The following is a 114637-nucleotide window of genomic DNA, read 5'->3' on the forward strand; positions in this document are numbered from 1 at the left end:
CACGACGGGTGCCCCGCCGGTGCCGGTGCCGCCGCCTTCACCGGCCGTCACGAAGACCATGTCGGCCCCCTTGAGGACCTCCTCGATCTCCTCGCGGTGGTCCTCGGCGGCCTTGCGGCCGACGGCCGGGTTGGCTCCGGCGCCGAGTCCGCGGGTGAGTTCACGGCCGACGTCGAGCTTGACGTCGGCGTCGCTCATCAACAGAGCTTGCGCGTCGGTGTTGATGGCGATGAACTCGACGCCCTTGAGACCGACCTCGATCATCCGGTTGATGGCATTGACACCACCGCCGCCGACACCGATGACTTTGATGACTGCGAGGTAGTTCTGCGGTGCTGCCACGTCGAAGGCCTCTCGCCTCGAGTTACGTGTCGCCGAATCACCGGGACGCAGCTGCGCCTCGCGATCCGACGACTGATGCCGATGGGGACGGTCCGTAGTGCCGACCCGAACCCTAACGTTGAACTTTAGGGTTACCAGTGTGTCTGTTCCCTGGAGTCTTCTGAACAGGACACTAAGTCGACAAGTGGCGCACGTTCAACGAACACGCCGAACCTCCCGTTTTTCTTTTCACCCTATGTGATCAGCCGTAGCGGTGCCCAACCAGGGTGCTGGCCTGCGCTGATGTGCGTCAACTCCCTGATGACGCGGGCGCGGTGGGAACACTTACGTCGAAGTGCCGCGCACGGGGCGCCGCTTTCATCACGGCGGTGAGCGCCCGGGCCTTCGCCGCGCCCTTCTCCCCGCTTCCCCACTCCACCTTGCGGCCGTCGTCCAACTCCAGCGAGATGTCGTCGTAGGAACGGACCTTGACGCTGCGCGTCGCGCGCGCGACGGAGGAGGGCACGGCACGGGCGACCCGCACCGCCTCCCGGGTCAGCCGGTCCTCGCCGAAGCGGCGCAGGCTCGCCGCGGCCGAGCCGGTCCTGGAGACGGCCAATTTCAGGGTCGGGACATCTTTGGGAGCCCGGGAAACCGTGGCGAATCGGACACCTTCGTCGTCCACCTCGATGAACTTTCCGCCCTTTTTCACCAGAAGAACCGGAGTGCGTTCCGTGACTTTCAGGCCGATTCCGTGCGGCCAGGAACGCACCACATCAACGGTGTCAATTCGGGGCAATTCCCGGCGGAGCCGTGACGCGATCGCATCGGTGTCCACGGAGACCAACGGCTCCCCGAGCGGGACGTCGGCTGCCTCGCGGACCTGCCCGGGCGTCAGGATCCGGGTGCCGGAGACCGACACGCGCTCCACCCGCACCAGGTCCGAGCCGTACAGCAGCCAGTACGTGCCGCTGCCGAGGAAGACCGTGGCGACGGCCAGGACGACGACCAGACGCAGGTGCCGGCGGCGGAACCGCCGTACGGGCGGTCCGGACGACTCCCGTCGGCGTTCACCGCGCTCGGCGGTCGTCGATCCGGCCACGCTTCCTGCCCTCCGTCATACGCGTCTAGCGGTGTGCACGGGCGGCGATCGCCTCGTACACCATGCCGACGAGCAGCTCGTCGGCGTCCCGGCGGCCGAACTCGGCGGCGGCGCGGGACATGTCGTACAGCCGGTGCGGATCGGCGAGCACGGGCAGCACGTGCTGCTGCACCCACTGCGGCGTGAGTTCCGCGTCGTCGACCAGCAGTCCGCCGCCTGCCTTGACCACCGGCTGGGCGTTGAGCCGCTGCTCGCCGTTGCCGATGGGCAGCGGGACGTAGGCGGCGGGCAAGCCGACGGCGGAGAGTTCGGCGACGGTCATCGCGCCCGCGCGGCAGAGCATCATGTCGGCCGCGGCGTACGCGAGGTCCATCCGGTCCAGGTAACTTACCGGGATGTACGGGGGCATCCCCGGCATCTGCTGCACCTGCGGCAGTTCGTTCTTCGGGCCGACCGCGTGCAGGATCTGGATGCCGGCCTGCTGGAGCCACGGCGCGACCTGCTGGACGACCTCGTTCAGCCGGCGGGCGCCCTGGGAGCCGCCGGAGACGAGCAGCGTCGGCAGGTTGGGGTCGAGCCCGAACGCCGCGCGGGCCTGGGGGCGCATCGCGGCCCGGTCGAGGGTGGCGATGGAGCGGCGCAGCGGGATGCCGATGTAGCGCGCGTTGCGCAGCTTGCTGTCGGGCGTGGAGACGGCGACCTGCGAGGCGTAGCGCGAGCCGATCTTGTTCGCGAGGCCCGGACGGGCGTTGGCCTCGTGGATGACGATCGGCACCCCGAGCCGTTTGGCCGCCAGATAGCCGGGCAGGGCCACATAGCCGCCGAAGCCGACCACGGCGTCCGCCTTGGTGCGCTCCAGGATCTGCTCGGTCGCCTTGATGGTGCCGCGCAGCCGGCCCGGAACGGTGATCAGCTCGGGGGTGGGCTTGCGTGGCAGCGGTACGGCGGGAATCAGCGCGAGTTCGTACCCGCGCTCGGGTACCAGACGCGTCTCGAGGCCGCGCTCCGTGCCCAGGGCCGTGATGCCCACGGTCGGATCCTGCCTGCGCAGGGCGTCCGCGAGGGCGAGCGCGGGCTCGATGTGGCCCGCGGTTCCTCCGCCGGCGAGTACGACATGCACCGAAATTCACCGCTCTCCGGACGGACGCGCCACCGAGGCGCGCCGTCGCATCGTGTTCCATCTCCGGGGCCGCTGAGAACCCCCGGCCCGCTTTCTACCAAAGCGGGGTTGCCGCATCGCAAGCGCCGCCCGCGCAGCGGGATCCTCACGCGCGAACGCGATCAGCAACCCGATGGCGAACATGGTCGGCAGCAGGGCGGAACCCCCGTAGGAGAACAGCGGGAGCGGGACACCGGCGATCGGCAGCAGACCGAGCACCGCACCGATGTTGATCACGGCCTGCGCCGTGATCCAGGTGGTCACGCCTCCCGCGGCATACCTCACGAAGGGGTCCTCCGTGCGTCCGGCCACGCGGATACCCGCATAGCCTAGAGCCGCGAAGAGGGCGAGCACCGACAGCGTCCCCGCCAGGCCCAGTTCCTCACCGGTGACGGCGAAGATGAAGTCGGTGTGGGCTTCGGGCAGTTGCCCCCATTTCTCCACACTCGCACCGAGGCCGGAGCCAAAGATCCCGCCGGAGGCGAGGGCGTAGATCCCGTGCACGGCCTGCCAGCAGTCCACGGGGCCCGACTGGGGCTCGGTGGCGCCGAGGCAGGCGAGCCGGGCCATGCGGTTGGGGCTGGTCCGGATGAGGATCAGGCCGAGCAGCGCGGCGACCGAGAGCACGCCGACGAACAGCCGGGTGGGTGCCCCGGCCAGCCACAGCAGACCGAACAGGATCGCCGTGAGGATGATCGCCGTGCCCATGTCGCCGCCGAGCATGATCAGCCCGAGCAGCAGGAAGGCGGCCGGAACCAGCGGCACCAGCATGTGCTTCCACTGGGTCAGCAGCCGCTTGTCCTGCTTGCGGGCCAGCAGGTCGGCTCCCCACAGCACCAGCGCGAGCTTGCCGAACTCACTGGGCTGGATCTGGAAGGAGCCGCCGAGGGAGATCCAGTTCTGGTTGCCGTTGACCGCGACTCCTATCCCCGGGACCTGCACCAGGGCCATCAGGAAGACGGCGCCCGCGAGGATCGGGTAGGCCAGCGCGCGGTGCAGCTTCACCGGCACCCGGGAGGCGGCCAGCAGCAGTCCGGCACCGATCACGGCGGCCAGGAGCTGCTTGCGGAAGAAGTACGAGCCCGGCAGCGACATCTGGAGCGCGGTGATCTGCGAGGCCGAGTAGACCATCACCAGGCCCAGCACGGTGATCAGCAGGCTGCCGCCGAGGATCAGGTAGTAGGCGGTCAGCGGCCGGTCCCAGGCCCTGCGCACCCGGCCGTACAGGCTCAGGACGGGGCTCTCGCGCGCGGGCCGGGCCGCCGCGGGCCCGCGGGGGGCCCGCCGCACGGGCGGTCGGCCGGTACGGCTACTGGGCATCACGGCCTCCGCTGTGCACCGGACAGGCCCTAGACGGTCCCACGCGTCCCTCCCGAGATCGCCCGGCGCAGGCGGCCGGGTCAGGCGCCGAGCTCACGCACCGCCTGCGCGAAGGCGTCACCGCGCCTGTTGTAGTTGGCGAACATGTCCATCGAGGCGCAGGCCGGGGCCAGCAGCACCGTGTCGCCGGGCCGGGCGAGCCGTCGCGCCTCCTGTACGGCCTGGAGCATCGCCCCAGTGTCGGTCCGCTCGAGGTCGACGACCGGTACCTCCGGGGCGTGTCGCGCGAGCGCTTCACGGATCAGCGCGCGGTCCGCGCCGATCAGCACGGCCCCACGGAGCCGCTTGGCCGACCTGGCGACCAGTTCGTCGAAGGTGGCGCCCTTGGCGAGCCCGCCGGCGATCCAGACGATCGATTCGTACGCCGCCAACGAGGCCTCGGCGGCGTGGGTGTTGGTGGCCTTGGAGTCGTCGACGTACGCCACCCCGTCCACGTCGGCGACGTGCGCGATGCGGTGGGCGTCGGGGGTGAAGGCCCGCAGGCCGTCCCGTACGGCGGTCGCGGGCACGCCGAAGGCGCGGGCCAGGGCCGCCGCGGCCAGGGCGTTGGCGATGTTGTGCGGGGCCGGCGGGCTGACGTCGGACACCCGGGCGAGCTCCTGGGCGTTCTTCTGCCGGTTCTCCACGAAGGCGCGGTCGACCAGGAGGTCGTCCACGACGCCGAGTTGGGAGGGGCCGGGGATGCCGAGGGTGAAGCCGACGGCGCGGCAGCCCTCCTCGACGTCGGCCTCGCGGACGAGGTCCTCGGTGGCCTTGTCGGCGACGTTGTAGACGCAGGCGACCCGATTGCCCTCGTAGACGCGGCCCTTGTCGGCGGCGTACGCCTCCATGGAGCCGTGCCAGTCGAGGTGGTCGGGGGCGAGGTTCAGCACGGCGGCGGAGTGGGCGCGCAGGGAGGGCGCCCAGTGGAGCTGGTAGCTGGACAGCTCCACGGCCAGGACGTCGTACCGCTCCTCGCCGAGCACCGCGTCCAGCAGGGAGACGCCGATGTTGCCGACGGCGGCCGTGCGCAGGCCCGCCGCCTTCAGGATGGAGGCGAGCATCTGGACGGTGGTGGTCTTGCCGTTGGTCCCGGTGACCGCGAGCCAGGGGGCGGCGTCCGGTCCCCTGAGCCGCCAGGCGAGTTCGACGTCGCCCCAGACCGGGACGCCGGCCTCGGCTGCGGCCGTGAAGAGGAGTTTGTCCGGCTTCCAGCCGGGGGCGGTGACGATCAGCTCGGTGCCCTCGGGCAGGGTGTCGCCGTCGCCGAGGCGGACGGTGACGCCGAGCTGCTCGAGCTCGGCCGCCTGGGCCCGGGCACGCTCGTCGTCGCCGTCGTTGACGACCGTGACGCGCGCGCCGAGGCCGTGCAGCACCTTGGCCGCCGGGACGCCGGAGACGCCGAGCCCGGCGACCGTGATGTGCTTGCCCTGGAAGGCGTCAGGCACCGAGGAGGTCACTTTTCCGCTGCCCATCCCGCGTAGAAGAGGCCAAGTCCGACAATCACACAGATACCCTGGATGATCCAGAAGCGGACCACCACAAGGACTTCGGACCAGCCCTTGAGTTCGAAGTGGTGCTGGAGTGGCGCCATCCGGAAGACCCGCTTGCCGGTGAGCCGGAAGGAGCCGACCTGGATGACCACCGACATGGTGATGAGGACGAACAGACCGCCCAGGATGGCGAGCAGCAGCTCGGTGCGGGAGCAGATCGCCAGACCCGCGAGCACACCGCCGAGCGCCAGCGAACCGGTGTCGCCCATGAAGATCTTGGCCGGCGAGGTGTTCCACCACAGGAAGCCCAGACAGGCACCCATCAGCGCGGAGGCCACGACGGCGAGGTCGAGCGGGTCGCGCACCTCGTAACAGGCGTTGGGGTTGGTCAGCGTCTCGCCGTTGGCGCAGGACTCCTGGAACTGCCAGACGCCGATGAAGGTGTAGGCGCCGAAGACGAGGACGGAGGCGCCGGTGGCGAGGCCGTCCAGACCGTCGGTCAGGTTCACGCCGTTCGACATGGCGAGGATCATGAACAGCGCCCACACGACGAACAGCACCGGGCCGATGGTCCAGCCGAAGTCGGTGATGAACGACAGCTTCGTGGACGCCGGGGTCTGTCCGCGGGCGTCGGCGAACTGGAGCGAGAGCACCGCGAAGGCGATGCCGACGATCAGCTGGCCGGCCATCTTCGCCTTGGCCCGCAGACCCAGCGAACGCCGCTTGACGATCTTGATGTAGTCGTCCAGGAAGCCGACCATGCCCATGCCGACCATGAGGCCGAGCACCAGCAGACCCGAGTAGGTCGGGGCGTAACCGGTGATCACCTTGGACAGGAAGTAGGCGGCGACCGTCGCCAGGATGAAGGCGATGCCGCCCATGGTGGGCGTACCGCGCTTGCTGGCGTGCTCGCGCGGGCCGTCGTCGCGGATGTACTGGCCATACCCCTTGCGGGCCAGCAGTTTGATCAGCAGCGGGGTGCCGATCAGCGTCAGGAAGAGGCCAATGACTCCTGCGAACAGGATCTGCTTCATCATCGGGCGGCGACCTCACCCTCGGCACCGGTCTCGAGCAGCGCCTGCGCCACGCTCTCGAGCCCGACCGAACGGGACGCCTTCACGAGTACGACGTCACCCGGGCGCAATTCGCTGCGCAACAGGTCGACCGCCGCCTGTGCGTCGGACACGTGCACCGACTCCTCACCCCACGAACCCTCGTTATATGCGCCCAGTTGCAGCCAGGCGGCTTCCCTGCCCCCGACCGCGACGAGCTTGCTGACGTTGAGCCGGACGGCGAGCCGTCCGACCGCGTCGTGCTCGGCGAGCGCCTCGTCCCCGAGCTCGGCCATCTTGCCGAGCACCGCCCACGTACGACGCCCCTTGCCCATGGCTGCCAGGGCGCGCAGGGCGGCCCGCATGGATTCGGGGTTCGCGTTGTAGGCGTCGTTGACGACGGTCACGCCGTCCGGGCGCTCGGTGACCTCCATCCGCCAGCGGGAGAGGGAGCCCGCCTCGGAGAGCGCGAGGGCGATCTCGTCTGCGGACATGCCCAACTCGTGGGCGACGGCGGCCGCGGCGAGCGCGTTCGACACGTGGTGCTCACCGTACAGGCGCATGGTCACATCGCTTGCACCGGAGGGTGTGTGAAGCCTGAAGGAAGGCTGTCCGCTGTCCGTGAGTCGCACGTTCTCGGCCCGTACGTCCGCTTCGTCGGACTCTCCGAAAAGGACCACCTTCGCCTTCGTACGGGAGGCCATGGCCCGCACCAGGGGGTCGTCCGCGTTGAGGATCGCGGCGCCGCCCTCCTCGGCCGGCGGCAGTGCCTCGACCAACTCGCCCTTCGCCTGAGCGATCTGCTCGCGCCCGCCGAACTCGCCGATGTGGGCGGAGCCGACGTTGAGGACCAGGCCGATCCTCGGGGGCGTCAGGCCGGTGAGGTAGCGGATGTGCCCGATGCCGCGGGCGCCCATCTCCAGCACGAGGAACTTCGTCTCCGCGGTGGCGGTGAGCGCGGTCAGCGGCAGCCCGATCTCGTTGTTGAGCGAGCCCGGGGTGAAGACGGTCGGCGCCTTGCGCCGCAACACCTGCGCGATCAGGTCCTTGGTGCTGGTCTTGCCGGCGGACCCGGTCAGCGCGACGAGGGTGGTGCCGAGGCGCTCCACGACGTGCCGGGCGAGGGCGCCGAGGGCGGCCTGGACGTCCTCGACGACGATCGCGGGGACCCCCACGGGCCGGGAGGCGAGCACGGCGACCGCGCCCGCCTCGACGACCCGGGCCGCGAAGTCGTGGCCGTCCACGCGCTCGCCCACGAAGGCGACGAAGAGGCTGCCCGGAACCGCCTCCCGGGAGTCCCGGACGACCGGTCCGGTGACCTGGACGGACGGATCCGGTATGTCGTGCGTCTGCCCGCCGACGACTTCTGCGATCTCGGCGAGGGAGAGGGCGATCACAAGTTCATCCCTGGTTCTTCTTGATGGCTTCGCGAAGCACCTGGCGGTCGTCGAAGGGACGCACCACCCCGGCGATGTCCTGCCCCTGCTCGTGGCCCTTGCCCGCGACCAGCACGGTGTCGCCAGGCTGCGCCCGGGCGACGGCGGCGGCGATCGCCGCGGCCCGGTCCTCGAAGACCTGGACCTCACCGCGCTCGTGGGCGGGCACGGAGGCCGCGCCCTGGAGCATGGTGGCGAGGATCGCGAGCGGGTCCTCGGAGCGGGGGTTGTCGGAGGTCAGTACCGCGGTGTCGGCGAGCCGTGCCGCGGCGGCGCCCATGGGGGCGCGCTTGGTCTCGTCCCGGTCGCCGCCGCAGCCGAGCACGACGTGCACCTTGCCCTCGGTGACCCGGCGCAGGGCGCGCAGCACCGATTCGACGGCGTCGGTCTTGTGGGCGTAGTCCACCACGGCGAGATACGGCTGCCCGGCGTCCACCCGCTCCAGCCGGCCCGGCACGCCGGGCACGGCGGCGACGCCGTCGGCGGCGGCCTGCGGGTCGAGCCCGGCGGCGGCCAGGGCGACGATCGCGGCGAGGGTGTTGGCCACGTTGAAGGAACCCGGCAGCGGCGACCGCGCGGTGATGCGCTCGCCCCGGGGGCCGACCGCGGTGAACGTGGAGTCGAGCGGACCGACCCGCACGTCCTCGGCGCGCCAGTCCGCGTCGGGGTGCCCCTCGGCGGAGTAGGTGACGACCGGGACGCCCGCCTCCTTGGCGAGGCGGCGACCGTACTCGTCGTCGGCGTTGACCACGCCCAGTTTGCTGCGTTTCGGCGTGAACAGCTGTGCCTTGGCCCGGAAGTAGTCCTCCATGCCGGAGTGGAACTCCATGTGCTCCGGGCTGAGGTTGGTGAAGACGGCGATGTCGAAGACGCAGCCGTCGACCCGGCCGAGGACCAGGGCGTGGCTGGAGACCTCCATGGCGACCGCGTCGACGCCGCGTTCCCGCATGACGGCGAACAGGGCCTGGAGGTCGGTGGCCTCGGGGGTGGTGCGTTCGGACTTGATGCGCTCGTCGCCGATCCGCATCTCGACGGTGCCGATCAGCCCGGTGCTGCGGACGGTTTTGAGACCGCCCTCGACGAGATAGGCCGTGGTGGTCTTGCCGGAGGTGCCGGTGATGCCGATCTGGAGCAGATCACGGCCGGGCCGGCCGTAGATCGTGGCCGCCAGGTCGCCCATGTGTGCGCGCGGGTCGTCGACCACCAGCGCGGGCAGTCCCGTCGCGGCGACGCGCTCGGCGCCCGTGGGGTCCGTCAGCACGGCGACCGCGCCGAGGCCGGTGGCCTGGGCGACGAAGTCGGCACCGTGCGCGCGGGCCCCCGGGAGGGCGGCGTACAGGTCACCGGGGCGGACGGCGCGCGAGTCGTGGGTGATGCCCGTGACCTCGGCGGTCTGCTCCGGCGTGGGGGCACCCAGATGGACGGCGAGCTCCGCCAGGGGTGTGGCGGAGACCTGCACCGGCCGGGGCGGTCCCGGATAGGTCACGGGTTGGCCCTTCTGGGTGGTTTGGGACTGATCAGCGTGTGGCACGGCGGTGAGCGTACCGGGCGTACCCGTCCCGGAGCGAAGTGAGGGGGCGGAGCTGCTCTGATTCCCGGGGCCGGGAGTGATCGTTGTCACGAGGTGGTTCCTGGGTGGTTGTGTGCGGGCCTGAGGCGAGGACGACGCGCCGGTCAGGGCTTGAAGGTGACCGGGATGCGGGCGGGTTCGGCTCCGGTCGGCGGGACCTGGAGGGTCTTCAGGGCGAACTCCATGACCTGCTTGTAGACGGGGCCGCAGATCTGGCCGCCGAAGTAGTTGCCCTTGGTGGCGTTCTGGATGGCGCAGTAGACGGTGACGCGGGGCTGGTCGGCGGGCGCGAATCCGGCGAACGACGAGGTGTAGCCGTGGTACTTGCCGGTGGCCGGATCCACGCGGTTGGCCGTACCGGTCTTCCCCGCCACCCGGTAGCCCGGGATGCGCGCCTTGGTGCCGGTGCCCTCCTCGTCGTCCACGACCGACTCCAGCATCCGGGCGAGCGTCTTGGCCGTCCCGGCACTGACGACCCGTGTCCTGTCGGGCTTCTCGGCGGGTGTGAAGCTCCCGTCGGGTCCCTTGAGGCCGCGCACCAGGGTGGGTTCGACGCGCACGCCACCGTTGGCGATGGTCGAGTAGACGGAGGCGGCCTGCATGGCGTTGATGGAGACGCCCTGGCCGAAAGGGATCGTGTACTGCTGCGAGGTCGACCACTTGTCGGGCGGGGCGAGGATGCCCCTGGTCTCGCCCGGGAAGCCGAGTCCGGTGTGACTGCCGAGACCGAACTTGCGCAGGTAGTCGTAGAGGACCTTGTTGGCCTGCGCCTGGGTCCTGCCGAGCTGGCCGGTGGCCAGGATGGTGCCGATGTTGCTGGACTTGGCGAGCACGCCGTTGAGCGTCAGGTACCACGTCGGGTGGTCGATGTCGTCCTTGAAGAGCCGGTCGCCGCGGTGCAGCCGGTTGGGCACGACGACGTGCGTGCGCGGTGCGGCGGCCTTCTCCTCCAGCACGGCCGCCATCGACATGACCTTGGCGGTGGAGCCGGGCTCGAAGGCGTCCTGGACGGCCGCGTTGCCGAGCGCCGCGGGGTCGGCCTCGGAGAGGTCGTTGGGATCGAACCCGGGCGCGTTGGCCATGGCCAGCACCTCGCCGGTGCGGGTGTCCTGGACGATGACGTAGCCGCGGTCCGCCCTCGACTTCTCCACCTGCCTGCTGATGGCGTTCTGCGCGGCCCACTGGATGTCGCGGTGGATGGTGAGCTCGACGTCGCTCCCGGGCACCGCCGGCGTCTCGGTGGAGCCGGCGGTCGGGACGAGCCGCCCGCCGGACTGGGCGTAGCGGATCTTGCCGTCCTTGCCGGCGAGCTGCCGGTCCAGCCGCAGCTCGATGCCGCCGCCGCCCTTGCCCTCGGCGTTGACCCAGCCCAGTATCCCCGCGGCGAGTTCGTTGTTCGGGTACACCCGCTTGCTGGTGGGCACGGAGAAGACGCCCGAGAGGACGTTGGCGGTGGACTTGTCCGTCTCCGCCTTCTTCGCGAGCGCGGACTTCAGGTCCTTGATCTGCTTCCAGACCTGGGGGGTCTGGCGGCCGGCCAGCTTGACGTAGCGCAGGGCCCTGTTCTCCGGCCGCAGCTTCCCGACCAGCTTGTCCTGGTCCTGGCCGAGGATGGGCGCGAGGAGGGCGGCGGCCTGTTCCGGCCCGTCGGCGATCTTCAGCTCGTCGGGGGCGAACATCGTGGGGTCGGCCGTGATGTCGTAGGCGTCCTCGCTGGTGGCCAGGGCCACGCCGTTGCGGTCGGTGATCTCCCCCCGCTCGGCGGCCAGCACCTGGCCGACATAGCGGTTGCGCTCCGCCTTGGCGGCGTACGTGCTGGCGTCGACGGCCTGCACCTGGAACAGGCGTACGACGAAGGCGATCAGCACCAGGGTCAGCGCGAGGCCGATCAGGCGCAGCCGGGGGCGCGGGCTGCCCAGTCGGAGGGGACGTGGGGTGCCGGGCCGGGGCGGACCCGGTCGGCGGGCCGGTCGCGCGCCGGGCCCGGGGTGCTGCCGGCCGCCGGGACGGGCGGGCCGGGCGGGGCCGGGCACGCGGCGGCGCGGCGGTTGCCTGCCGAAGTCGTCGACCACTTCCGTCACCTGCCGGGAGTCGTTGCGGGCGTGGGGGCGGGCGTCGTGGCCGGCGAGGGGGGCGGGACCGTGGCGGTGGCCAGCGCCTCGGGGGCGACGGCCTGGGGGGTGCCGCCGGCGGGGGCGGGACCGGGTACACCCTTGACGCTGCCGTCGGGGCCGAGGAAGGCGGGGTCGCCGCCGGGCACCATGCCGAGGTCGCGGGCGCGGCGTTCCAGGGCGTCGGGGGCGGAGTGGGCGTCGATGTCCCGCTGGAGCGCCTGTTCCTCGTCGGTGAGGTTCTTGGTGTCCCGCTGGAGGTCGTCGAGCCTGAACGCGCCTTCACTGAGTGCCGAATTCAGCACGAGCAGGCCGATCAGGCCGCCGCCCAGGAGGGCGACGACGAGGACCACGAAGGGGGTGCGGGCCGCCCGGGCGCTCCCCGTGGGGAAGAGCTGCGCGAGGCGGGCCGCCCTCCCTGTCAGTTCGGGTTTCCTACTCACTCACGCTCCCTGAGTTCGCCTTCCGCACCCGCACGCCCGGCCCGTCACGGCCCCGGCCTCCCCGCCGGGAGACGGCCGGTCATCGGTTCACTCGGCGTCTTCCCTGATCCGCTGCGCACCCCGCAGACGCGCGGGGGCCGCCCGCCGGTTCTCGGCGATCTCCTCCTCGGTGGGAAGTTCGGCACCGCGCGTGAGCAGCTTGAGCCGCGGCTGGTAGCGCTCGGGGACGACCGGGAGCCCGGGGGGCGCGCTGGTGGCGGCGCCCGCCGCGAACACCTGCTTGACCAGCCGGTCCTCCAGGGAGTGGTACGACAGCACCGCGATCCGCCCGCCCACGTCGAGCGCCTTCACGGCGGCCGGGATCGCGCGCTCCAGGACGGCGAGTTCGCCGTTGACCTCGATGCGCAGGGCCTGGAAGGTGCGCTTGGCCGGATTGCCCCCGGTGCGCTTGGCGGCCTGCGGGAGCGCGTCCCGGATCAGCTCCACCAGGCGTGCGCTGGTGGTGAACGGCTCCTTCTGGCGCTCGCGCACGATGGCGGACACGATCCGCTTGGCCTGCTTCTCCTCGCCGTAGGCCCGCAGGATGCGCACGAGCTCGCCGGGCGGGTAGGTGTTGAGGACCTCTGCGGCGCTGACGCCGGTCGTCTGGTCCATCCGCATGTCCAGCGGGGCGTCCTGGGCGTAGGCGAAGCCGCGGTCGGCCTCGTCCAGTTGCATGGAGGAGACGCCGAGGTCGAACAGCACGCCCTGCACCCGGGGGATCCCGAGCCGGGCGAGGACGTCGGGCAGTTCGTCGTAGACGGCGTGCGCCAGGGTGGCCCGCTCACCGAAGGGGGCGAGCCGCTCGCCGGACAGGCGCAGGGCCTCCTTGTCCCGGTCCAGGGCGACGAGCCGCGCCTCGGGGAACCGCTCGAGCAGGGCCTCGCTGTGCCCGCCGAGGCCGAGGGTGCAGTCGACGACGACCGCTCCCGGCCGCTCCAGGGCGGGTGCCAGCAGGCCCAGGCACCGCTGGAGCATCACCGGGACGTGTCGACTCTGGCTCAAGGGGCCCTCTCAGGTCCGGCGCGGCCGTGACGCACCGCCGGGTCCCCACCCCTCCCCCGGTGAAGGGGCGGCCTGCCGGCGCCGAGGGCGTCAGCCGACCGGAAGCGGGAGGAGGCCGAGCCGTACGTACGCACCGCGCACGTGGGGAGTGTCCGGCGGCACGCGGCCGGTGTCTTGCGGGGACATCAGTCCAACGGGGGGGTCTCGCCTCCCGCTTCGCGTCACTTTAGTCCACGGTGTCGCCCGGTCAATCAACCGGCCTGCGCGTCGTGGTCCACGGGGCGGGTCAAGCCGTCCGGCACGGAAAGTCACCCGTAAGTGCGGGCTCACACCCCCCTTGTGGGGTACGTCACATCACGCTCCGATGACGTTCTTTGTCCCCTCTCACAGCGGGTCCGCCGCCCACGTGACCAGTACCGTCATGGGTATGACGACTTCTGCATCGGTACCCGCAGGCTCTTCGGGCGCGGCCACCGGCCGGGGCACGGTCACCGACCGTCTGGTCGAGGCCAACCGGCAGTACGCCGACGCCTTCGACGACCCCGGCATGGACGCCCGTCCCGTCCTGCAGGTCGCCGTCGTGGCCTGCATGGACGCCCGGCTGGACCTGCACGCGGCGTTGGGCCTGCAGCTCGGCGACTGTCACACCATCCGCAACGCGGGCGGCGTCGTCACCGACGACGTGATCCGCTCGCTGACCATCAGCCAGCGGGCGCTCGGCACCCGCAGTGTGGTGCTCATCCACCACTCCGGCTGTGGCCTGGAGTCCCTCACCGAGGAGTTCCGGCACGACCTGGAGATGGAGGTCGGCCAGCGCCCGGCCTGGGCCGTGGAGGCCTTCCGGGACGTCGACCAGGACGTGCGGCAGTCGATGCAGCGGGTGCGCACCTCTCCCTTCCTGCTGCACACCGACGACGTGCGGGGCTTCGTCTTCGACGTGAAGACCGGTCTGCTGCGCGAGATCGACCCCGCCTGACCTGCCCGGCCCGCGCGGCCCGTCCCGAGGGCGGGCCGCTCCCGAGCCTCCGCCACGTCCGCAAAGGTCGTAAGATCCGACATATCGCCGCCAGTTGTCCACAGGCGAGTGACACGAATCGGTAACGGCAGGAAGAATGCGGGAGTGGTGTCCCGCGCTTTTCCGCGTGGCATCCGTGATTCGGGGTGGGCCGGTTTCGCAGGCAAGGCATCGGCCCGGGAAATTTGGGGTCCCCTGCTCTTCCGTGGGCGTGGGGGAAAGGCCGAGGAGGGCCGGGTGACGACCTATGACGATCGAGCGAGCCTCACTGATCTGACCGCCGTGGTGGAGCGCGTGCGGGGTTCGGTGGAAGGCGTGATCGAGGGCAAGCCCGAGGTCGTACGGCTCTCGCTGACCGTGCTGCTGGCCGAGGGACACCTGCTCATCGAGGACGTCCCGGGTGTCGGCAAGACAATGCTGGCCAAGACGCTGGCCCGGTCCATCGACTGCTCGGTCCGGCGCATCCAGTTCACGCCGGACCTGCTGCCGTCGGACATCACCGGTGTGTCCATCTGGGACCAGCAGCGCCGCGACTTCGAGTTCAAGCCGGGCGCGATCTTCGCGCAGGTGGTGATCGGCGACGAGATCAACCGCGCGTCGCCCAAGACGCAGTCCGCGCTCCTGGAGTCCATGGAGGAGCGCCAGGTCACCATCGACGGCAAGACCTACGAGCTGCCCAGCCCGTTCATGGTGGTGGCGACGCAGAACCCGGTCGAGATGGAGGGGACCTACCCGCTGCCGGAGGCCCAGCGCGACCGTTTCATGGCCCGGGTCTCGGTCGGCTATCCCAGCGCGGAGGCCGAGCTGCAGATGCTGGACGTGCACGGCGGCGTCTCCCCCCTGGAGGACCTCCAGCCGGTGGCGCACGCGCACGAGATCGTGAAGCTGATCGAGGCGGTACGCGGCGTCCACGTCGCCGAGCCGGTGCGCCGGTACGCGGTGGAGCTCGTCGCCGCCACCCGCACCCACCCGGACCTCAGGCTCGGCGCCTCCCCGCGCGCCACGCTGCATCTGCTGCGCGCGGCCAAGGCGTCCGCCGCCCTGAGCGGCAGGGAGTACGCGCTGCCGGACGACGTACAGGCGCTCGCCGTGGCCGTGCTGGCCCACCGGCTGCTGCCCACCGCCCAGGCCCAGCTCAACCGGCGCACCGCTGAGCAGGTCGTCCACGAGATCCTCCAGCGCACGCCGGTGCCCGCGGCGGCCCCGCAGCAGTCCGCCTTCGGGGTGGGCCACGGCGGTCCGGCCTACGGCCAGCAGCCGCCGCGGAGGCTGTGATGACCACCGCGGGCTCGGTCCACGCGGAGGGCGACCGCGGCGACCGGAGCGGCCTGCGGACCGCGCTGGCCGGGCTCACGACCCGCGGGCGCTCCTTCCTGGCGGCCGGCATAGCGGCCGCGGTCTGCGCCTACGTGCTCGGGCAGAGCGACCTGCTGCGGGTCGGTCTGCTGCTGGCGGTGCTGCCCCTGGTGTGCGCGGCCGTGCTGTACCGCACCCGCTACCGGGTCGCGGGCAGCCGCCGCCTGTCGCCCGCACGGGTGCCCGCGGGCAGCGAGGCCCGGGTGCACCTGCGGATGGACAACGTCTCGCGGCTGCCCACGGGCCTGCTGATGCTCCAGGACCGGGTGCCCTACGTGCTCGGCCCGCGCCCGCGGTTCGTGCTGGACCGGGTCGAGGCGGGCGGACGCCGCGAGGTGTCCTACCGGGTCCGCTCCGACCTGCGCGGACGCTATCCGCTGGGCCCGCTCCAGCTGCGGCTGAGCGACCCGTTCGGGATGTGCGAGCTGACCCGGTCCTTCTCGACGTACGACACGCTGACGGTGATCCCGCGTGTGGAGCCGCTGCCGCCGGTGCGGCTGAGCGGCGAGGCGAAAGGATACGGCGACGGGCGGCAGCGTTCGCTGGCGCTGGCCGGCGAGGACGACGTGATCCCGCGCGGCTACCGCTACGGCGACGACCTGCGCCGGGTGCACTGGCGTTCCACCGCCCGCTACGGCGAGCTGATGGTGCGCCGGGAGGAACAGCCGCAGCGGGCCCGCTGCACGGTCTTGCTCGACACCCGCGCCGTCGGCTTCCGGGGCGCTGGCCCGGACTCGGCGTTCGAGTGGGCGGTGGCGGGGGCGGCCTCCGTGCTGGTGCACATGCTGGAGCGGGGCTTCTCCGTGCGGCTGCTGACCGACACGGGCAACTCGGTGCCGGGCGAGGGCTCCGACGGGTTCGCGGGCGCCAGCCAGGAGTCGGCCGACGCGGCCGGGCTGATGATGGACACCCTCGCCGTGGTCGACCACTCCGACGGGGCCGGCCTGTCCCGGGCGTACGACGTGCTGCGCGGGGGCAACGAGGGACTGCTGGTGGCCTTCCTCGGCGATCTGGACGAGGAGCAGGCCACGGTTCTCGCCCGGATGCGCCGACGCAGCGGGGGCGCGGTCGCCTTTCTGCTGGACAGCCGGACCTGGCTGCGGGAACCGTCCGGCGTGCCCGGTCCGTCGGAGACCGGCGGGGAGCGGCTGCGGATGCTGCGCGAGGCCGGCTGGACGGCAGTGAGCGTGCCCCGGGGTGCCTCCCTGGAACAGCTGTGGCGGCAGGCGGACCGGGAGCGCGCGGGCCTGACCGCGGCGAGCGGCGGGGAGGGACCCTGATGAGCGGGCGGATACGACTGACCCTCGGCGCGTGGGCGGCCACGCTGATGGCGGCGTGCGCCCTGCTGCCGCTGGTGGAGCCGGCCACGTGGTTCGTGCAGGCGGGGTTCCTGCTGGCGGTCCAGTCGGGCGCGGGCGCGCTGGCCCGGCGGGTGCCGGTGGCGCGTGCGCTGACGGTGCTGGCGCAGGCGCTCGTCTCGCTGGTCCTGCTGACCGTGGCGTTCGCACGGGAGCACGCCTTCGCGGGCCTGCTGCCCGGCCCCGAGGCGTTCCGTTTCCTCGCCGAGCTGCTCCGCCAGGGCGGTGACGACGTCAGCCGGTACGCGATCCCCGCGCCGCTGTCCGACGGCATCCGCCTGATGCTGGTCGGTGGCGTGCTGATCATCGGGCTGCTGGTGGACACCCTCGCGGTGACCTTCCGCAGCGCGGCTCCGGCCGGGCTTCCGCTGCTCGCGCTGTACTCGGTGGCCGCAGGGCTGTCCGACGGCGGCAGCGACTGGCTGTGGTTCGTCCTCGCGGCGGGCGGCTATCTGATGCTGCTGCTCGCCGAGGGGCGCGACCGGCTCTCCCAGTGGGGACGCGTCTTCGGCGGGGCGCCGCGCACGGGGAGCGGGGAGCCGACCGGGGCGACGGCCCCGGTGCGCACAGGCCGGCGGATCGGCGTGGTGGCACTGGGCATCGCCCTGGTGGTGCCGCTCGGCCTGCCCACCATGGACGGCGGCCTGCTGGACCCCGCCGGCACGGGTGTCGGCACGGGCACCGGCGGGGGCGGCACCATCTCCGCGGTGAACCCGCTGGTGTCGCTGCGCGACAGTCTGAACGTGGACGAGGACCGCCAGGTCATGTCGGTGCGCACGGAGATGAAGGACACCTCGGACCTGTATCTGCGGATCGTGTCCCTGGACGACTTCGACGGCACCACCTGGAAACCGTCCAAGCGGTCCATCACCACGGTGCCCGACGGCCGCTTCCCGACCCCGACGGGCCTCGGCCCCGACGTCGGGCGCACGGAGGTGGGCACCACGATCTCGACCGCCGACTGGTACGGCCAGGACTGGCTGCCGATGCCGTATCCGCCGAGCGGGGTGCGGATCAAGGGCAACTGGCGCTACGAACCGGTCGGCATGACCCTGGTCGGGGACCACGGGCAGAACACCCGCGGTCTGACGTACGAGGTGCGCAGCCTCGTCGTGCAGCCCACGGCGGAGCAGCTGGCCGCCGCGCCGGCACCGCCTGCACCGCTCGAGCGCGAATACACCGAGCTGCCCGACTCCCTGCCCGAGGTGGTCGCCCGGACCGCCCGCGAGGTCACCGAGGGCGAGACCAGCGACTACGACCGGGCGGTCAAGCTTCAGGAGTACTTCGCCGTGACCGGCGGCTTCGAGTACGACACCCAGGTGCAGGTGGGCAGCGGCTCGCAGGGCATAGCCCGCTTCCTGCGGGACAAGCAGGGCTTCTGCGTGCACTTCTCCTTCGCGATGGCCTCGATGGCCCGCTCGCTCGGCATCCCGGCCCGGGTGGCGGTCGGCTTCGCGCCCGGGACGCCCCAGGGGGACGGCACCGTCTCGGTGGGGCTGCGGGACGCACACGCCTGGCCCGAGCTGTACTTCGAGGGCATCGGCTGGACCCGCTTCGAGCCGACCCCGACCCGCGGCTCGATGCCGTCGTACACCCGGCCGGACACCTCCGGCAGCACGCTGCCGGACCCGGCCCGGCCGTCGCAGTCCGCGTCCTCGGCACCCTCCGCCGCCCCCTCGGCGAGCGAGGGCTGCACCGTGGAGCAGAAGAAGCTGGACGGCGGCTGTGCGAGCGAGGCACCGGCGGTCGCCCTGCCCACGGACGGTGACGGGCCGAAGTGGTACGCGCTGCTGGCGTGGGCGCTGGCCGGGCTCGCCGTGCTGGTGCTGCCGCTGGCGCCGATGCTGTGGCGGACGCGGACCCGGGCGGTGCGGCTGGGGGCGCACGGCCGCTCGGAGGCGGACGCGGCGGCGCACACCCTGGCCGTCTGGGACGAGCTGACGGACACGGCGTGGGACTTCGGCATCTCGCCCGACGAGTCGCTGACCCCCCGCGGGGCGGCCGCCCGGATCGTGCGCCTGGGCCGTCTCGACCCGGAGGCCGCGGACTGCGTGCACCGGGTGGCGGACGCGGTGGAGCAGGTGCTCTACGCACCGCGTCCGCGCCCGGCGGCGGGTCTGGCGGAGGACGTACGCCGTGTCCTCGCCGCGCTGCGGTCCACGGTCGGCCGGGGCACGCGCCTGCGGGCGCTGTTCGCCCCGCGCTCCACGGTCCGGGTGGTGTGGACGGCGTCGGCCTGGTGGTCCGGGGTCCGGGAGCGGGCCCTCGCGCTGCGGCCGACGTGGCGCAGGCCGTCCCGGCAGCAGGGCTGAGCCCGGCCGGGACCGGCGGAGGGACGAGCGGAACAGGGGCGGGACGGCTCGGGCCGTCCCGCCCCTGCGCTGGGTTCCCCTCTGTTCCGCCCGTCCGCGCGGTCCCCTCGCTCGGGGGCATGCGTCGGTCTCGTCAGGCGCGGGGACATGCATCGGCCACGCGGGGACAGGCGTCGGGCTCGTGGACGATGCTGCGTCGGGCTCGTAGACACGCGTCAGGCTCGTCGACGATGCTGCGTCCGGCTCGTGGACACGCGTCAGGGGGTGACCACCGCGCGGGTGGTCACCCCCTGCACCACGTCTTGATCCGTCCGCGCCGGGCGGCGCGGGGCGCTAGTGGCCGCCCTGTTCGTCGCGGCGGCGCTGCCAGCGCTCCTCGATACGGTCCATCATCGAGCGGCGCTGCCTGCCCTGGCGACCGGCCTGCGGGGCGCCCGGGGCACCGGCCGCCTGCGGCTCGCCGGGCTTGGGCGCCTTGCGCCAGCCGGTCACCGCGAGAACCGCGCAGCCCAGCATGACGAGGAAACCCACGACACTGAGCCAGACCTGCTGGGCGACCATACCGGCCATGAGGAGCGCAATGCCTGCGAGGAAGCCCGCGACTGCCTGGTAGACCCGCCGCCGGGTGTACGTACGCAGCCCGCTTCCCTCGAGCGCCGACGCGAACTTGGGATCTTCGGCGTACAGCGCTCGCTCCATCTGCTCGAGCATGCGCTGCTCGTGCTCCGAGAGCGGCACGGAGTCCTCCTCATCGTGCAGTCGCCGGGGCGACCCGGGGGTCCCTTCAGGATAGGCAGGGAATCGCCCCCGTGAAACCCGCCCCTCTGCGCCAATTGGCCAACCGGAACCCGCCAAGGACGTCCCGGCTCGCTGAGGCTTCTCATTCCCCGGCGACCGGTCCGCCATGCCGGACGGTCTCCCTCGATCATACGGGGCCCGACCGCCATTCGGGGGGCCTGTGGCGCACTCCATGCCCCGGCTCGAGCGCTGTGGCGCGGCGCTGATCAGCACCGCGCCGCAGGAGGCGCTCAGGTCCCTTGGGCCCCGGCGGCCTCTCCCAGCACGTGGAGCTGGGTGGCCACGGAGTGGAAGGCGGCGAGTTCGGCCGCGGCGGCCTCGAGCCTCAGCAGCGCGTCGAGGGCTCCCGGCTCGGTGTCGACGAGGACGCCGGGGACGAGGTCGGCGAAGACGCGCACGCCGTGGACGGCGCCGACCCTGAGGCCCGCGGCCTCGACGAGTCCGGTGAGCTGCTCGGCGGTGAAACGGCGCGGCACGGGGTCACCCGTGCCCCATCGGCCGTTCGGGTCCTCGAGCGCCTGCCGGGCCTCGGTGAAGTGCCCGGCGAGGGCGCGGGCGAGCACGGCACCGCCGAGACCGGCGGCGAGCAGGCTGAGGACGCCCTCGGGGCGCAGCGCGGCGACCGTGTTGCGGACGCCCTCGGCCGGGTCGTCGACGTACTCCAGGACGCCGTGGCACAGCACGACGTCGTAGCCGCCGCGCTCGGCCACGTCGAACAGGCCGTGGGCGTCGCCCTGGAGGCCCTGGACGCGGTCGGCGACGCCGGCCTCGGCGGCGCGGCGCTCCAGGGCGAACAGCGCGTTGGGGCTGGGGTCGACGACGGTGACCCTGTGACCGAGGCGGGCGAGGGGCACGGCGAAGTTGCCGCTGCCGCCTCCGGTGTCGAGGACGTCCAGCGCCTGCCGTCCCGTCGCCTTGACGCGGCGCTCCAGGGCTTCCCGGAGGACCTCCCACACCACGGCGGTGCGCAGGGCGGCACGGGGCCGGGTGGGGTCGGAGCGCAGCGACGTGTGGTGGTGGGAGACGGGCGGGCGCATCGGGTCCGACACGGCAGTTGACTCCTAGGCGCGGCACCGCCTCGGCACGGCGGAGCGATCGGGCTGACTCCCCGGCCCGGGCTGCCGGACCGGAAAAGACTTCATGCACCCTCCACCCTATTGCCTGCCCGGCCCGGCCCGGCCACCTGCCTGCGGCAGTCCCGCCCTGTCACGGCGCCGCTCAGCCCGCGTCCGGCATGCCACCGCCCGGGCCGGCGCTCCCACCGGGGCCGCCGCCCCGGGGGCCGTCGGCGTCGGGGCGCGGCTGGGGCAGGACGGGCTGGAGCACCAGCATGCGCTCGACCAGGCGCAGGAACATCGCCACGTCCCGTATCAGGTCGTCGGCGTCCCGGCCGCTCGCCGCGCCCCGGATGCCCGCCTCGGCCCGGGCGCGGCGGCGGGCCCCGGAGGCGAACAGCGCGCTCCACTCGGTGAGCTCCGGCGCGATCTCGGGGAGCACTTCCCATGCACTCCTGATCCGGGCCCGGGCCCGGGGCGAGGTCTCCGGCCGGCCGCGGGCGGCGAGCACGGCCGCGGCCGTGCGCAGGGCGGCCAGGTGGGCGGTCGCGTAGCGCTCGTTGGGCGTCTCGAGGGCGGCGGCCTCGTCGAGTCCGGCACGCGCCTGGGCGAGCAGGTCGAGGGCGGCGGGCGGGGCCGCGGCGCGGCGCAGTACGGGGTGGACGTCGCTCGCCGGACCGGTCAGTGAGGGGGCAGGGCCGGCTGCGCGGCGCCGGCGCGCGGCGGCTGCGGACGAGTTGGCCATGACGAACCTCCTGTCGTCTTCGTGACGGCACGCCCTGCTCCTAAGTGCCGTATGTGCCCATCGTGCGGTATGCCACTGACAATCCGTTCTGACCTGCAGTTTTGCTTCGAGCGAGCGTTCAGGCTAGTTTTTGCACTGACCAGTCAGTTCAAAAAGTAGTGGGTTCAAGGACCCAGGGGAATGGGGGACGTTGTGGAGGGTCCGAACGGACTCGTCGTCACGGCCCGGAACTTCGGCCTCAAGGGACCGCGGGGGTGGGCGTTCCGCGGGATCGGCTTCGACGCGGATCCCGGCGCGCTGGTCGCGGTCCGGGGACCGTCCGGATCGGGCCGCACCTGCCTGCTGCTCGCGCTCACCGGCCGGATGAGAGCGACGGAGGGCTCGGCCGAGGTGGGCGGGCTCCCGCTGCCCAAGCGGATGGCCGCGCTGCGCCGGATCAGCGCGCTCGCCCATGTCGCCGGCCTCACCGATCTCGACCCGGCCCTGACCGTGGGCGAGCACCTGCACGAGCGCGCGCTGCTGCAGCGACGCTTCGGCGACTCCCTGCGCGCCCTGCTGCGGCCGCGGGGCGAGCACGGCACCGAGGAACGGCTGCGCATCGGCGCCGCGCTGCGCGACGCCGGACTCGACCTGGCGACCCTGCCCAAGGGCCCGAGGACGGCCGTACGGGATCTGGAGCGGGCGGAGTCGCTGCGGCTGTCGATCGCGCTGGCCCTGCTCGCGCGGCCCCGGCTGCTCGGCGTGGACGACACCGACCTGAAGCTGTCCTCCGCCGAGCGGGCCGAGGTCTGGGACCTGCTGCGGTCCCTGGCCGGGAACGGCGTCACCGTGGTGGCCGTGTGCAGCGAGGCTCCCGAGGGCGCGGTGGTCGTGGACACCACCGCGGCCCAGGACACCGCGGAGCCGTCCGCCGCCCGGGGCACCGCGGAGCCGTCCGCGGACGAGGCCACCGGCACCACGGAGCACTCCCCCGACGACGAGACGAAGGAGGCGGCCGATGCGCTCGCCGAGACTGGCCGCTCTTGAACTCCGCCGCTTCGGCCGGGGCAAGCTGCCCCGCGCCGCCCTGGTCGCACTGCTGGTGCTGCCCCTGCTGTACGGCGCGCTGTACCTGTGGTCGTTCTGGGACCCGTACGGCCGTCTGGACCGCATCCCCGTGGCACTCGTGAACGACGACAAGGGGGCGACCGCCGACGGCAGGCGAATCACCGCAGGTGACGACATCACCCGGAACCTGCGCGGGAGCGACACCTTCGAGTGGCACGAAGTCGACGCCGCCGAGGCCCGGCGGGGCGTGGAGGACGGCAGGTACTACCTGTCGCTGACCATGCCCGCCGACTTCAGCAGCCGCATCGCCTCGAGCTCCGGCGACTCGCCGGAGACCGGAGCGCTCCAGGTGCGGACCAACGACGCCAACAACTACATCGTCGGGCAGATCTCCCACACCGTCTTCGGCGAGGTGCGCCGGGCCGCTTCCACGAAGACGTCGCGCTCCTTCCTGGACCGGATCTTCGTGTCCTTCTCCGACATCCACGGCGAGACCGTCAAGGCCGCCGAGGGCGCCGACAAGCTCAACGGCGGCATCGACAAGGCGGAGAAGGGCTCCAAGGACCTGGCCGACCGCCTGAAGGACGCCGAGACCGGCAGCGGAAAGCTGGCCGGCGGCCTGAGGAAGCTCCACAAGGGCGCGGGCAGCCTCGAGGACGGCTCCAAGAGGGTCGCGGACGGGACCAGGACGCTCGCCGACAAGGTGAACGCGGTCGACGCGCGTGTGGGCCCCTTCCTGCGGGACAACGAGAAGAGCATCGGTGAGACGGCCCGCTTCGTCGCCGACTCGGCCGGCGGGCTCCGCGACGGCCTCGACGACCTGCTGGAGCGCGCCCCGGCCGCCGCGAAGGACGCCCGCGCGGCGTCCGAGACCCTGGACGAGGTGCACCGGACGCGCTGCGAGGAGGCCGCCCCGCCCGACGCCGCCTGCGCCGACCTGGTCAGGGCCAGGGACGCGGCGGCGAAGGCGGCGACGGTGGCCGGTGACGTCGACACCCTGGTCGCCGACCGCAGGGCCGAGCTGAAGAAGCTCGACGGACACCTCGGCACTCTGGAGAAGCAGGCCCGCACGCTCGCCGACCGGGCCCCGCATCTCTCCAAGGACCTCGACGACGCCGTCACCCGGATCAACAAGCTGAACGAGGGTGCGGGCAAGGTCGCCGCCGGGATGAAAAAGCTCCACAAGGAACTCGGCACGGCCAAGTCCGGGGCCACCGACCTCGACAAGGGCATCGGCAGGATCCGGGCCGGCGCGGAGGACCTCAGCGGCGGCATCTACAAGCTCGTCGACGGCTCCGCCGACCTGGCCGGCGGCCTGCACGACGGCGCCGAGCAGATCCCCGACTACGACAAGCGGGACCGCGACCGGCGCTCCGAGGTGATGGCGGACCCCGTCCAGCTCGTCTCCCGGGACCTGCACAAGGCACCCAACTACGGCACCGGCTTCGCCCCGTACTTCATCCCGCTGTCGCTGTGGGTGGGCGCGATGGTGGCGTACATGCTGATCGCGCCGATGAACCGGCGCGCGCTGGCCGCGGGCGCCTCGGCCTGGCGGATCGCGCTGGCGGGCTGGCTGCCGGTGGTGGCGATCGGGGTGCTCCAGACGGTGGCCCTGATGGCGGTGCTGCACTGGGCGGTCGGGCTGCAGATGGCGCGGGCCGCCGGGACGGTCGGCTTCCTGTTCCTGGTCACGGCGTGCTTCGCGGCGATCGTGCAGTGGCTGAACGCGCGCTTCGGAGCGGCCGGCCGGATCCTCGTCCTGGCGCTGCTGATGCTCCAGCTGACCTCGGCGGGCGGCACGTACCCCGTGCAGACGAGCCCCGGCTTCTTCAACGCGCTGCACCCCTTCCTGCCGATGAGCTACGTGGTCGACGCGCTCAGGCGGCTGATCACGGGTGGTGGGCTGGGACCGGTGTGGGAGGCGTGCGCGGTGCTGACGGCGTTCACCGCCGGCGCCCTCGCGCTGACTGCGCTGTCGGCCCGCCGCCGGCAGGTGTGGACGCTGGACCGGCTGCACCCGGAGCTGAGCCTGTGACCGGGCGGGACCGCCTTCCTGTGAGAATCGGGGCCATGGAAAGCAGCAGCGCCACGTCGGGCGGCAGCGCCCGCCGCGAGGCCACCCGGCAGAAGCTCTACGAGGCGGCCGTCATCCTCATCGCCGAGCAGGGCTTCTCCGCCACCACCGTGGACGAGATCGCCGAGCGGGCAGGAGTCGCGAAGGGCACCGTCTACTACAACTTCGCGAGCAAGTCGGTCCTCTTCGAGGAACTGCTGCGGCACGGGGTGGGACTCCTGACCGCCTCGCTGCGGGAGGCGGCCGAGACGACGGCCGAGGAGGGCGGCAGCAAGGTCGACGCCCTGGACGCGATGATCCGCGCGGGGCTGGTCTTCATCGACCGCTACCCGGCCTTCACCCAGCTGTACGTGGCCGAACTGTGGCGCACCAACCGGGCCTGGCAGTCCACCCTGATGGTGGTCCGCCAGCAGGCCGTGGCGGTGGTCGAGGGCGTGCTGCGCGAGGGAGTGGAGAACGGCGAGCTCGCCGAGGAGATCGACGTCCCGCTGACCGCGGCGGCGCTGGTCGGCATGGTGCTGGTGGCCGCGCTGGACTGGAAGTCCTTCCAGCCGGAGCGCTCCCTGGACGACGTGCACGCGGCCCTGTCCCGGCTGCTCCAGGGACGGGTGAGCGGGGGCCGCTGAGCACCGGTCCGGCACATGTGAAGGCGCCGGTCCGACGGTGGCCGCGTCCCCCGCGGGCCACCGAAGGTCCGGCGCCTTCCTTGCTCCCCCCGTTCTCCCCCGTTCTCCCCCGTTCTCCCCCGTTGTTCCCCCGTTGTTCCCCCGTACGTCCCCCCGTCGGACCCCCGTGCGGTCGTCCCCCGGGTCTTCCCCGTGCCTCGCTCCCGCCGACGAGGCCGGCGGAAGGAGCGGATCGCGGGCCCGGCCCGTTCCGGCGCCCCGTGTCGCCGGTACCGGGGCCGTGCCCCCTCTCCGTGGTCTCCACTCTCTCGTTCACGCAGGTCGCGCCCCATCCGCGCGGGTACTCAACTCAGCTGCTAGGTACGGATACTCAGTCCTGCGCACCCGCCCCCACGAGGCCGTGCCGCCCCCTGGTCACCCCGGCGTCCGCGCCGGTACTCGGGGTGGCCCGCGGGTGGGGACGCGGAGGCGGCCTGCCGGTCGGGGACTCGGAGGCGGCCTGCCGGTGGCGGCGGATAAAGTCCCTGGCATGGCACGGATTGCGGTGATCGGCGCCGGGATGGGCGCGATGGCGGCCGCGGCCCGGCTGGCCGTCGCGGGCCACCGGGTGGCGGTGTACGAGCGGGCGGAGACGTACGGCGGTGCGCTGCGCCGCCTGGAGCGGGACGGGTTCTCCTTCGACACCGGACCCGGACTGCTCCCCGTACCCGCCGTGTACCGCGATCTCTTCGTGAAGACCGGCAGGGAACCGCTGGAGGCGTGCGTCGAGCTGGTCCAGGTCGACCCGTCGTCCCACCACGTGTTCGCGGACGGCACGCACGTGTCGCTGCCCGACGCCTCCCGCGCGGGCGTCGTCGCCGCCCTCGACGAGGCGCTCGGACCGGCCGTGGGCAAACGCTGGGGCGACTTCCTGGTGCGGGCCCGGGAGGCCTGGGACCGCACGCGCCGCCCGCTGCTCGAGGAGCCGCTGTGGCCGAACTGGCAGGTGCTCGCCGAGCGCGAGCCCTACCCGGCGGTCCCCCACAGGAAGCTGCTGCGCACGCGCGTCGCGGGCACGCTCGCCGAGGTCGGCGCGTGGGAGCTGCGCGATCCCCGGCTGATCGCCCTCCTGGAGGGCCAGGCGCTCGGGTACGGCCTGGACCCGCGCGTCACCCCCGCGAGCGCGGCCGTGCTGCCATTCATGGAGCACGCGTTCGGCACCTGGTACGTCCGCGGCGGTCTGCGGGAGCTGGCCCGCGCGGTGTACGAGCGGTGCCTGGCGCGCCGGGTGGAGTTCCACTTCGGTGCCGAGGTCGCGGGGCTGGTGGAGAAGGACGGCCGGACGGCGGGGCTGGAGCTGGCCGGCGGCCCGGTGGTCGAGGCGGATCTGGTGGTCGCCGGGGTGTCATCCGGCGTGCTGGACCGGCTGTGCGCGGGGACGCCGCTGCGGGGCGAGGGCCAGGTCCCGGCGCAGCGCCCGGTGGCGAGCCGGCTCACGGTGCTGCTGGCGCTGCGCGGCGGGCGTCCCGAGGGGACACCGCACCGGACGGTCGTGCACACGCCGGACCGGGAGGCCGAGCTGGACGCGCTGTTCGGCTCCCCGGCGGGCCTGCCCGCGCGCCCCACGGTCACGGTCCTGCGCCCGGACGATCCCGCGCTGGTCCCCGACCGCGGTCATGAGGCGGTGACGGTCACCGCGGTGGTGCCCGCCCAGCCGGCGGGCGGGAAGCAGACCGGCCGGGATCTCCTCGACCGGCACGCGGAGAACCTGATCACCGCCGCCGGACGCGCGGTACCCGGGCTGCGCGACCGGCTGCTGTGGCACGAGGTGCGCACCCCGGCCGACATCGCGCGGGAGACGGGCGCGGAGGGGGGAGCGGTGCCGGCGCCTGCGCTGGCGGCGGCGGACGGACGGCTGCTGCACCCGCCGAACGCCACCCGTGTCCCGGGGCTGTTCACGGTCGGCGGCTGGTCCCACCCCGGCGGCGGCCTGCCGCACGCCGGGATGTCGGGAGCCCTGGTGACGGGCCTGATCGTGGAGGGACCGGACTTCCGCGGGTCGCAGTGACGCCGCGCCGGCCGCCTCAGAAGCGGTACTGCTCGTCGTAGCCGGTGCCGGGCTGCTGGGCGTTGCCCTGGTACGGGTAGGGCTGCTCCGGGGGCAGCGCGCCGCCGTAGGGGTCGTCGGTGCTGCGCTGCTGCGGGACCCACAGCCCGCCGGGCGGGATCTCGCCGCCGTAGGTGCCGCCGTACTGGCCCTGGCCGTAGCCCTGCTGGCCGTACTGCTGCGGGTCGGCGTAGCCGGTGTCGTAGGAGCCGCCGCCGTAGGACTGGGTGCCGATGTACGGGTCCGAGTAGGCGGCGTACTGCTGCTGGCCCGTGGTGTCGTAGCCCTGCTGCTGTCCGTACCCGGAGTAGTCGTAGGCGTAGCCCTGGTCGGCGCCCTGGGCGGCGGCCGCGTACTGGTCCTGGGCCGGGGCGGCGTATCCGTCGCCGTAGACGCCGTAGGTGCCGGTGTCGTCGGGCACGGGCTGCGGCTCGTAGACGGCGCTGGTCTCGGCGGCCGTCGGCTGGCCGGAGCGCGCGGGCGTGAACACGTCGTCACGGTCGTGGTCGTCGTCCGCCGCGTAGGCGGCGCGGTCACGGCCCCGGCCGGCTTCGTCGCCGTAGTCGCCGTAGTCGCCGTCGGACGCCTCGAGGCCGGAGACCTCCAGGGTCGGCTCCTGGCGTCCGCGGTCACCGCGGCGGCCCTTGGCGGCGGACAGCATCGGGGCGTTCACGGCCCAGCCGGCCGCGAAGCCGCGGCGGAACGACAGGGTGACGTAGGTCTGCCCGACGGCGAAGGCGGCGGCGCCCAGTCCGATCACCACGACGGACGGGATCAGCACACCGACCACGACGCCGAGGAAGCCGACGAACGCGAGCAGCCGCCAGCGCAGGCGCGCCTTGTACTGCAGCAGCACCTCACCCAGCAGCCACAGCGCGACGATGCCGAACGCGATGTAGAGGACCGTCCAGCCCATGTACGCCCCTCTCCCAGTGGCCGCTACGCAGTGTGTCGTACGTCGGTGCGACCGGTCTAGGCCCGCGGCGGGTGGTGCAGGCCCAGGTTCTCGTAGATTTCCAGCGTCGCCGTGGAGTTGTTGAGCGTGATGAAGTGCAGTCCGGGCACTCCCTCGGCCAGCAGCCGTGCGCAGAACTCCGTGGCGAAGTCGATGCCAATGGAGCGTACCGCCGCCGGATCGTCCTTCGCTGCGAGGATCCGCTCTTTCAGGGCGTCCGGGAACGTGGCGTTACTGAGCTTCGGCAATCTTTCCAGCATCTTCACGCTGGTCACGGGGATGACCTCGGGAATGACGGGGGTCGCGCAGCCGGCCGCGTCGACTCGGTCACGCAGGCGCAGATAGGACTCGGGCTGGAAGAACATCTGCGTGATCGCGTAGTCCGCGCCCGCCCGGCACTTGTCGACGAAGTGGGCGACGTCGGTGTCCCAGTGGTCCGACCGCGGGTGCATCTCCGGGAAGGCGGCGACGCCCACGCAGAAGTCACCCGCCTCCTTGATGAGCCGGACCAGTTCCGCGGCGTAGGTCAGGCCCTGGGGGTGCGGGACCCACTCGCCCATGGGGTCGCCGGGCGGGTCGCCGCGCACGGCGAGCATGTTGCGGATCCCGGCGTCGGCGTACTGGCCGATGATGTTGCGCAGTTCGGCGATCGAGTGGTTGACCGCGGTGAGGTGGGCGACCGGGGTGAGGGTGGTGTCGGCGACGATCTGCTGCGTCTCCTTGACCGTGCCCGCGCGGGTGGAACCACCGGCCCCGTACGTCACGGACACGAAGTCCGGGGCCACCGCCTCGACCCTGCGCAGGGCGCTCCACAGGTTCCGCTCGCCCTTGGGGGTCTTCGGCGCCGAGAACTCGAAGGAGTAGGTCGTCTTGCCGGCGGCGAGGATGTCACGCACGGTGCGGGCGCGATCAGTCCTGGTGGATGCGGTTCCGAGGGCCATACGGGCAGGTTAGTCAGGGGTCGGCGGTCCCCCAACCAATGGGGGGAGATTTGACCGAATTGCCGACTTGTTGTCCACCCCTTGGACAAACCCGAGACGGAAGGGGGCGCAGGGGCGTGCGCCGCTATGCCTGCCGGAGCCGCTTCGCGAACTCCGCCGCGGCGGCACCGGGGTCGTCCGCCTCGGTGATGGCCCGTACGACGACGATCCGGCGGGCTCCCGCCTCCAGCACCTCGTCGAGGTTGCCCAGGTCGATGCCGCCGATGGCGAACCAGGGCCGCTCGGTGCCGAGGGCGGCGGTGTGACGGACCAGGTCGAGGCCGGGGGCGTGGCGGCCGGGCTTGGTGGGGGTGGGCCAGCACGGGCCGGTGCAGAAGTAGTCGACACCTTCCTGGACCGCCGCAGCCTCGGCCTCCTGGACGGCGTGCGTGGACCGGCCGATCAGGACGTCGTCGCCGAGGACGGCGCGGGCGGCGGGGACCGGGAGGTCGCCCTGGCCGAGGTGGAGGACATCGGCGGCGGCGGCGTGGGCGACGTCCGCCCGGTCGTTGACCGCGAGCAGCTTGCCGTGCCGGGCGCACGCCTCGGCGAGGACCGCCAGGTGCTCCAGCTCCTCGGCGGCCTCCATGCCCTTGTCCCGCAACTGCACGATGTCGACCCCGCCGGCCAGGACCGCGTCCAGGAACTCCGCGAGGTCGCCCTGCCGCTTGCGGGCGTCGGTGCACAGGTAGACCCGGGCGTCGGCGAGCCGGGCCCGTGCGGTGACGGCTGCGGTGTCGGACATGCGAGTGGTCCCCCGGTGTCGATGTCGGTGTCGGTTCGGTGTCGTTCGAGCGCTGTGCGGGCCCCGTGGGCGCTTCGGACCCTATGCCGCCGCCGGACGGACCGCGACCCGCGCCCCCACGAACCGCGACCCACCCCCTCACGGCCCGGGACCCGCCCCGGCGGACCTGCCCCCGAGCACACGGGGGCCGGGCCGGCACGGACCGCACCGGGACCGCGGCCCGGGTGGTCGTGGCCCTGGGTGCTCGCGGCCCGGGTGCGAAGGGTATGGCGGGTCCGGCGCCGTGGAACGCGGCGCCGGTACCCCGTTGTCGTGCCCGTGGTCGATCCGCTGCCGGCTCAGACCGCGAGCGCCTGGGCGCGGCGTTTCACCTCCGTGCCGCGGTTCTCACTGAGCGCCTGCGCGGGCGTGCCCGGCAGGGTGGGGTCGGGGGTGAAGAGCCATTCCAGCATCTCCTCGACCGTGAAGCCGTCGTCCCGCAGCAGCGTCAGGGTGCCGGAGAGCCCCTTGACCACCTTGTCCCCGTCGATGAAGGCGGCGGGGACGTGCAGTGCGCGGTTCTCACCCCGGCGCACGGCGATGAGCTGGCCCTCCTTGACCAGCTGCCGCACACGCGTCACCTCGACGCCGAGCATCTCGGCGATGTCGGGGAGGGTGAGCCATTCGGGGACGAGAGCATCGATCCTTGCGTCAATCTCGGTCACGGGACAAGCCTGCCATCTGCCACCGACAGCCGGAAGCCGACCCCGCCCACCTGGGCGGACGGGTCACCCGGAACCACCCTTCACCGCGCCCCGCGGGCTCACGCCGTCGCCTTCTTCAATGGCCTCGCCGGGTCCGTGAGGAGGTCCGCGTCCATCGCCGTGCCCGCCTCGATCAGCCGCCTCCCCTGGGCCAGGTCCCGCGGCCGGCCCACCGCCAGCAGCGCAACCAGCCGGGCGTCCCTGAGCCAGCAGACCGTCCACGCCGGTCCCGAGGGGTCCCCGCGCCACAGGGTGCGGTCGGCGTGCGCGTGGTGCCCGGCGTACTGGACGAAGCGCCCGAACTGTTCGGACCAGAAGTAGGGCACCGGGTCGTAGACCGCCGGCGCCTCGCCGGTGGCCGCCGCCAAGATGTTCGCGGCGACCGTGCGAGGCCCCTGGAGGGCGTTGTCCCAGTGGTGGACCAGCAGGCGCTCGCCGTAGCGCCCGGACGGGAAGGAGGCGCAGTCGCCGACCGCGTACACGTCCGGTACCGAGGCCCTCAGATGGCGGTCGGCGACGACCTCGCCGTGCGCGCCGAGCTCGATCCCGGAGCCGGCCAGCCGGCCCGTGGCGGGCCGGGCGCCGATACCGACCACGACCGCGCCGGCCGGCAGCCGTGAACCGTCCTCCAGCAGCACCGCGCCGGGCTCGACGCGCTCCACGCGCGCGTGCGTGCGCAGGTCCACACCGGCGTCGGCGTACCAGGCGGCCATGGGCGCGGCCACCTCCGCGGGCAGCGCCTCGGGCAGCGGCCGGGCGGCGGCCTCCACGACGGTGACCGCGCAGCCCGCCTCACGCGCCGCGGTGGCGAACTCCGCGCCGATCCAGCCCGCGCCGACGACCACGACGTCGTGCCGTCGTGCCAGCACCGGCCGCAGCCGCTCCGCGTCGTCCAGGGTGCGCAGCAGGTGCACCCCGGGGACCCCCTCCGCGCCAGGCAGCCGTACCGGTTCGGCGCCCGTCGCGACGACCAGCACGTCGTAGGGCACGGGACCGTCGGCCGTGTCCAGCTCGTGGTCCGCGGGGCGCAGACCGAGCACCTCGCGGCCGAGCCGCAGGTCGATGCCGAGCGCCTCGAAGTCGACGTCGAAGGCCGAGTCCTCCGCCTTGCCGAGCAGCAGCGCCTTGGACAACGGGGGCCGGTCGTAGGGCTGGTGGGGTTCCGCGCCGATCAGGGTCACGCTGCCGGTGAAGCCCTGTTCGCGCAGGGCCACCGCGGTCTGGACGCCGGCCATGCCCGCGCCCGCGACGATCACCCGCCGCGGCTCGGGCGGTTCCCGGTCCTGCGTCTGCTCGCTCACCCGATCACCATAGACACCGGGGATTTCCCCGTCAGTCCCCCCGTGCGGTCCGTCGAGCGCTCGAGCCGCACGGGGCTCCCTTACCGGAGCGTCGGTCCGAGGGCTAGGGTGGCCACCGTAAAGCACTCGCGGGAGCCCGGACGCACCGGGCTGAGAGGGAGGCTGGCGGCCTCCGACCGTACGAACCTGATCCGGGTCATGCCGGCGAAGGGAGGGGCTGGACGCCCATGTCGCCCACGGGTACCTCAGACGTCCTCGTCGTCGGGGGCGGAATCATCGGTCTGGTCACGGCCTGGCGGGCCGCGCAGCGCGGTCTCGCCACGACGGTGGTGGACCCCGAGCCGGGCGGCGGCGCCGCCCAGGTGGCCGCCGGGATGCTGGCCGCCGTGACGGAACTGCACTACGGCGAGCAGACCCTGCTCGGCCTCAACCTGGCCTCGGCCGAGCGTTATCCGGAGTTCGCGGCCGAACTCGCCGAGGCCGCGGGCCAGGACCTCGGCTACCGCCGCTGCGGCACACTCGCCGTCGCTCTGGACGCCGACGACCGTGCCCACCTGCGTGAACTCCACGCGTTCCAGCAGCAGTCGGGGCTGGAAGCGCAATGGCTCTCGGGGCGCGAGTGCCGGCGTCTGGAGCCGATGCTCGCACCGGGCGTGCGCGGCGGGCTGCGGGTCGACGGCGACCACCAGATCGACCCGCGCCGGCTGGCGGCCGCGCTCGTGACCGCCTGCGAGCGCGCGGGCGTGGTCCTCGTGCGGGCGTGGGCCGAGCGGCTGACCGTCACGGGCGACCGGGCGACGGGCGTCGTCACCGCCGACGGGACCGCGCTGCACGCCGGGCAGGTGGTGCTCGCCGGGGGCAGCCTCAGCGGGCGGCTCGCCGGGGTTCCGGACGGCGTGCTGCCGCCCGTGCGGCCGGTGAAGGGACAGGTGGTGCGGCTGACGATGCCGGACCACCGGCCGCCGTTCCTCGGCCGCATCGTGCGCGCGATCGTGCGCGGCAGCCATGTCTACCTGGTGCCGCGCGAGAACGGCGAGCTGGTGATCGGGGCGACCAGCGAGGAACAGGGCTGGGACACCACGGTGACCGCGGGTGGCGTGTACGAACTGCTGCGCGACGCACACGAGTTGGTGCCCGGGATCACCGAACTTCCGCTGGTCGGGACGCAGGCCGGGCTGCGCCCCGGCTCCCCCGACAACGCGCCGCTGCTCGGCCGCAGCGCGCTGGACGGACTGCTGCTGGCCACCGGGCACTTCCGCAACGGCGTACTGCTCACACCGGTCACCGGGGACGCGTTGGCCGAGGTCCTCACGACAGGTGAACTACCGGAAGTGGCACGGCCGTTCACACCGGAGCGGCTGCCCGCTCCGGCCCTCACCGAGATGCCCGCATGAGCGGCACGGTCACCGTCTCGGTCAACGGGGAGCCGCGCCGGGTGGCCGCCGGCACGGCGCTCGACGCACTGGTCGGCACGCTCACCCGGGCGCCGTCGGGGGTCGCCGCCGCCCTCAACGAAACCGTCGTGCCGCGTGCGCAGTGGCCCACCACCCCCCTGTCGGACGGGGACCGGGTGGAAGTCCTGACCGCCGTCCAAGGAGGCTGACCATGGCCGACGATCCGTTCGTCCTCGGTGGTACGACGTACACGTCCCGCCTGATCATGGGCACCGGAGGGGCGCCCAGCCTCGACGTGCTGGAGCGGGCGCTGGTGGCGTCCGGTACGGAGCTGACGACCGTCGCGATGCGGCGGGTGGACCCGTCGGTGCACGGCTCGGTGCTGTCGGTGCTGGAGCGGCTGGGCATCCGGGTGCTGCCGAACACGGCGGGTTGTTACACCGCCGGCGAGGCGGTGCTGACCGCGCGGCTGGCGCGGGAGGCGCTGGGCACCGACGTGGTCAAGCTGGAGGTCATCGCCGACGAGCGCACGCTGCTGCCGGACCCGGTGGAACTGCTGGACGCTGCGGAGACGCTGGTCGACGACGGGTTCACGGTGCTGCCCTACACCAACGACGACCCGGTGCTGGCGCGGAAGCTGGAGGACGTCGGCTGCGCGGCGATCATGCCGCTGGGGTCGCCGATCGGGTCCGGGCTGGGGATCCGCAACCCGCACAACTTCCAGCTGATCGTGGAGCGCGCGTCCGTGCCGGTGATTCTGGACGCCGGGGCCGGGACGGCGTCGGACGCGGCGCTGGCGATGGAGCTGGGGTGCGCGGGGGTGATGCTGGCGTCGGCGGTGACGCGGGCTCAGGACCCGGTGCTGATGGCCCACGCGATGCGGCACGCGGTGGAAGCGGGGAGGTCGGCCCGGCTGGCGGGGAGGATTCCGCGGAGGTACTTCGCGCAGGCGTCGTCTCCCGCGGAGGGCATGGCCGTGCTGGATCCGGAGCGGCCCGCGTTCTGATCGGCGTCGCGGTGTCCGCGGTGGCCCCTCCACCGCGCGGCATCCGTTCCGGCCGGCCGAGCAGCGGACGTCTCTCCGCGGACGCCTTCCGCACGGGACTGCCGCGGACGTCTCCCGCGGGCGTCGTCCGCCGTCGGCGCCCGCGGATTCACCCACCCGGGCCGCCTGCGTGGGAAGCGTCACAGGTCGGCTGCAGTCGCGCTGCGATCGTGGGAGAACGGGGTGGGTGCCTGAGTGACGGCTCGTAGACTCACCTGCGTGGACACGACCCTTCAGGACCCTCTGGTCGGGCAGGTGCTCGACGGCCGGTACCGCGTCGACGCGCGGATCGCGGTCGGCGGGATGGCCACGGTCTACCGGGCCGTGGACACCCGCCTGGACCGCGTGCTCGCGCTCAAGGTGATGCACCCGACGCTCGCCGCCGACGCCTCGTTCGTCGAACGGTTCATCCGCGAGGCGAAGTCGGTGGCGCGGCTGGCGCACCCGAACGTCGTGCAGGTCTTCGACCAGGGCACCGACGGGCCGTACGTCTACCTGGCGATGGAGTACATAGCCGGCTGCACCCTGCGCGACGTGCTGCGCGAGCGCGGGGCGCTGCAGCCGCGGGCCGTCCTGGACATCGTGGAGCCGGTCCTGGCCGCGCTCGGCGCCGCGCACCGGGCCGGTTTCGTGCACCGGGACATGAAGCCCGAGAACGTGCTGATAGGGGACGACGGCCGGGTCAAGGTCGCCGACTTCGGCCTGGTGCGCGCCGTGGACACGGTGACGAACACCACCGGCACGGTGCTCGGCACGGTGTCGTACCTGGCGCCGGAGCAGATCGAGAGCGGCACCGCCGACCCCCGGGTGGACGTGTACGCGTGCGGCATCCTGCTGTACGAGATGCTGACCGGCGAGAAGCCGCACGAGGGGGACTCCCCCGCGACCGTGCTCTACAAGCATCTGCACGAGGACGTGCCGCCCCCGTCGGCCACCGTGCCGGGGATGGCCTACGAGCTGGACGAGCTGGTGGCCTCGGCGACCGCGCGCAACCCGGAGCTGCGTCCGCACGACGCGGTGGCGCTGCTCGGGCAGGTCCGCGCGGCGCGTGGCGGGCTCACCGGGGAGCAGCTGGACGCGGTGCCGCCGCAGGCGCTGTCCCGGCCCGACCACCACGACAACGGGGAGGACCGCACGAGCGTCATCCCGCGGGCGCTGACCACTCCCGCTCCCGGCCTCGCCCACGCGGGAGGATCCCCCTCCCGCCCGCTGCCCGGGAACGAGGACGGCGCGGCGGCCGACCCCTTGCACCGCACCAGCCGCCTCCAGGCCCCGCCCCCGCCGCCCCGGCGCCGCGCGGCGCTGCCGCGGGGCCCCATGGCGATCGTCGCGGCCGTGCTGCTGGTCCTCGGGGTCGGCACGGGCCTGTGGTACATCAACTCCGGCCAGTTCACCAAGGTCCCGCCGCTGCTGGCGAAGACCGAGCGGGAGGCCAGGGACCGGCTGGCGGACGCCGGGCTGGACGTCGGCGAGGTCGAGGAGGCGTACAGCGACACGGTCGAGCGGGGCACGGTGATCAGCACCGATCCCGCCGTGGGCGCCCGCATCCGCAGCAACGACGCGGTGTCGCTCACCGTCTCCAAGGGCCCGCAGACCGTGCGGGTGCCCGACCTCGACGGCTATCCGCTGGACAAGGCGCGGTCCGTGCTGAAGGACGAGGGCCTGGAGCCCGGCATGGTCACCCGCGAATTCAGTGAGGACGTGCCCCGGGGCTCCGTGGTCTCCACCGAGCCGGGCAAGGGCACCAAGGTCCGCGCGGACTCGGCGGTGGCACTCACCGTGAGCAAGGGCCGCCCGGTCGACGTGCCCGATGTGTCCGGCGACGACCCGGCGGACGCCCGCGCGGAGCTGGAGGAGGCCGGCCTGGAGGTGCGGATCGCCACCGAGCGGGTCCACTCCGAGCACGACGCGGGAAAGGTGGCCCGGCAGTCGCCGGAGGGCGGCCGGGGGGCCGCCGAGGGCGACACCGTGACGCTGACGCTCTCCAAGGGGCCGGAGATGGTCGAGGTCCCGGACGTGACCGGCGACAGCGTCGGCGAGGCCCGGGACAGGCTGGAGGGTGCCGGGTTCCGGGTCAAGGAGGACAGGGGTCTGTTCGGTCTGTTCGGCGACACCGTCGAGGGCCAGTCCGTCGACGGTGGCGACACCGCGCCCAAGGGTTCGACGATCACCATCGAGATCGGCTGACGGGCGGACCGTACCGGGCACTCCCGCGGGCATGACACCCTGAACGGGTGAAGAGTCCCCTGTCCGGCCCCTCCCGCAACCCCGTCGGCAGTCACGTCCCGGTGGCCGGCGGTCTGCACTCCGTCGGCCTGTCCTACGCCCGCGACCTGGGGGCGGAGACCCTCCAGGTCTTCGTCGCCAACCCGCGCGGCTGGGCCACACCGGTCGGCAGTCCCCGGCAGGACGAGGCGTTCCGCGCGGCCTGCGCGGCCGAGTCGCTCCCGGCGTACGTGCACGCCCCGTATCTGATCAACTTCGGGTCCCACACCGAGGCGACCGTCGAGCGGTCGGTGGAGTCGCTGCGGCACTCGCTGCGGCGCGGACGGGAGATCGGCGCGCTGGGCGTGGTGGTGCACACCGGGAGCGCGACCGGCGGGCGGGACCGGTCGGTGGCGCTGAAGCAGGTGCGGGAGTACCTGCTTCCGCTGCTCGACGAGCTCACCCACGACGACGACCCGTTCCTGTTGCTGGAGCCGACCGCCGGGCAGGGGGCCTCGCTGTGCTCGCGGACCTGGGACCTCGGGCCGTACTTCGAGGCGCTGGACGCGCATCCGAGGCTGGGGGTCTGCCTGGACACCTGCCACGTCTTCGCAGCGGGGCACGACCTGACCGGTCCGGACGGGATGCACCGGACGCTCGACCTGCTGGTGGACACCGTCGGCGAGGGGCGGCTGAAACTGATCCACGCCAACGACTCCCTCGACGTGGTCGGCGCGCACAAGGACCGGCACGCCAACATCGGCGCCGGCCACATCGGTGAGGATCCGTTCCGGGCGCTGATGACGCACCCGGCGACCGAGGGCGTGCCGCTGATCATCGAGACGCCCGGCGGGAAGCAGGGGCACGCGGCGGACGTGGAGCGGCTGAAGAAGCTGCGGGACGCCTGACGCGCGCCGGGCCGTCCTCCGGGGTCAGAGCTCGGGGCCCTCGCCGGGCTCCTCCTGGTAGGAATAGCGCTGCTCCTTCCAGGGGTCGCCGACGTTGTGGTAGCCGCGCTCCTCCCAGAAGCCCCGCCGGTCGGTGGTCATGTACTCGACGCCGCGGACCCATTTGGGTCCCTTCCAGGCGTACAGATGGGGGACGATCAGCCGCAGCGGGAAGCCGTGCTCGGCGGTGAGCAGTTCTCCGTCCTTGTGGGTGGCGAAGAGGGTGCGCTCGGAGGCGAAGTCGGCGAGCCGCAGGTTGGAGCTGAACCCGTACTCCGCCCACACCATCACATGGGTGACCTCGGGCGCGGGCGGGGCGAGGTCGAGGATGGTGCGGGCCGGGATCCCGCCCCATTCCGCGCCGACCATGCTGAACTTCGTGACGCAGTGCAGATCGGCCACGACGGTGGTGTACGGCAGGGCGGTGAACTGCTCGTGGCTCCAGCAGTGCTTCCCGCCGTCGGCGGTGGCGCCGAAGACCCGGAACTCCCAGCGCTCCGGCCGGAACTTGGGAACGGGGCCGTAGTGCGTCACCGGCCAGCCGCGTTGCAGTCGCTGCCCCGGCGGAAGCTCGATTCCTGCCACTCCCTCTGAATCGCGCGCTCCCGATTCGCGTTCCGCCGGCTGACCCATGTCTCCATCCTGACAGACCCGGGGCGATGCCCAGGACCCGGCTTCCACGAAGTCGGACAATCCTCGGCAAAATTCACTAAGCATGTCCTTACTTACTAAGTCAATGCTTACTGGACGATCTTCCCTGTCGGTGGAATCATGCGGCGCACCTGGCAGTTCACCCGCGTGGAAGGAGCCTCTGCGATGCAGGGCGACCCCGAGGTCATCGAATTCCTCAACGAACAGCTGACCGCCGAGCTGACCGCCATCAACCAGTACTTCCTGCACGCGAAGATGCAGGAGAACTTCGGCTGGACCAAGCTCGCGAAGTACACGCGCCACGAGTCGTTCGACGAGATGAAGCACGCCGAGGTGCTGACCGACCGGATCCTGTTCCTGGAGGGGCTGCCGAACTACCAGCGGCTTTTCCACGTGCGGGTGGGGCAGACCGTCCGGGAGATGTTCGAGGCGGACCGGCAGATCGAGGTGGAGGCGATCGACCGGCTGCGGCGCGGGATCAGGGTGATGCGCGAGAAGGGCGACATCACGTCGGCGAACATCTTCGAGTCGATCCTCGCGGACGAGGAGCACCACATCGACTACCTCGACACCCAGCTGGAGCTGGTGGAGAAGCTCGGCGAGGCGCTGTACATCGCCCAGCTGGTCGAACAGCCTGAGGGCTGAGAACAGCCGGAGGGGCTAGGCCGCCGCCTCGTCGAGGTCCGGGACCGCGGGGAGGTCGGCGAGCACCGGCTTGCCCTGGTCGGCCAGATCACGGCGGGGGCACGCGCCCCTGCCCAGGAGCGCCTGGATACGGCGGACGCAGGAGCCGCAGTCCGTGCCGGCCTTGCAGGCGGACGCTATCTGGCGCGGGGTGCAGGCACCGTCCTGCGCGTGCTGCTTGACCTGCTGCTCGGTGATCCCGAAACAACTGCAGATGTACACGCGGCTCACCTCCCGACGGGTAGTGCTGGGTCGTGCCATCTCCGACCCTTGATCGGTGAGGCTAACCTAACCTTACCTGTCGCCCCAGAAGCGCAAAAGCGGGGTGGGGCGGGTATCGATGTGATCCCCGCCCCACCCCACTGCCGTGGTCCTCGCCGTCACCGGGTCCTCGCCGTCACCGGCGAGGACGGCCGGCTACTGGTCGCGGTACATCTCGGCGACGAGAAATGCCAGGTCCAGCGACTGGCTGCGGTTGAGCCGCGGGTCGCAGGCCGTCTCGTAGCGCTGGTGCAGGTCGTCGACGAAGATCTCGTCGCCGCCGCCCACGCACTCGGTGACGTCGTCGCCGGTGAGCTCCACGTGGATGCCGCCCGGGTGGGTGCCGAGCGCCTTGTGGACCTCGAAGAAGCCCTTGACCTCGTCGAGCACGTCGTCGAAGCGGCGGGTCTTGTGCCCGGAGGCCGCCTCGAAGGTGTTGCCGTGCATCGGGTCGGTCACCCAGGCCACGGTGGCGCCGGACGCGGTGACCTTCTCGACCAGCTCGGGGAGCTTGTCCCGGATCTTGTCGGCGCCCATGCGGACGATGAAGGTCAGCCGGCCGGGCTCGCGGTCCGGGTCCAGGCGCTCGATGTACTGGAGCGCCTCCTCGGCCGTCGTGGACGGGCCGAGCTTGATGCCGATGGGGTTGCGGATCCGTGAGGCGAACTCGATGTGCGCGTGGTCCAGCTGCCTGGTGCGCTCACCGATCCACACCATGTGCGCGGAGACGTCGTACAGCTGACCGGTGCGCGAGTCGACCCGGGTGAGCGCCGACTCGTAGTCGAGCAGCAGCGCCTCGTGCGAGGAGAAGAACTCGACGGTCCTGAACTCCTCCGGGTCGGCCCCGCAGGCGTGCATGAAGTTCAGCGCGTTGTCGATCTCGCGGGCGAGCTGCTCGTAGCGCTGGCCGGAGGGGGACGACTTCACGAAGTCCTGGTTCCAGGCGTGCACCTGGCGCAGGTCGGCGTAGCCGCCGGTGGTGAAGGCGCGCACCAGGTTCAGCGTCGAGGCGGAGGCGTGGTACATCCGCTTCAGCCGCTCGGGGTCGGGGACCCGGGCCTCTTCGGTGAACTCGAAGCCGTTGACGGAGTCGCCCCGGTAGGTGGGCAGGGTCACGCCGTCGCGGGTCTCGGTGGGCTTGGAGCGGGGCTTGGAGTACTGGCCGGCGATACGGCCCACCTTCACCACGGGCACGGACGCGGCGTAGGTGAGGACGGCACCCATCTGGAGCAGCGTCTTGAGCTTGTTGCGGATCTGGTCCGCGGACACCGCGTCGAACGCCTCGGCGCAGTCGCCGCCCTGGAGGAGGAACGCCTCTCCCTTGGCGACGGCCGCCATCCGGGCGCGCAGCTGGTCGCACTCGCCCGCGAAGACGAGCGGCGGATACGACTCGAGGTCCGCGATCACTGCGCGCAGAGCCTCGGCGTCGGGGTACTCGGGCTGCTGCGCCGCGGGCAGGTTTCGCCAGGTGTTGCCAGCGCTCGGGCTGGTCTTAGCGTTCACGGTCACGGCTCCACATTACGGGGTCGGACCCCCCGTCCATCCCGCCGCTCACCAAGTGAGACACGGGTCGCTCCGGCGCGGGCCCGCGCTCCGCGGCACGCGGCGCGGCCGGGCTGAGGCACCGTGGGCGCGGCGCGGCGGCGAAGGGATCACGACAGAGGTGGCCGCGCCGGACCACCGACCAGGGGAGACGTCCGCGCCGGCCGTTCGGGCGGACGGCCGGGTTCGGGGCCGACCGAGTTCGGCAGGCCGAGTGCGGGGTGCTCCACCGGGCCGGGGCGTCCACGAGCAACGGGACACGGCAGCCCGGCGGCCGCCGTCCTCGCCGTACGGGGCCTCGGTCTCCGTCCGGTCCAGGAGGGGCGGTCGTCGGTGCACCTGCCGGACGGCCGGGTCAGCCGGCGGGCCGCGTGCGGGTCCGGGGCGCGGGCGTCGTAGTGGTCGGCCACCGGGGAGGGCGGCGCGCAGCAGGGGTGGACCCGCCGGGCACGCCGAGCGCGGCCGGGCGGTCCCGGTGAGCCGCCGGCGCGGCCCGGGCCGGGCGCGTGGCGCGGGCAGGCGGGGCCGGGGCCGGGCGGCTCGACGGACGACGGCGGTCACCGGAACGCACCCTCGGTCCACCGCTGATGCGCTAGGGTCGGGGGCATGTTCGCGCACTCGACCCGCTCCTGGTGGTGGACCGCTCCTCCGGCGGCCCACTGACTGCGCGTACGCACCGACTTCGCGAAGGCCGCCCGAGGGGCGGCCTTCGGCGTGTCCGGGGCCGTTCCTCACCACGCACGACCGTGACGCACCCACTGCGACGGAAAGAGGAACGCCCACCATGGACCTGGCACACCTTCCGCACGACGACCGCCCCTTCGCCCTGCTGCGCCGCCGCACCCCCGGCCACGACCACGCCGTGGTCGAGCTGCTGATCGGCCCGGTCGCCACCCGCGAACACCTGGCGGAGCTGCCGGACGAGGGGCTGGCGCTGGTGCCCTTCCGGCAGATCCGCGAGCGCGGCTTCGACGTCCGCGACGACGGCACCCCGCTGCTGGTGTTGGTGCCCGAGGAACGCCACGAGATCCCGCTCGCGGACGCCCTGTCGCGGCTGCCCGGACACACCGTGCGGGTCGAGGACGGGCGGTTCGACGTGGACGACGAGGAGTACGCGCGGATCGTCGGACGGGTGCTGGACGAGGAGATCGGGCGGGGCGAGGGCGCCAACTTCGTGATCCGGCGGACCTACGAGGGGCGGATCCCCGGGTTCGGGCGGGCCGACGCACTGGCGCTGTTCCGGCGGCTGCTGGAGAGCGAGCGGGGCGCGTACTGGACGTTCGTCGTGCACACCGGGGAGCGGACGCTGGTCGGGGCGAGCCCCGAAGTGCATGTGCGGGCGTCCGGCGGGACGGTGGTGATGAACCCGATCAGCGGGACCTACCGCTACCCCGCCGGGGGCCCGACGCCGGAGCACCTGCTGGACTTCCTCGCCGACGGCAAGGAGATCGAGGAGCTGTCCATGGTCGTCGACGAGGAGCTCAAGATGATGTGCACCGTCGGCGACATGGGCGGGGTCGTGGTCGGGCCCCGGCTGAAGGAGATGGCGCACCTCGCGCACACCGAGTACGAGCTGCGCGGCCGGTCCTCGCTGGACGTGCGCGAGATTCTCAAGGAGACCATGTTCGCGGCAACCGTCACCGGGTCGCCGGTGCAGAACGCCTGCCGGGTGATCGAGCGTCACGAATCCGGCGGGCGCGGCTACTACGCGGGCGCGCTCGCGCTCATCGGCCGGCACGCGGGCGGCGGGGACGGGGAATCCGCCGGATCCCAGACCCTCGACTCCCCCATCCTCATCCGGACCGCCGACATCGACGCGGCCGGCCGGCTGCGAGTGCCGGTCGGCGCCACGCTGGTGCGCGGCTCGGACCCGGCGGGCGAGGTCGCGGAGACCCACGCCAAGGCGGCCGGGGTGCTGGCCGCCCTCGGCGTGCGCCCGGGGCGGCCGCAGGAGGAGACCACGGCGCCCGGCCTGGCGGACGACCCCCGGGTGCGGGCGGCGCTGGACGGGCGCCGGGCCTCGCTGGCGCCGTTCTGGCTGCGGATGCAGGAGCGGTCGTCGGAGCTGGACGGGCACGCGCTGGTCGTCGACGGGGAGGACACCTTCACGGCGATGCTCGCCCACGTACTGCGCTCGGGCGGGCTCGAGGTGACCGTACGGCGGTACGACGAGCCCGGACTGCGCGAGGCGGTGCTCGGGCACGACGGGCCACTGGTCCTGGGGCCCGGTCCCGGTGACCCCTCCGACACGGCCGATCCGAAGATGCGGTTCCTGCGCGGCCTGACCGCCGAGGTGATCCGGAACAGCCGGCACGGCGTCCTCGGGGTGTGCCTGGGGCACGAACTGATCGCCGCGGAACTGGGCCTGGAGATCGTCCGCAAGGAGGTCCCGTACCAGGGCGCCCAGGTGGAGATCGACCTGTTCGGACGGGCCGAGACGGTCGGCTTCTACAACAGCTTCGTGGCTCGCTGCGACGACGAGGCGGCGGCGGAACTGACGGCCCGAAGGGTGGAGGTGAGCCGGGCCGCGAACGGCGAGGTGCACGCCGTGCGGGGCCCGGGCTTCGCGGGGGTGCAGTTCCATCCGGAGTCGGTGCTGACCCTGGACGGCGCCGCGGTGGTGCGGGAGCTGGTGGGTCAGCTGCGCGGCACCAGCACGTTCTCCGAGCGGCGGCCGGCGATGTAGTCGAGCACGTTGTTCACCGTGGTCTCGATGATCTGGCCTACGGCGTCCACGGTGTAGTACGCCTGATGGGAGGTCACCAGGACGTTCGGGAAGGTGACGAGGCGGGCCAGGGTGTCGTCCTCGATGGCCTCCAGGGACTTGTCGAGGAAGAACAGCCCTGCCTCCGCCTCGTACACGTCCAGGCCGACCCCGGTGAACCGGCCCGCCCGCAGCTCGGTGACGAGGGCGGCGGTGTCGATGAGGCCGCCGCGGCTGGAATTGATCAGGATCGCGTCGTCCTTCATCGACTTCAGCGCGGCGGCGTCGATGAGGTGCTGGGTCTGCGGCATCAGCGGGACGTGCAGGGTGACCAGGTCGGACTCGGCGAGCAGCTGCTCCTTGGGGACGTAGGTCATGCCGAGTTCCAGGCAGGCGGGATTCTCGGCGACGTCCCAGCCGAGCAGCCGCATGCCGAAGCCGTGGGCGATCCGGGCGAACGCCTCGCCGATCTTCCCGGTCCCCAGGACGCCGGCGGTGCGGCCGTGCATGTCACGGCCCATCAGCCCGTCGAGCCGGAAGTCGAAGTCGCGGGTGCGGGTGGAGGCGCGCACGATGCGGCGGTTGACCGCCATGGCGAGCGTCCAGGCGAACTCGGCGACCGAGTACGGCGAGTAGTACGACACCCGGGCGACCGTCAGTCCGAGCCGCTCGGCCACCGACACATCGACATTGTTGAAGCCGGTGGAGCGCTGGGCGATCATCCGGGTGCCGCCGGCCGCCAGGTTCTCCAGCACGGCGGCACCGAGGTCGCAGTTGACGCTGGTGGAGATCACCTCGTGGCCGGCCGCGATGGGGACGGTGTCCTCATTCAGGAAGACGTCCAGGCCGCGCACCTCGTGGTGGCCCCGGAAGGCCTCCTCCACCAGGGGCTTCTCGTCGGCCTGCACACCGAACGCGAGGATCTCCACGGGTTCCCTCCCGGGGTCGTGCCGTGATCATTGCCGTATGCGCGAATATACGGGAGCCCGGGACCGGGACGCAGTGCCTCCCGGCCCCTCCCGCCGGCCGGGGGTCCCGGGCCTCCGCGCCCGGCGGCCGGGCCGGGGGTCAGCCGAAGAACACCCCGGCCTCGGCGTAGCGGGCGGGGTCCACCAGCCGCGGCGGGGCGGTCGCCTCGGCGAGGGGCGAACGGACGACGTCCGCGCCGCGCAGGGCCACCATCGTGCCGAAGTCGCGGTCGCGGACGCAGTCGATCGCGTGCAGACCGAAGCGGGTGGCGAGCCACCGGTCGAAGGGGCTGGGCGAGCCCCCGCGCTGGGTGTGGCCCAGCACCGTGGTGCGGGCCTCCTTGCCGGTGCGCTGCTCGATCGCCCGGGCCAGCCACTCCCCGACGCCGGACAACCGCACCTGCCCGGTCGAGCCGTGCGCGGCCGCGCCCAGCACCACCCTGCCCTCCTTCGGCACGGCCCCGTCGGCGACGACCACGATCGGCGAGTACGACGCCCGGAACCGGGACGTCACCCAGCCGCACACCTGCTCCACGTCGAAGGGCTGCTCGGGGATGAGGATGGCGTTCGCGCCGCCGGCCAGGCCGGAGTGCAGCGCGATCCAGCCGGCCTCGCCGCCCATCACCTCGACGACGAGCACCCGCTTGTGCGACTCGGCGGTGGTGTGCAGCCGGTCGATGGCCTCCGTCGCGACGCCGACGGCGGTGTCGAAGCCCAGGGTGTAGTCCGTGCCCGGCAGGTCGTTGTCGATCGTCTTGGGCACGCCGACGCAGGGCACGCCGTGCTCGCCGGCGAGACGCGCGGCCGCGCCGAGGGTGTCCCGGCCGCCGATGGTGATCAGCGCCTCGACGCCGTGCCCGGCGAGGTTGTCCTTGATGCGGCGCACCCCGTTCTCGTGCCGCAGGGGGTCGGTCCGCGAGGAGCCGAGGATGGTGCCGCCGCGCGGCAGGGTGCCGCGCACGGCGGGGATGTCGAGGCGGACGGTCGCGTCCTCCAGCGGCCCGAGCCAGCCGTCCCGGAAGCCGACGAACTCGTAGCCGTACTCCTGCACGCCTTTGCGGACGACGGCCCGGACCACGGCGTTCAGCCCCGGGCAGTCGCGGCCTCCGGTCAGTACTCCGACCCGCATGATGGGAAGGTCCCTTCGCCGCGTTGTCCCGACGTGTCCACGCTAGCGGGCGGACGGCTCGCCGGGCGGGTTCACTCGTCGTCGAGTCCCCGCTCGATCGCGTATCGCACCAGCTCGACCCGATTGTGCAGCTGGAGCTTGCCGAGGGTGTTCTGGACGTGGTTCTGCACGGTGCGGTGGGAGATCACGAGGCGTTCGGCGATCTGCTTGTAGCTCAGTCCCTTGGCGACCAGGCGCAGCACCTCGGTCTCCCGGTCGGTGAGGCGCGGCGCCCTGGACTCGGCGTCGTCCGGGGCGGAGGCGGGTTCGGAGGCGAGGCGGCGGTACTCGCCGAGGACGAGTCCGGCCAGTCCGGGGGTGAACACCGGGTCGCCGACCGCCGTGCGGCGCACAGCGTCCTGGAGGTCCTCGGTGGAGGCCGACTTCAGCAGGTAGCCGGTCGCGCCCGACTTCACGGCCTCCAGCACGTCGGCGTGCTCACCGCTCGCCGACAGCACCAGCACGCGCAGCGCGGGGTCGGCGGCGACCACTTCCTTGCAGACCTGGACGCCGGGCTTGCCGGGCAGGTTCAGGTCGAGGACGAGGACGTCGGGGGCGGTGGCCTTGGCGCGGCGCACGGCCTGGTCCCCGTCGCCGGCCGTGGCGACCACGTCGAACCCGGACTCCGCGAGGTCACGGGCGACGGCGTCGCGCCACATGGGGTGGTCGTCGACCACCATCACCCTGACGGATCCCGGGCGGTCCGGGCCGCCCCGGCCGTCCTCGCCGCCCCCTGCCCCGTGCCGTCCGGCTGCCGTGTCCGTCATCGCCGTTCCGCCTTCCCCCGCACGTCCCGCGTGCCGTTCCCGTCCTTCGGTACCGTCAGCTCGACCTCCGTGCCCTGCCCGGGCACCGAGACCAGTTCGGCGCTGCCGCCGAGGTCGCGCAGCCGCCCCCGGATCGACAGGGCCACTCCGAGGCGTCCCTCGCCCTCGGCCTCGGCAAGTCGTCCCTCGGGGATGCCCGGCCCGTCGTCGCGCACGGTGACGATCACCGCGTCGGGTTCGTCCTCGACCAGGATCCAGGCGCGGGACCGCTCCCCGGCATGCCTGCGGACGTTGTCCAGGGCGGCCCCGACGGCCGCGGCCAGTTCCCGCGCGGCGGTCGGCGCGAGCAGCACCGGTGCCCCGGGCTCGGCGAGGCTCACGCGGGCCCCGGCGTGCGGGGCGAGCAGGGCCCGCAGATCGACCGGGCCGTCCTGCGCCGCCTCCCCGTTCCCGTCCGCGTCGCCGTCCGCGGCCCCGGCCCGTACGGCGGCTCCCCCGGCGGCGTCCCCGGACACCCGGGGGACCGGTACCAGGCCGCCGGAGACCAGCGTGCGCAGGGCCACCTCCTGCTCCCCGGCCAGCCGGCCCAGCTCGGCCGCCTCCCCGCCGATCACGGTCCCGCGCCGTTGGACCATGGCCAGCACCTGGAGCACGCTGTCGTGAATGTCCCGTGCGAGGCGTTCGCGCTCCCGGGTGGCGGCCTCGATCTCCAGGGCGCGGGCGAGGGTGCGCTCGGAGGCCCGTGCCACCTCGACGACGTAGCCGATGGCGATGGAGGCGACCCAGACCAGGATCACGTTGTGCACGGTGTCGCGTGCGGGGCTGCCGCGCTCGACCAGATTGGCGACGGCGACGAGCGTGGAGGCGACGGCCGCCCAGCGCCAGCCGCCCTTGATGGCGAAGGCCAGCACGGCACCGGCGGTCCAGATGGACGGCAAGGTGGGGCCGCCCGCGTCGACCCGCTCGGGTGCGTCGGCGAGCGGCGTGAGCAGGACACCGACGAGCGCGATGGTGAGGTCGGCGGTGAGGAAGGGCCGGGTGCAGCTCGCGGCGTTCGCCACCTTGGGCAGGGTGGCGAGGGTCCACACGGCCAGTACGGCGAAGTAGCCGACGGCGAGCCAGGGGCGGGCGAACTTCTCGTGGGCGGCGGCGAACAGGCCGACCGCGTACACCATCGTGAGCACCCGGTAGCCGGCGAGCGCACGCCACAGCGGCTGCTCGACCGACATCCTCATGGCTCTCTCGCGCCCCGGCATGTCCCCCACCCTCTCGGCCCGGAACCCTCTCCGGGCCGGACCACGACTAGTCGGCCCGATCCCCGCGGGCGCGCTCCGCCTCGGCCCGCTCCCTCTCGGCCCGCTCCCTCTCGGCCTGTTCCCTGTCGGCCCGCTCCTTCGCGGCCCGTTCCTCGGCGACCAGTTCCTTCTCGGCCCTGATCTTCTCGGCGTGTTCCTTCTCCGCACGGGCGAGGGCCGTCTTCGCCGCCTTCTCGGCCTCCTTCTCGGCCTTGGCCGCCTCCGCGAGCTGCCGCTTCATGGCGGTCGCGTACATGTCGACGTACTCCTGGCCGGAGAGCTGCATGATCTCGTACATGACCTCGTCGGTCACCGCACGGAGCACGAACCGGTCGTGTTCCATGCCCTGGTAACGGCCGAAGTCCAGCGGCCTGCCGATGCGGATGCCCGGCCGCATCAGCTTCGGGACGACCTTCCCGGGCGGCTGGATCTTTTCCGTGTCGATCATGGCGACCGGGATCACGGGCGCGCCGGTGGCCAGCGCCACCCGCGCGAGACCCCCCGGCTTGCCGCGGTACAGCCGGCCGTCGGGCGAGCGCGTGCCCTCGGGGTAGATGCCGAAGAGCTCACCCCGCTCCAGCACTTCGATGCCGCTCCTGACCGCCGCCTCGCCCGCACCCCGCGCGCCGGAGCGGTCGACCGGGAGCTGGCCCACGCCCTTGAAGAACGCGGCGGTCAGCCGGCCCTTCACACCGGGCGTGGTGAAGTACTCCGCCTTGGCGATGAAGGTGACCTTGCGGTCGAGCACCGCGGGCAGGAAGAACGAGTCGGAGAACGACAGGTGGTTGCTGGCCAGGATGGCGGGACCCTCGGCGGGAACGTTCTCCAGGCCTTCCACCCAGGGCCGGAAGGCGAGCTTCAGCGGCCCCCCGATGGTGACCTTCATCGCGCCGTACAACAACCGAGTGCCTCCTGTGTCTGTCGGTCAGACCATATCCCGGAGCACCGTCAAAGGCTCCGACGGCCCTGGTCGGTGTCAGTGCGGTCGCGTACGGTGAAGGTCCCGCACCCCGCGTGCGGTCCCGCGGCCGGCCCGCGGTGACCGCTTCCACGGTGCACCCCCTGCCCCGTCGGGCCAGCCCTTCTCACGAACAGGAGGCCGAAGGTGCCGCTCCTGCCCGGAGCCGAGCCGTTCCGCCACGAGGGCGGGGAGGTCGCCGTGCTCCTCTGCCACGGCTTCACCGGTTCGCCCCAGTCGCTGCGCCCCTGGGCCGAGCATCTCGCCGGGCACGGCGCGACCGTCTCGCTGCCGCTGCTGCCGGGACACGGCACCCACTGGCGGGATCTGCGGGTGACCGGCTGGCAGGACTGGTACGCGGAGGTGGACCGCGAGCTGCGGCTGCTGCGGGAGCGCTGCGCCCGGGTCTTCGTGGGCGGGCTGTCCATGGGCGGTGCGCTCGCCCTGCGGCTGGCGGCCCGGCACGGCGACGCGGTGAGCGGGGTCGTGGTGGTGAACCCGGCGAACCGGGTGCACGGACTGGCGGCGCACGCGCTTCCGGTGGTCCGTCATCTCGTCCCCGCGACGAAGGGCATCGCGAGCGACATCGCCCGGCCGTCCGTCACGGAGCTCGGATACGACCGGGTGCCGCTGCACGCGGCGCACTCGCTGCGGGCCTTCCTCGGGCTCGTCGACAGCGAACTGCCCCGGGTCACCCAGCCGCTGCTGCTCCTGCGCAGCCCGCGGGACCACGTGGTGCCGCCCGCGGACTCGGCCCGGATCCTCGGCCGGGTGTCGTCGGCGGACGTGACGGAGGTTCTGTTGGAACACAGCCACCATGTGGCGACGTTGGACTACGACGCGGAGCGGATCTTCGAGGAGAGCACCGCGTTCATCCGCCGGCTCGCACCCGGCGCCGTCAAGGAGCCCGGTCTCGGCAAGGAAGGGACGACCGCAGGTGGCTGAGCACGACTCGGACCGCGAGGACCGCGAGGGCCGTGAGCCGGAGGAGAAGGGCGTCCCCCTCGACGAGGAGGCCGCGTGGGCGGCGATCGTCGCGGGGTACGGGGAGGAGCCGCCGGACCCGCCGGGCGCCAAGCCGTTCAAGTCGGTCGAGGACCTGGCGCTGCTGGAGCCGGAGACCAACGACGGCGGGGCTCAGGCCGCGACGTCGCGCGGGGTGGAGTCCGAGGGCCCGCGGAAGGCGGAGGACGAGCCGGCCAGGCCGCTGGGCGGCTCGGTGTCGTTCGCGCCCGGGGTGGGCCCGCGCGACTACACCGCGGGCGAGCCGTCCGACGACGACCTCGACGAGAACGACGAGGGCCACTTCGTGCCACCGGAGCCGCCGCCGCTGCCGGAGGCCGACGTGACGGCCAAATTCGCCTGGCTGGGGGTCCTGGGCGGGCCGCTGCTGCTCCTGCTGGCGGTACTGCTCGGCTGGCACATGACCTGGTGGCTCACCACGGTCGGCGTCGGCGGCTTCCTGGGCGGCTTCGCCACGCTGGTGATGCGGATGCGCACGGACGACGAGGACGAGGACGACCCGGGCCGGGGCGCGGTGGTCTGACGGGCCCCCGGACCGGGCCGGAGCGTTCCGGGATCAGCCGGCGGGCACCCTGAGGGCGGCCAGGACCGGCAGGTGGTCGGTGGCCGCCCTCAGGTCCGCGTCGGTCACGCCCGGCACGTCGAGCGGCACGCCACAGCCCAGCACCTCGACGCCCTTCGTGGCGAAGAGTGCGTCGATGCGCTGGTGCGGCTCGGTGCGCGGCGACGTGTGCTCGCCGCCCCACGGGGCCGCGGCGTGGCAGTCCGTCAGGTCCTCGGCGACGCGCCGGAACGTGCGTCCGTCCGGGGACTCGTTCATGTCGCCGCCGGCGACGGCGTGCTCCACGCCCATTCCGGCGAGCCGGTCTAGGAGCATGCCGCCCTGCTCGTACCGCTCGTCCTTCCGGAGCGACAGGTGGCAGCTGAGCACGCCGAGCCGGACACCGCCGAACCGCACGACCGCGGTGGCGAAGCCGCGGCGGTGCAGTCCCGGGGTGAGCGGCAGCAGCACGTCCTCGGTGCGCTCGACGGTGGTCCGCAGTGAGCACAGCAGCGCGGGGCCGGCGGCCGTGGCACCGCCCGAGAGGATCACCAGACCGCAGGCCGAGGCGAGGCCGGCCAGCTTCTTGCGCCAGCGGAAGAAGCGCGGCGCCTCCTGGACTAGGACCAGGTCGGGGGCGCAGGCGGTGATCACCCGGGCCAGGGCGGCGGTGTCGTCGCGCATCGAGCGGATGTTGTACGACAGGACGCGGATGACGGCCGAACCGTCGGCGTCGGTCCGGGAGTTGGGGAGCAGCGGGGTCGTCGCCATGCGGTTCAAGATACGCCGGTTCGCCCGTTTACGTCCGCGCCTCGCCCTGCCGGGGATCCTGGCGCCGGGGGGCGGGAACGGCGGCGCCCGCCGTCCCCGAGGGGGAGCGGGCGGGCGGCGCCGTGTGCAGGGGGTGGTTCACATGACCGGGTCGGGCTCCCGGGCCAGGTCGGCCGCGCCCACCAGGCCGGCCTTGTTGCCGAGCCGGGCGGCGAGCACGTCGGCGACCGGACGCCAGTTGCCGCCGACCAGCCAGCGCTTGTACGACTTGCGGATCGGGCCGAGGACCAGCTCCCCCTCGTCGGAGAGGCCGCCGCCGACGATGAACGCGGAGGGGTCGAAGAGGGAGGCCAGGTCGGCGAGGCCGGCGCCGACCCAGCGGGCCAGCTCGCGGTAGGAGTCGACGGCGACCGGGCAGCCCTGCCGCGCGGCCATGGAGATGTGCTTGCCCTCGATGCCGTCGGGGGTGCCGTCACCGAGGCCCAGCAGCACCTCGGCGTTCTCGGGGGTGGCGTTGGCGCGCTGCTTGGCGTACCGGACCAGGGCGCGGCCGGAGGCGTACTGCTCCCAGCAGCCCTGCGAGCCGCAGCCGCACAGCAGGCCGTCGGGCACCATGCGGATGTGTCCGAACTCGGCGGCCACGCCGAAGTGGCCGCGGCGCAGCTTGTTGCCGATGATGATGCCGCCGCCGAGGCCGGTGCCGAGCGTGATGCAGATGACGTTGCGGTGGCCCTTGCCGGCGCCGAACTTGTACTCGCCCCAGGCCGCGGCGTTGGCGTCGTTCTCCACGACGACCGGGAGACCCACGCGGGCCTCGACCTTCTCCTTGAGCGGCTCGTTGCGCCAGTCGATGTTGGGCGCGAAGTACACCGTCGAGCGCTGGCGGTTGACGTATCCGGCCGCACCGATGCCCACGCCGACGATGTCGTGCCCGGCACGCGCTCCCTCCACCGCGGAGGCGATGGCATCCACGATGGCCTCGGACGTGCCCGGGGTCGGCACCTTGTGGGTCGAGAGGATGTTGCCGTCCTCGTCGACCACGCCGGCCGCGATCTTCGTGCCGCCGATGTCGACGCCGATGGTGAGTCCCATGAATCCCTCAGTTTCGGTCGAGCCCCGCTACCGCCAACGGTACCCGAGGCCCTGCCCTTGGGGTTCCGCCGTCCGCCCGGTGGGCAGGCCCGGCGGGGCACGGGGACCCCTCCGGCTCGACCGTCAGTCCAGGTCGATGCGCTCGCCGGGACCCGGCTCGTCGCCCCGGTCCCGGTCTTCCGCCACGTCACGGGGATCGGCGTCGCGGGCGCCGGTGTCCCGGGAGGTCCAGCGGCGCTCCTGGTCCTGGACGGCGGAGCGGTAGGCGGCGAGGAGTTCGTTGCCCGCGGCGGCGAGGTGGTCGAAGACGTCCGGGTGGCGTTCGACGACGGGTTCCACGGCGGCCCTGGCCTGCTCGACGACCTGTCGCACCATCTGCTGCGCGGTGGGGCCCGCGACCGCGCCGAACAGCGGCGTGCCCAGCCCGGAGAGCCGGTCCGCGACGGCGTCGACCAGCTTGCGCAGTTCCTCGGCGGCGGAACCGGGCGGCGGTCCGTGCTGGGCGCGACGGCGGGCCTTCTCCGCCTCCAGGTCCTCGGCGCAGGCCGTCGCCCAGGCGTCGGCGTCGGCCGCCCGGACGTCGTCCACGGCCTGGTCGTCGGCCTCGTCCCCGGCGTTGTCGAACGGGGGGAGCTGTTCGCTCATGACGGACTCCTGACTACGGTTCGCCCCTCCGACGTTACCCGAACGGGCGTACCGGCTTCACCGGCCGCGCGGCCACAGCCCCGGATCCGGCCGGAACCGGATGCGCAGCTCGCCCTCGCGCAGGGCGGCGCCGTCGACGGTGCAGCGGCGAAGGGCGGAGGGGAGCGGCACGATGCGGCGGAACGGACCCGCGGCGACGACGAGTTCGTCGCCGCGCCGGACCAGGTCGAGGTCCTCGCGCCGGGCGCCGGGGAGCGGGATGTGCCAGACGAGGACGCCGTCGTCGGCCCGCCGGTCGGCGACCGGCCACTCGACGGCGCCGGGGGCCGCGCCGCGGGTGGTGCCGGCTCCCGGGACGGCGAGCGCGGCGAGGTCGTCGGGGCCGCGCGGGTCGCGGCCGAGGTGGGCGACGGGGTGGACGTCGTGGGTCTGGCGCCACTCCTCCAGGACCTTGCGCTGCTGGGCGACGGGGCCGGCGAGCCAGCTGTCCTCGAGCCTCTCGGGCAGCACGCGGGAGGCCACCAGCGCGTCGGTGGGCAGGGCCCGCAGGGCGAGGCCGAGGGCGGCGGTGCGCACGGCGTCGGCGCCGGCCGGTCCGGGCTCGGCGACCAGGCGTACGGCGGTGCCGCGGTCGGCGAGGACGGCCTCGACGGCGGCCAGCTGGAGGTCGAGGCGGGCGGCCGTCTCGTACAGCCACTCGGCGGGCAGGGGGACGCCGGCGAGGCGGCCGAGGACGGGGCGCAGGGCGCGGGCGGCCTGCCGCTCGGGCGGAAGCAGGCGGCGCAGGTAGCGGCGCAGCTCCTCGGGGAGCGCGAGCAGGGAGAGGGCCTGCGGGGCGGGCGGCAGGTCGACGACGAGGAGGTCGTACGCCTCCGAGAGGGCGGCGTCGCGCAGGGCGCGGAGCAGGGCGAGCTCCTCGGCGCCGGGCAGCGGCCCGATCTCCTCGGCGTCGAGCCGCGAGGCGCCGAGGAGATCCAGGGCGGAGGAGGCACGGTCCTGGAGCGCGGCGAGGTCGTCCCGGAAGTCCCGGGCGGCGTCGGGGCGCCGCGCGGTGAGCAGGGGGGCCACCTCGACGGGGTCGCTCCCGACGGCCGCCCCCAGCACCGCCCCCAGGGTGTCCGTCCGGTCGCAGCCGAGCAGGAGGGTACGGACGCCCTGACGGGCGGCGGCGAGCGCGGTGGCGGCCGCGACGGTGGTCCGCCCGCTGCCTCCGGGCCCCATGATCAGGAGGGTACGCATGAGGGTGAACGCTACCCGCGCACCGCCCGGGGACGGCCGAGGCTCTCTCCGCCCGCGTGGGCGGGAAGCGTCCGCGGCCCGCGGGGACGCACGGCGGAGCCCACGGTCGCGGTGCGGGCGACGGCGGCCGGGGCGGGGGCCGCCGGCGCGCCACCGCCCCCGCAAGGGCCGGGGGACGGAGGGCCGGGGGCCGGGGGACGGAGGGCCGGGGGACGGAGGGCCAGGCCCTACGCCGCCGCCGACTCCACGCGCTTCTTCAGGCCGGCCAGGGCGCGGTCGATGATGACCTTCTCCGCCTTGCGCTTGATCATGCCGAGCATGGGGATCTTGACGTCGACGGTCAGCTGGTAGGTGACCTCGGTAGTGTCCGGGCCGGCCGGCCTGAGGATGTAGGAGCCGTCGAGGGAGCGGAGCATCTGGGACTTGACCAGGGTCCAGGAGACCTCGTGCTCGCCGGTCCAGGTGTACGCCAGCGTCTGGTCGTCCTTGATCGCACCGGCGTCCATGACCAGGCGCACCTGCTCGGCGCGGCCCTGGCCGTCCGTCTTGAGGACCTCCGCCTCCTTCACCTCCCCGGTCCAGTCCGGATAGCGGGCGAAGTCGGAGATCACCCCCATGACCTCGGCCGGTGCCGCCTCGATCGTGATGCTCGAGCTGGTGTGTTCCGCCATCGCCGTGGCTCCTCCGGATGCGGGCCGGTACTCCCATCGCCGTGCGCGACCTGCCCGCGCACGTCCGTGCAGCGTGAAGGCTACCGCGCGGTCGGCCGCCCGAACTCACCCCACCTGGGACGGCGTCACCATTCCAGCGCCCAGGGCGTCCCGCTGCCCGCGAAGTGCCCCACGTTGACGCACTCGGTGGCACCGATGCGCATGCGCCGCACCAGCGGCTGGTGCACGTGCCCGAACAGCGCGTAGCGGGGCCGGGTGCGGTGGATCGCGTCCAGCAGGGCCCGGCTGCCGCGTTCGAAACGGCGCGCGACCGTGTCGTAGACCAGCTCCGGCACCTCCGGCGGGATGTGGGTGCACAGCACGTCGACCTCGCCCACCGCCTCGATCTTCGCCGCGTACTCGTCGTCCCCGATCTCGTACGGCGTGCGCATCGGCGTGCGCAGGCCGCCGCCGACGAAGCCGAACGTCCAGCCGCCGATCTCCACCCGCTCGCCGTCGAGGACGGTCGTGCCGGGCCCGGCGTACTCCTGCCACAGAGCCGGCATGTCGACATTGCCGTAGGTGGCGTACGTCGGTACCGGGAACGCGGCGAACAGCTCGGCGTACTGCTTGCGGACCGCCTTCTCGATGACCGCCGCCCGGTCCGCGCCGATGCCCGCCCACAGCCGTCTGCCGAACTCGCGCGCCTCCTCGAAGCGGCGGGCGGTGCGCAGTTCCACGATGCGATCGGCGTTCTCGACGCCGAAGAGGTCGGGGAAGATCCCGCGCGAGTGGTCGGCGTAGTCGAGGAAGAGGACGAGGTCGCCGAGGCAGATCAGCGCGTCGGCGCCGTCGCCCGCTCTGGCCAGGTCGCGTGCGTTGCCGTGCACGTCGCTCACCACATGGACGCGGGTCCGCCGGTTGCCGCCTGGTGTGGGTGCCATGGCGATCAAGGGTAGGCGTGGGCGTCCGGCGTGAACAGTGGCGACTGGACCTGCGGTTACTGGCTGGTCGGTCACGGGGTGGACTACTGTGCGCAAAGGAACACCGGCCTGTGTGACGCAGCGAACATCTCGCCGGGACCCCCTGTCCTAAAAGCCATACCAGCGAGTAACGTCCGGGCAGTCCAGTCGTGCTCGGGATTTCAACAGGTGAATCCGCGAGCACCCGCCCGAGCCTTGGACCGCACCGTCGCATCGCACAACGTCGTGGCGCCGGCGCCCTAAGAGGAGCAGCAGTCTTGCGCGAGTTCAGCCTTCCGGCTTTGTACGAGGTCCCCGCGGACGGCAATCTGACCGACATCGTCCGCAGAAACGCCGCGCAGCACCCGGACGTCGCCGTGATCGCCCGCAAGGTCGGCGGCGCCTGGCAGGACGTCACGGCCACCGCCTTCCTCGCGGAGGTCCGCGCCGCCGCCAAGGGCCTGATCGCCTCCGGGATCCAGCCGGGCGACCGGGTCGGCCTGATGTCGCGCACCCGCTACGAGTGGACGCTCCTGGACTTCGCGATCTGGAGCGCCGGCGCGATCACGGTGCCGGTGTACGAAACCAGCTCGCCGGAGCAGGTGCAGTGGATCCTCGGCGACTCGGGCGCCACCGCCTGCCTCGTGGAGCTGGACCAGCACGCCACCGCGGTCGACTCCGTCCGCGACCGGCTGCCCGACCTCAAGCACGTCTGGCAGATCGAGGCCGGCGCGGTGGAGGAGCTGGGCCGCCTGGGCCGGGACGTGACCGACGAGACGGTGGAGGAGCGCAGCTCCGTCGCGAAGGCCGACGACCCGGCGACCATCGTCTACACCTCGGGCACGACCGGCCGGCCCAAGGGCTGTGTGCTCACCCACCGCAACTTCTTCGCGGACTGCGGGAACGTCGTGGAGCGGCTTCGGCCGCTGTTCCGCACCGGCGAGTGCAGCGTGCTGCTCTTCCTGCCGCTCGCGCACGTCTTCGGCCGACTGGTGCAGATCGCCCCCATGATGGCGCCGATCAAGCTGGGCTGCGTCCCGGACATCAAGAACCTCACCGACGAGCTGGCCGCGTTCCGTCCGACGCTGATCCTGGGCGTGCCGCGGGTCTTCGAGAAGGTCTACAACTCGGCGCGGGCCAAGGCGCAGGCCGAGGGCAAGGGCAAGATCTTCGACAAGGCGGCGGACACCGCCATCGCGTACAGCAAGGCGCTGGACGCGCCGTCGGGCCCGTCCTTCGGGCTGAGGATCCGGCACAAGGTGTTCGACAAGCTGGTCTACAGCAAGCTGCGCGCCGTGCTCGGCGGCAAGGGCGAGTACGCCATCTCCGGCGGCGCGCCGCTGGGCGAGCGCCTGGGCCACTTCTTCCGCGGCATCGGCTTCACGGTCCTGGAGGGCTACGGCCTGACCGAGTCCTGCGCTCCGACCGCCTTCAACCCCTGGGACCGGCAGAAGATCGGTACGGTCGGGCAGCCGCTGCCCGGCTCGGTGGTCCGGATCGCCGACGACGGGGAGGTGCTGCTGCACGGCGAGCACATCTTCAAGGAGTACTGGAACAACCCCCAGGCCACCGCGGAGGCCCTGGCGGACGGCTGGTTCCACACCGGCGACATCGGCACCCTCGACGAGGACGGCTATCTGCGGATCACCGGCCGCAAGAAGGAGATCCTGGTCACCGCGGGCGGCAAGAACGTCGCCCCGGCCGTGATCGAGGACCGCATCCGCGCACACGCGCTGGTCGCGGAGTGCATGGTGGTGGGCGACGGGCGGCCGTTCGTGGGCGCGCTGGTCACCATCGACGAGGAGTTCCTGGCCCGCTGGGCCGCCGAGAACGGCAAGCCGGCCGGTTCCACCGCGGTGTCGCTGCGCGAGGACGCGGACCTGCTCGCGGCGATCCAGGCGGCGATCGACGACGGCAACGCGGCGGTGTCCAAGGCGGAATCGGTGCGCAAGTTCCGCATCCTGCCCAACCAGTTCACCGAGGAGTCGGGGCACCTCACGCCGTCGCTGAAGCTGAAGCGGAACGTGGTGGCGAAGGACTACGCCCACGAGATCGAGGCGATCTACGCGAAGTAGGGCGCCCACGGGGCCGGGCGCGGTCCACGGCGGCGTTCCGTCCGTGGCCGGTCGCGCGGCCCCCCGGCCCTTGCGGGCGTCGCCTACAGCAGCGTCTTCAGGCGCTCGGCGAGCAGGTCCCAGCGCCACTTCTCCTCGACCCAGACCCGGCCCCGCTCCCCCATGCGGCGGCGCAGCTCGGCGTCCCCGAGCAGGGTGACGATGCGGTCGGCGGCCTGGTCGGCGGAGCCGCCCGGCACCACCCACCCGGTCTCGCCGTCGAGCACCGCGTCCGGGGCGCCGCCGGAGTCGCCGGCGACGACCGGCAGCCCGGTCGCGGAGGCCTCCAGGTAGACGATCCCGAGCCCCTCGACGTCCAGCCCGCCGCGCCGGGTCCGGCAGGGCATCGCGAAGACGTCCCCGGCCCCGTAGTGCGCGGGCAGCTCGGACCAGGGCACGGAGCCGGTGAAGCGGACGGAGGCGGCGACGCCGGTCTCCCGGGCGAGCCGGCGCAGATCCTTCTCGTAGGGACCGCCCCCGACGATCAACAGTACGGCGTCCGGCTCGGCGGCGAGGATCGCGGGCATGGCCCGGATCAGGGTGTCCTGGCCCTTGCGCGGCACCAGCCGGGAGACGCACACGACCACCGGCCGGTCGGTGAGCCCCAGCCGCGCGCGAACCTCGTCGCCGCCCGATCCGGGGTGGAAAATCTTCTCGTCGACGCCGGGGGGCAGTTGGACCATCCTCGACGCCGCCGGGCCGGTCAGCGCGCCCGCCAGCCGCGAGCGGGTGTACTCGCCGAGGTAGGTGAGGGTGTCCGTGGACTCCCCGATGCGGCGCAGCAGCTGACGGGCGGCGGGCAGCTGCGCCCAGCCCGCCTCGTGGCCGTGGGTGGTGGCCACGATGCGTTCGGCGCCCGCGCGGCGCAGCGCCGGCGCCATCAGCCCGAGCGGCGCCGCCGCGCCGAACCACACCGAGGTGCAGCCGTGTTCGCGCAGCAGCCCGACGGCCCGCCGGGTGGCCTGCGGGGTGGGCAGCAGCATCGTGGTGCGGTCGCGCACGACAGTGAAGGGCTGCTCGGCGTCGAAGGCGGCGGTCGCCTCGACCCCCTCCCGGGAGCGCTTCCAGGTCGAGGCGTAGACGACGAGGCGCTCCGGATCCAGCCGCAGCGCCATGTTGTGCAGGAACGCCTGGATGCCGCCCGGCCGGGGCGGGAAGTCGTTGGTCACGATCAGGGTCTTGTGCATCGCCGCCGACCCTACCGAACCCGGTTCGGCGTCCGGCCACGGCGGCGCCCCGTGGCACTCGCACCGGGGTCCGCGACATCATGGCCCCACGGCACCGCACACGGACGGGCAGGGATCGCGTGAGGACGACGGGCGCACGGGGCTCCCCCACGGGGCTCCTGATCACCTGGGGCCTGACGAGAACGGCCCTGCTGCTGTGCGTGCTCGGGGTGATCGTCCTCCCCGGGCCGGACGTCACCAGCGACGTGTCGGTGATCTACCGGGGCTGGTACGACGTCCTGCGCACCGGGACGTTCCCGCTGGACGACGTCACCTGGCAGTACCCGCCCGCCGCCGCGCTCGCGATCCTCTCCCCCGCACTGCTGCCGTTCTGGGACTACGCGACCGCGTTCTTCGCCCTCGCCCTCCTCGCCGACCTGGCCACGCTGGTCCTGTTGCGGCACGCGGGCCGCGGTCCCGGCCGCTCGCCGCGCGGGGCGTGGGTGTGGGTGGCGGGTGTGCCGCTGCTCGGGCCGACGGTGTACGCCCGCTACGACGTGATGGTGACGGCGGTGGCGGTGGCCGCGCTGCTGGCCGGTGCCCGGCACCCCCGGCTGATGGGGGCACTGGTGGCCGTCGGGGCACTGCTGAAGGTGTGGCCGGCCCTGCTGCTGCTCGGTGTCCGACGGCGCGTCGCCTGGGCGGCGGCCGCGGTGACCGGCGCCGCGGTGGCGGCCGGGTTCGCGGCGCTGATGCCGGGGGCGTTCGCCTTCCTGACCTTCCAACGGGACCGGGGCACGGAGGTGGAGTCGCTGGGTGCGCTCGTCCTCCACGTGGCCCGGCACCTCGGCTGGGAGGGGGAGGTGCTGCTGAACTACGGTTCGGTGGAGTTCGTCGGCCCGTATGTCGCGTGGGTGAGCACGGGCGCGCTGGTCCTGACCGCGGTGGCCTTCGCGTGGCTGCTGCGGTGGCGGCTGACGGCCACCAGGTTCGCACCGCACACCGCGGCGGAGGCCGCGTTCACGGCGGTCCTCGTGTTCACCGCCACGAGCCGGGTGATCAGCCCGCAGTATCTGGTGTGGCTGGTCGGGCTGGCGGCGGTGTGCCTGTGCTTCCGCGGGAGCGGGATGCGGCGGCCGGTGCTGCTGGTGCTGGCGGCGTGCTGCGTGACGGTGCTGGAGTTCCCCGTCTTCTTCGCCCACGTGGTGGCCAGCGACCCGCTCGGCATCGCGCTTCTCGTGGTCCGCAACGCCCTGCTGACCGCCGCGGCCCTCCTCGCCGCCCGCACCCTGTGGCGCACCACCGTCTCCCCCGGACTCCCGGAGGCACCGGCCGGTCAGCCGGCCCCGAGGCCCGGAACCTCGGTCTCCTCCTGATCCCGGCCGCGCCGCAGCGCCATCACCAGCACCGCGCACTGGACCGCCATGACCACGGCCGATGCCACGGCCACCCCTACCAGGCCGAGCCCCGTCAGCGCGTACGCGAGGGCGAGCTGGACCGCCGTACCGAGCACGGTCACGCGCAGCAGCACCGGGGCGCCCCGCTGCCCTCGAAGACCCCGCCGAGCGCGATGCAGCAGGCCATCAGCAGCAGGTAGGGCCCGGCGCAGCGCAGGAACAACGTTCCCGCACGGGCGACGTCCGGGCCGGCGCCGAAGGCAGCCGTGATCCACGGAGCGGTGGCGTGCAGCAGGAGGGCGGCGACGGCACCGGCCGCGCCGGAGGGCAGCACGGCCTGCCGCCCGATCGCCCGCACCGCGTCCCGTCCGGCCCCGCGCGTGCCTCGAGACACCGGCGAGCTTCTTCCACCGCGACGGCGCCCCGGTGCGCGCCGAGGAGGCCGGCGACCTGTTCCGGCAGGGCATGCTGCGCGTCGCGCGGGCCACGGGCGAGGCGGAGCGGGCGTGGCTGCGGGAGGCCCTGGCCGAGCTGGAGCAGTCCGGCTGACTACCCGAGTTCGGTCCGCAGGTAGTCCCGCCAGCGTCGGGTGAAGTCCTCCGGCGTCGTCCCGAGGACGTCGCGCATCGCGGTCTCGACCGCGCCCTCGCGCCGTCCGTGGGCGCCCACCGCGCGGTAGAAGCCCCGCAGTCGTTCCTCGCCCCACTGGTCGGCGATCAGGCGGCAGGCCGTCCAGCCGCTCTCGTAGGCCCGGGCGAGGCGGCCCGCGGCGCCGGCGAACCGGAAGTCCTCGTCGTCCGGCAGTCGCGAGGGCACCTCGCCCCGGTCCACCGCGTGGGCGAGTTCGGGTGCGGCCTCGGCCGGGGTGCGGCCGGTGCCGCGGTAGCCGGCCCAGTCGGCGAGGCCCTCCGAGAGCCACAGCGGAGTCGCGTCGGTGGTGTGGGCGCGGGTGGCCACGTGCGTGGTCTCGTGGGTGAGCACGACCTGCCGGCCCGAGTCGCCCAGCACGCCGAAGGCGTCCGGGTTGACGATGATCCGGTCCGCGGGTGCCCGTGCCCCCGTGCCGGTCTCCCCGGTGGTGACCGCCGCGATGCCCCGGTAGGAGGAGGCGGGCGAGCCGAGCAGCCCGGCCATGCCTTCCAAGGACTGCGGCACGAGCAGCACCAGGCGCCGCGGCCACCGCGTGCCCCACGCCTCGGACACCGCGGGGACCGCGCGGTCGGCCAGCTCGGCGTAGCCGCGCAGTTCCTCCGCGGGGCGTCCGACGCCCAGCACCAGGGACCGGCTCCCCGTGACGGCCCGTACCGCGCCCTGGTCCCAGAGCTGCTGGCCGGACTTCTCCGCCGGCCGCTCGGACTCCACCGCCCAGCGGCCGTCCCCGTCCCGGCTCAGGCGCAGGGTGCGGGCGGTGACGACCGGGGAGCGGTCGTACCCCGCGACGCGGTAGCCGAGGTCCGCCGAGGCGGTGGCGGTGTCGCCGCTGCGGTGCAGCGAGGTAAGGCGGTAGGACCAGTCCGCCAGCGGCACCGCGCGCAGGCGGGCGTACCCGTCACGGGTGCCGGTGCGGGCGTAGGCGGCGGGGTCGCGGTCGAGGACCGCCCCGGCCCGCCGGTCGAGCAGCGCCTGCACCTCGGCGCGGACGCGGTCGCCCGCGGGACCGCCGCCACAGGCGACCAGGGAGACGAGCAGCAGACACAGCGCCACCACGGACGCCCCCGGAACCCGCCTTCGACCAGCCACCTTCCCGAGGGTAAGGGCCCCGGCCGGTTCCGGTCAGACCCTGGTGACCGACGAGATCGGCATCATCCCGACCGGGTCGTAGCGCACGCCGGCGCCGGGATGGGGCGCGTGGATGACCTGGCCGTTGCCGACGTACATCGCGACGTGGCTGGCGTCGGCCCGGTAGAGGACCAGGTCACCGGGGCGCGCCTCGGACAGCGGTACCTGCCGGCCGGCGTACCGCTGGGCCTGCGAGGTGCGCGGCAGGGCGACCCCGGCCTGCGCGTACGACCACTGCATGAGGCCGGAGCAGTCGAAGCCGCCCGGCCCGCTGGCACCCCAGACGTAGGGCTTGCCGAGGGCGGAGTGGGCGGCGGCGACGGCGGCGGCCGCGCGCCCGGAGGCGACGGCGGCGCCGGCGGGGCCGGGCAGGTCGTGGCGGCCGGAGCGCTGGGCCCGGTCGTAGGCGGCGCGTTCGCCGTCCGGGAGGGAGTTCAGCAGCCGCCGGGCCGCGGCGAGCTTGTGCTCGACGGTCTTCTTGTGGGCGGCGGCGGCCCTGCGGCTGCGGTCCAGTTCGCCGAGCTTGCGGGCCGCCTCGGCGCGGTCCTGGGCGAGGGTGCGCAGGGCCGTGCGCAACTCCCTCAGCTCACCGGCCTGGTGGACGGTGATCCGGTCGAGTACGGAGGCCTTCTCGAGGTAGTCCTCGGGGTCCTCGGAGAACAGCAGGGCGAGGGAGGGGTCGAGGCCGCCGGAGCGGTACTGGGCGCCGGCCAGCGAACCGAGCGACTCCCGCATGGTGTTGACGCGCTGTTGCTGCCGGGCGATCTCGTCCTGGGCGGTGCGGATCTGCCCGCGCAGGGTGTCGGCGCGCGCGTCGGCCTCGTTGTACGCCTCGGTCGCCCGCTCGGCCTCCTCGTAGAGGCGGTCCACCTCGGCCCCGGTGTCGTCGGGCGGCGCGGCGGTGGCCGGTACGGCCCCGAGGACGGCGGCCGCCGCGGACAGCAGGCCGACGGCGACGGTGGCGCCTCGGTCCGGCCCGCAGGACGGTTCAAGTCGGCGATGGGACCCCACGGGAAGCCGCGCTCCTTCCGCTGACGGACAGGGAAACGCGGCAGACAGTAGCCCCGCAGCGGGGTGACGACCAACGGCGTCGGCGGCCACGCACGGTGACGCCCCGCCACTGACGCAGGTCAGGGGCGGGGCGCGGGTGCGGACGGGGCCTGCACGATTCCCCCGAACGGAGGCACCGCCTCCCGGCCGGGGGCGGGTTGCTAGACCCGGACGCCGAACATGAAGGGGCCGCCGATGGTGTTCATCGACTCGTAGCGGACGACCGTGCCGGTGCGCGGGGCGTGGATGATCTGTCCGTTGCCGGCGTACAGCCCCACGTGGTGCAGGTCGTTGAAGAAGAAGACCAGGTCTCCGACCTTCAGCTGGCTCACCGAGTAGATCCTGGTGCCCGCGCCGGTCTGCGCCTCGGAGGTGCGCGGAATGGCGACGCCGGCCTGGGCATAGGCCCACTGGGTCAGGCCCGAGCAGTCGAAGGAGGACGGGCCGGTGGCACCGTAGACGTAGGGGGTGCCGAGCTTGCTCTGGGCGGCGGCGTACGCGGCGGCGGCGCGACCCGAGCCGGCCGGGACGTCGGCGGTGAGGGCGTCGCGCTCGCTGGCGCGGCTGGCGCGGTTCTCCTCCTCGGCGAGCTGGGCCTTCTCCGCGGCGGTGAGGGTGTTGAGCAGCTTCTGCGCGGCGGCGAGCTTGCCCTGCACCTCCTGCTTCTTCTTGCCCAGTTCGGTGCGGGTGGAGGCGAGGTCCTTGAGCTTCTCGGCCGCCTCGGCGCGCTGCTGGGCGAGGTCGCGCTGCTTCTCCTGGATCTTCTTCAGCGCGTCGACCTGCTGGGTGCTCAACTGGTCGAGCGCGGACGCCTTGTCGAGGTAGTCGTCCGGGTCGGAGGAGAGGAACAGCTGCACGGAGGGGTCGATGCCGCCGCTGCGGTACTGGGCGCTGGCCATCGAACCGAGGCCGTCGCGCAGCTCGTTGAGCTCCTGCTGGCCGCGGGCGACGTTGTCCTGGATGGTGGAGATCTCCTTCTGGAGCTTCTCCTGCTTCTCCTTGGCGCCGTTGTACTTCTCGGTGGCGTGTTCGGCCTGCTCGTAGAGCTTGTCGACCTTCGCCTTGACCTCGTCCTTGCTCGGCTTCTCGCTGGGGGCGGCATGGGCCGCCTGCGAGCTCAGGGCTACGGCAGCTGCGGCAGCGGTGGTGAGCACGGTCACACGTGCGCGGCTCGGCTGCTTGGGACGACGGTGGGACGCCACGGAGACGAGCTCCTTCTCGAGAGTGATCGCGCGGGCGGAGGTTCGGAGCCGACCCTAGTGATTCTCTTGTGATCAGTTCAAATCCCCAGTCACAAAATCTTTGTTACAGCGCGTTTATTCGCCCCCAACTCACCTGCTGTGATGTCCGGCTGACACTACGTTGCGTGACGGAACCGTCAATTCGGGCATGACGCCCGTACGTTGCAGGAGGGACGGAAGTCAACCAGATGTCAGGAAAGCCTCTTCAGGAGTACCGCCGACGCGATCGGGCGGGCACCCGCGCGGGCCACTCCGTCGGCCACCTCGCGGTCGGTGGAGGCGACGATGACGGGCCGGCCCGGTGGCTCCGCCCGCACCAGCTGACGGATCAGCTCGTCCGCGGTGACCCCCGGCTTCGAGAACAGCACCCGCACCCCGCGCGGCGGCGCCAGCAGCACCGGCGCGGCCAGTTCGGCGCCGTCGAAGACGCAGGTGACCTCGGCACCGGTCTGCGCCGCGAGCTGGGCGAGCTGGCCGAGCAGCCGGAGCCGCTGCTTCTCGAGCGGCATCTGGGGATAGCCGGTCTTGGTGACGTTGTAGCCGTCGACCACGAGGTGGGCCTGCGGCAGCGCCAGCAACTGGTTGAGGACGGCCGGGTCGTCCTCGGACAGGGCGCGGGCGGCGATGTCCTTGGGGGTCATGCGTCCGGGCTCGACGGCGTCCACCGTCTCGGCGGGCCGCACGGACACCGGCGGCAGCGCGAGCTCGCGCCGGAGCCCCTGGGCGGCGTCCAGGACGGTGTCCAGCAGCAGCCGGACCCGCATGTCCTCGACGCTGCGGCCCTCGCGTGCCGCGCGGCGCGCGGCCTCCAACGCGGCCTCGGTCTCGCCCAGGCGTGCCTTGAGGCGCCGGCTCTCGCTCTCGGCGGCCGACACCTGGGCCTGCCCCTCGGCCCGCACGGCCTCCATCTCGCCCCGGAGCTTGCGCAGGGCCGCCTCGCCGCGCTTGACGTCGCTGAGCGCGGCGCGCAGCTTGCGGTGCAGTGACTCGGCCTCCTTGCGGGCCGACTCCAGCTCGGTGCGCAGCCGTTCGGTCTCGGTGCGGGTGTGTTCACGAGCCCGGTCGAGTTCGGCGCGCAGCCGCTCGAGCTCGGCGCGGGTCTCCTCGTCGGCGCGCTCGGCGTCCGCGCGCTGGGCCTCCTCGCCTGCGGCGGCCACCAGCTTGACCCAGCCCGCCGGGCGCAGTACGTAGGCCGCGGCCGCCACGTCGAGCGGGTCCGCGGCCGGGGGCGGGGAGCCGGAGTCGAGGGCGCCGGTCAGTTCCGGCTGGGCCTCTCTCAGTTTCTCCCCGATGCGCTGACGGAACAGCGGATCGGTCTCCAGGGCCGCGGCCATCGCGTTCCCGGCGAACTTGGCGCGGCGGTTGGGGGCGAAGCGGGCGTACTGCCTGAGCTGGGAGGGCAGCTCGGCGACGGTGAGCCCGCCGAAGCCGTCGGCGACGATCTGGAGGACCCGGCGGCGCACCCCGTCGGGCAGCGGACGGTCGAGCACCTCAGCGGCGCCGTCCTGCGGCCCCCCGCCTGCGGTCTCCACCATCCGTCACACCCCAATGCTGTGCGCGACCCGCGTGCGGGGGCGCCGTCAGCGGGGCCCGCTCCCGTTCAGGAGCCGGCACCCGGCCTGTCCACGAGTTCCACCTGGTCCACGGCGTTGCACCAGCGGCACCGCACCGACTCGATCGTCTCATTGAGCACCTCGCGCTCCTCGACCGTCGGCTCTCCGGCCAGATCGAGGTGGACGTACTCGACGACCTTGGAGGAGCGGGTCACGTCGAACCGCGTGAGGTTGCCGCAGAGGGTGCAGCGCCACCGCGTCGTGGCGGTCGGCAGGGGAACCGTCATCGTGACTGTGCTCTTTCCTTCTAGGGTCTTCCATTGTCGGCGACGCGCCGGTCGCCCGGTGCGTGTGGCTCGTAACCCTACGGCCTGGCGGGTCCTCGCCGCCCGCCTGTCCACGGCGGCGAGGCGATCTGTGCGGTTGCGCCCGGTTACGTCATGCTCTGTGTCCATGATCCGCAACTGGAGCGCGCCGGCCGTCAGGTCGGTCCGGCGCCCGTCGGCCCCGGTGACCCACTCCCTCATCGTCCTGTGCTGCCTGGTCTTCCTGCTCGGGCCCGGCTCGGGCCTCAATCCGGCCTACGGCTCCGGCGACGACCTGCTCGCCGCGCAGCGGGAATACTTCCGGCGCTGGGGAGTGATCCCCGCAGACCTGTTCGAGGGCTCCCCGGGAGCGCTCCTCACCCCCGCCACCGCGCTGTTCGTCCACGGCAGCTGGGTGCATCTGCTCGGCAACCTGCTCTTCCTCCACGTCTTCGGGGCGATGACCGAGGAGCGGATGGGCCGCGTGCAGTTCACCCTGTGCTACGCGGGCTGCGGCTACCTCGCCCTGCTGGGCTACGCCGCCGCCAACGCGGACTCCGGGCAGTCCCTGGTCGGTGCCTCGGGAGCGATCTCGGCGGTCCTCGGCGCCTTCCTGTTCCTCTTCCCCCGGGCCCGGGTCACCAGTCTCCTGCCGTTCCTGTTCTTCCTGCCGGTGCGGTTCCCGGCGTGGGTGGTGCTGCCGTTCTGGGCGGCGTTGCAGTGGGCGGCGGCAGAGCGGGCGTCCGATGGGCCGGGGGTGGCGTATCTGGCGCACCTGGTGGGCTTCGCACTGGGCTTCGGCTGGGCGTGGGTGCGCTTCGGACGGGCGACTAGAGTGAGGGTCGCCCCTGCTCCGGCCACCGAGGGAGAGAACCAGCCGTGATCACCGCGATCGTCCTCATCAAGACCAGCGTGGACCGGATCCCCGAGATCGCGGAGCGGATCGCGGCGCTGGACAGCGTCAGCGAGGTCTTCTCCGTGACCGGGACGTACGACCTGATCGCCATGGTCCGGGTCAAGGAGCACGAGGACCTGGCGGAGATCATCCCGGGCCGCATCAGCAAGATCCCGGGCGTGGAGGCGACGGACACGCACGTGGCGTTCCGCACGTACTCCCAGCACGACCTGGAGGCGGCGTTCGCGATCGGCCTGGACAACTAGCACTGGTTCCGGGGCCGGTCGTTCGGATCACGCCACGGACGCGGGGTTCGGCACGCGCATCCGCGGCGTCGCCGTCGGCCCCCGACGCTCCGGGCGCCGGGGCGCGGCCGCCCGACACCGACGGCTCCGGACTCCTCTCCGCAGGGCGCGAGTTGTTCCGGCCGGAGGGACCGGCCCGGCCCGTACAGGACCCCGCCGGACGCTCGGGCGCGGGCGCCCACGGAGGTGCCGGGCACAGACGCCCGCCACGACGTCCTGCCCGCCCCGATACCCGCCGCTCAGGCCCAGCTCCGCGGGGCCGGACTCCTCACCGACGCCACGGACCGCGCCCTGCGGACGGTCCTCCCTGGCACCCGACTGCCGGCGCGCGCACGGGCGCATCCCCGGGGCGCCGACCGCAGGTCACGCCGAGGTGTCCGGCACGCACCGACCGTTCTCGGTGCGGTAGGTCCAGCGCGCCCCGTCCCGCACGAGTTCCCTCACGGCCCGCACGAACCGCTCGACGTGCTCGTCCGGGGTACCCGCGCCGAAGCTGACCCGGATGGCGTTGAGGGACTTCTCGCCGGGCGCCGCCTCGGGGGCGCCGCACTCGCCCTGGTTCCGCGGGTCCCCGCCGAGCAGCGTGCGCACCAGCGGGTGGGCGCAGAACAGTCCGTCCCGTACGCCGATGCCGTACTCGGCGGACAGCGCGGCGGCGAAGTGGGAGCTGTTCCAGCCCTCGACCACGAAGGACAGGACGCCCACCCGCGGGGCGCCGTCCCCGAACAGGGACAGGAACCGCACCTCGGGCACGTCCGCGAGTCCTTCGCGCACCGTGCGGATCAGCCGCTCCTCGTGGGCGATCAGCGCGTCGAACCCGGCCTCGGCGAGCGCCGTGCAGGCGGAGGCGACCGCGTGGGCGCCGATCACGTTGGGCGAGCCGGCCTCGTGGCGGGCCGTGCCGTCGTGCCACTCGACGTCCACTCCCCCGTCCGCGCTCCGGGTGACCCGGCGGCTGGCGCCGCCCCCGGCGAGGTAGGGCTGTGCCTCCCGCAGCCAGTCGGAGCGGCCGGCGAGGACTCCGGAGCCGAAGGGGGCGTACAGCTTGTGCCCGGAGAAGGCGACCCAGTCGACGTCGAGTTCGCGCACGCTCACCGGGTGGTGCGGGGCCAGCTGGGCGGCGTCCAGGACGATCCGGGCACCGTGCGCGTGCGCGGCGGCGGCCAGTTCCCGCACCGGCCACAGCTCGCCGGTGACGTTCGAGGCGCCGGTGACGCAGACCAGGGCCGGGCCGTGGGGGTCGCGGGCGGCGAGGGCGCGCTCCAGCGTCTCGACCGCCCGGAGCGGGCTGCGCGGGGCGTCCAGGCAGGTGACCCGGGCCCCGCGCCAGGGCAGCAGGGAGGCGTGGTGCTCGGTCTCGAAGACGAAGACCTCGCATCCGGCCGGGAGCGCGGTGGCGAGCAGGTTGAGGGAGTCGGTGGTGGACCGGGTGAACACCACCTGGTCGTCGGCACGGCAGTCGAGGAAGCCGGCGACGGTCCGGCGGGCGTTCTCGAACAGGTCGGTGGAGAGCTGGGAGAGGTATCCGGCGCCGCGGTGGACGCTGCCGTAGTAGGGCGCGTACGCGGCCACGTCGTCCCACACCCGCTTCAGCGCGGGGGCGCTCGCGGCGTAGTCGAGCGCGGCGTAGGTGACCTCGCCGCCGGTGACGAGCGGGACGGTGACGTCCGCGCCCAGCACGGGCAGCGGAGCACCGACGGACTGAGCGGCGGCAGGGGTGGACAGAGGCATGGCTGAACTCCCGGAGAGGCGGGCGGGACCCCCGCGCGAGCGCACGTCGCTCCAGCGCTGCAGGGGTGAAAAAGGGGACGCGGAGGCGGGGCTCTGCGGCCCTAGCGCATTCGCTTGCTCACGGAAGGCTCCCTCGAACGACCAGGACCCCTGGCCCCACACGTGCCACAGTGTGCGAGGGGTCCGCGCTTGCCGTGGGCCTTGCTGCTCACGGCCTGGTCCTCACCCGGGGCACCCCGCCACGGACGGAGGGTTGCCGGACAGCCGGCCGGGGCCTGATGGCTGTCGCTCATGACCTGATCCCAGATCTTGCCACACACTCCCGCATGCGCAAGGGCGCGGTCCGGCATGCGGACCGCGCCCTTGGTCACATCCGTGTGCGGTGTCAGGCGTTGCTGACCGCCACCCAGCGGTCCAGCACCCGCCTCGCGGCGCCCGAGTCGATCGCCTCCGCGGCCCTGTCCATCCCGGTGCGGATCTGTTCGGTGAGCGTCCCGGTGCCAGGCTCCAGCGCCACCAGTGCCGCCGCCGAGTTCAGCAGCACGGCGTCGCGCACCGGCCCCGGCTCGCCGTCCAGCAGCCGCCGGGCGACCTCCGCGTTGTACGAGGCGTCGGCGCCGCGCAGCGCCTCGACCGGCACCAGCTCGATGCCGACGTCGCGCGGGTCGAAGGTCTCCTCGGTCACCTTGCCGTCGCGGACCACCCACACCCGGGAAGTGGCGGTGGTGGTCAGCTCGTCCAGGCCGTCGTCACCGCGGAACACCAGTGAGGAGTGGCCGCGCCCGGCGAAGACACCGGCCATGATCGGCGCCATCCGGGGGTCGGCGACCCCGACGGCCTGGGCCTTCACCCGGGCCGGGTTGGCCAGCGGACCGAGGAAGTTGAACACCGTCCGGATGCCGAGCTGCCCGCGCGCGGCGGCCACGTGGCGGAGCGCCGGGTGGAACTTGACCGCGAAGCAGAAGGTGATCCCGGCCTCCTCGGCCACCTCGGCGACCCGCCGCGGGGTCAGCTCGAGGTTCACGCCGAGCTTCTCCAGGACGTCGGAGGCACCGGACGCCGAGGACGCGGCCCGGTTGCCGTGCTTGACGACCTTCGCACCGGTGCCGGCCACCACGATCGAGGACATCGTGGAGATGTTGACCGTCTTGGCGCCGTCCCCACCGGTGCCGACGATGTCGACCGTCGCGCCGGGCACGTCGATCACGTTGGCGTGGTCGTACAGCGCCCGTACGCAGCCGGTGATCTCGTCGACGGTCTCGCCCTTGGCCCGCAGCGCCACCGCGAACCCGGCGATCTGCACGTCGGTCGCCTCACCGCGCATGATCAGGTCCATCGCCCAGGCGGTGTCGTCGGCGGACAGGTCCCGGCCGTCCAGCAGGCCGTTCAGCAGGGCGGGCCAGGAGCGGCCCGCCGCGGTGTCGCCTCCAGCGGGGGTCACAGCGCTCATCAGCCGCTCCTGGGTCAGAAGTGTCCCGCACTGCGGGACGCGGATCTCGACGGCTCCACCCTATCCAGCCCCGGGCACGGCGAAGGGCCCCGTCCGAACACCGGACGGGGCCCCTCCTCCGTTGCGTGGCGAGCGCAGCGATCAGTGGTGGCCGTGGCCGCTCGTGATCTCCTTGTACTCCTCGACGGTCGGCTTCGGGATCTGGGACTCCTCGCCGTAGTACGCCTTGCTGAGCTTGGCGCGCAGCTTCTCGGAGCCCTTGACCTTGCGCCGGACGCCGTTCTCGTCGACCGTCGGGCCGATCTCGACCGGCTTGTACTGCTCGTGCGCGGTGAGGGTGTAGAGCTGCTCCTGGCTGAGCGGCTCGTGGACCTCGATGAACTCACCGTGCGGCAGGCGCTTGATGATGCCGGACTCACGGCCGTGCAGCACCTTGTCCTTGTCCCGGCGCTGGAGGCCGAGGCAGATCCGCTTGGTGACGACGAACGCCACGACCGGACCGACGAAGAAGCCGATACGGACGAACCAGGTGACCGCGTTGATCGACAGGTTGAAGTGAGTGGCGAAGATGTCGTTGCCACCACCGATCAGCATGATGATGTAGCCGGTGACCCAGGCGACACCGAAGGCCGTACGGGTCGGGGCGTTGCGCGGCCGGTCCAGGATGTGGTGCTCGCGCTTGTCCCCGGTGATCCAGGACTCGATGAACGGGTAGAGCGCGATGACGCCGAGGAAGAGGCCGAACAGCACCAGCGGGATGAAGACGCCCAGGACCAGGGTGTGGCCCCAGAAGTTGACCTCCCAGCCGGGCATGGCGCGGACCAGGCCCTCGGCGAATCCCATGTACCAGTCGGGCTGGGCTCCGGTGGAGACCATGTCCGGGCGGTAGGGGCCCAGGTTCCAGATCGGGTTGATGGAGGCGATGCCGGCCAGCAGCGCGGTGAAGCCGAAGACCAGGAAGAAGAAGCCTCCGGCCTTGGCCATGTAGACCGGCAGCAGCGGCATGCCGACGACGTTCTTGTTGGTCCGTCCGGCACCCGCGAACTGCGTGTGCTTGTGGTAGAAGACCAGGATCAGGTGCGCCACCACCAGGCCGAGCATGATGCCCGGCAGCAGCAGGATGTGGATCGAGTAGAACCGGGCGACGAAGTCGGTGCCCGGGAACTCCCCGCCGAACAGGAACATCGAGATGTACGTGCCGACGATGGGCACGGACAGGATCGCACCCTGGGTGAAGCGGACACCGGTGCCGGAGAGCAGGTCGTCCGGCAGCGAGTAGCCGGTGAAGCCGGTGAACATGCCGAGCACGAACAGCAGGAAGCCGAACAGCCAATTGATCTCGCGCGGCTTGCGGAAGGCGCCGGTGAAGAAGACGCGCATCATGTGGACGAACATGCCGGCCAGGAAGATGACCGCCGCCCAGTGGTGGATCTGCCGGATGAGCAGACCGCCGCGCACGTCGAAGCTGATGTCCAGGGTCGAGGCGTACGCCTCCGACATCAGCTGCCCCTGCATCGGGATGTAGCTGCCGTGGTACTCCACCTCGTTCATCGACGGGTGGAAGAACAGCGTCAGATACACACCCGTGAGGATGATGATCAGGAAGCTGTAGAGGCAGATCTCGCCCAGCATGAAGGACCAGTGGTCCGGGAAGATCTTGCGCATGTTGGCCTTGGCCAGGGAGTAGATCCCCAGCCGGCCGTCGGCCCAGTCGGCGACGCGTTCGCCGGCCGGTGCCTTCCCGCGAGAGCGGGACTCGGTACTCGTGTTGGTGCTCATCCGCGCTCCCAGAATGCAGGACCGACGGGCTCGTCGAAGTCACCGAGCGCTTCGAGGTAGCCCTCGTCGTTCACGCCGATGCGCAGCTGCGGCAGTGCGTGACCGGCGGGGCCGAAGATGACCTTGGCACCGTCGGAGAGGTCGAAGGTGGACTGGTGGCACGGGCACAGGACGTGGTGCGTCTGCTGCTCGTACAGGGAGATCGGGCAACCGACATGGGTGCAGATCTTCGAGTACGCGAGGATGCCCTCGTGCGACCAGTCGAGCGTGCGCTTGTCCTTGATGTCGCCCGGCTGGATGCGGACGAGCATCAGGGCGGCCTTGGCGATCTCGTTGTTGAAGCTGTGGTCGTGCTCCTCCAGGCCCTCGGGCTTGGCGAAGGTGAGCGAGCCGACCACGATGTCCGAGGGACGCATCGGCTCGTTGGTGTTCATGTTGACCAGCAGCTTGCCCTTGGACCACAGGGTGTGGCGGAGCTTGTTCTCCGGCAGCGGCCCGAGGTCGCGCAGCAGCACGAGGCCGGACAGCGGCACCAGGGTGAGCGCGCCGAACATGGTGTTGCGGATCAGCTTGCGCCGGCCGAGCTGCGACTCCTTCGCCCCCTGGCGGAAGTCGTCCATGACCTTCGCCCTGACCTCGGGCTCGGCCGCGATCGGGTGGCGCTCGTCGGTGAGCTCCGCGTCCGACATCAGCGTGCGGGCCCAGTGGACCGCGCCCGCGCCGATGGCGAACAGCGCGATGCCGAGCGTCACGCCGAGCGCGAAGTTCAGGGCGCTGATGTGGCCGAGCGGGAAGATGTAGACGATCTTGTCGACCGGGATGGCCACGAACGAGGCGATGAAGCCGATGGTGGCCAGCATCGACGCCGTGAACATGAGGGCGACCGCGCGCTCGGACCGCTTGGCGGCCCGCTCGTCGATGTCCTGGATCCGGTGCTCGTGGGGCGGCAGGCCGGGGTCGGCGAACGGGTCCTTCTCGTCCGCGACGCGCACCGCGCCGGTGTCCTGCGCGGCGGGCAGGTTCTCTTCAGGGATGTCTTGGCTACTCATGACTTCTTGGCCTTTGCGGTCCGAGCGGCGACCCACACAGCGACGGCGATCAGACCACCGAGACCGAAGATCCAGCCGAACAGGCCCTCACTGACCGGGCCGAGCCCGCCCAGCTCAAGACCGCCGGGGCTCTCGCTCTCATCGCTGTTGACCGCGTTCAGGTACGCGATGATGTCCTTCTTGTTCTGCTCCGGCAGGGTGGTGTCGGGGAAGGAGGGCATGTTCTGCGGGCCGGTGAGCATGGCCTCGTAGACATGCTTCGGGTCGACGTCCTCCAGGCCCGGCGCGTACTTGCCGTCCGTGAGGGCACCGCCCTTGCCGGTGAAGTTGTGGCACTGCGCGCAGTTGTTGCGGAACAGCTCACCGCCCTTGGCGATGTCGGCACCCTGCGGGCCGTACTGCTCCTCGGCCGGCACCGCGGGGCCGGCGCCCAGGGAGGCGACGTACGCCGCCAGCTGGTCGATCTCGGCCTGGGTGTAGACCGGCTTCTTGCGCGGCAGCTGCGCGCCCTTCGAGGTGGCGGCCGGCATACGGCCGGTGGCCACCTGGAAGTCGACGGCCGCGGCGCCCACGCCCACCAGGGGCGGGCCGTCGGTGGTGCCCTGACCGCCGGTGCCGTGGCAGCTGGCGCAGCCGACCGAGTAGAGCTTCTTGCCCTCCTCGATGGTGAGGGACTGGGCGGTTTCGTCGGCCTGCGCCTTGTCCGCGGGCGCGAACACGGCGTACAGCCCCCCGGTGCATGCCAGCGCGAGGAGTAGGACGACGAGCGCCGCCAGCGGGTGGCGTCGTCGTGCGGAGAGCTTTTTCACGGATTACCCCGGTGTCAGGATCTTCTGCGTCGATGCTTCTGGTTGGTGCGCTGCGGGAGCGCGGCGGATGCGAGCCCGGCTACTTGATCATGTAGATCGTGGCAAAGAGGCCGATCCAGACGACATCGACGAAGTGCCAGTAGTAGGACACGACGATGGCCGCGGTCGCCTGTTCGTGGGTGAACCTCCGGGCCGCGTAGGTCCGGCCGAGGACCAGCAGGAAGGCGATCAGACCGCCCGTCACGTGCAGGCCGTGGAAGCCGGTGGTCAGGTAGAAGACCGAGCCGTAGGGGTCGGACGAGAGCGACAGGCCCTCGTGCTTGACCAGCTCCGTGTACTCGAAGACCTGACCGCCGATGAAGATCGCACCCATGATGAAGGTGACGATGAACCACATCCGGAGCTTCTTCACGTCACCGCGCTCGGCGGCGAACACGCCGAGCTGGCAGGTGAGGGAGGAGAGCACCAGGATCGTGGTGTTCGTCGCCGAGAACGGGAAGTTCAGGGCGTCGGCCTTCTCCGACCAGAAGTCGGGCCCGGTCACCGATCGCAGGGTGAAGTACATCGCGAAGAGGGCCGCGAAGAACATCAGCTCGGAACTCAGCCAGATGATGGTTCCGACGCTGGTGAGGTTCGGCCGATTGACCGACGGGTGCGCGTGCCCGGTATCTACTGTCGTTGCTGTCGCCACGCCGACATTATGTCGGTCGCTTATCCCGCCCTCACCCCGGGGGGTGCCGTTCGGTGTGTTCGGCCCCTCTGTACTGCCCGGATGGCCCTACCGGGCGACCCGTCGAAGTCGTGTGCGAACCGGTGTTGACAGGCGGGCGGAAGGAGTAGCATCCGCGCCATCGGTACCCGAAGTTCCCGACAATGCCGTGCCTCACTCTCGATGCGTGGAGGAACAATGCAGGCGACCGCCACGGTGCTGGTCTACAGCGACGACGCCAACACCCGGGAGCAGGTGCGGCTCGCCACCGGCCGGCGGCCGGCCCCGGACGTCCCCGTCGTGGAGTTCCTGGAGTGCGCGACCGTGCCGGCGGTCCTCGCAGAGCTGGAACGGGGCGGCGTCGACGTCTGCGTGCTGGACGGCGAGGCCGTGCCGATGGGCGGCATGGGGCTGTGCCGGCAGATCAAGGACGAGGTCTTCGACTGCCCGCCGGTGCTGCTGCTGATCGGACGGCCCCAGGACGCCTGGCTGGCCACCTGGAGCCGCGCCGAGGCCGCTGTGACGCTCCCGGTGGAGCCGGTGGAGTTCGCCTCCGCCCTGGCCTCGCTGCTGCGGCCGAAGAGCGCCCTGAGCGCCTGAGCGGCGTTCGCCGCGGTCCCGGCCCTCACGCCGACTGGGGACGCAGCCGCGCCGTGTCCTCGGAGCGCGGGGCGTCGGGCCCGGCGCCCACCACGGCGCTGCCCTCGCGCCACTTCTCCCAGGAGAGGTTCCAGTCGCCGTAGCCGTTGCCGAAGGTCTCCATGGTGTCGCCGTCGGAGTTGACGACCTCCACGACGTCGCCCTCCCGCACGGTGTCGAAGAACCACTGGGCGTTGTCGGTGCTCATCCCGACGCAGCCGTGGCTGACGTTGGCGTAGCCCTGCGAGCCCACGGACCAGGGGGCGGCGTGCACGTATTCGCCGCTCCAGGTGACCCGGGTGGCGAAGTGGACCGGCAGGTCGTACGACTCGGCCGAGCCCTCGGCGATGCCGACGGTGCTGCTGCGCATGCGGACGAAGCGTTCCTTGGCCAGGACGACCTTGACGCCGTTGCGGGTCTCGAAGCCGGGCTTGCCGGTGGTGACGGGGATCTTCTTGATCTCCTCGCCGTTGCGGTAGACGGTCATCGCGTGGGCGGCGGCGTCGGTGACGGCGATGACGCGGTCCCTGGTGCGCAGGGTCAGCGGCTTGACGCTGCCGCCCCGGACGCGGTCGTCGATCCTGATGCCCTCCAGGTTGCTGCGGGCCTGGACGGTGGCGTGGGCGGGCCAGTACTCCTTGGGGCGGTAGTGGAGCTTGCGGTCGTCGACCCAGTGCCAGGCGCCACTCACCGCGGGCGTGGACCGGACCTTCAGGGCGCGCTCCACCACGGCCCGCTGTGCGGGGTCGGTGACCGGCATGCTCAGCTCCGCGGTGACGGGCTGGCCGACGCCGTACGTGCCCGCCCGGGGACCGAAGGTGACGCCGAGGCGCTTGGTGGTGGGTCTGCCGGTGGTGAAGGAGACGACCTCGCGGCCCGGTGCGCCGTCCTCGTTCTCGGTGCTCACCCGCACCGTGTAGCGGGCGTCGGCGGCGAGCGGGGAGGTGCTGTGCCAGCGGGTTCCGTCGGCGGAGAGTTCGCCCGCCACGTAGCGTCCTGCGGCGTCCACGGCGGTGACGTCCGTGATGCGGCCGTCGGCGTCCTCGGCGACGACCTCCAGCGGCTTGTCCGGATCGGCCTTCTCGCCGTCCTCCCCCAGGCCGGTGAAGGAGATGTGGTCCGCCGCGTCGTACGGCTCGGCGGACAGCGGGTCGCCGGCGGCGCCGCAGCCGGTGACGCCCGCGCCGAGGGCGATCACCAGCAGCGTGCAGCCGACTACGGTGCGGGTGCGTGGTCTCATGACCTCACGCTAGGGAGCCGCGTCAACTCCGGCGCGCTGGGCAACTCGATCGAGTGATGCAGATTGCGGCGAACGCAGGGGCCCGGACCCTCCTGTCGGAGTGTCCGGGCCCCTGAGTGCCGTACGGCGTGTTACTGGGTGCGGTTCTCACCGCGGTAGTACTCGAAGACCCAGCCCCACAGGCCGATCAGGATGAGCGGCGCCGAGAAGTACATGAGCCACCAGCCGACCGCGACCGAGGTGAAGGCCAGGGCGCCACCGAGCGCCAGGGAGAGCGGCTGCCAGCTGTGCGGGCTGAAGAACCCGACCTCGCCGGCGTCGTCCGCGACATCCGCCTCCTTGTTGTCCTGTGCGCCGACGTCGACCCGCTTGGCCGTGAAGCCGAGGTAGAAGCCGATCATCACGGCCAGGCCGAAGGCCAGGAAGAGGGCGGTGGTGCCGGCCGGCTCCTTCGACCACACGCCATAGACGACCGCCATGACGAGGATGAAGACGCCCAGCCACATGAACATCTTGCCCTGGATCTTCACTTGCCGGCCTCCTTGCCGCCGGCGAGGGCCTTCTCGCCGTGACCGATGTTCTCGAGCTCGTCGAGCGCGGCGATCTCCGGGTGGTGCAGGTCGAACGCCGGGGATTCACTGCGGATGCGCGGCAGCTTCACGAAGTTGTGCCGCGGCGGCGGGCAGGAGGTCGCCCACTCCAGCGAGCGGCCGTAGCCCCACGGATCGTCGACGCCGACCGGCTTGCCGTACTTGGCCGTCTTCCAGATGTTGTAGAAGAACGGCAGGACCGACAGGCCGAGCAGGAACGAGGCGATCGTCGAGACCGTGTTCAGGGCGGTGAAGCCGTCGGCCGCGAGGTAGTCCGCGTACCGGCGCGGCATGCCCTCGGCACCCAGCCAGTGCTGGACCAGGAAGGTGCCGTGGAAGCCGATGAACAGCGTCCAGAAGGTGATCTTGCCGAGGCGCTCGTCCAGCATCTTGCCGGTGAACTTCGGCCACCAGAAGTGGAAGCCGGCGAACATCGCGAACACCACGGTGCCGAAGACGACGTAGTGGAAGTGCGCCACCACGAAGTACGAGTCGGAGATGTGGAAGTCCATCGGCGGCGAGGCCAGGATGACACCGGTCAGACCACCGAAGGTGAAGGTGATCAGGAAGCCCATCGCCCACAGCATCGGGGTCTCGAAGCTGAGCGAGCCCTTCCACATGGTGCCGATCCAGTTGAAGAACTTCACACCGGTCGGGACGGCGATCAGGAACGTCATGAAGGAGAAGAACGGCAGCAGGACACCGCCGGTGACGTACATGTGGTGCGCCCACACCGTGATCGACAGACCCGCGATGGCGATGGTCGCGCCGATCAGGCCCATGTAGCCGAACATCGGCTTGCGGGAGAAGACCGGGATGACCTCACTGATGATGCCGAAGAACGGCAGCGCGATGATGTACACCTCGGGGTGGCCGAAGAACCAGAACAGGTGCTGCCACAGCAGCGCGCCGCCGTTGGCCGAGTCGAAGATGTGGCTGCCGAACTTGCGGTCCGCCTCCAGCGCGAAGAGCGCCGCGGCCAGGACCGGGAAGGCCAGCAGGACCAGCACACCGGTCAGCAGCACGTTCCAGGTGAAGATCGGCATGCGGAACATCGTCATGCCGGGGGCGCGCATGCAGATGATCGTGGTGATGAAGTTGACCGAGCCGAGGATGGTGCCGAAGCCGGAGAACGCCAGACCCATGATCCACATGTCGGCGCCGATGCCCGGCGAGCGGACCGCGTCCGACAGCGGGGCGTAGGCGAACCAGCCGAAGTCGGCCGCGCCCTGCGGGGTGAGGAAGCCGGCCACCGCGACCAGCGAGCCGAACAGGTACAGCCAGTAGGCGAACATGTTCAGCCGCGGGAACGCCACGTCGGGCGCGCCGATCTGGAGCGGCATGATCCAGTTGGCGAAACCGGCGAACAGCGGCGTCGCGAACATCAGCAGCATGATCGTGCCGTGCATCGTGAACGCCTGGTTGAACTGCTCGTTCGACATCAGCTGCAGGCCCGGCCGGGCCAGCTCGGCCCGCATGACGAGCGCCATGAGGCCACCGATGCAGAAGAACACGAACGACGTCACGAGGTACAGCGTGCCGATCGTCTTGTGGTCGGTGGTCGTCAGCCACTTGACCACGACACTGCCACGGTTCTGGCGCCGCACCGGCAGTTCGTCCTCGTAGTGGGACCCTGCCGCGGCACCCTGGGGTTCGTTGAGGATGCTCACAGGATGTTCGACTCCCGGTTCTTCTCGTGGCCCGACTGCGGGATACCCGCGGGCACGTAACCGGTCTGCCCCTTCTTCACGAGGTCCTTCAGGTGCTGCTCGTAACGCTCGGGGGAGACGACCTTCACGTTGAACAGCATCCGGGAGTGGTCTTCGCCGCAGAGCTCGGCGCACTTGCCCAGGAAGGTGCCCTGCCTGTTGGGGGTCACCTCGAAGGCGTTGGTGTGGCCCGGGATGACGTCCTGCTTCATCAGGAACGGCACCACCCAGAAGGAGTGGATGACGTCACGAGAGGTCAGGACGAACCGGACCCGCTTGCCCTCGGGCAGCCACAGGGTGGGCCCGGGGTTGCCGGTCTGCGGGTTGCGGGTGGAGGGGGTGCCGCAGTCGTAGACGCCGCCGGCGTCGGCCGGGAACGCCTCCTTGTAGCGGTCGGGGATCGCCTCGAGTTCCTTGGACGACCCTGCGTCGCCCGTGGAACCCTCGACGTTCTCGACGTAGTTGAAGCACCAACTCCACTGGAAGCCGACCACGTTGACCGTGACGTCGGGCTTCTTCTCGAGCTTCAGCAGCTCGGATTCGTCACGGGCGGTGAAGTAGAAGAGCACCGAGACGATGATGAGCGGAACCACCGTGTACAGCGCCTCGATGGGCATGTTGTACCGGGTCTGCGGAGGAACCTCGACCTTGGTGCGGCTGCGCCGGTGGAAGAAAGCACTCCACAGGATCAGGCCCCACACCAGCACGCCCACGGCGAGCGCGGCGGCCCAGGAGCCCTGCCACAGGGAGAGGATCCGCGGAGCCTCTTCCGTGGTGGGGGTGGGCATGCCAAGGCGGGGGAAGTCCTCCCATGTGCAACCTGTGGCGGTCGCCAGGACCAGGCCCGCGGTCAGTGCCTGCAGCAGCTTCCGCCGCATCGGGCGCCGCGGCGAGCGGTCGGAGCCGTTGGGACTCACGTAGCGCCTTCCCGAGAGTCTCGCCCGCGCTGTACGGCTGCGGCCTGGCCTTCTCGCTGGTCGGTCGCCGCCCTGCGTCGGGCAGGGGTTTGGATGTTTATGCGGACCAAACCCTAGCCGACGCTCTCCGGGGGGTCGCGGGGAGGGTCGGCATACGCGCCGCCGGTCACCCCGAAGGGGTGGGAGAGGGCAGAACCGGGCGCCCGATGACTCGGAGATGACCCGTGTGTCGCGGGTGCCCGTACTTCGCATGGTTCGCACGGATGTCGCCGCCCCTTCGGGTCCGCCGCCCCGGCCGGCGATCTAACGTTGCCGTGTGGCCTACTTCGATGCAGCTTCCGGTGCCCCGCTCCATCCCGTCGCCCGCCAGGCCCTGATGGCCTCCCTCGACGAGGGCTGGGCCGATCCGGCGCGGTTGTACCGGGAGGGGCGGCGGGCCCGGATGCTGCTGGACGCGGCGCGCGAGGCGGCGGCGGAGGCGGTGGAATGCCGCCCGGACGAGCTGGTGTTCACCACGTCCGGCACCCGGGCGGTGCACTCCGGGACGGCGGGTGCGCTGGCCGGGCGGCGGCGCGTCGGACGCCACCTGATCGTGTCGGCGGTCGAACACTCGTCGGTGCTCCACGCCGCCCAGGTGCACGAGGCCGAGGGCGGGACGGTCACCGAGGTCGCCGTGGACCGCACCGGCGCGGTGGCGCCGTCCGCCTACGCCGAGGCACTGCGGCCGGACACGGCGCTGGCGTGTCTCCAGTCCGCCAACCACGAGGTGGGCACGGTGCAGCCGGTGGCGGAGGTGGCCGAGGCGTGCCGGGTGGCGGGGGTGCCGCTGCTGGTGGACGCGGCCCAGTCGCTGGGCTGGGGTCCGGTGCGGGGCGACTGGTCGCTGCTCGCGGCGAGCGCCCACAAGTGGGGCGGGCCTTCGGGCGTGGGCCTGCTCGTGGTGCGCAAGGGCGTGCGGTTCGCGCCCCAGGGGCCGGTGGACGAACGGGAGTCGGGGCGGGCGGCCGGTTTCGAGAACCTGCCGGCGATCGTGGCGGCGGCGGCGTCGCTGCGGGCGGTGCGGGCCGAGGCGGCCGAGGAGTCGGCGCGGCTGCGGGAACTGACGGACCGGATCCGGGCGGGCGTGCCGGATCGGGTGCCGGACGTGGAGGTGGTCGGCGATCCGGAGCGCCGGCTGCCCGGGATCGTCACCTTCTCGTGTCTCTATGTCGACGGGGAGACACTGCTGCACGAGCTGGACCGCGCCGGTTTCTCGGTGTCGTCCGGTTCCTCGTGCACGAGCAGCACCCTGACGCCCAGCCACGTGCTGAAGGCCATGGGGGTGCTCAGCGAGGGCAATGTGCGGGTCTCCCTGCCGGCCGGGACGCCGAGGGAGGAGGTCGAGCGGTTCCTGTCCGTCCTGCCCGGGGCGGTGGCCGGGACGCGGGAGAAGCTCGGGGCGCCGGTCGGCGCGGCGGCGGGCGGCACCGGGCGGGGGGACGACGCGCTGGTGGTGGACGCGCGGGGACGGCGGTGCCCGATCCCGGTGATCGAGCTCGCCAAGGTCATCGGGGACGTGCCGGTGGGCGGCACGGTGCGGGTCCTCGCGGACGACGAGGCGGCCCGGCTGGACATCCCGGCGTGGTGCGAGATGCGGGGGCAGCAGTACGTGGGTGAGGAGCCGGCGGACCGGGGCTCGGCCTATGTGGTCCGCCGGGTCTCCTGAGGGCTGCCGGGAGCGCGGGCCGGCCGGTCAGGCCAGGTGCTGCTGCACCTCGGCGGCGGCCTCGTCGCCGTAGGCCTTGGTGAAGCGCTCCATGAAGTGGGCGCGGCGCAGCTGGTACTCCTGGGTGCCGACCGTCTCGATCACGAGCGTGGCGAGCATGCAGCCGACCTGCGCGGCGCGCTCCAGGGAGACGCCCCAGGCCAGGCCGGACAGGAAGCCGGCGCGGAAGGCGTCGCCGACGCCGGTCGGGTCGGCCTTGCGCTCCTCGTCGGGGCAGCCGACCTCGATGGGGTCCCCGCCCGCCCGCTCGATGCGGACGCCGCGGGAGCCGAGGGTGGTGACGCGGTGGCCGACCCGGGAGAGGATCTCGGGGTCGGTCCAGCCGGTCTTGGTCTCGATGAGTCCCTTCTCGTACTCGTTGGAGAAGAGGTAGGTCGCCCCGTCCAGCAGTATCCGGATCTCCTCGCCGTTCATCCGGGCGATCTGCTGGGAGAAGTCGGCGGCGAACGGGATGCCGCGCGAGCGGCACTCCTCGGTGTGCCGAAGCATGCCCTCCGGGTCGTCGGCGCCGATGAGGACCAGATCGAGACCGCCGACCCGGTCGGCGACGGTCTTGAGTTCGATCAGGCGGGCCTCGCTCATCGCGCCCGTGTAGAAGGAGCCGATCTGGTTGTGGTCGGCGTCCGTGGTGCACACGAAGCGGGCGGTGTGCAGGGTGTCGGAGATGCGCACGGATTCGGTGTCGACGCCGTGCCGGTCCAGCCAGGCCCGGTACTCGTCGAAGTCGAAGCCCGCGGCGCCGACGAGAATGGGCCGGGTGCCGAGCTGGCCCATGCCGAAGGCGATGTTCGCGCCCACGCCGCCCCGGCGCACGTCGAGGTTGTCGACGAGGAACGACAGCGAGACCGTGTGCAGTTGGTCCGCGACGAACTGGTCGGCGAAGCGCCCGGGGAAGGTCATGAGGTGGTCGGTGGCGATGGAGCCGGTGACTGCGATGCGCACGGCGTGGATTCTCCTGAGGGAGGCGGATTGACAGTTCACGCTACCGGGTGGGGACTGCCCGCCCAAGCAGCCAAAACTACCCGATAGTAGATCTTTCTTCGCACGGGCGGGCATGCGTACGGTGCGGACATGACGAACCTCAAGGTCCACGCCCCTGCCCCGGCCGACATCGACGGCGACCTGGCGTCGCTGCGGGGTGACTGCGCCCGGATGGCTCCCCACTGGACGGTTCCGGACCGGGTGGCCGCCCGTCCGGTCTCCCCCTCGCTGATCCACGGTGTAACGGTGCCGCCCGCGTCGGCACGGCTGCTGGACGCGATGTCGGAGTACGGCGACTGAGCCGGCGCCGGCCGGCCCGGCGCGCCCCAGGGGAACCGTGCGCTCCCCCGCTGCGTCCCATCGCTGTCCCCCGTAAAGGGGATGCGGGATACGACCCATCAGCGGTCCCGGTACGACCGGGCAGGGTCTTCCGGGACAGCTGCGCAGCCGAAGGAGCGATGCGGTGAACACCGAGCGACCCGACCACGACGACGCCGAGGCGAGGCCCACCGGCAGCCCGCGCGAGACGGGCGCCTCCGGCAGCGACGGGGACAAGGGCACGGCGGCGGCACGAGAACGCCGGGGAGACCCTGCCGCGGGCGCCGGGTCGCCCGGCGCCGGGGCGGGGACGGGCGACAGCGGCTCCGCGGAGACCGACGCCGGCGGGACCGGCACTCGCGAGGGCGCGGCCGGGAACACGGACGCCGGGAAGAGCACCGGAGACACGGCCGACGGACCGGAGACCCCGAACAAGGACGCCGGGACGGACACGGCACGGGCTGCGGAGCCCGGTCGCGGTGGCGCCGCCGGGGACGGGGAGACCGGCACCGGGGACGGAAAGGCCGGAGCCGAGGACGGGGACGAACCGGCCGGCCTCGCGGACCGCGGTGCCGGAGCCCGGGAAGACGGGGACGAACCGGCCGGCCTCGCGGACCGCGGTGCCGGAGCCCGGGAAGACGGGGACGAACCGGCCGACCGCGAGGACCGCGGTGCCGGAGCCCGGGAAGACGGGGACGAACCGGCCGACCGCGAGGACCGCGGTGCCGGAGCCCGGGAAGACGGGGCGGGCGCCGTCGCCGGGCCCGCCGTCGAGCAATCCGTCGCCCCCGCCGCCGACGAGCGCCGAGACGACGAGCTCCGGGGCGGTGGGCCCCGGGACAGTGGGCCCCGGGACAGTGGGCGCGGGGAGAGTGAGCCCCGTGACGGGTGGCACGCCGGGGAGTCCCGTGACGGGGAGCCCGCCCCGCCCCGCCGGCGGTCCGCGGCGCTGGTCGCCTCCGTCGCCGCCGCCGTGCTGCTCGTCGGCGGGGGTGGGGCGTATCTCGCCGCCACCGCGTCCGGGGGTTCGGGCGGCGGGGCGACGCCCGGGGCGAACGGGGACGGGACTCCGCCGCCGCTCGTCCTGGACGGGTACTCCGAGGGCGGGGCGCCCGGTGTCGCGCCCGGGGAGCCCAACCCGTACGGCGCCACCTACCGCGCCGAGGGCGCGCTCCCGGACGGCCCCGGCTCGGCACCCGTGTACGGGGCGCGGGGACAGGTCACCCGGGAGCAGGTCGTGGCGCTGGCGAAGGCGCTCGGGGTCGACGGGAAGCCCGTGGCCGAGGGCGAGAGCTGGCGGATCGGCGGCCAGGACGGCGCCGGGCCCACCCTGCGGGTGGACCGGGACGCCCCGGGCACGTGGACGTTCAGCCGGCACGTCCCCGGCACCGACGACTGCAAGGGCGACGTGTGCCAGGCGCCGCCCGCCGACGCGCGGCCGGTCGGCGAGGAGGCCGCGCGGAAGGCCGCCGCGCCCGTGCTGAAGGCGGTCGGGCAGGACGCCGCGAAGATCGACGCGGGCCAGGTCACGGGTGCCAACCGGGTGGTGAACGCCGATCCCGAGATCGGCGGGCTGCCGACGTACGGCTGGACGACCGGCGTGATCGTCGGCGCCGACGGCACGGTGGTGGGCGGCAGCGGCCGGCTGGCGGCGCCGGTGAAGGGTGACGCGTACCCCGTGGTGGACGCGGACCGGGCGCTGAAGCTGATGAACGCGGCCCCGGAGCCGGGCCCGCGCGGCGGCATCGGCGGCTGTGCCACTCCCGTACCGCTCGAGGAGCCGCGGGAGGAGTGCGGCTCGTCCACCGGCCCTGCCCGGAAGGAGACGCTCACCGTGGAGCGGGCCGTGTTCGGGCTGGCCGCGCACTCCGTGGGCGGGCGCCAGGCGCTCGTCCCGTCCTGGCTGTTCGAGGTGCGGCCGGCGGGCACCGAGGACGCGCTCACGGTGACCCACCCGGCGGTGGACCCGGAGTTCCTCGCGTCCCCGACGTCCGAGCAGCCGAGCCCGCGGCCGTCGGCGCCGGGAGACGGGCCGACCTCGGCACCCGCCCCGGACGACGTCGAGGTGGAGGGCTACACCGCCGAGGGCGACGAGCTGACCGTGACGTTCACGGGCGGGGTCTGCGCCGACTACCGGACGACGGCGGTCGAGACCGGGGGCGAGGTGAAGGTCACCGTCACCGAGAAGCCCTGGCCCGGCAAGGTCTGCATCATGATCGCCAAGCAGTACCAGCAGACCGTGCGGCTGGACGCGCCGCTCGGCGACCGTGAGGTCGTCGGCTCGGACGGTGAGCCGGTCCCGCTGCGCAAGGACGGCGCCCGCCTGCCCGCGCCGCCCTCCGGCACCCGGTAGGCCGGGAAGCGGAGCGACAAAGGCGGCGGCCCCGTCACGGGGGCCGCCGCCTTCGCGCGTGTGCGTCGCCCGGAACGGGTCCCCGGCTCAGCTGAAGGAGTCGCCGCAGGCGCAGGAGCCGGTGGCGTTCGGGTTGTCGATGGTGAAGCCCTGCTTCTCGATGGTGTCGACGAAGTCGATGGTGGCACCGCCGAGGTACGGGGCGCTCATGCGGTCGGTGACGACCTTCACACCGTCGAAGTCCTTGAGCACGTCACCGTCGAGGGAACGCTCGTCGAAGAAGAGCTGGTAACGCAGGCCGGAGCAGCCGCCGGGCTGAACGGCGACACGCAGGGCGAGGTCGTCACGGCCTTCCTGGTCGAGCAGGGCCTTGACCTTGGCCGCGGCGGCGTCGGTCAGGATGATGCCGTCGGTGACGGTGGTGGTCTCGTCCGATACGGACATCTACATCTCTCCCGGTTTGTACGGAGACTGCTTGCCGACGGTTGCAACCGGCGGGGCCGCGGATTCATTCCGGGCCGGGCGCTCGCTTTTCGGCTCCGTCCTCATGCTCGCACACGCCGCGCGGAGCGGAAAACGGCCCTAGTGGGATCTTTCGGGAGGGCCGGGTGGGCCTTTCGGGAATGAACGGGCACTCCAAGGGATTCACGTCACATGGACGCTATGGCCCATCGTCAAACTGACGTGAACCCGTTATGATAGATAGCGTCAAACCGACGAAAAGTCGCCGCAGAACAGAAAGGGTGCGTGTCGTGACCACCGCCCAGACCCAGGAGCTCGACGTACAGCCGACGCCCCTCGCCCTGCTGCTCCTCGGCCGTGAGGCCGATCCGAACAGCGAGCGTGGCGTGGAGTGTCCCGGCGAACTGCCCTCGCCGTCCGACCCGGACCTGGTGGAGCGCGCCCGCGCGGCGAAGGAGAAGCTCGGGGACAAGGTCTTCGTGCTCGGCCACCACTACCAGCGCGACGAGGTCATCCAGTTCGCCGACGTCACGGGCGACTCCTTCAAGCTGGCCCGGGACGCGGCGGCTCGCCCGCAGGCGGAGTACATCGTGTTCTGCGGTGTGCACTTCATGGCGGAGTCCGCGGACATCCTCACCGGCGACGGCCAGAAGGTGGTCCTGCCGGACCTCGCCGCCGGCTGCTCCATGGCCGACATGGCCACGGCCGAGCAGGTCGCCGAGTGCTGGGACGTACTCACCGAGGCCGGCATAGCCGAGCAGGTCGTGCCCGTCTCCTACATGAACTCCTCCGCCGACATCAAGGCGTTCACGGGCAAGCACGGCGGGACGATCTGCACCTCGTCCAACGCCGCGCGAGCCCTGGAGTGGGCCTTCCAGCAGGGCGAGAAGGTGCTCTTCCTGCCCGACCAGCACCTGGGCCGCAACACCGCGGTGCGGGACATGGGGATGTCCCTGGACGACTGCGTCGTCTACAACCCGCACCGGCCCAACGGCGGGCTGACGGCGGACGAGCTGCGCGCCGCGAAGATGATCCTGTGGCGCGGGCACTGCTCGGTGCACGGCCGGTTCAACCTGGACTCGGTCAAGGACGTGCGCGAGCGGATCCCGGGCGTGAACGTCCTCGTCCACCCCGAGTGCCGGCACGAGGTGGTCACCGCGGCGGACTACGTCGGCTCGACCGAGTACATCATCAAGACGCTGGAGGCGGCCCCGGCCGGCTCCAAGTGGGCCATCGGCACGGAGCTGAACCTGGTGCGCCGGCTGGCGAACCGGTTCGCGCCCGAGGGCAAGCAGGTCGTCTTCCTCGACAAGACGGTCTGCTTCTGCTCCACGATGAACCGCATCGACCTGCCCCACCTGGTGTGGGCGCTGGAGTCGCTCGCCGAGGGCAACCTGGTCAACCGCATCGAGGTGGACAGGGAGACCGAGGCGTTCGCGAAGCTGGCGCTGGAGCGCATGCTGGCGCTGCCGTAACCGCCGGCCCACTCGCCGTCACCCCGGGTCGGGCTCCCGCCCGGGGTGAGCGGGGTCGAGGCTGAACACGCCACCGCCCGGTGTGGGCACCACCAGGGTGCGTCCGTCGACCAGCACCTCGGGGCCCTCGTCGGCGGCGCGCTCCGGCTCGGTGCGCGGCGGCGTCCGCCACAACCGGTCGCCCGTGCGCGCGTGGAGACCGGCCACGCTGCCGTCGCCACCCGCCGTGTACACGGTGCGCGTCCGCGCGTCGTACCGGGCCGGCCCCGGCTGCCGGACGCCGGTCCGGCTGCGCCACAGCGCCCGGCCCGACGAGGGGGACACGGCCGTCAGCTCGCCGTCCGACGAGGTGAACCACAGGATGCCGCCCGCCAGGGTCGCGTGCCCGCGGTACGCCTCGGCCAGCTTCGTCCGGGCCAGCGAGCTCCCCGTTCCGTCCATCAGCACGATCTCGGCGTACGTCTGGTCGCCGTCCGGCGCCGCCGGGCCCCACGTCAGCAGGACGAGTTGTCCGTCGTACGCCCCGAGCAGGTCGGTGTCCGGAATCGCCAGGGGCAGGCTCCGGGCCGTGCCGTCGGTGAGGTCGAGCGCGACCATCAGGGAGTCCTGGCGGTCCCCCTCCGTCTGCGAGAAGCACTGGAGGTAGAGGACACCGCCCACCGGGGTGGGACCGCAGGAGTGCTGCCCGGGCAGGGCAGCCCTCCAGCGCTCGCTGCCCGTGCGCGGCGAGCGGGCGGTCAGTGAGCCGCCGTCCTCCGGCAGCACCACCAGATCGCCGACCACGACCGGGGCGGCGTTCACCTCGTCGACCTGCCGGGCCCACAGCCGTTCGCCGGTCGCGGCGTCGAGAGCGAGGACGCTGGTCACCTCGGCGTCGGCGGCGTCGCGCGAGACGGTCTGGCGCACCAGCACGGTGTCGTCCCGAACGCCCAGGACGGTGGAGGAGTACACCCCCTCGTCCTGCCCGGCCCGGGCGGTCCCGGCGCGCCAGACGGTCCTGCCGGTGCGCCCGTCCAGGCGTACGGGAAGGGTCCGGTACCCGGCGCAGTAGAGCGCGCCCGCGGCCACCTGGCAGCCCGGGACGGTGGCTTCGACGGAGGGGACGTCCAGGGCCTGCCGCGCGCCGCGCGGGGCGGGCTCGTACACCGTGGTCTGCCAGGGACGCCAGGCCTGCGGTCCGTCCCCGCCGTCGGCCCGTCCCGCGCCGGTGAGCGAATGCGCCGTGAGGCCGACCACGAGAGCCCCGACGAGTCCGGCGACGGCCGCCAGCGTCCGGGGCCGTAACCGGCGTGCGCGCGCCTTACTGTCCGGCGGGCCGGACGGACCCGGACGGCGCGACGCGGCTCGATCCGGCCGGCTGTCTCGCAGGAGCACCGTGGCCGGGTCGTCCGCCTCCGCACCGGACAGAACCGAGGCGAACTCCTCGGCCAGCTCGTCGAGTCCGGGCCGGTGCGCGGGCTCCTTGGCCAGGCAGCGCGCCAGGATGCCGCGCAGCGCCGCGTCCACCCCGTCCAGCTCGGGCTCGCCGTGGACCACCTGGTACGCGGTCGGATAGGTGCCGCCGGCGTCGAACGGCCCTCGCCCCGTGGCGGCGTACGCCAGCAGGGACCCGAGGGAGAAGACGTCCGACGCCGGGCCGGCCTGGCGGGCGTCGGTGAGTTGTTCCGGGGACATGAAGGGCGGGGTGCCGACCATCTGGCCGGTCTCGGTGAGTGTCTGGTGATTCTCCACCGCCCGGGAGATGCCGAAGTCGATGACCCGGGGGCCGTCCTCGCCGAGCAGGACGTTGGCCGGTTTCAGGTCACGGTGGACCACCCCGGCCCCGTGGATGTCCCGCAGCGCCTCCACCAGGCCCAGCGCCAGCCGCCGCAGCTCGGACCCGGTGAGGACGCCCCCGTCCCGGACCCGCCGGGCGAGGGAGGGCCCCGGCACGTACTGGGTGGCCATCCAGGGGCGCGCCGCGTCGGGGTCCGCGTCCAGGACCGGGGCGGTGAAAGCCCCACTGACCTTGCGGACCGCCGCGATCTCCTGCCGGAACCGGCTGCGGAACACCGGGTCCTCGGCGTGGTGGGCGTGCACCACCTTCAGGGCCACGTCACGCCCCGAACGCGCCCTCCCCCGGTAGACCACGCCCATGCCCCCGGCCCCCAGCCGGTCGAGCAGCCGGTAGCCGCCGACCGACTTCGGGTCGTCCCTGTGCAGCGGCACGCCCGAACTTCCTTCCCCCGAAATGCAGTTCGCGACCCACAGGATACAGAACGGCACACAGGGGGGCCGGGCACCGGCCGGCGGGGCCGGTGCCCGGCCGGCCGTCACACGTCCGCGGGCTCCGGCTCCGCCGCGTCCGTCCGCCGGGCCGCAGGGCCCTTCTTCGCCGCGCGCTTCTTGGCCCGGCGCTCCTTGCGGAGTTCGATCATCGCGTACAGCGTCGGCACCAGCAGCAGGGTGAGCAGTGTCGACGTCACCAGACCGCCGATCACGACCACGGCCAGCGGCTGGGCGATGAAGCCGCCCTCGCCGGTGATGCCGAGCGCCATCGGGAGCAGGGCGAAGATCGTCGCCAGGGCCGTCATCAGGATCGGCCGCAGTCGGTGGCGGCCACCCTCCAGTACGGCCTCGACGACGCCGTAGCCCTGCCGGCGGTACTGGTTGATCAGGTCGATCAGCACGATCGCGTTGGTGACCACGATGCCGATCAGCATCAGCATGCCGATCATCGCCGGGACACCCATCGGGGTGCCCGTGGCGACCAGCAGACCGATCGCGCCGGTCGCCGCGAACGGGATGGACACCAGCAGGATCAGCGGCTGGACGAGCGAGCGGAACGTGCCGACCAGCAGCATGAAGACGATCGCGATCGCCGCCAGCATGGCCAGGCCCAGGCTGCCGAACGCCTCCTTCTGGTCCTCGGACACGCCGCCGATCTCGGCCGTCGCACCCGCGGGCAGCGTCAGCGAGTCGATCTTCGCCTGGAGGTCCGCGCTCACCGCTCCGGTGTTGTCACCGGTCGGCCTCGCCGTGACGGTCGCCGCGCGCTGACCGTCGATACGGGTCATCGACACCGGGCCGTCCACCAGCTCGACGGTGGCGATCTCGCCCAGCTCCACCTTGCCCAGGTTCAGCTTCTCGAGCTGCGCCAGGGTGGTGGCCGGCTCGGCCGGCTGGATGACGACGTCGCGCTCGGTGTCGTCCAGGATCGCCTTGCCGGCCGGGGTGCCCCGTACCGCCTGGGCGACGGCGCCGCCGAGGGTTCGGTCGTCGAAGCCCGCCGCCGCGGCCTTGTCGTTGGCCCGCACCGAGATGCGCGGCACGCTCTGCGCCAGGTCGCTGGTGACGTCCGTGACGTCGTCCAGGGAGGCCACCGCGCTGCGGACCTGGTCGGCCGCCTTGCGCAGCACCTGCGCGTCGGCCGCCTTGACGACCACGCTCAGGTCCTGGCTGCCGAAGCCGTCACCGGCGGCGACGGTGGTGGTGCCGATGCCGTCGAGCCCGCCCAGGCCCTGCTCGAGGTCGTCCTGCACGTCCTCGAAGGACGCCGAGTCCTCCAGCATCACCTGGTACATCGCCTGGTTGGTGTCCGTACCGCCGCCGAAGGCCGCCATCCAGCCGGACGAGCCGACCGTCACCTGGAAGTCCTTCACGCCGTCGGTGCCGGCGAGCACCCGCTCGACCTTCTTCGCCTGCGCGTCCGTCGCCGCCAGGCTGGTGCCGGGCTTCAGTTCCTGCCGGACGGTGAGGACCTTCTGCGCGCCCTGGTCGAAGAAGTTGGTCTTCAGCAGCGGCGCCATGGCGAAGGTGCCGATCAGCACGACGACCGCGATGGCCACGCTGGTCAGGCGCCGGCGGGTCGCGAAGCGCAGCACGGGGACGTAGAGGCGCTGCAGACGGCTCCGGGCCTCCTTCTCCTCGGCCAGCCGGCGTGCCTCCTCCGCGTCCTCGGGAGTGCCCTTGGGAGCACGCAGGAACCAGTACGACAGCACGGGCACGACCGTCAGCGACACCAGCAGCGAGGCCAGCAGCGCGGCCGTGACGGTGAGGCTGAAGGAGCCGAACAGCTCGCCCACCATGCCGCCGACCAGGCCGATCGGCAGGAAGACGGCGACCGTGGTGAGCGTCGAGGACGTGACCGCGCCCGCCACCTCGCGGACGGCGTTCAGGATCGCCGCGCGGCGCTCCTCGCCGTAGCCGAGGTGCCGCTTGATGTTCTCCAGGACGACGATGGAGTCGTCCACGACCCGGCCGACGGCGATGGTCAGCGCGCCCAGCGTCAGCATGTTCAGCGACAGGTCGCGCGTCCACAGCACGATCAGCGCGAGCACCACGGACAGCGGGATGGACACCGCGGTGACCAGGGTCGAGCGGACCGACGCCAGGAAGACGAGGATCACCAGCACCGCGAAGAGCAGGCCCAGGGCGCCCTCCGTGGTCAGGCCCTCGATGGCCTCGGCCACGGCCGGGCCCTGGTCGCTGACCACGGTGAGCGTGGCGCCGTCCCCGAGATCCCTGCGCAGCTGGGGCAGCTTGTCCTCGACGGCCTCGGAGATCGCGACGGCACTGCCGTCGTGGTCCATGGTGGCCATCACGGCGAGGCTGGGCTCGCCGTTGGTGCGGGTCAGGGAGTCGGCGCGGGCCTCCCGCTGCCCGACCTCGGCCACGGCTCCGAGGCGGACCGGCTTGCCCCGGCCGGGCTCGGCGGTGACCATCAGGTCCTCGATCTGCTGCAGCGAGGTGAAACCGCCGCCCACCTGGACGGTGCGGTTGGCGCCGTCCTCGTCGAAGGAGCCCGCCGGGACGGTCGCGCCACCGGCCTCGAGGGCCTTGGACAGCGACTGCGGGGTGAGACCCGCCCTCGCCAGCTTCGCCGCGTCCGGGGTGACGGTGACCTGCAGGTCCCGGACACCGTCCACGGTGACCCGGCCGACGCCGTCGATGTCCTCCAGGGCCGGGACGACCGTCCTGTCGAGCCGGTCGGCGAGCGCCTGCTGGTCCCTGCCGGAGGTGGCGGCGAGGACCACGGTCGGGATGTCGTCCGTGGAACCGGCGACGACCTGGGGGTCCACGTCGTCGGGGAGCTGGACGCGGGCCCGGTTGACGGCCTGCTGCACGTCGGCGACGAGCTGCTCGGTGTCGTTGTCGTAGTCGAAGGACGCCATGATCACGGCGTTGCCCTCGCTCGCCGTGGAGGTGACACCGGTGAGGCCGTCGACGGCCTCCAGGTTGTCCTCGATGGGCTCGACGACCTGCTTCTCGACGACGTCCGGGGACGCGCCCTGGTACGGCGCCACCACGGAGACCATGGGCAGTTCGATGGTGGGGAGCAGTTGTTGCTTGAGCTGGGGTATCGCGATCGCCCCGAAGACGAGCGCGACGATCGACATCAGTCCGATCAGTGCCCGTTGCGCGAGGCTGAACCTGGACAGCCAGGACATGGGTCAGGGTCTCTCTTCTGTGAGCGGCAGAAGTACGGTGGTACGCGTACGGGCGCGGCCGGGCGCCCGCTCTACACCCTGGGCCATCCACGTGGACCGATTCGTAGACCCGAGGTCCATTTCCTTATACGGCGCCTACTCCGCCCGCAGTACGGCCGTACGCCCTCACTCCACCCTCGGACGTACCAGGCCGGTCTCGTAGGCGATCACCACCAGCTGGGCCCGGTCCCGGGCACCGAGCTTGGCCATGGCCCGGTTGACGTGCGTCTTCACGGTGAGCGGGCTGACCTCGAGGCGTTCGGCGATCTCGTCGTTGGAGTGCCCGCCGGCGACCTGCACCAGCACCTCCCGCTCGCGCACGGTGAGGGACTGCAGCCGCTCGGCGCGGGCCGGATCGCGCTCGGCGTCGGCCGCCGTGCCCTCCTGGGCGAGGAAGCGGGCGATCAGCCCCTTGGTGGCGGCCGGGGACAGCAGCGCCTCGCCCTCGGCGGCGATGCGGATGGCGTTCAGCAGTTCGTCGGGCTCGGAGCCCTTGCCGAGGAAGCCGGAGGCACCGGCCCGCAGCGACTGCACCACGTAGTCGTCGACCTCGAAGGTCGTAAGGATCACCACGCGGACCGCGGCGAGCCGCGGATCGGCGCTGATCATGCGGGTGGCGGCGAGTCCGTCGGTGCCGGGCATCCGGATGTCCATGAGCACGACGTCGGCGCGCTGCTCCCCGGCCAGCCGTACCGCCTCAGCGCCGTCGGACGCCTCGCCCACCACCTCCATGTCCGGCTCGGAGTCGACCAGCACGCGGAAGGCGCTGCGCAGCAGTGCCTGGTCGTCGGCGAGCAGGACGCGGATCGTCATACGGGCTCCCCCGGAGCGGCGGTCGTGCGGGTCTTGACGGGCAGGATCGCATGGACGCGGAAGCCGCCGCCGTAGCGGGGACCGGTGGTGAGGGTGCCGCGCAGGGCGGTGACGCGCTCGCGCATGCCGAGCAGTCCGTGCCCGCCGCCGGGGGTGGGGGCGTACTCCTCGCCGGGGCCGTCGTCCAGCACCGTGATCTCGATGTTCGGCCCCACCCGGACCACGCTGACCTCGGCCTTCGCCTCCGTGCCGGCGTGCTTCTGGACGTTGGTGAGGGCCTCCTGGATGATCCGGTACGCGGCCAGGCCGACGGCAGCGGGCAGGGCGGTGCCCTGGTCGGCGCGGGCCACCTCGACCCGCAGTCCGGCGTTGCGGAAGGTGCCGGCGAGTTCGTCGAGGCGGTCCAGGCCGGGCGCGGGCTCGGTCGGCGCCTCGGGGTCCCCGGACTGGCGCAGCAGCCCGACGGTCGCCCGCAGTTCGTTGAGCGCGGAGCGGCTGGCCTCGCGCACGTGGGAGAGGGCCTCCTTGGCCTGGTCGGGCCGTTTGTCCATGACGTGGGCGGCGACCCCGGCCTGGACGTTGACCAGGGCGATGTGGTGGGCGACGACGTCGTGCAGGTCGCGGGCGATGCGCAGGCGTTCCTCGGCGACCCGGCGGCGGGCCTCCTCCTCACGGGTGCGCTCGGCCCGTTCGGCGCGTTCGCGGATGGCCTGGACGAACGCGCGGCGGCTGCGGACGGCGTCCCCGGCGGTGGCGCCGATGCCGGTCCAGGCGAAGATCGCCAGGTTCTCCTGGGCGTACCAGGGCAGGGGCCCGGCGATCATGGCGGTGCCGGTGAGCACGGTCATGGTGAGCAGGCCGATGCGCCAGGTGGTCGGGCGGTCGGTGGTGGAGGCGACGGTGTAGAGCGCGATGACCGCGCACATGGCAACGGGGGCGCGGGGGTCGCCGGTGACGGACTCCACCACCGAGACTCCGCCGGCCAGGGCCAGCACGGTGCGCGGGGCGCGGCGGCGGAAGACCAGCGCGGCGGCGCCGAGGGTCATCAGCACCAGGCTGAGCGGGTCGGGGGTGCGCAGTCCCCACGAGACGCCGTCCGGGCTGTGCGGCTCGACGAAGGAGCCGGCCACCATGCACGCGAGGACGGCCGTCGCGAGGCCCGCGTCCAGGGCGAAGGGATGTGCCCGCAGCCGGCACCGGGCGCGCTCGAGGGTGCTCACGAGCGTTCACCGTACGGCGTGCGCCGGGTTCCCGGTACGGGGGCCGGGGGTGCGTGGGCCGGGCGCGGCCGGGCCGGGGTTCACGCCCCCGGGATCAGTCCGTCGTCGCTCAGCAGCTCCCGGACCTCTTCGAGGGTGGCGTCCGGGGACGGGAGGATGAGGTCCGACGGCTCCAGGGAGTCGTCCGGCACGGGCTCGCCCAGTTCGCGCACCTTGGTCAGCAGCGACTGGAGCGTGGCGCGGAAGCCGGGGCCGTCGCCGTGCTCCATCTCGGCGAGGAGTTCCTCGTCCAGCTTGTTCAGCTCGGCGAGATGGCCCTCGGCAAGGACCACCTGCCCCTCCCCCATGATCCGCACGATCATGTCGCCCTCCTCGGCTGGGCCCCGGCTGCCGTCGGCGGTCACTGCTTGTCGAAGCGCGGGGTGTCCTGCGGCTGCTGCTGGGACTGCTGCTGCGCGGTGCCGCCCTCGATGGCCTGCTGGCCACCGGTGGGGCCGCCGGCCAGCTCGGCCTTCATGCGCTGGAGTTCCAGCTCTACATCCGTACCACCGGAGAGCCGGTCCAGCTCGGCCTGGATGTCGTCCTTGTGCATGCCGGAGGGGTCGTCCAGGGCGCCGGAGGCGAGCAGTTCGTCGATGGCGCCGGCCCGGGCCTGGAGCTGGGCCGTCTTGTCCTCGGCCCGCTGGATGGCCAGCCCGACGTCGCCCATCTCCTCGGAGATGCCGGAGAAGGCCTCGCCGATCCGGGTCTGCGCCTGGGCCGCGGTGTAGGTGGCCTTGATGGTCTCCTTCTTGGTGCGGAAGGCGTCCACCTTGGCCTGGAGCCGCTGGGCCGCGAGGGTGAGCTTCTCCTCCTCGCCCTGGAGCGTCGCGTGCTGGGTCTCCAGGTCGGTCACCTGCTGCTGGAGCGCCGCGCGGCGGGACAGCGCCTCGCGGGCCAGGTCCTCGCGGCCCAGCGCGAGCGCCTTGCGGCCCTGGTCCTCCAGCTTGGACGACTGCGACTGGAGCTGGTTGAGCTGGAGCTCCAGCCGCTTGCGCGAGGTGGCCACGTCGGCGACGCCGCGGCGGACCTTCTGGAGCAGCTCCAGCTGCTTCTGGTACGAGTAATCGAGGGTTTCGCGAGGGTCCTCGGCCCGGTCAAGGGCCTTGTTCGCCTTCGCGCGGAAGATCATCCCCATACGCTTCATGACACCGCTCATGGGCTTCGCGCGCCCCCTTCTGACGGACTCCGGCTCCAGCTCCTGCGACAGAACCCACAGTACGGGCCCTGCCTCCATTACCGCACTGTTCGGGGACGGATGTGCTCCTCCCCAAGGACGACTGAGTGCCCTCCCGATCCGGCCCTGGGAGTAGGTGGACCCCGGGGCCGTGTGTCCCCTCTGTCCCTTTGGAGACGATCGGTGTTGCCGGATCGTTCCCCGAGGGGCTGGGGTCCAACCCCGGGCACCCCGTACCCTTGGCTTTTGTGTTCCGTAGCCGTGCCAAGGAAGAGAAGGCACCGGTCGCCGACAAGGCGACGGTGACCGACTCCAAGCAGACCCGCCACCCGGAGGCCCCCAAGGGCCGTCCCACGCCCAAGCGCAGCCAGGCCCAGAGCCAGCGGCGCAGCGTGGCCAACACGTCGATGACGCGCAAGGAGGCCGCCAAGCGGCAGCGTGAGGAGCGCCGTGCCGCGCTGGAGCGCCAGCGCCAGGCGCTGGCCAGTGGCGACGAGCGGTATCTGCCGGCCCGTGACAAGGGCCCCGTCCGCAGGTTCGCGCGCGACTTCGTCGACTCGCGGTTCAACATCGCCGAGTGGTTCCTGCCGATGGCCGTGGTCATCCTGGTGCTGAGCATGGTCCAGGTGCCCGCGCTCCAGAACGCCGCGCTGCTGCTGTGGCTCGTCGTGATCGTGATGATCGTGCTCGACTCGATCGTCACCGGCTTCCGGCTCAGGAAGGCGCTCACCGAGCGCTTCCCCGACGTCAACCGGCGCGGTGCGGTGGCCTACGCCGTGATGCGCACGCTCCAGATGCGCCGGTTGCGGCTGCCCAAGCCCCAGGTCAAGCGCGGAGAGCGGCCCTGAGCACCACGCCGTTCGCCGACGGCGCCGCACCGGCCCGGCTGGAAGGGCTCGGCGGTCTGCGGGACGTCGTGCGGCAGGAGTTGGTGGCCCGCCAGCTCGACGAGCAGATAGTGGGGCGCTTCCCGGTCGGGCGGCGGTTGCGCGTGCTCGACGTCGGCATGGGCCGGGGCACGCAGGCGCTGCGTCTGGCCCGGGCCGGTCACCAGGTGACCGGCCTGGAGCGGGACGCCACGATGATCGCCACGGCCCGTGCGGCGCTCGCCGGGGAGCCGGAGGGCATCCGGGAGCGGATGCGGATCATCGAGGGGGACGGCCGGGACACCGGTGTGCACTTCCTGCCGGGCAGCTTCGACGTGGTGCTGTGCCACGGGGTGCTCATGTACGTCGAGGAGCCGGACCCGCTGCTGGCGGGGCTGGCGCGGATGCTGGCACCGGGCGGCCTGCTGTCGCTGCTGGTGCGCAACGGCGACGCGCTCGCGATGCGCCCGGGGCTGTCCGGCGACTGGGCCGGTGCGCTGGCCGGTTTCGACACCACGGCCCACCGCCCGCACTCTCGAACCGACGTGAACGGGGGGACCGTCTCCCGCCCGGGGCACGACGTCCGGGCCGACCGGCTCGGGACGCTGACGGCGACGCTCGCGGGCATCGGGGCGCCGCTGCACACCTGGTACGGCGTACGGGTCTTCACGGACACGGCGGCGGACGGCGCCCAGCCCCAGCACGACCTGGAGATCCTGCTCGCGGTCGAGGAAAAGGCCGGGCGGACGGATCCCTACCGCGGGGTGGCGGCGCTGCTGCACCTGTGCGGCGTACGGGGCTGAGGCGACGGACGGCGGGCGGGAACCGCGGAGGTTCCCGCCCCCTAACTCACGCCTCTTCGGCGTGCAGGCTCATCGGCCCGTAGATCTCCCTGGTGTCCTCCAGCAGCCGCACCTGGTCGGCACCTCCCTCGCGCAGGGCCTTCCAGTTCTCCCCGATCCAGGACTCGGCGTCCCCCTGCGTGGGGAACTCCTCCGGCGGCACCGCGGGCTCGACCTGCGTCCCGTCGGCCTTCTCGAACCGCCACGTCCATGCCGCCATGTACGCCTCCCATGGGTGTGAGCACACTGCACAGCAGGAGCCGGATCTTGGTCCGGCTCCTGCCCAAGAGCCTAGTCGGACGCGCAGGAGCCGTGGGGACACGGGAAAATCGGCCGCGTGGAACTGACTCTGCTCGGCACCGGTGCCCCCGCGGGACTGCCCCGCCCCGACTGTCCCTGCGCCGCGTGCGCGTCCGCGCTCGGCCCGGACGCCCGCGCGGCCACCGCGCTCCTGGTGGACGGAGCGCTGCTGCTCGACCTCACCCCCGGCGCGGCGTTCGCCGCCGCGCGTGCGGGACATTCGCTGGGCGGGGTGCGGCAGGTTCTGCTGTCCCACCCGCACGAGGGGCCCGCCGTCGAGGTGCCGGCCGGGCTGCCGCAGCCCGCCCGGGTCCCGGACGGGCGGGAGCTGGCGCTGCTGACCGGCCATCGGGTGCGGGCGGTGGCGCTGGACGCGCCCGGCACCGGCTACGCGGTGACCGGCCCGGACGGGCAGCGGCTGCTGTACCTGCCGCCGGGCGGCGCGCCCGCGGGGCTGGAGGAGCCGGCCGAACCGTACGACATGGTGCTGGTGGACGTCGTGGGACGCCCGGACGCGCTGGCCCGGCTGCGGGCGGTGGGCGCGGTGGGGCCGACCACCGACGTGGTCGCCGTCCACCTGGACCACGACGTACCGCCCGGCGCGGAGCTGCGGCGCCGGCTCGCCGCGGCCGGGGCGCGGGCCGTGCCCGACGGGGAGACGCTGGCCGTGGGGGCCTACGAGGACGTGCCCGACGTGCCGCGGCGGACGCTGGTGCTGGGCGGGGCGCGCTCGGGCAAGTCGGTGGAGGCCGAGCGCCGCCTGGAGTCGTTCCCGGAGGTGCTGTACGTGGCGACCGGCGGGTCGCGCAACGGCGACACCGAGTGGTCGGCCCGGGTCCTGGCCCACCAGGAACGGCGGCCCGGGTCCTGGCGGACCCTGGAGACCTGCGACCTGGTGCCGCTGATCGAGGACGACGGGCCGCCACTGCTGGTGGACTGCCTGTCGCTGTGGCTGACGGACGCGATGGACGCGGTCGGGGCGTGGGACGACGCGGAGTGGGCGGATGGCGGGGAGCGGGCGCTCAGGGAGCGGGTGCGGGAGCTGACGGAGGCGGTGCGCGCGACCCGGCGGACGGTGGTGGCGGTGTCCAACGAGGTCGGATCGGGCATCGTCCCCGCCACCGCGTCCGGCCGCCGGTACCGGGACGAACTGGGGCGGCTGAACGCGGCGTTCGCGCGCGAGTGCGAGCAGGTGCTGCTGGTGGTGGCGGGGCAGGCGGTGGTGCTGCGGGGGTGAGGTCCCGGTGGCGGGTCAGCCCCGAGGGGGCCTCGGCTTCCTCGCGACGATCCGGTACGCGTTGGCGAACGGCGTGCGGCGCAGCAGCGGGGACAGGACGAGGTCGGTCACCGCCGCCACGGCAACCAGCGGAGCGCCGGCGCACAGCAGGACCGAGCGCAGGTGCCGCCGGTACGGCGGCGGCGGGACGGCCCGCCACGGGGCGTCCGGGGCGGGCAGGACGTGCGAGAGCGCCAGGGCCGCCGCGCCCGCCAGGTCGTGGGGGACGTGGGCCGCGCGGTGCCCGGCGGTGACGATCTCGCAGCCGCGCTCCTCGAGTTCCGCGCGGAGGTTGTGCGGGGGCAGCAGGTGCAGTTGGCGGGGCTGGTCGTAGGGCAGCCACCAGCGGCCGAGCAGGACGGCGAACAGGCAGCCCGGGTCCAGGGTCTCGACGAGCAGATGGCCGCCGGGACGCAGGGCGTCGAGGGCCGCGTGCAGCTCGGCGCGGGGGTCGGTGGTGTGCTCCAGGTGGTGGAGGACGCTCACCACGTCGTAGCGGGCGGTCAGCCGGGCCCGGATCCGCGGGTCGGTCAGCGGGCCGACGTGGGCCTCCTCGACGCGGCCGAGCGTGCGGGCGTGTTCGACGCGGGCGGTGAGGTCGGTGCCGTCGAAGGCGGTGTACGGGAAGAACTCCCGGGCGGTCTCCGGGAAGCGGGCGTGTCCGGTGCCGACGTCCAGCCAGCTCTCCGGTTCGCCGAAGCGCAGCATCGCGCGGGCGGCCGAACGGCGGCGGTGCCGGGCGGCGCGCAGGGCGAGGACGTACTCGGTGGTGTGGTCCCGGGGGGCGCCGCGCACCGCCCGCCGGCAGGAGGCCAGGCCCTCGGCGGTGAGCCGGGGGTTCTGGAAGGTGTGGCCGCAGTCCTGGCACTCGTCCACGGTGAACAGACCCGGACGGTGCCGGCGCAGGTCGCCGGTGCGCAGCCGGGTGCGCAGCCGCACGGAGCCGCACCAGGGGCAGTGCTCGCGGTACGGCTCGTGCACCCGGACGGAGCCGTGGGGGGCGGGGACCGCGGGGGTGGGTGCGGCGGCGGGTGCGGCGGCGGTGGGTGCGGACATGGGCGGCTCCGGGGCGAGAGGGCGTACGGCGCGGAGGCGGTCGGGTGGGAACGGGACGGGTATACGACAATCCCGGGCAAAACGGTACGCAGGAGACGGCGCTCCGGGGCGCAACGGCGGTGGGGCGGCGTGGTGGCGGCGGGGCACGGACACGGTGGCGACGGGAGCACCGCCGCACTGGTGACGGGAGCACCGACGCGGTGGCGACGGGGACGCCGGCGTCGTGGCGGCAGGGGCGCCGTTCTGTTCGACCGGGGCCGGTACTGTTCGGCGAATGAGCTCGCTTAATCTCGACGACTTCACCGATCTGATCGAGCGTCCGGACGGCGGGGTGCGCCGTGACGCGGAGGCGCGCCGGGAGCGGCAGACCGTGCCGCCGGGTGCGCTGGGCCGCCTCGACGAACTGGGTGAATGGCTGGCGGCGGCGCAGTCCGCGGTGCCGGTGCGGCCGGTGGAACGGCCGCGGGTCGTGCTGTTCGCCGGGGACCACGGCATCGCCGGGTTGGGTGTCTCCGCACGGGCCGCGGGCAGCGCCGGGGAGCTGGTGCGCGAGGTGCTGGAAGGCGGCCGCCCGGTGTCCGTGCTGGCCCGGCGGCTCGGGGTGCCGGTGCGGGTGGTCGACATGGCCCTGGACTGCGATCCGGCGTCGCTGCCCGAGGACGTGGTGCGCCACCGGGTGCGGCGCGGCAGCGGGCGCATCGACATCGAGGACGCGCTGACCCCGGAGGAGGCCGAGGCGGCGTTCCTGGCCGGGATGGCGGTGGCCGACGAGGAGGCCGACTCCGGCACGGACCTGGTGGCCCTCGGCGATGTGAGCGTGGGCGGGACCACGGCGGCGGGCGTGCTGGTCGCCGCGCTGTGCGGGACGGACGCGTCGGTGGTCACCGGACGCGGCGGGCTGGCGATCGACGACCTTGCGTGGATGCGCAAGTGCGCGGCGATCCGCGACGCGCTGCGGCGGGCCCGGCCGGTGCTGGGCGACCAGGTGCAGTTGCTCGCGACGGTGGGCGGGGCCGACCTGACCGCGATGACGGGCTTCCTTCTCCAGGCGGCGGTGCGCAAGCTGCCGGTCGTGCTGGACGGGGTGGTGACGGCGGCCTGCGCGCTGGTCGGGCAACGGATCGCGTTCCGGGCGCCGGACTGGTGGCTGGCGGCGCACGAGAGCGGCGAGCCGGGCCAGGCCAAGGCGCTGGACCGCATGGCCCTGGAACCGCTCCTGTCGCACGGGGTCAGGGTCGGCGAGGGCACGGGCGCCCTGCTGGCCCTCCCCCTGGTCCAGGCGGCCGCCGCCCTCTCCGCGGAACTCCCTGAACGCCCGAAGGAGTCCGAAGAGCCCGCGGAGGACCGGGAGCAGGACCGGGAGCAGGAGCAAGAGCAGGAGCAGCGCCACGAGCGCCTGCCGGAGCAGGGCCGGGGGCCGGATCCGGAGTAGTGGGTTCGGCCCTGCCGCGCCCTGGACGGGGACGCGTCAACGGCGTTCGAGCGCGCGGGGCGGGGTCGGGTCGGGTTTGCCGCCGATCCAGTCCTGGACGGTGCGGCGGGGGCCCGACCAGCGGCGGTCGTGGTGGTAGGCGCGCAGGGTCGCCCTGGCGCGGGCGCGCGGGCGGCGGCGGTAGAAGCGCCTGGCCCAGGGCGAGCCGGGGCGGGCCAGCCGCAGCGCGCCGATCAGGGCGATGACGGGGACGACCACGCCGAAGACGGCGATGCGCACCTTTCCCTTGCTCAGGGCGATCAGGGAGAACAGCGAGCCGATGCCCACATTGGCGACGACGCTCGCGCGGTCCTGGAGCTCGTCCTCCGAAAGGTCGTCGACGCCGAACGGCAGGAAGCCCGCGAGGAGCAGACCGGCCAGCGCCGCGGTGAGGACGACCGCCTCGACGCTCTTGCGGCCGGCCTCGGTCCAGTAGACGTCGTCGAGGTGCAGGATCAGCGCGAACTCGTCCAGCACCAGACCCGCGCCGACGCCGAAGACGACCGCCGCGAGCGCCGAGCCGAAGCCGTGGCGCCCGCCGGCCACCGCGGCGAAGCCGCCGACCACGGTGAGGACCACGCCGGGCACCACGTGGTGGATGTGTACGCCGCCCGCCTCGACGTTGCCGAAGGGCCCCTTGCCGGCCCGGATCATGCGGGTGACGACCCGGGTGATCAGGAAGGTGAGGACGAAGGCGGTGAGGGCGAGGAGCAGCGGGAGCTTGCCCGGCTCGATGATGTTCCGCTCCAGCCACTGTCCCATATGTGCACTTTAGCCACAGTCGTTGCACCCCGCCGGACGCGCCCGGACGACCGGCCGGTAATCTGCGCCGGTGTCCGAGCCCACCGCGACTTCGCCGGCCGACGGCCTCCGCTTCGCCTTCGGCACCCTCACCGTGCTCCCGGTCCGGGTGACGCGCTGGGACCGCGCGGCCGCACGCGGTGGCATGCTGTGCGCCCCGCTGGCCGGGCTGGTGGTCGGCGCCCTGGCCGCCGCCACCGGACTACTGCTGCTGGTCCTGGGCTCGGGCCCGCTGCTCGCCGCCGTCGCCACCGTGGCCGTACCGGCGCTGCTCACCCGCGGGTTCCACCTGGACGGGCTTGCCGACACCGCGGACGGGCTCGGCAGCGCCAAGCCCGCCGAGGACGCGCTGCGGATCATGAAGCAGTCGGACATAGGACCCTTCGGCGTGCTCACGCTCGTGCTGGTGCTGCTCGCCCAGGTGGCCGCGCTGGCACGGGCGTACGACGACTCCTGGACCCGGGGCGCGCCGGCGGCCGTGGTCGCGGCGGTCACCGCCCGGCTCGCCCTGACCCTGGCCGCTCGCCGGGGAGTGCCGGCCGCCCGTCCCGAGGGGCTGGGCGCCGCGGTCGCCGGGGTGGTGCCGGTCGCGGGCGCGCTGGTCGTCGCGCTCGCGGTGACCGGGGCGGCGGCGGCCGGCGGCGCCCTGCTCGGACCGTACGGCGCCGGCCGCGGCGTCCTCGCGGTCGTGTCGGCCGTCGCGCTCGCCGAACTCCTGCGGCGGCACTGCGTGCGGCGCTTCGGCGGCGTCACCGGGGACGTGTTCGGCGCTGTCGCGGAGACGGCGGCGACTGCGGCGCTGGTCGTCTCGTCACTGGGCTGAGACGATCGCCCTTCGGCGCCGCCGGTCCCGCCGGCCCCGCCGGTCCTTCGGGCCCGGGGTCGGCCGGTTCGCCGGGGCGGCGACCCCGTCAACGACCGCCCGGTAGGCCGGGAATCAGCAGGTACGCACCCACCGCGACCACCCACAGGCATGAGCGAACGCTCATACGAGCGTAGTCTCGTGCCGGGTGTTCGCGCACCGGGAAGGCCCCGCCCCCACCGCACCCCGAGGTCGCAACTAGGGTCGGCTGCCGGGCCCGGTCGACCCACACCGTTCGGCCACAGCAACTTCACATCGGAAGCGAGATTTCACCACCGTGACTGCTCTCACTCTCAGCACCGCCGCGGCGGCCGGCCTGCGGGCCGACGCGATCGTGATCGGTGTCGCCAAGAGCGACCGGGGACCGGTCGTCGTACCGGGCGCCGAAGCCGTGGACAAGGCGTACGACGGCAGGCTCGCCGGCGTCCTGGAGACCCTCGGCGCCTCCGGTGCCGAGGGCGAGGTGACGAAGCTCCCCGCGCCGGCCGGATTCAAGGCCCCGCTCGTGGTGGCCGTCGGCCTGGGCGCCCAGCCCGAGAAGGACGCCGGCTTCGACGCCGAGGCGCTGCGCAAGGCGGCCGGTGTGGCCGCCCGCACCCTCGCCGGCTCCAGGAAGGCCGCCTTCGCCCTGCCCCTGACGGACGCGGCCGACGCCGGCGCGGTCGCCGAGGGCGTACTGCTCGGCGCGTACACCTTCGACGCCTACAAGGACAACGCCAAGGACGCCAAGGACCGGAAGAACGGGAAGGGGCCGCTCGCCGAGGCCGCGCTGCTCGGCGCCCGGCCCCGCGACAAGGCGTACAAGGCCGCCGTGGAGCGTGCCGTCGCGGTCGCCGAGGAGCTGAACCGCGCCCGCGACCTGATCAACACCCCGCCGAACGACCTCAACCCGGAGGCGTTCGCGGCCGTCGCCCAGGCGGCGGCCAAGGAGCACGGCATCAAGGTGCAGGTGCTCGACGAGAAGGCGCTCACCAAGGGCGGCTACGGCGGCATCCTCGGCGTCGGCGCCGGCTCGGCCTCGGGCCCGCGCCTGGTGAAGCTGTCGTACACCTCCTCGAAGGCCAAGCGGCACCTCGCCTTCGTCGGCAAGGGCATCACCTACGATTCGGGCGGCATCTCGCTGAAGCCGGCCGGGCACAACGAGACGATGAAGTGCGACATGAGCGGTGCCGCCGCCGTGTTCGCCGCGGTCGTCGCCGCCGCCCGGCTCGGCCTCGAGGTCAACGTCACCGGCTGGCTGGCGCTGGCCGAGAACATGCCCTCCGGTTCCGCCACCCGCCCCGGTGACGTGCTGCGCATGTACAGCGGCAAGACGGTGGAGGTCCTCAACACCGACGCCGAGGGCCGCCTGGTGCTCGCGGACGCGCTGTGGGCCGCCTCGCAGGAGAAGCCGGACGCGATCGTCGACGTCGCGACCCTGACCGGCGCGATGATGCTCGCGCTGGGCAGCCGCACCTTCGGCGTCATGGCCAACGACGACGCGTTCCGCACCGCGGTGCACGAGGCCGCGGAGGAGGTCGGCGAGCCGGCATGGCCGATGCCGCTGCCGGAGCACCTGCGCAAGGGCATGGACTCGGCCACGGCCGACATCGCCAACATGGGCGAGCGCATGGGCGGCGGGCTCGTCGCCGGGCTCTTCCTGCGCGAGTTCGTCGGCGAGGGCATCACCTGGGCGCACCTCGACATCGCCGGGCCGGCCTTCAACGAGGGCGGGCCGTTCGGCTACACGCCCAAGGGCGGCACCGGGTCGGCGGTGCGGACGCTGGTCCGCCTCGCGGAGCGGGCCTCGGCGGGCGACCTGGCCTGACCGGAAGGACCGGCGGTGCCCCGTGTGCGGGTAGGACGGGGCCCCGCCGGCCCGGCGGCCGGACGTTCGCGGGAGATCGCCGCCCCGGGCCGTACGCGCCGCCGCGCAGGTCGCCGCGCCCTCGGGGCGGGCCGGCGCCTCTTTTCCCCCGGGAGTGGGACGTCTCACACCCCGGCCCCGCGTCTCGTCCGGTGCCGACAAGTGCGAAGATGGGGCTCGGCAGGACAGGGCCCCACCTAAGGGCCGAAAAATGAGCGGCCGGACACCAGCCGCCGACCGGTCACTGGAGACCGGCGTGGCGCACATGCATGGAGGACGTGACGTGGCGAACGACGCCAGCACCGTTTTCGACCTAGTGATCCTCGGCGGCGGCAGCGGTGGGTACGCCGCGGCCCTGCGCGGGGCGCAGCTGGGCCTGGACGTCGCCCTGATCGAGAAGGACAAGGTCGGCGGCACCTGCCTGCACCGAGGATGCATCCCCACCAAGGCCCTGCTGCACGCGGGCGAGATCGCCGACCAGGCCCGCGAGAGCGAGCAGTTCGGTGTCAAGGCGAGCTTCGAGGGCATCGACATGCCCGCCGTCCACAAGTACAAGGACGACGTGGTCGCGGGCCTGTACAAGGGCCTGCAGGGACTGGTCGCCTCCCGCAAGGTCACCTACATCGAGGGCGAGGGCCGGCTGTCCTCCCCCACCTCCGTCGACGTGAACGGTCAGCGGGTCCAGGGCCGCCACATCCTGCTGGCGACCGGCTCCGTGCCGAAGTCGCTGCCGGGTCTGGAGATCGACGGCAACCGGATCATCTCCTCGGACCACGCCCTCGTGCTGGACCGCGTGCCGGAGTCCGCGATCATCCTGGGCGGCGGTGTCATCGGCTCCGAGTTCGCCTCCGCCTGGAAGTCCTTCGGCACCGACGTCACGATCATCGAGGGCCTGAAGCACCTCGTCCCGGCCGAGGACGAGAACTCCTCGAAGCTGCTGGAGCGCTCCTTCCGCAAGCGCGGCATCAAGTTCAACCTGGGCACCTTCTTCCAGAAGGCCGAGTACACCCAGGGCGGTGTCAAGGTCACCCTCGCCGACGGCAAGGAGTTCGAGGCGGAGCTCCTCCTCGTCGCCGTCGGCCGCGGCCCGGTCTCCCAGGGCCTGGGCTACGAGGAGGCCGGGGTCGCGATGGACCGCGGCTACGTCCTCGTCGACGAGTACATGCGCACCAACGTCCCCACCATCTCCGCCGTGGGTGACCTGGTCCCCACCCTCCAGCTCGCGCACGTCGGCTTCGCGGAGGGCATCCTGGTGGCGGAGCGTCTGGCCGGTCTGAAGACCGTCCCGATCGACTACGACGGTGTCCCGCGGGTGACGTACTCCCACCCGGAGGTCGCCTCCGTCGGTCTCACCGAGGCGAAGGCCAAGGAGATCTACGGCGCGGACAAGGTCGTCGCTCTGAAGTACAACCTGGCGGGCAACGGCAGGAGCAAGATCCTGAAGACCGCGGGCGAGATCAAGCTCGTCCAGGTCAAGGACGGTGCCGTGGTCGGCGTCCACATGGTCGGCGACCGCATCGGCGAGCAGGTCGGCGAGGCCCAGCTGATCTACAACTGGGAGGCGCTGCCGGCCGAGGTCGCCCAGCTCATCCACGCCCACCCGACGCAGAACGAGGCGCTCGGCGAGGCCCACCTGGCCCTGGCGGGCAAGCCCCTGCACGCGCACGACTGACCCTCGGTCACGGACGCGACGACACAGACTTCCGCACTTCGTTAGGAGCAACCGAAACCATGGCGGTTTCCGTAACCCTTCCGGCGCTCGGCGAGAGCGTCACCGAGGGCACCGTCACCCGCTGGCTGAAGGCCGAGGGTGAGCGCGTCGAGGCCGACGAGCCGTTGCTCGAGGTCTCCACCGACAAGGTCGACACCGAGATCCCTGCCCCCGCCTCCGGCGTGCTGTCCTCCATCAAGGTCGCCGAGGACGAGACGGTCGAGGTCGGTGCCGAGCTGGCGCTGATCGACGACGGCAGCGGCGCCCCCGCGGCCGCCCCGGCCCCGGCCGCCGAGCAGGCCGCCCCGCCGGCTCCCGAGCCGACGCCGCAGGCCCAGCCGTCCACCGAGCAGGCCGCCCCGGCTCCGGCGCCCACCGCCGAGGCCGCGGCCGGCGGCGGCTCCGCCGAGGGCACGGACGTGGTCCTGCCCGCACTCGGCGAGTCCGTCACCGAGGGCACCGTCACCCGCTGGCTGAAGTCGGTCGGCGACAGCGTCGAGGCCGACGAGCCGCTGCTCGAGGTCTCCACCGACAAGGTCGACACCGAGATCCCCGCCCCCACCTCCGGCGTGCTGCTGGAGATCACGGTCGGCGAGGACGAGACGGCCGAGGTCGGCGCCAAGCTCGCCGTCATCGGCGCCCCGGGTGCCCAGGCCGCCGCGCCGGCCCCGGCCGCCCCCGAGGCCCCGGCCCAGCCCGAGCCCGCCCCGGAGCCGCAGCAGGCGGCGCCCGCCCCGGCACCGGCTGCCCCGGCTCCGGCCCCGCAGGCCCCGGCGGCCCCGCAGCAGCAGGTCGCTCCGGCTCCCGAGCCGGCCCCCGCGGCTCCGGCGCCCGCCCCGGCCCCGGTCACCCCGGCTCCGGCCGCCGCCCAGCCGGCGGACGACGGCGCCTACGTCACCCCGCTGGTGCGCAAGCTCGCCGCCGAGAACGGCGTCGACCTGTCCACCGTCAAGGGCACCGGCGTCGGCGGCCGCATCCGCAAGCAGGACGTCATCGCCGCCGCCGAGGCCGCGAAGGCCGCCGCCGCCCCGGCCCCCGCCGCCGCGGCTCCGGCCGCCGCGAAGAAGGCCCCGGTCCTCGAGGCCTCCCCGCTGCGCGGTCAGACCGTCAAGATGCCGCGCATCCGCAAGGTCATCGGCGACAACATGGTCAAGGCCCTGCACGAGCAGGCGCAGCTGTCCTCGGTCGTCGAGGTCGACGTCACCCGTCTGATGAAGCTGCGCGCCCGGGCCAAGGACGCGTTCGCGGCGCGCGAGGGCGTCAAGCTCTCCCCGATGCCGTTCTTCGTCAAGGCCGCGGCTCAGGCGCTGAAGGCCCACCCGGTCATCAACGCCAGGATCAACGAGGCCGAGGGGACCATCACCTACTTCGACGCCGAGAACGTCGGCATCGCGGTGGACTCCGAGAAGGGCCTGATGACCCCGGTCATCAAGAACGCCGGTGACCTCAACCTCGCCGGCATCGCCAAGGCCACGGCGGAGCTGGCCGGCAAGGTCCGCGGCAACAAGATCACCCCGGACGAGCTGTCCGGCGCGACCTTCACCATCAGCAACACCGGTTCGCGCGGCGCGCTGTTCGACACGATCATCGTGCCCCCGGGCCAGGTCGCGATCCTCGGCATCGGTGCCACGGTCAAGCGTCCGGCCGTCATCGAGACGGAGGACGGCCCGGTCATCGGCGTCCGCGACATGACGTACCTGACCCTCTCCTACGACCACCGCCTGGTGGACGGCGCCGACGCGGCCCGTTACCTGACGGCGGTCAAGGCGATCCTCGAGGCGGGCGAGTTCGAGGTCGAACTCGGTCTGTGATCCGCGGTCGCTGATCCCGTCCCTCGGTGCCCCCGTCCGGAAGTCTCCGGGCGGGGGCACCGTCGTGTGCGCGTGTAAGTCTCGTCTCACCTGGGGGAAAGCGCGCCCGCGCGTCTCTCCGGGACGGCGTGTCGGCCGTATTGTCTAAACGTCAACGCCCCAGGGGGCCGGTGGGCCCCTCCCTAAGGAGCTCCTCATGACCGCGCCCGTCGTCCACTCGCTGCGCGAACAGATCCGCGAGCACATCCTGGAAGGGATCATCAGCGGACGCTGGAAGCCGGGCGAGCGGATCGTGGAGCGGCGGATCGCGACGGAGCTGGAGGTCAGCCAGACGCCGGTGCGGGAGGCGCTGCGCGAGCTGGAGTCGCTGCGTCTGATCGAGTCGGCGCCGAACAAGGGCGTGCGGGTGCGGAACCTGACCGCGGCCGACCTGGAGGAGAGCTATCCGGTGCGGGCCGGCCTGGAGGCGATCGCGGCGGAGCTGGCGGCGGAGCGGCTGGCCGAGGACTGCTCGGCGCTGGAGCCCCATGTCGCGGCCCTGTACGAGGCCGACCGGATGGCCGACGGCACGGCGCAGGTGCGGCACACGGTGGGCTTCCACCGCGAGCTGGTCCGCGCGGCCGGCAACTCGGTGCTGCTGCACACCTGGGAGGGCCTGGGCATCGAGGTGTTCACGGCGCTGTCCATCCGGTGGCTGGGCACGGTCCAGCAGTCCTATGCGGAGGAGCACGAGGAACTGGTCGCCGCGTTCCGCCGCCGCGACCCGCGCATCCCGGAGATCGTGAAGTCCCACGTCCTGGGCTGCGCCCCGAGGGCCTGACCGCACGGCCGGGCGGCGCCGTGGTGGCCGCGTCCCGGTGTCCCCGGCCCGCCCGGGCGTGGCCCGCCGGCGGATGGGCCACCCGCCCGACCACCGGGCCAGCCCCGGACCGGCCACCCACCCGAGGTCGACCCACCCCCGGGCCGGGCACCCACCCGGGATCGGCCCAGCCGAGCACCACGCCGCTCAGACGCCGCCCCACCTGCGCAAACCGCCGGCCAAAGCGTCACCCCGTGCCACCACATGAGGCACCCCGTGCCGACTTTCTCGTGATCAAGAGATTTTGCTCCTCAACCCTTTGATCGATCATCGATCAGGGAGTTACAGTCGCCGACGGGCTCAGCGGCGCACGCCGCACGGTGTCACCACACCGGAGCCCGAGCCCTGTCCTGCCAAAGATCTAGGGCACCCCCGAACCCTTACCGATGAGGGAACCCCTTCGACTGAGGAAGGCGGCGACATGACCGACCCCAACGCCACCCAGCCGAGCGAGCTCGACCAGCTCCCGGACCGCGACCCCGAGGAGACCGCCGAGTGGCAGGCCTCCCTGGACGCCGTCACCAAGGCGGCCGGGCCGCATCGTGCCGCGTACCTGATGCGCCGCACGCTGGAGCGCGCCGAGGGCGCCGGCATCGCGCTGCCGAAGCTGCTCGAGACCGACTACGTCAACACCATCCCGACCGCCGCCGAGCCCGCCATGCCCGGCGACGCCGAGCTGGAGGCCCGGATCACCGCGTGGAACCGCTGGAACGCGGCGGCCATGGTGACCCGCGGCAGCAAATACGGCGTCGGCGGCCACATCGCCACCTTCGCCTCCGCCGCCTGGCTCTACGAGGTCGGGTTCAACCACTTCTTCCGCGGCAAGGAGGGTGACGGCTCCGGCGACCAGCTCTACATCCAGGGCCACGCCTCCCCCGGCATCTACGCCCGCGCCTTCCTCGACGGCCGGCTGAGCGAGGAGCAGCTCGACAACTTCCGCCGCGAGGTCGGCGGCAACGGCCTGCCGTCCTACCCGCACCCGCGCCGCCTGCCCTGGCTGTGGGAGTTCCCGACGGTGTCGATGGGCCTCGGCCCGATCTCCGCGATCTACCAGGCACGCTTCAACCGCTACCTGACCAGCCGCGGCATCAAGGACGTCGCGGAGTCCCACGTGTGGGCGTTCCTCGGCGACGGCGAGATGGACGAGCCCGAGTCGACCACGGCACTCACCCTCGCCTCCCGTGAGGGCCTGGACAACCTGACCTTCGTGGTCAACTGCAACCTCCAGCGCCTGGACGGTCCGGTCCGCGCCAACTTCAAGGTGGTGCAGGAGCTGGAGGCCCAGTTCCGCGGCGCCGGCTGGAACGTCGTCAAGACGCTGTGGGGCACCGCCTGGGACGAGCTGCTCCAGCTCGACACCACCGGCGCGCTGGTCCGCCGGTTGCGCGAGGTGCCGGACGCCCAGTTCCAGACGTACCAGACCCGCGACGTCGCCTACATCCGCGAGCACTTCTTCGGCGCGGAGCCGGCCCTCGCGGAGATGGCGAAGCTGCTGTCCGACGACAGGATCGTCGAGTGCTTCCACGGCTCGCGCGGCGGCCACGAGGCCCGCAAGGTGTACGCGGCGTACAAGGCGGCCCTGGAGTTCAAGGGCGCACCGACGGTGATCCTGGCCCAGACCGTCAAGGGCCACACCCTCGGCAAGGGCTTCGAGTCCAAGAACGCCAACCACCAGATGAAGAAGCTGACGGTGGACCAGTTCAAGGAGATGCGCGACCGGCTCGGCCTGCCGATCCCGGACAGTGCCTTCACCGACGGCCAGGTGCCCTACGGTCACCCGGGCGCGGACTCGCCCGAGGTGCGCTACCTCCAGGAGCGGCGCGCCGTCCTCGGCGGCCCCGCCCCGGCCCGCCGGGTGCACCCCGTGGCACCGCTCCCGGCCCCGGCCGACAAGGTCTTCGCCGCCTTCGACAAGGGCTCCGGCTCGCAGCAGGTGGCCACCACCATGGCGCTGGTGCGGCTGCTGAAGGACCTGGTCCGCGACAAGGAGACCGGCAGGCGCTGGGTCCCGGTCGTCCCCGACGAGGCCCGCACCTTCGGCATGGAGTCGCTGTTCCCGTCGCTCGGCATCTACTCGCCCAAGGGCCAGACGTACGAGCCGGTCGACCGCGACCAGCTGATGTACTACAAGGAGGCCGTCAACGGCCAGATCCTCAACGAGGGGATCACCGAGGCCGGCGCCCTGGCCGACTTCATCGCGGCCGCCACGTCGTACTCCACGCACGGCGAGCCGATGATCCCGCTGTACATCTACTACTCGATGTTCGGCTGGCAGCGCACCGGCGACCAGTTCTGGCAGCTCGGCGACCAGCTCGGCCGCGGTTTCGTGGTGGGCGCCACCGCCGGCCGCACGACGCTGACCGGCGAGGGCCTCCAGCACGCCGACGGCCACTCCCCCGTCATCGCCGCGACCAACCCGGCCGCGCTCACCTACGACCCGGCGTTCGCCTACGAGGTCGCCACGATCGTCAAGGAGGGCCTGCGCCGGATGTACGGCGCGGCCGAGCCGGGCGAGGACCAGGACGTCTTCTACTACCTGACGGTCTACAACGAGCCCGTCGAGCAGCCGGCCAAGCCGGCCGGCGACGGTGTCGACGAGGGCATCATCAGGGGCCTGTACCGCTTCAACACCGCCGAGTCGGCGGGCCTGAGTCCGGCCGCGAACGCCCCGCGCACCCAGCTGCTGGCCTCCGGCACGGCGATCCACTGGGCGCTCAGGGCCCAGCGGATGCTGGCCGAGGAGTGGGGCGTGGCCGCCGACGTGTGGTCCGCGACGTCCTGGACCGAGCTGCGGCGCGACGCCCTGGAGGCCGACGCGGCGCTGCTGCGCGGCGAGGAGCGCGAGCCGTACGTGTGCAGGGCGCTGGCCGGCGCCGAGGGCCCGGTGCTGGCGGTGTCCGACTACATGCGCCAGGTACCGGACCAGATCGCGCAGTGGGTCGAGCAGGACTGGTCCTCGCTGGGCGCCGACGGCTTCGGCCTGTCCGACACCCGTGAGGCGGCCCGCCGCCACTTCGGTGTCGACGCCGAGTCCATCGTCGTGGCGACGCTGGCCCAGCTCGCCCGCCGCGGCGAGGTGAAAGCGGCGGCCGTGAAGGAGGCCCGCGAGAAGTACGGCCTGTAGCACGGGTCTTCGCTGGAGGGGTACGGCCGCGGCCGTACCCCTTCGCTGTCGGTGGGCCCCGGCATGATGGCCGTATGCGTGCTGCACGGCTCATCAAGATGGTGCTGCTGCTCCAGTCCCGGCCGTCCATGACCGCCGGGGAGCTGGCGCGGGAGCTGGAGGTGTCGGAGCGGACGGTCACCCGGGACGCCCAGGCGCTGTCGGAGGCGGGTGTGCCGGTGTACGCGGACCGGGGCCGGGCCGGCGGGTACCGGCTGGTCGGCGGGTACCGGACGCGGCTGACGGGGCTGCACCGCAGCGAGGCGGAGGCGCTGTTCCTGTCCGGGGTGCCGGGGGCGCTGCGCGAGATGGGCCTGGAGGACGCGGCGTCGGCGGCGCGGCTGAAGGTGTCGGCGGCGCTGCTGCCCTCGCTGCGGGACGCCTCGCGGACGGCGGCGCAGCGGTTCCACCTGGACGCTCCGAACTGGTTCCGCGAGCCGGAGACGCCCGCGCTGCTGCCGGCCGTCGCGGACGCCGTGTGGGACGACCGGCGCATCGGCGCCCGCTACCGGCGGGGCGAGGACGAGGTGGTGCGGGAGCTGGAGCCGTACGGGCTCGTGCTCAAGGCGGGCGTCTGGTACCTGTGCGCGCGGGTCGTGGGGCGCGAGTCCTTCCGGGTGTACCGGATCGACCGGTTCACCGCGGTGGAGGCGGGCGCGGAGCGCTTCGAGCGGGACCAGGGGTTCGACCTGCCCGCGTTCTGGGAGGAGCGGGCGGAGCAGTTCGCGCGTTCGATCCTGCGCACCCGGGTGGTGGTGCGGCTCTCGCCGGAGGGCGTGCGCAGGCTGCCGTACGCCGTGGACGCGCTGTCCGCGCGGGAGGCGCTGGCGGACGCGGGGCCCGCGGACGGGGCCGGACGGGTGACGGTGACCCTGCCGGTGGAGTCCGAGGAGGTGGCCCACACCCAGCTGACCGCGCTCGGACCGGAGGCGGAGGTGCTGCAGCCGCCCGGCCTGCGGGAGCGGTTCGCCGCGGAGGCGCGGCGGCTGGCGGAGCTCTACCGGACGGTACCGCCCGTGACGGTCCCCGGCACTCCGGGTGCGTCCCCCGCGCCCAGGGCAGATGCTTGACGCGTGATGGACGAGACGGAGTTCTGGGAGCTGATCGACACCGCCCGCGAGGACGCCGAGGGCGATCCGGAGGAGCAGGCCGACCTGCTCGTGGACCGGCTCGTGCAACGGGATCCGGAGGCGGTCCTGGACTTCGCCCGGCACTTCGAGTCCCGCTATCACCGCGCCTACCGGTGGGACCTGTGGGGCGCCTCCTGGGTGCTGCTGGACGGGGCCGGCGACGACGCGTTCGACTTCTTCCGGTGCTGGCTGATCGGCCAGGGCCGCGAGGTCTTCGAGGGCGCCCTGCACGACCCGGACTCACTGGCGGACCTGCTCGAGGACTTCGACGAGGAGATCGACGGCGACGGCGAGGAGCTCGGCTACGCGGCGGACGAGGCGTACGAGCAGCTGACCGGCACGGTCGC

Annotated in this window: 99 protein-coding genes, 2 pseudogenes and 2 riboswitches (2 of these 103 running past the window's edge); of the genes and pseudogenes, 40 read left to right on the forward strand and 61 right to left on the reverse strand. The window is 72.7% G+C overall.

Annotation, left to right across the window (positions count from 1 at the left end):
• The 11 genes from ftsZ to rsmH all read right to left on the reverse strand — a co-directional run.
• Nucleotides 1–342: the start of a cell division protein FtsZ gene (ftsZ, locus tag ACFYOV_RS00755; protein WP_389081043.1), read on the reverse strand. The gene continues 855 nt to the left of window position 1, outside the view; the window shows 342 of its 1197 coding nt (coding positions 1–342); the start codon lies at nucleotides 340–342; the stop codon falls past the left edge of the window.
• Nucleotides 343–631: 289 nt separating this feature from the next.
• Complete coding sequence (locus tag ACFYOV_RS00760; RefSeq protein WP_389081045.1) at nucleotides 632–1423, reverse strand: cell division protein FtsQ/DivIB; 792 nt, start codon at nucleotides 1421–1423, stop codon at nucleotides 632–634.
• 25 nt (nucleotides 1424–1448) lie between these two features.
• Nucleotides 1449–2543 (reverse strand): undecaprenyldiphospho-muramoylpentapeptide beta-N-acetylglucosaminyltransferase, encoded by a 1095-nt coding sequence (murG, locus tag ACFYOV_RS00765; RefSeq protein WP_389081048.1) that lies wholly within the window; start codon nucleotides 2541–2543, stop codon nucleotides 1449–1451.
• A gap of 6 nt (nucleotides 2544–2549) precedes the next feature.
• The gene (gene ftsW, locus ACFYOV_RS00770) at nucleotides 2550–3902 is read right to left on the reverse strand and encodes a putative lipid II flippase FtsW (protein WP_389081050.1); all 1353 of its coding nucleotides are present in this window, start codon (nucleotides 3900–3902) and stop codon (nucleotides 2550–2552) included.
• An 80-nt stretch (nucleotides 3903–3982) separates the two neighbouring features.
• On the reverse strand, nucleotides 3983–5416 hold the full coding sequence (gene murD / locus ACFYOV_RS00775; RefSeq protein WP_389081053.1) for a UDP-N-acetylmuramoyl-L-alanine--D-glutamate ligase: 1434 nt from the start codon (nucleotides 5414–5416) through the stop codon (nucleotides 3983–3985).
• Nucleotides 5398–6468 (reverse strand): phospho-N-acetylmuramoyl-pentapeptide-transferase, encoded by a 1071-nt coding sequence (gene mraY, locus ACFYOV_RS00780; RefSeq protein WP_389082401.1) that lies wholly within the window; start codon nucleotides 6466–6468, stop codon nucleotides 5398–5400. Before mraY ends, murD begins: the two co-directional genes overlap by 19 nt.
• Nucleotides 6468–7883, reverse strand: a complete 1416-nt coding sequence (murF, locus tag ACFYOV_RS00785; RefSeq protein ID WP_389081056.1) for a UDP-N-acetylmuramoyl-tripeptide--D-alanyl-D-alanine ligase — start codon at nucleotides 7881–7883, stop codon at nucleotides 6468–6470. Before murF ends, mraY begins: the two co-directional genes overlap by 1 nt.
• A 4-nt stretch (nucleotides 7884–7887) precedes the next feature.
• The gene (locus ACFYOV_RS00790) at nucleotides 7888–9408 is read right to left on the reverse strand and encodes a UDP-N-acetylmuramoyl-L-alanyl-D-glutamate--2,6-diaminopimelate ligase (RefSeq protein ID WP_389081058.1); all 1521 of its coding nucleotides are present in this window, start codon (nucleotides 9406–9408) and stop codon (nucleotides 7888–7890) included.
• 188 nt (nucleotides 9409–9596) lie between these two features.
• The gene (locus tag ACFYOV_RS00795; protein WP_389082404.1) at nucleotides 9597–11564 is read right to left on the reverse strand and encodes a peptidoglycan D,D-transpeptidase FtsI family protein; all 1968 of its coding nucleotides are present in this window, start codon (nucleotides 11562–11564) and stop codon (nucleotides 9597–9599) included.
• 5 nt (nucleotides 11565–11569) lie between these two features.
• Nucleotides 11570–12046: a septum formation initiator family protein gene (locus ACFYOV_RS00800; RefSeq protein WP_389081061.1), complete on the reverse strand. Its 477-nt coding sequence runs from the start codon at nucleotides 12044–12046 to the stop codon at nucleotides 11570–11572.
• Nucleotides 12047–12133: 87 nt separating this feature from the next.
• Nucleotides 12134–13090: a 16S rRNA (cytosine(1402)-N(4))-methyltransferase RsmH gene (gene rsmH, locus ACFYOV_RS00805; RefSeq protein WP_389081063.1), complete on the reverse strand. Its 957-nt coding sequence runs from the start codon at nucleotides 13088–13090 to the stop codon at nucleotides 12134–12136.
• Between the two features lie 427 nt (nucleotides 13091–13517).
• Here rsmH and ACFYOV_RS00810 point away from each other — a divergent pair, with 427 nt between their 5' ends.
• The 4 genes from ACFYOV_RS00810 to ACFYOV_RS00825 all read left to right on the forward strand — a co-directional run bounded on the left by ACFYOV_RS00810 (nucleotide 13518) and on the right by ACFYOV_RS00825 (nucleotide 19131).
• Nucleotides 13518–14066, forward strand: a complete 549-nt coding sequence (locus ACFYOV_RS00810) for a beta-class carbonic anhydrase (protein WP_389081066.1) — start codon at nucleotides 13518–13520, stop codon at nucleotides 14064–14066.
• Nucleotides 14067–14342: 276 nt separating this feature from the next.
• Nucleotides 14343–15380 (forward strand): AAA family ATPase, encoded by a 1038-nt coding sequence (locus ACFYOV_RS00815; protein WP_389081068.1) that lies wholly within the window; start codon nucleotides 14343–14345, stop codon nucleotides 15378–15380.
• On the forward strand, nucleotides 15380–16741 hold the full coding sequence (locus tag ACFYOV_RS00820; RefSeq protein WP_389081070.1) for a DUF58 domain-containing protein: 1362 nt from the start codon (nucleotides 15380–15382) through the stop codon (nucleotides 16739–16741). The genes ACFYOV_RS00815 and ACFYOV_RS00820 overlap by 1 nt, the downstream gene beginning before the upstream one ends.
• Nucleotides 16741–19131, forward strand: a complete 2391-nt coding sequence (locus tag ACFYOV_RS00825; protein WP_389081073.1) for a DUF3488 and DUF4129 domain-containing transglutaminase family protein — start codon at nucleotides 16741–16743, stop codon at nucleotides 19129–19131. Before ACFYOV_RS00820 ends, ACFYOV_RS00825 begins: the two co-directional genes overlap by 1 nt.
• Nucleotides 19132–19464: 333 nt before the next feature.
• Here the strand turns inward: ACFYOV_RS00825 and ACFYOV_RS00830 are convergent, their stop codons facing one another.
• The 3 genes from ACFYOV_RS00830 to ACFYOV_RS00840 all read right to left on the reverse strand — a co-directional run bounded on the left by ACFYOV_RS00830 (nucleotide 19465) and on the right by ACFYOV_RS00840 (nucleotide 21729).
• Entirely contained in the window at nucleotides 19465–19869 is a 405-nt protein-coding gene (locus ACFYOV_RS00830) for a DUF3040 domain-containing protein (RefSeq protein ID WP_389081075.1), read from the reverse strand.
• Between the two features lie 290 nt (nucleotides 19870–20159).
• Entirely contained in the window at nucleotides 20160–20978 is an 819-nt protein-coding gene (locus ACFYOV_RS00835; RefSeq protein ID WP_389081078.1) for a methyltransferase, read from the reverse strand.
• Nucleotides 20979–21147: 169 nt separating this feature from the next.
• Nucleotides 21148–21729, reverse strand: coding sequence for an SAV_6107 family HEPN domain-containing protein (locus ACFYOV_RS00840; protein WP_389081080.1), 582 nt, complete (start codon nucleotides 21727–21729; stop codon nucleotides 21148–21150).
• 180 nt (nucleotides 21730–21909) lie between these two features.
• Between ACFYOV_RS00840 and ACFYOV_RS00845 the strand changes: the two genes are divergently transcribed.
• The 4 genes from ACFYOV_RS00845 to ACFYOV_RS00860 all read left to right on the forward strand — a co-directional run bounded on the left by ACFYOV_RS00845 (nucleotide 21910) and on the right by ACFYOV_RS00860 (nucleotide 27523).
• Complete coding sequence (locus ACFYOV_RS00845; RefSeq protein WP_389081083.1) at nucleotides 21910–22755, forward strand: ATP-binding cassette domain-containing protein; 846 nt, start codon at nucleotides 21910–21912, stop codon at nucleotides 22753–22755.
• Nucleotides 22727–24811, forward strand: a complete 2085-nt coding sequence (locus ACFYOV_RS00850) for a YhgE/Pip family protein (RefSeq protein ID WP_389081085.1) — start codon at nucleotides 22727–22729, stop codon at nucleotides 24809–24811. Before ACFYOV_RS00845 ends, ACFYOV_RS00850 begins: the two co-directional genes overlap by 29 nt.
• Nucleotides 24812–24846: 35 nt before the next feature.
• The gene (locus ACFYOV_RS00855) at nucleotides 24847–25476 is read left to right on the forward strand and encodes a TetR/AcrR family transcriptional regulator (protein ID WP_389081087.1); all 630 of its coding nucleotides are present in this window, start codon (nucleotides 24847–24849) and stop codon (nucleotides 25474–25476) included.
• 529 nt (nucleotides 25477–26005) lie between these two features.
• Complete coding sequence (locus tag ACFYOV_RS00860; RefSeq protein WP_389081088.1) at nucleotides 26006–27523, forward strand: phytoene desaturase family protein; 1518 nt, start codon at nucleotides 26006–26008, stop codon at nucleotides 27521–27523.
• Nucleotides 27524–27539: 16 nt separating this feature from the next.
• Here ACFYOV_RS00860 and ACFYOV_RS00865 read toward each other — a convergent pair whose 3' ends face one another.
• The 5 genes from ACFYOV_RS00865 to ACFYOV_RS00885 form a co-directional block, all read right to left on the reverse strand.
• Nucleotides 27540–28478 carry a hypothetical protein gene (locus ACFYOV_RS00865; protein ID WP_389081091.1) on the reverse strand — a complete coding sequence of 313 codons (939 nt, stop codon included), beginning with the start codon at nucleotides 28476–28478 and terminating at the stop codon, nucleotides 27540–27542.
• Nucleotides 28479–28534: 56 nt separating this feature from the next.
• Nucleotides 28535–29458, reverse strand: a complete 924-nt coding sequence (metF, locus tag ACFYOV_RS00870; protein ID WP_389081093.1) for a methylenetetrahydrofolate reductase [NAD(P)H] — start codon at nucleotides 29456–29458, stop codon at nucleotides 28535–28537.
• A gap of 124 nt (nucleotides 29459–29582) precedes the next feature.
• A complete protein-coding gene (gene thiE / locus ACFYOV_RS00875; RefSeq protein WP_389081096.1) occupies nucleotides 29583–30242 on the reverse strand; it encodes a thiamine phosphate synthase in 660 nt (219 codons plus the stop codon).
• Between the two features lie 338 nt (nucleotides 30243–30580).
• Nucleotides 30581–30946, reverse strand: coding sequence for an Rv2175c family DNA-binding protein (locus ACFYOV_RS00880; RefSeq protein ID WP_389081098.1), 366 nt, complete (start codon nucleotides 30944–30946; stop codon nucleotides 30581–30583).
• 98 nt (nucleotides 30947–31044) lie between these two features.
• On the reverse strand, nucleotides 31045–32286 hold the full coding sequence (locus ACFYOV_RS00885) for an NAD(P)/FAD-dependent oxidoreductase (RefSeq protein ID WP_389081101.1): 1242 nt from the start codon (nucleotides 32284–32286) through the stop codon (nucleotides 31045–31047).
• A gap of 118 nt (nucleotides 32287–32404) precedes the next feature.
• A riboswitch (TPP riboswitch) is annotated at nucleotides 32405–32516 on the forward strand.
• On the opposite strand from ACFYOV_RS00885, the gene thiO reads away from it, so the two are divergent.
• From thiO to ACFYOV_RS00910, 5 genes are all read left to right on the forward strand, one after another.
• Nucleotides 32514–33680, forward strand: coding sequence for a glycine oxidase ThiO (gene thiO / locus ACFYOV_RS00890; RefSeq protein WP_389081103.1), 1167 nt, complete (start codon nucleotides 32514–32516; stop codon nucleotides 33678–33680). It overlaps the preceding riboswitch by 3 nt.
• Complete coding sequence (thiS, locus tag ACFYOV_RS00895) at nucleotides 33677–33889, forward strand: sulfur carrier protein ThiS (RefSeq protein ID WP_389081105.1); 213 nt, start codon at nucleotides 33677–33679, stop codon at nucleotides 33887–33889. The genes thiO and thiS overlap by 4 nt, the downstream gene beginning before the upstream one ends.
• Nucleotides 33890–33891: 2 nt before the next feature.
• Nucleotides 33892–34686, forward strand: coding sequence for a thiazole synthase (locus tag ACFYOV_RS00900; RefSeq protein WP_389081107.1), 795 nt, complete (start codon nucleotides 33892–33894; stop codon nucleotides 34684–34686).
• Nucleotides 34687–34944: 258 nt separating this feature from the next.
• Nucleotides 34945–36912, forward strand: coding sequence for a Stk1 family PASTA domain-containing Ser/Thr kinase (gene pknB / locus ACFYOV_RS00905; RefSeq protein WP_389081109.1), 1968 nt, complete (start codon nucleotides 34945–34947; stop codon nucleotides 36910–36912).
• A 47-nt stretch (nucleotides 36913–36959) separates the two neighbouring features.
• Nucleotides 36960–37838 carry a deoxyribonuclease IV gene (locus tag ACFYOV_RS00910; RefSeq protein ID WP_389081111.1) on the forward strand — a complete coding sequence of 293 codons (879 nt, stop codon included), beginning with the start codon at nucleotides 36960–36962 and terminating at the stop codon, nucleotides 37836–37838.
• Between the two features lie 24 nt (nucleotides 37839–37862).
• Here ACFYOV_RS00910 and ACFYOV_RS00915 read toward each other — a convergent pair whose 3' ends face one another.
• Nucleotides 37863–38510 carry a sulfite oxidase-like oxidoreductase gene (locus ACFYOV_RS00915; RefSeq protein WP_389081114.1) on the reverse strand — a complete coding sequence of 216 codons (648 nt, stop codon included), beginning with the start codon at nucleotides 38508–38510 and terminating at the stop codon, nucleotides 37863–37865.
• Nucleotides 38511–38693: 183 nt separating this feature from the next.
• On the opposite strand from ACFYOV_RS00915, the gene bfr reads away from it, so the two are divergent.
• Entirely contained in the window at nucleotides 38694–39173 is a 480-nt protein-coding gene (gene bfr, locus ACFYOV_RS00920; protein WP_389081116.1) for a bacterioferritin, read from the forward strand.
• A gap of 15 nt (nucleotides 39174–39188) precedes the next feature.
• On the opposite strand, the gene ACFYOV_RS00925 is transcribed toward bfr, so the two are convergent.
• Both ACFYOV_RS00925 and ACFYOV_RS00930 read right to left on the reverse strand, forming a co-directional pair.
• Nucleotides 39189–39443 carry a bacterioferritin-associated ferredoxin gene (locus tag ACFYOV_RS00925; RefSeq protein ID WP_389081119.1) on the reverse strand — a complete coding sequence of 85 codons (255 nt, stop codon included), beginning with the start codon at nucleotides 39441–39443 and terminating at the stop codon, nucleotides 39189–39191.
• Nucleotides 39444–39629: 186 nt separating this feature from the next.
• Nucleotides 39630–40982 (reverse strand): class II 3-deoxy-7-phosphoheptulonate synthase, encoded by a 1353-nt coding sequence (locus ACFYOV_RS00930; protein WP_389081121.1) that lies wholly within the window; start codon nucleotides 40980–40982, stop codon nucleotides 39630–39632.
• A gap of 639 nt (nucleotides 40983–41621) precedes the next feature.
• On the opposite strand from ACFYOV_RS00930, the gene ACFYOV_RS00935 reads away from it, so the two are divergent.
• Together ACFYOV_RS00935 and ACFYOV_RS00940 are read left to right on the forward strand one after the other, a co-directional pair.
• A complete protein-coding gene (locus tag ACFYOV_RS00935) occupies nucleotides 41622–41678 on the forward strand; it encodes a trp operon leader peptide (protein WP_389082406.1) in 57 nt (18 codons plus the stop codon).
• Nucleotides 41679–41799: 121 nt separating this feature from the next.
• A complete protein-coding gene (locus tag ACFYOV_RS00940) occupies nucleotides 41800–43701 on the forward strand; it encodes an anthranilate synthase family protein (RefSeq protein ID WP_389081124.1) in 1902 nt (633 codons plus the stop codon).
• Here ACFYOV_RS00940 and ACFYOV_RS00945 read toward each other — a convergent pair.
• From ACFYOV_RS00945 to ACFYOV_RS00965, 5 genes are all read right to left on the reverse strand, one after another.
• Nucleotides 43653–44648: a 2-hydroxyacid dehydrogenase gene (locus ACFYOV_RS00945; protein ID WP_389081126.1), complete on the reverse strand. Its 996-nt coding sequence runs from the start codon at nucleotides 44646–44648 to the stop codon at nucleotides 43653–43655. The genes ACFYOV_RS00940 and ACFYOV_RS00945 overlap by 49 nt on opposite strands.
• Nucleotides 44649–44787: 139 nt before the next feature.
• The gene (locus tag ACFYOV_RS00950; RefSeq protein ID WP_389081128.1) at nucleotides 44788–45816 is read right to left on the reverse strand and encodes a 6-phosphofructokinase; all 1029 of its coding nucleotides are present in this window, start codon (nucleotides 45814–45816) and stop codon (nucleotides 44788–44790) included.
• 71 nt (nucleotides 45817–45887) lie between these two features.
• Nucleotides 45888–46622: a response regulator gene (locus ACFYOV_RS00955; RefSeq protein ID WP_389081130.1), complete on the reverse strand. Its 735-nt coding sequence runs from the start codon at nucleotides 46620–46622 to the stop codon at nucleotides 45888–45890.
• Nucleotides 46619–47878, reverse strand: a complete 1260-nt coding sequence (gene macS / locus ACFYOV_RS00960) for a MacS family sensor histidine kinase (RefSeq protein ID WP_389081133.1) — start codon at nucleotides 47876–47878, stop codon at nucleotides 46619–46621. Before macS ends, ACFYOV_RS00955 begins: the two co-directional genes overlap by 4 nt.
• A 46-nt stretch (nucleotides 47879–47924) precedes the next feature.
• Nucleotides 47925–48803 carry a lysophospholipid acyltransferase family protein gene (locus tag ACFYOV_RS00965; protein WP_389082409.1) on the reverse strand — a complete coding sequence of 293 codons (879 nt, stop codon included), beginning with the start codon at nucleotides 48801–48803 and terminating at the stop codon, nucleotides 47925–47927.
• 219 nt (nucleotides 48804–49022) lie between these two features.
• Here ACFYOV_RS00965 and ACFYOV_RS00970 point away from each other — a divergent pair, with 219 nt between their 5' ends.
• Nucleotides 49023–49820 (forward strand): alpha/beta hydrolase, encoded by a 798-nt coding sequence (locus tag ACFYOV_RS00970; RefSeq protein ID WP_389081135.1) that lies wholly within the window; start codon nucleotides 49023–49025, stop codon nucleotides 49818–49820.
• A complete protein-coding gene (locus ACFYOV_RS00975) occupies nucleotides 49813–50421 on the forward strand; it encodes a hypothetical protein (protein WP_389081137.1) in 609 nt (202 codons plus the stop codon). Before ACFYOV_RS00970 ends, ACFYOV_RS00975 begins: the two co-directional genes overlap by 8 nt.
• A 33-nt stretch (nucleotides 50422–50454) precedes the next feature.
• On the opposite strand, the gene ACFYOV_RS00980 is transcribed toward ACFYOV_RS00975, so the two are convergent.
• The 6 genes from ACFYOV_RS00980 to ACFYOV_RS01005 form a co-directional block, all read right to left on the reverse strand.
• Nucleotides 50455–51210: an endonuclease/exonuclease/phosphatase family protein gene (locus ACFYOV_RS00980; protein WP_389081140.1), complete on the reverse strand. Its 756-nt coding sequence runs from the start codon at nucleotides 51208–51210 to the stop codon at nucleotides 50455–50457.
• Nucleotides 51211–51348: 138 nt separating this feature from the next.
• On the reverse strand, nucleotides 51349–52302 hold the full coding sequence (locus ACFYOV_RS00985) for an ROK family glucokinase (protein WP_389081142.1): 954 nt from the start codon (nucleotides 52300–52302) through the stop codon (nucleotides 51349–51351).
• Between the two features lie 123 nt (nucleotides 52303–52425).
• Complete coding sequence (locus tag ACFYOV_RS00990) at nucleotides 52426–52947, reverse strand: DUF5304 domain-containing protein (RefSeq protein ID WP_389081144.1); 522 nt, start codon at nucleotides 52945–52947, stop codon at nucleotides 52426–52428.
• 57 nt (nucleotides 52948–53004) lie between these two features.
• A complete protein-coding gene (locus ACFYOV_RS00995; protein WP_389081146.1) occupies nucleotides 53005–54186 on the reverse strand; it encodes an ArsA family ATPase in 1182 nt (393 codons plus the stop codon).
• 227 nt (nucleotides 54187–54413) lie between these two features.
• Entirely contained in the window at nucleotides 54414–54857 is a 444-nt protein-coding gene (locus ACFYOV_RS01000; protein ID WP_389081148.1) for an SRPBCC family protein, read from the reverse strand.
• Between the two features lie 125 nt (nucleotides 54858–54982).
• Entirely contained in the window at nucleotides 54983–55780 is a 798-nt protein-coding gene (locus tag ACFYOV_RS01005; protein WP_389081151.1) for a metallophosphoesterase, read from the reverse strand.
• 296 nt (nucleotides 55781–56076) lie between these two features.
• Here ACFYOV_RS01005 and ACFYOV_RS01010 point away from each other — a divergent pair, with 296 nt between their 5' ends.
• Nucleotides 56077–57873, forward strand: coding sequence for an AMP-dependent synthetase/ligase (locus ACFYOV_RS01010; protein WP_389081153.1), 1797 nt, complete (start codon nucleotides 56077–56079; stop codon nucleotides 57871–57873).
• Between the two features lie 83 nt (nucleotides 57874–57956).
• On the opposite strand, the gene ACFYOV_RS01015 is transcribed toward ACFYOV_RS01010, so the two are convergent.
• A complete protein-coding gene (locus tag ACFYOV_RS01015; protein WP_389081156.1) occupies nucleotides 57957–59099 on the reverse strand; it encodes a glycosyltransferase family 4 protein in 1143 nt (380 codons plus the stop codon).
• A 119-nt stretch (nucleotides 59100–59218) separates the two neighbouring features.
• Between ACFYOV_RS01015 and ACFYOV_RS01020 the strand changes: the two genes are divergently transcribed.
• Complete coding sequence (locus tag ACFYOV_RS01020) at nucleotides 59219–60454, forward strand: glycosyltransferase 87 family protein (RefSeq protein ID WP_389081158.1); 1236 nt, start codon at nucleotides 59219–59221, stop codon at nucleotides 60452–60454.
• On the opposite strand, the pseudogene ACFYOV_RS01025 reads toward ACFYOV_RS01020, so the two are convergent.
• Nucleotides 60415–60854 (reverse strand): annotated as a pseudogene (locus ACFYOV_RS01025) (MATE family efflux transporter); the annotation flags it as partial. The gene ACFYOV_RS01020 and the pseudogene ACFYOV_RS01025 sit on opposite strands and share 40 nt — an antisense overlap.
• A 5-nt stretch (nucleotides 60855–60859) precedes the next feature.
• Here ACFYOV_RS01025 and ACFYOV_RS01030 point away from each other — a divergent pair.
• Nucleotides 60860–61024 (forward strand): annotated as a pseudogene (locus ACFYOV_RS01030) (PadR family transcriptional regulator); the annotation flags it as partial.
• On the opposite strand, the gene ACFYOV_RS01035 reads toward ACFYOV_RS01030, so the two are convergent.
• The 5 genes from ACFYOV_RS01035 to ACFYOV_RS01055 all read right to left on the reverse strand — a co-directional run bounded on the left by ACFYOV_RS01035 (nucleotide 61025) and on the right by ACFYOV_RS01055 (nucleotide 66385).
• On the reverse strand, nucleotides 61025–62215 hold the full coding sequence (locus tag ACFYOV_RS01035) for a hypothetical protein (RefSeq protein WP_389081161.1): 1191 nt from the start codon (nucleotides 62213–62215) through the stop codon (nucleotides 61025–61027).
• A 33-nt stretch (nucleotides 62216–62248) separates the two neighbouring features.
• A complete protein-coding gene (locus ACFYOV_RS01040) occupies nucleotides 62249–63265 on the reverse strand; it encodes an NlpC/P60 family protein (protein WP_389081163.1) in 1017 nt (338 codons plus the stop codon).
• 200 nt (nucleotides 63266–63465) lie between these two features.
• Nucleotides 63466–64506, reverse strand: coding sequence for an NlpC/P60 family protein (locus ACFYOV_RS01045; RefSeq protein ID WP_389081167.1), 1041 nt, complete (start codon nucleotides 64504–64506; stop codon nucleotides 63466–63468).
• A 230-nt stretch (nucleotides 64507–64736) separates the two neighbouring features.
• Entirely contained in the window at nucleotides 64737–66080 is a 1344-nt protein-coding gene (locus ACFYOV_RS01050; protein ID WP_389081170.1) for an NYN domain-containing protein, read from the reverse strand.
• Between the two features lie 65 nt (nucleotides 66081–66145).
• Nucleotides 66146–66385 carry a hypothetical protein gene (locus tag ACFYOV_RS01055; RefSeq protein ID WP_389081172.1) on the reverse strand — a complete coding sequence of 80 codons (240 nt, stop codon included), beginning with the start codon at nucleotides 66383–66385 and terminating at the stop codon, nucleotides 66146–66148.
• A gap of 166 nt (nucleotides 66386–66551) precedes the next feature.
• Here ACFYOV_RS01055 and ACFYOV_RS01060 point away from each other — a divergent pair, with 166 nt between their 5' ends.
• Nucleotides 66552–67286, forward strand: a complete 735-nt coding sequence (locus ACFYOV_RS01060) for a rhomboid family intramembrane serine protease (protein ID WP_389081175.1) — start codon at nucleotides 66552–66554, stop codon at nucleotides 67284–67286.
• Nucleotides 67283–67564 carry an Lrp/AsnC family transcriptional regulator gene (locus ACFYOV_RS01065; protein WP_389081177.1) on the forward strand — a complete coding sequence of 94 codons (282 nt, stop codon included), beginning with the start codon at nucleotides 67283–67285 and terminating at the stop codon, nucleotides 67562–67564. Before ACFYOV_RS01060 ends, ACFYOV_RS01065 begins: the two co-directional genes overlap by 4 nt.
• A 402-nt stretch (nucleotides 67565–67966) precedes the next feature.
• On the opposite strand, the gene ACFYOV_RS01070 is transcribed toward ACFYOV_RS01065, so the two are convergent.
• From ACFYOV_RS01070 to ACFYOV_RS01095, 6 genes are all read right to left on the reverse strand, one after another.
• Nucleotides 67967–69334 carry an aminotransferase class V-fold PLP-dependent enzyme gene (locus ACFYOV_RS01070; RefSeq protein WP_389081179.1) on the reverse strand — a complete coding sequence of 456 codons (1368 nt, stop codon included), beginning with the start codon at nucleotides 69332–69334 and terminating at the stop codon, nucleotides 67967–67969.
• A 180-nt stretch (nucleotides 69335–69514) separates the two neighbouring features.
• Nucleotides 69515–69631: riboswitch (SAM riboswitch) on the reverse strand.
• An 88-nt stretch (nucleotides 69632–69719) separates the two neighbouring features.
• On the reverse strand, nucleotides 69720–70784 hold the full coding sequence (gene trpD, locus ACFYOV_RS01075) for an anthranilate phosphoribosyltransferase (protein ID WP_389081181.1): 1065 nt from the start codon (nucleotides 70782–70784) through the stop codon (nucleotides 69720–69722).
• Nucleotides 70785–70925: 141 nt separating this feature from the next.
• A complete protein-coding gene (locus ACFYOV_RS01080; RefSeq protein WP_389081184.1) occupies nucleotides 70926–72563 on the reverse strand; it encodes a cytochrome bc complex cytochrome b subunit in 1638 nt (545 codons plus the stop codon).
• The gene (locus tag ACFYOV_RS01085) at nucleotides 72560–73612 is read right to left on the reverse strand and encodes a Rieske 2Fe-2S domain-containing protein (RefSeq protein ID WP_389081186.1); all 1053 of its coding nucleotides are present in this window, start codon (nucleotides 73610–73612) and stop codon (nucleotides 72560–72562) included. Before ACFYOV_RS01085 ends, ACFYOV_RS01080 begins: the two co-directional genes overlap by 4 nt.
• Nucleotides 73609–74421 (reverse strand): c-type cytochrome, encoded by an 813-nt coding sequence (locus tag ACFYOV_RS01090; protein ID WP_389081189.1) that lies wholly within the window; start codon nucleotides 74419–74421, stop codon nucleotides 73609–73611. The genes ACFYOV_RS01085 and ACFYOV_RS01090 overlap by 4 nt, the downstream gene beginning before the upstream one ends.
• A gap of 79 nt (nucleotides 74422–74500) precedes the next feature.
• On the reverse strand, nucleotides 74501–75112 hold the full coding sequence (locus tag ACFYOV_RS01095; protein WP_389081191.1) for a heme-copper oxidase subunit III: 612 nt from the start codon (nucleotides 75110–75112) through the stop codon (nucleotides 74501–74503).
• 216 nt (nucleotides 75113–75328) lie between these two features.
• Between ACFYOV_RS01095 and ACFYOV_RS01100 the strand changes: the two genes are divergently transcribed.
• On the forward strand, nucleotides 75329–75730 hold the full coding sequence (locus ACFYOV_RS01100; RefSeq protein ID WP_389081194.1) for a hypothetical protein: 402 nt from the start codon (nucleotides 75329–75331) through the stop codon (nucleotides 75728–75730).
• A gap of 25 nt (nucleotides 75731–75755) precedes the next feature.
• Here ACFYOV_RS01100 and ACFYOV_RS01105 read toward each other — a convergent pair whose 3' ends face one another.
• The 4 genes from ACFYOV_RS01105 to coxB form a co-directional block, all read right to left on the reverse strand.
• Entirely contained in the window at nucleotides 75756–77009 is a 1254-nt protein-coding gene (locus tag ACFYOV_RS01105; protein WP_389081196.1) for an Ig-like domain-containing protein, read from the reverse strand.
• A 131-nt stretch (nucleotides 77010–77140) separates the two neighbouring features.
• Nucleotides 77141–77539, reverse strand: a complete 399-nt coding sequence (locus ACFYOV_RS01110; RefSeq protein ID WP_389081199.1) for a cytochrome c oxidase subunit 4 — start codon at nucleotides 77537–77539, stop codon at nucleotides 77141–77143.
• A complete protein-coding gene (gene ctaD / locus ACFYOV_RS01115) occupies nucleotides 77536–79269 on the reverse strand; it encodes a cytochrome c oxidase subunit I (protein WP_389081201.1) in 1734 nt (577 codons plus the stop codon). The genes ACFYOV_RS01110 and ctaD overlap by 4 nt, the downstream gene beginning before the upstream one ends.
• Nucleotides 79266–80225, reverse strand: coding sequence for a cytochrome c oxidase subunit II (coxB, locus tag ACFYOV_RS01120; protein ID WP_389081204.1), 960 nt, complete (start codon nucleotides 80223–80225; stop codon nucleotides 79266–79268). The genes ctaD and coxB overlap by 4 nt, the downstream gene beginning before the upstream one ends.
• Before the next feature lie 316 nt (nucleotides 80226–80541).
• Here coxB and ACFYOV_RS01125 point away from each other — a divergent pair, with 316 nt between their 5' ends.
• Complete coding sequence (locus ACFYOV_RS01125) at nucleotides 80542–81930, forward strand: cysteine desulfurase/sulfurtransferase TusA family protein (RefSeq protein ID WP_389081206.1); 1389 nt, start codon at nucleotides 80542–80544, stop codon at nucleotides 81928–81930.
• 27 nt (nucleotides 81931–81957) lie between these two features.
• Here ACFYOV_RS01125 and ACFYOV_RS01130 read toward each other — a convergent pair whose 3' ends face one another.
• Complete coding sequence (locus ACFYOV_RS01130; protein ID WP_389081209.1) at nucleotides 81958–82932, reverse strand: carbohydrate kinase family protein; 975 nt, start codon at nucleotides 82930–82932, stop codon at nucleotides 81958–81960.
• A 129-nt stretch (nucleotides 82933–83061) separates the two neighbouring features.
• Here ACFYOV_RS01130 and ACFYOV_RS01135 point away from each other — a divergent pair, with 129 nt between their 5' ends.
• Complete coding sequence (locus ACFYOV_RS01135; protein ID WP_389081211.1) at nucleotides 83062–83271, forward strand: hypothetical protein; 210 nt, start codon at nucleotides 83062–83064, stop codon at nucleotides 83269–83271.
• Nucleotides 83272–83434: 163 nt separating this feature from the next.
• A complete protein-coding gene (locus ACFYOV_RS01140; protein ID WP_389081214.1) occupies nucleotides 83435–85642 on the forward strand; it encodes a hypothetical protein in 2208 nt (735 codons plus the stop codon).
• A gap of 87 nt (nucleotides 85643–85729) precedes the next feature.
• On the opposite strand, the gene erpA is transcribed toward ACFYOV_RS01140, so the two are convergent.
• Nucleotides 85730–86086 (reverse strand): iron-sulfur cluster insertion protein ErpA, encoded by a 357-nt coding sequence (gene erpA / locus ACFYOV_RS01145; protein WP_389081216.1) that lies wholly within the window; start codon nucleotides 86084–86086, stop codon nucleotides 85730–85732.
• A 308-nt stretch (nucleotides 86087–86394) separates the two neighbouring features.
• Here erpA and nadA point away from each other — a divergent pair, with 308 nt between their 5' ends.
• Nucleotides 86395–87579, forward strand: a complete 1185-nt coding sequence (gene nadA / locus ACFYOV_RS01150) for a quinolinate synthase NadA (RefSeq protein ID WP_389081219.1) — start codon at nucleotides 86395–86397, stop codon at nucleotides 87577–87579.
• 18 nt (nucleotides 87580–87597) lie between these two features.
• Here the strand turns inward: nadA and ACFYOV_RS01155 are convergent, their stop codons facing one another.
• The 6 genes from ACFYOV_RS01155 to ACFYOV_RS01180 all read right to left on the reverse strand — a co-directional run bounded on the left by ACFYOV_RS01155 (nucleotide 87598) and on the right by ACFYOV_RS01180 (nucleotide 96266).
• The gene (locus tag ACFYOV_RS01155; protein ID WP_389081222.1) at nucleotides 87598–89787 is read right to left on the reverse strand and encodes a PQQ-binding-like beta-propeller repeat protein; all 2190 of its coding nucleotides are present in this window, start codon (nucleotides 89785–89787) and stop codon (nucleotides 87598–87600) included.
• Nucleotides 89788–89891: 104 nt separating this feature from the next.
• Nucleotides 89892–93008 carry an efflux RND transporter permease subunit gene (locus ACFYOV_RS01160; protein WP_389081224.1) on the reverse strand — a complete coding sequence of 1039 codons (3117 nt, stop codon included), beginning with the start codon at nucleotides 93006–93008 and terminating at the stop codon, nucleotides 89892–89894.
• A gap of 165 nt (nucleotides 93009–93173) precedes the next feature.
• On the reverse strand, nucleotides 93174–93860 hold the full coding sequence (locus ACFYOV_RS01165; protein ID WP_389081227.1) for a response regulator: 687 nt from the start codon (nucleotides 93858–93860) through the stop codon (nucleotides 93174–93176).
• Nucleotides 93857–95080, reverse strand: a complete 1224-nt coding sequence (locus ACFYOV_RS01170) for a sensor histidine kinase (protein ID WP_389081229.1) — start codon at nucleotides 95078–95080, stop codon at nucleotides 93857–93859. The genes ACFYOV_RS01165 and ACFYOV_RS01170 overlap by 4 nt, the downstream gene beginning before the upstream one ends.
• 80 nt (nucleotides 95081–95160) lie before the next feature.
• Nucleotides 95161–95442: a hypothetical protein gene (locus ACFYOV_RS01175; protein ID WP_389081231.1), complete on the reverse strand. Its 282-nt coding sequence runs from the start codon at nucleotides 95440–95442 to the stop codon at nucleotides 95161–95163.
• A 38-nt stretch (nucleotides 95443–95480) separates the two neighbouring features.
• The gene (locus tag ACFYOV_RS01180; RefSeq protein WP_389081234.1) at nucleotides 95481–96266 is read right to left on the reverse strand and encodes a PspA/IM30 family protein; all 786 of its coding nucleotides are present in this window, start codon (nucleotides 96264–96266) and stop codon (nucleotides 95481–95483) included.
• Between the two features lie 200 nt (nucleotides 96267–96466).
• On the opposite strand from ACFYOV_RS01180, the gene ACFYOV_RS01185 reads away from it, so the two are divergent.
• Together ACFYOV_RS01185 and ACFYOV_RS01190 are read left to right on the forward strand one after the other, a co-directional pair.
• Complete coding sequence (locus ACFYOV_RS01185; protein WP_389081236.1) at nucleotides 96467–97144, forward strand: DUF3043 domain-containing protein; 678 nt, start codon at nucleotides 96467–96469, stop codon at nucleotides 97142–97144.
• A gap of 83 nt (nucleotides 97145–97227) precedes the next feature.
• Nucleotides 97228–97965 (forward strand): class I SAM-dependent methyltransferase, encoded by a 738-nt coding sequence (locus tag ACFYOV_RS01190; RefSeq protein WP_389082411.1) that lies wholly within the window; start codon nucleotides 97228–97230, stop codon nucleotides 97963–97965.
• A 46-nt stretch (nucleotides 97966–98011) separates the two neighbouring features.
• On the opposite strand, the gene ACFYOV_RS01195 is transcribed toward ACFYOV_RS01190, so the two are convergent.
• Nucleotides 98012–98224, reverse strand: coding sequence for a hypothetical protein (locus ACFYOV_RS01195; RefSeq protein ID WP_389081239.1), 213 nt, complete (start codon nucleotides 98222–98224; stop codon nucleotides 98012–98014).
• A gap of 117 nt (nucleotides 98225–98341) precedes the next feature.
• Here ACFYOV_RS01195 and ACFYOV_RS01200 point away from each other — a divergent pair, with 117 nt between their 5' ends.
• Nucleotides 98342–99541: a bifunctional adenosylcobinamide kinase/adenosylcobinamide-phosphate guanylyltransferase gene (locus ACFYOV_RS01200; protein ID WP_389081241.1), complete on the forward strand. Its 1200-nt coding sequence runs from the start codon at nucleotides 98342–98344 to the stop codon at nucleotides 99539–99541.
• A 15-nt stretch (nucleotides 99542–99556) separates the two neighbouring features.
• On the opposite strand, the gene ACFYOV_RS01205 is transcribed toward ACFYOV_RS01200, so the two are convergent.
• Complete coding sequence (locus tag ACFYOV_RS01205; protein WP_389081244.1) at nucleotides 99557–100636, reverse strand: methyltransferase domain-containing protein; 1080 nt, start codon at nucleotides 100634–100636, stop codon at nucleotides 99557–99559.
• A 274-nt stretch (nucleotides 100637–100910) separates the two neighbouring features.
• Here ACFYOV_RS01205 and cobT point away from each other — a divergent pair, with 274 nt between their 5' ends.
• A complete protein-coding gene (gene cobT, locus ACFYOV_RS01210) occupies nucleotides 100911–102068 on the forward strand; it encodes a nicotinate-nucleotide--dimethylbenzimidazole phosphoribosyltransferase (RefSeq protein ID WP_389081246.1) in 1158 nt (385 codons plus the stop codon).
• Nucleotides 102069–102104: 36 nt separating this feature from the next.
• On the opposite strand, the gene ACFYOV_RS01215 is transcribed toward cobT, so the two are convergent.
• A complete protein-coding gene (locus tag ACFYOV_RS01215; protein WP_389081249.1) occupies nucleotides 102105–102869 on the reverse strand; it encodes a hypothetical protein in 765 nt (254 codons plus the stop codon).
• Nucleotides 102870–102939: 70 nt separating this feature from the next.
• On the opposite strand from ACFYOV_RS01215, the gene ACFYOV_RS01220 reads away from it, so the two are divergent.
• The 8 genes from ACFYOV_RS01220 to ACFYOV_RS01255 all read left to right on the forward strand — a co-directional run.
• Nucleotides 102940–103731, forward strand: a complete 792-nt coding sequence (locus ACFYOV_RS01220) for an adenosylcobinamide-GDP ribazoletransferase (RefSeq protein ID WP_389081251.1) — start codon at nucleotides 102940–102942, stop codon at nucleotides 103729–103731.
• Between the two features lie 316 nt (nucleotides 103732–104047).
• Nucleotides 104048–105577, forward strand: coding sequence for a leucyl aminopeptidase (locus ACFYOV_RS01225; protein ID WP_389081254.1), 1530 nt, complete (start codon nucleotides 104048–104050; stop codon nucleotides 105575–105577).
• Nucleotides 105578–105899: 322 nt separating this feature from the next.
• Nucleotides 105900–107288 carry a dihydrolipoyl dehydrogenase gene (gene lpdA, locus ACFYOV_RS01230; RefSeq protein WP_389081256.1) on the forward strand — a complete coding sequence of 463 codons (1389 nt, stop codon included), beginning with the start codon at nucleotides 105900–105902 and terminating at the stop codon, nucleotides 107286–107288.
• A 59-nt stretch (nucleotides 107289–107347) separates the two neighbouring features.
• Nucleotides 107348–109138: a 2-oxoglutarate dehydrogenase, E2 component, dihydrolipoamide succinyltransferase gene (gene sucB / locus ACFYOV_RS01235; protein WP_389081259.1), complete on the forward strand. Its 1791-nt coding sequence runs from the start codon at nucleotides 107348–107350 to the stop codon at nucleotides 109136–109138.
• A 196-nt stretch (nucleotides 109139–109334) separates the two neighbouring features.
• Nucleotides 109335–109958, forward strand: coding sequence for a GntR family transcriptional regulator (locus ACFYOV_RS01240; RefSeq protein WP_389081261.1), 624 nt, complete (start codon nucleotides 109335–109337; stop codon nucleotides 109956–109958).
• A 460-nt stretch (nucleotides 109959–110418) separates the two neighbouring features.
• Nucleotides 110419–113121: a pyruvate dehydrogenase (acetyl-transferring), homodimeric type gene (gene aceE, locus ACFYOV_RS01245; RefSeq protein WP_389081264.1), complete on the forward strand. Its 2703-nt coding sequence runs from the start codon at nucleotides 110419–110421 to the stop codon at nucleotides 113119–113121.
• 74 nt (nucleotides 113122–113195) lie between these two features.
• The gene (locus ACFYOV_RS01250) at nucleotides 113196–114230 is read left to right on the forward strand and encodes a helix-turn-helix transcriptional regulator (RefSeq protein ID WP_389081266.1); all 1035 of its coding nucleotides are present in this window, start codon (nucleotides 113196–113198) and stop codon (nucleotides 114228–114230) included.
• Nucleotides 114231–114236: 6 nt separating this feature from the next.
• Nucleotides 114237–114637 carry the 5' portion of a DUF4240 domain-containing protein gene (locus ACFYOV_RS01255; RefSeq protein ID WP_389082414.1) on the forward strand. It continues 118 nt past the right edge of the window, so only the first 401 of its 519 coding nucleotides appear in the window; it begins with the start codon at nucleotides 114237–114239; its stop codon lies off the right edge, out of view.

Origin of the sequence: Streptomyces sp. NPDC005931, from assembly GCF_042871235.1 — a bacterium.
Classification (GTDB): Bacteria; Actinomycetota; Actinomycetes; order Streptomycetales; family Streptomycetaceae; genus Streptomyces.

Coding starts and splice junctions, on each gene's coding strand:
- ftsW (WP_389081050.1), bottom strand. CDS start 3,902: ATGCCCAGTAGCCGTACCGGCCGACCGCCCGTGCGGCGGGCCCCCCGC.
- murD (WP_389081053.1), bottom strand. CDS start 5,416: ATGGGCAGCGGAAAAGTGACCTCCTCGGTGCCTGACGCCTTCCAGGGC.
- mraY (WP_389082401.1), bottom strand. CDS start 6,468: ATGAAGCAGATCCTGTTCGCAGGAGTCATTGGCCTCTTCCTGACGCTG.
- ACFYOV_RS00810 (WP_389081066.1), top strand. CDS start 13,518: ATGACGACTTCTGCATCGGTACCCGCAGGCTCTTCGGGCGCGGCCACC.
- ACFYOV_RS00820 (WP_389081070.1), top strand. CDS start 15,380: ATGACCACCGCGGGCTCGGTCCACGCGGAGGGCGACCGCGGCGACCGG.
- ACFYOV_RS00825 (WP_389081073.1), top strand. CDS start 16,741: ATGAGCGGGCGGATACGACTGACCCTCGGCGCGTGGGCGGCCACGCTG.
- ACFYOV_RS00840 (WP_389081080.1), bottom strand. CDS start 21,729: ATGGCCAACTCGTCCGCAGCCGCCGCGCGCCGGCGCCGCGCAGCCGGC.
- ACFYOV_RS00845 (WP_389081083.1), top strand. CDS start 21,910: ATGGGGGACGTTGTGGAGGGTCCGAACGGACTCGTCGTCACGGCCCGG.
- ACFYOV_RS00850 (WP_389081085.1), top strand. CDS start 22,727: ATGCGCTCGCCGAGACTGGCCGCTCTTGAACTCCGCCGCTTCGGCCGG.
- ACFYOV_RS00855 (WP_389081087.1), top strand. CDS start 24,847: ATGGAAAGCAGCAGCGCCACGTCGGGCGGCAGCGCCCGCCGCGAGGCC.
- ACFYOV_RS00860 (WP_389081088.1), top strand. CDS start 26,006: ATGGCACGGATTGCGGTGATCGGCGCCGGGATGGGCGCGATGGCGGCC.
- ACFYOV_RS00865 (WP_389081091.1), bottom strand. CDS start 28,478: ATGGGCTGGACGGTCCTCTACATCGCGTTCGGCATCGTCGCGCTGTGG.
- metF (WP_389081093.1), bottom strand. CDS start 29,458: ATGGCCCTCGGAACCGCATCCACCAGGACTGATCGCGCCCGCACCGTG.
- thiE (WP_389081096.1), bottom strand. CDS start 30,242: ATGTCCGACACCGCAGCCGTCACCGCACGGGCCCGGCTCGCCGACGCC.
- thiO (WP_389081103.1), top strand. CDS start 32,514: ATGTCGCCCACGGGTACCTCAGACGTCCTCGTCGTCGGGGGCGGAATC.
- thiS (WP_389081105.1), top strand. CDS start 33,677: ATGAGCGGCACGGTCACCGTCTCGGTCAACGGGGAGCCGCGCCGGGTG.
- ACFYOV_RS00900 (WP_389081107.1), top strand. CDS start 33,892: ATGGCCGACGATCCGTTCGTCCTCGGTGGTACGACGTACACGTCCCGC.
- ACFYOV_RS00915 (WP_389081114.1), bottom strand. CDS start 38,510: ATGGGTCAGCCGGCGGAACGCGAATCGGGAGCGCGCGATTCAGAGGGA.
- bfr (WP_389081116.1), top strand. CDS start 38,694: ATGCAGGGCGACCCCGAGGTCATCGAATTCCTCAACGAACAGCTGACC.
- ACFYOV_RS00940 (WP_389081124.1), top strand. CDS start 41,800: ATGGACCTGGCACACCTTCCGCACGACGACCGCCCCTTCGCCCTGCTG.
- ACFYOV_RS00950 (WP_389081128.1), bottom strand. CDS start 45,816: ATGCGGGTCGGAGTACTGACCGGAGGCCGCGACTGCCCGGGGCTGAAC.
- ACFYOV_RS00955 (WP_389081130.1), bottom strand. CDS start 46,622: ATGACGGACACGGCAGCCGGACGGCACGGGGCAGGGGGCGGCGAGGAC.
- macS (WP_389081133.1), bottom strand. CDS start 47,878: ATGCCGGGGCGCGAGAGAGCCATGAGGATGTCGGTCGAGCAGCCGCTG.
- ACFYOV_RS00965 (WP_389082409.1), bottom strand. CDS start 48,803: ATGAAGGTCACCATCGGGGGGCCGCTGAAGCTCGCCTTCCGGCCCTGG.
- ACFYOV_RS00980 (WP_389081140.1), bottom strand. CDS start 51,210: ATGGCGACGACCCCGCTGCTCCCCAACTCCCGGACCGACGCCGACGGT.
- ACFYOV_RS00985 (WP_389081142.1), bottom strand. CDS start 52,302: ATGGGACTCACCATCGGCGTCGACATCGGCGGCACGAAGATCGCGGCC.
- ACFYOV_RS00990 (WP_389081144.1), bottom strand. CDS start 52,947: ATGAGCGAACAGCTCCCCCCGTTCGACAACGCCGGGGACGAGGCCGAC.
- ACFYOV_RS00995 (WP_389081146.1), bottom strand. CDS start 54,186: ATGCGTACCCTCCTGATCATGGGGCCCGGAGGCAGCGGGCGGACCACC.
- ACFYOV_RS01000 (WP_389081148.1), bottom strand. CDS start 54,857: ATGGCGGAACACACCAGCTCGAGCATCACGATCGAGGCGGCACCGGCC.
- ACFYOV_RS01005 (WP_389081151.1), bottom strand. CDS start 55,780: ATGGCACCCACACCAGGCGGCAACCGGCGGACCCGCGTCCATGTGGTG.
- ACFYOV_RS01015 (WP_389081156.1), bottom strand. CDS start 59,099: ATGCACAAGACCCTGATCGTGACCAACGACTTCCCGCCCCGGCCGGGC.
- ACFYOV_RS01050 (WP_389081170.1), bottom strand. CDS start 66,080: ATGGTGGAGACCGCAGGCGGGGGGCCGCAGGACGGCGCCGCTGAGGTG.
- ACFYOV_RS01055 (WP_389081172.1), bottom strand. CDS start 66,385: ATGACGGTTCCCCTGCCGACCGCCACGACGCGGTGGCGCTGCACCCTC.
- ACFYOV_RS01060 (WP_389081175.1), top strand. CDS start 66,552: ATGATCCGCAACTGGAGCGCGCCGGCCGTCAGGTCGGTCCGGCGCCCG.
- ACFYOV_RS01070 (WP_389081179.1), bottom strand. CDS start 69,334: ATGCCTCTGTCCACCCCTGCCGCCGCTCAGTCCGTCGGTGCTCCGCTG.
- trpD (WP_389081181.1), bottom strand. CDS start 70,784: ATGAGCGCTGTGACCCCCGCTGGAGGCGACACCGCGGCGGGCCGCTCC.
- ACFYOV_RS01080 (WP_389081184.1), bottom strand. CDS start 72,563: ATGAGCACCAACACGAGTACCGAGTCCCGCTCTCGCGGGAAGGCACCG.
- ACFYOV_RS01085 (WP_389081186.1), bottom strand. CDS start 73,612: ATGAGTAGCCAAGACATCCCTGAAGAGAACCTGCCCGCCGCGCAGGAC.
- ACFYOV_RS01100 (WP_389081194.1), top strand. CDS start 75,329: ATGCAGGCGACCGCCACGGTGCTGGTCTACAGCGACGACGCCAACACC.
- ACFYOV_RS01105 (WP_389081196.1), bottom strand. CDS start 77,009: ATGAGACCACGCACCCGCACCGTAGTCGGCTGCACGCTGCTGGTGATC.
- ACFYOV_RS01135 (WP_389081211.1), top strand. CDS start 83,062: ATGACGAACCTCAAGGTCCACGCCCCTGCCCCGGCCGACATCGACGGC.
- erpA (WP_389081216.1), bottom strand. CDS start 86,086: ATGTCCGTATCGGACGAGACCACCACCGTCACCGACGGCATCATCCTG.
- ACFYOV_RS01160 (WP_389081224.1), bottom strand. CDS start 93,008: ATGTCCTGGCTGTCCAGGTTCAGCCTCGCGCAACGGGCACTGATCGGA.
- ACFYOV_RS01165 (WP_389081227.1), bottom strand. CDS start 93,860: ATGACGATCCGCGTCCTGCTCGCCGACGACCAGGCACTGCTGCGCAGC.
- ACFYOV_RS01175 (WP_389081231.1), bottom strand. CDS start 95,442: ATGATCGTGCGGATCATGGGGGAGGGGCAGGTGGTCCTTGCCGAGGGC.
- ACFYOV_RS01180 (WP_389081234.1), bottom strand. CDS start 96,266: ATGAAGCGTATGGGGATGATCTTCCGCGCGAAGGCGAACAAGGCCCTT.
- ACFYOV_RS01195 (WP_389081239.1), bottom strand. CDS start 98,224: ATGGCGGCATGGACGTGGCGGTTCGAGAAGGCCGACGGGACGCAGGTC.
- ACFYOV_RS01205 (WP_389081244.1), bottom strand. CDS start 100,636: ATGTCCGCACCCACCGCCGCCGCACCCGCCGCCGCACCCACCCCCGCG.
- cobT (WP_389081246.1), top strand. CDS start 100,911: ATGAGCTCGCTTAATCTCGACGACTTCACCGATCTGATCGAGCGTCCG.
- ACFYOV_RS01215 (WP_389081249.1), bottom strand. CDS start 102,869: ATGGGACAGTGGCTGGAGCGGAACATCATCGAGCCGGGCAAGCTCCCG.
- sucB (WP_389081259.1), top strand. CDS start 107,348: ATGGCGGTTTCCGTAACCCTTCCGGCGCTCGGCGAGAGCGTCACCGAG.
- ACFYOV_RS01240 (WP_389081261.1), top strand. CDS start 109,335: ATGACCGCGCCCGTCGTCCACTCGCTGCGCGAACAGATCCGCGAGCAC.
- aceE (WP_389081264.1), top strand. CDS start 110,419: ATGACCGACCCCAACGCCACCCAGCCGAGCGAGCTCGACCAGCTCCCG.
- ACFYOV_RS01250 (WP_389081266.1), top strand. CDS start 113,196: ATGCGTGCTGCACGGCTCATCAAGATGGTGCTGCTGCTCCAGTCCCGG.